This window comes from Neokomagataea anthophila (genome assembly GCF_018122595.1).
Lineage (GTDB): Bacteria > Pseudomonadota > Alphaproteobacteria > Acetobacterales > Acetobacteraceae > Gluconobacter > Gluconobacter anthophilus.
The window spans coordinates 115,344-202,064 of sequence record NZ_JAGRQH010000004.1; the positions used below are offsets into that span (position 1 = coordinate 115,344).

Sequence of the window (86,721 nt, forward strand, 5' to 3'; positions counted from 1 at the left end):
CGGCACGAACGCTATGCCGTCTCCCTACGGGACGACCCAGAAACCGCTCATTTATTCCTAGAACTGCTCCGCGCACCTAGCCACCAGCCGGACAGCCCAGCACCATTTTGGCTTCCCATTCTCAACGATACAGGTCTCCTCGGGCACCTTTTGCCAGATTGGTCACGCGTTGTCGGGCAAATGCAGTTCGACAGCTACCATATCTATACCGTCGACGAGCATATTATTGAGGCCGTACGTATCCTCGGTGAAATTGAAGCCGGGCGTATGGCAGATGAAATCCCGCTAGCCTATGAACTCACGCGTGATTTATGGTCGCGCAAAGCCCTCTATGTTTCCGTTTTGCTGCATGACATTGCCAAAGGGCGCGGCGGTGATCACTCTGAAATTGGCGCCGAGCTAGCCCTCGATATTTGCCCACGTCTCGGCCTAGACCTTGAAGAAACAGACACCGTTTCTTGGCTTGTCCTGCACCATCTCTTACTGTCACACACCGCTTTCACACGCGATATTGATGACCCGCGCACCATTCTGGATCTGGCCGATACTATCCAGTCCCCTGAGCGCCTCAGACTGCTATTACTGCTCACCATTGCCGATATGCGGGCCGTCAGCCCAAAAGTCTGGAATGCGTGGAAAGCGACCCTCCTCCGAGAGCTTTATTCTCGCGTAGCCGAAGTCCTTGAAGGCGGCATGGCCGCCTCCGAACAAGATGGACGCGTAGCCCATTCCCGCCAATTAGCCCGCGAAAACCTCACCGAGTTGCTCCCAGAGGAAAGCATCCAGCAGTTCCTCGAATTGGGCTACCCCAGCTATTGGCTCGGCTTTGACACAGACACCCATATCCGCCACGCCCGCATGGTCCATGATTCAGACCGCTACCATGCCCCTATTACCGTAGAAGCCACACCCATCCCTGACCGTGGCGTCACAGAAATGACCATTCTCTGCGCGGATCACCCCGGGCTTTTTGCTCAGATTGCAGGTGCCATTGCTGTCGCAGGTGCATCCATCGTTGATGCCCGCATTCATACGTTAAGTGATGGCATGGCCCTAGATACATTCTGGGTACAAGACAACCAAGGCTGCGCGTTTGAAGACCCGCACCAATTGGGCCGCCTCAATACCCTTATCGAACAAGCGCTCTCTGGACGCTTGAACATCCCTAAAAGCTTAGCTGAGACACAACGCTTCGGCATGTCCCGACGTATGCGCGCTATTCATGTGCCTCCACGAGTTGTCATCGACAACGCCGCCTCTGACCGTCATACCATCATTGAAGTCAATGGCCGTGACCGCCCCGGCCTCCTATATGACATCACCACCGCCCTCAGCACAGAGGCCCTGCAAATTGCGTCTGCCCATATCACCACATACGGCATGCGCGCGGTGGACGTCTTTTACGTCAAAGACTTACTCGGCCAGAAGTTACGCGAGCCAGAGCGTATCCGCCATATTCGGGACGTACTCCTGACATCCCTAAAAACGGCTCCAACGACTGAAAGCGCTATACCTGCGCCTTTCTAGCCCTTTCCACGGCCCCACTGCTCCAACGCTGCCACGAGTTTATCCATGACTGGTACCCAGCATTCTGGTGGTGGGGCCGCAGAGTGCGGTTGAAAAACCTTTTCACATGACCCGTACCACGCCTTTGGCTGCCGCCAACGCCAATCCCCACCATAGCGATTAAGCAGCCATAAAGGGCGGCCAATCGCCCCAGCAATATGCGCCACGAGCGTATCCACCGAAATCACCAGCGCACAACGACCCACTTCACGAACTAGGTCATCCAAACTCTCCAGCGTCGGTTGCTCCAACCCCGCAACCTCTGCACCGCGCTGCAAAGAGACCAAACGAATACCACCAACACCCTGTAACGGCGCCAAGCAATCCCACGTAACAGAACGTCGACGGTCAAAACGATATGTCGCGCTGCCAGCCCAACACACACCAACACGCAAAGGCTCTATTGCAGATGAACTGTGCAGATAAGGCGCAGAGGATGGTGCCCCCTCCTGCAAAACAGCCGGCAAACTTAAAAGACTAACACGCGCATCAACAGGGCCGTCCCCGTCCAAAATACGCTCTTCAGGCACGTGCTGCATATACCGCGCTAAAACGGCGATAGGCCCACGCAAGCGCACAGGACGGCGCCGCACGGCCTCCTGAAGATAACGTAGAAACTGAACCTGATCGCCTAACCCTTGCTCTGCCGTAATCTCAATAGGGCCAATTCCGGCCTGCCCATCCCATAACGGCACATCCAATAATGACGGCGGCACCAAAGCCCGACGCGCTTCAAAATCAGCCCAGCCCTCCGCATAACGCCCCTGCCCCAAACGCAATGTTCCACGATTGAAGCGGCTTCGCGCCTGCAAGCCCCCCGTCTCACGCTGCATTACGGCCTCATACACCGCTTCTGCGCGCTCCGCTTCCCCTAGTTCTTCCAACAGCGTGGCCAAATTATTCACAATAACACTGCTCTGCGGCGCCTTCACCAAGGCCGCCTCCATGTCTGCACGCGCCGCCTCTAACGCACCACATGCCATACGCACCAACCCGCGCGTATTAAGTGTCTCCGCCGTGTCAGCCCCCAAAGCAACGGCACGTTCGAGAGCAAAATGTGCCTCATCCAAATAAGAGGGCGTCGCCAAGCTTCCCTGATAAAACGCCACACCAAGATTAGCCCATGCCCGCCCATCCGATGGCGTCCGCTCTGCGGCACGACGAAAACATATAATCGCTGTTTCTAACGCCCCTGCCTCTAAATGCAGCTCAGCCAAACGCGTCAAAATTGGCGCATCATCCACCGCCAACGTCACCGCATGTTCCAAAGCAGAGCGTGCTTCTTGGGGGCGACCTAAGGTCACCAAAGCTTCGGCTAACCCACTTAATGCCCGTGGATCACAAGCATTGAGAGTACGTGCGACGGAAAATGCTGCCCGCGATGCCTCAGCCTGACCACACGCTAAAAGAGCCGCACCCAAAGTAATATGATACCGTGCCCTCTGTTCATCCGTAACAACTGCACAACGCAAAGCACGCCCGACCAAGGCGACCGCAGATGCTGCATTCCCATGATGCCGCGCACAACAAGCGAGCCCATGCCACGCTTCTGCTTGCTCTGAATCCCGCTCTAATATCGTACGGAAAATATGTTGAGCATCCTCAACTTTTCCTTCTGCCAATAATGCCAACCCATCATCAGCCTCAGCCCGTGCAGAATTTTTCGTCATCTTTAAAAACTGTCGGTTTTTTTCGTTTAAAGCTAGCCCATACTTTCCTCCACCTTGAGGGTTAGTACTTTATTTACCAAATACTGCGCACTCTATGGACACAGAGGAACCTAGCCCGAGGAGAAAACCCTGTGTTTCTTGAACAGAAAACCGGCTCAGCCCCCGGCCTTGTTTACGCAACAATCCGCCGTGGAACGACGACACGAACCTTCGCCATCGAAGTCCGCAAAACAGACACAGGCCATTTCACCGCCCTAATGCCCGATAAACGCTGGTCCATTGAGTGCCATACGGAAGATGCAGCCCTAATGATGCATGCTGCCATACTATTCCCCACAGAACATACACACTCACCATGGCTCTCCAACCCTTATGCTGCCCCCCGCATTCTAACGCGCCTCAAAGAAGAAAATGCTTCAACAACACAGCGCATCAAAGAGCTAACATCCGCATAAAAACACCACTTATAAACCAGCACCGTCTTTTTACTTGCCAAAGCGCGCAGAGGAGACAATCTCTTTACACCATGAGATATGCCTCCCACCTGCGCCACGCACTTGCGCTGTCTTTTGCAGCCGCAACGCTCGCTTTAGCCCCTGTCATCCCAGCGTATGGTTCTACCCCGCAACCTCCGCCATCCATCACGGCAGATACAGCTTTTCCTACCCTTGCCGCGGGGAGCTTACTCTCCTTAGACGACTCTACGCTCCTCGGCCTCACCACGCAGGGGCAAGTGGCACTCGTGGATGATACTCACGTCATCCCATTGACGTTGACCGAAAATAACACGCCTATTGCCCCTACCTTCAGCGCACTAGCAACGAACGACAATACGGTCTGGGGCCTCACCGCCGCCCCACAGCCAGAACTCTACGCCTTTACAAAAAATGGCACCGTCAACGCGCATATCACTCTCAAAGGCGCAGCCCTCCCTACAAGTCATCTCAGCGCCTTTCAAATACGAGGTACAACCGCATTCCTCGTCGATGAAGGGAGCCCAGCCCTTATCGTGGCCTCTCTTCAAACAGGCCATACACAGCGTTTCTTAACGGCAGATGCATCCTTAATTGGCCGCAAAGCCCTCAAGAAAAACGGACAAATATTACGCAATGCCCAAGGCATCCCTAGCACTGGGGGCAATGTCCGTTTCCTGCTCCAAAACCATACACAGCAATGGCTCTTTTACGGTCCAGCCTGTGGGCCACTCTACCGTATTGACCCCACCCTCTTCACCGATCCTAATTTCACACCGGTCGAACAGGTGGAAGGCATTACGGAATGGTGGAAGCCCCCTAGCCTTGGCGGCATCGCGCTTCTCCCAGACGAAACCTTCCTCATGGCTGATATTGATCACGGCGCCCTCATCGCTTTCGGGCCGAGTCGCCTTCCCAGCACGCTCTTAACCGACCCACGCCTGACGCATGCAACCGCTATGACCGTACTTAACCCCGCACCACAGCACAGCGTAGTCTTGAAAATTGCCGTTCAAACCATAGAAAACGGCGTGCCGCATATTCTGCGCATCGCCTTGCCCTAACTCTGCGTGATACAGTCCTGACATGCGTTACCGATCGACACGGGGAGGCCTCGCCGCCAACGCCCCGAACTTCGCCGATATCCTCCTCGCTGGCCTCGCCCCTGATGGCGGGTTGTTCATGCCTGAGAGCTGGCCCCAGATTGACGCCGATACCCTGCGTGAATGGCGCGCCCTGCCATACGCAGACCTCGCGGCCGAAGTCATGGCCCCGTTCACCGCTGGCGCGATTGAACGTGATACGCTCCGTAACATGGCGCGGGACGCTTACGGCCGCTTTGCTCATAAAGCCGTCGTACCACTCACCGAAGTGGAACAAGACCTTTACGCGCTCGAACTTTTCCACGGCCCGACCCTCGCCTTCAAAGATATGGCGATGCAAATGCTCGGCCGCCTCTTTGATCATGTCCTGACAGAGCGTGACCAACGTGTCACGATCGTCGGCGCAACCTCAGGCGATACGGGTTCCGCCGCTATTGAGGCTTGCCGTGGCCGTGAGCGCCTGCAAGTCGTCATTCTCCACCCCAAGGGACGCACGTCTGACGTGCAGCGCCGCCAAATGACCACTGTGCAGGATGACAACATCCTGAACATCGCGGTCGAAGGGGATTTTGACACCTGCCAAGACATCGTCAAAGCGATGTTCGCAGACACAGCCTTCCGTGATGAAGTTTCGCTTTCAGCCGTAAACTCCATCAACTGGGCGCGTATCGCAGCACAAATTCCCTATTATGTACGCTCCGCCCTAGCGCTTGGCGCACCGGACCGCGAAGTCTCCTTCGCTGTCCCAACGGGCAATTTCGGCAATGTGCTCGCAGCATGGGCCGCAAAGCAAATGGGCCTGCCCATTCGCCAACTTTGCGTCGGGTCCAACCGTAACGATATCCTCACGCGCTTCCTACTTTCCAACGATATGAGCGTGCGTGGCGTTGAGCCAAGCCTCTCACCATCAATGGACATTCAAGTCTCCTCCAATTTCGAGCGCCTCTTGTTCGAAATGCTTGATCGTGACCCAGAGCGCTGCGGCACAATCATGAAAGAGTTCCGCAGCACGGGCCGTATGAACGTCCCACAAGATGCGTGGCAGCGTATTCGTACCCTCTTCAACGGTAAAACCTTGAATGATGACGAAACCAGCGCCGCCATGCGTAGCTTCTATGCTGAAAGCCAATATCTGGCGGACCCACATACTGCCATTGGCCTTGCTGCCGGGCGCGCGTTCCAAGAACCGGGCATCCCGATGATTGCCGCAGCCACGGCACATCCTGCCAAGTTCCCTGCGGCTGTCCATGCCGCAACCGGCCTTGATGCAGCACTCCCCCCACATCTGGCGGACCTGCACAGCCGCCCTGAGCGGTATGACAGCCTCAGCAGCGAACTCGCCACGATTCAAAACGCTGTTCGCGCTCACATCAACCGCTAATCCATTCCCTGCACGGGTTTAACCCCTAACCCGTGCAGAATTCTCTTCCCCTCGGTTACAAGTACACTAAATGCCTCATACCCTCCCCGACACCATCAACGTCACAACACTCGATAACGGTCTGACCATCGTCACCGAACGGATGGAGCGCGTTGAAACCGTCTCCTTCGGTGCGTATGTCTCCATCGGCACACGTGACGAAACAGCCGCTAATAATGGTGTTTCGCATTTCCTTGAGCATATGGCCTTTAAAGGAACAGAACGCCGTTCTGCCGCCCGGATTGCCGAAGAAATTGAGAATGTCGGTGGATACATCAACGCCTATACTGCCCGTGAAACAACGGCTTATTATGTCAAGCTGTTGAAAGAAGACCTCGCACTTGGCGTTGATATTATCGGTGATATCCTCACCCACAGTACCTTCCTAGATGCCGAAATTGAACGCGAGCGCGGCGTTATTTTACAAGAGATCGGTCAGGCGAATGACACGCCGGATGATATCATCTTTGACCACTTCCAAGAGCGTGCCTTCGCCGACCAGCCCATGGGCCGCCCGACGCTTGGCACAGAAGAGCTCGTCGCCAATATGACGCGTGAGACCCTAATGGGCTACATGCGTGAACACTACACTACGCACAACATCACAATTGCTGCCGCTGGCAATCTGCACCATGAAGACGTTGTCGCACTGGTAAAGACCCACTTCGCGGACCTCCCAACCCATAACGCCCCCCAAACCCGCCATGCGGATTACACAGGCGGCGATCACCGCACGGTCAAAACACTGGATCAGGCACATCTGCTCCTTGGCTTCCCGTCCGTAAGCTATAAAGACCCTGATCATTACCCGGTCATGATCCTCTCCACCCTCCTCGGTGGCGGCATGTCTTCGCGCTTGTTCCAAGAAATCCGTGAAAAACGCGGCCTTGTGTATAGCGTTTATTCCTTCGCTTCTCCCTTTAATGACAGCGGCATTTTCGGCATTTACGCGGGCACGGGTGAAAGCGAAGCTGCCGAACTCGTACCTGTCATGATCCATGAACTCCGCCGCTTACAAGACGGGCTTTCAGTTGAAGAACTAGGCCGCGCCCGCGCACAGCTAAAGTCTTCTCTGCTGATGTCTTTGGAAAGCACCAGCAGCCGCTGCGAACAATTGGCTCGCCAACTCCAAATTCATGGCCGTGCCATTGCCACCAATGAAACCATTGAGCGCATTGATGCCGTTACGGAGCAGGACATCTTACGCGTTGCTAAAACGCTCTTCGCGGGCAAACCCACCTTCACCGCCATGGGCCCCATCAGTAAGGTCCCATCAATCGAAGATATTGCAGCAAAGTTAGCCGCATGATCGATACCACTCCCGTTGAAGCGCTCCTTCAAGCCGCAAAACGCCACGGCGCGGATGCCGCAGATGCTCTTCTCATCCGTGATGATTCGACCTCTGCCCTTATCCGCTGCGGCACGCCCGAAGGTATTGAGCGCTCTGAAAGCGTGCGTCTTGGGTTGCGTGTCTTCCGTGGTCAACGCTCAGCCAGCGTCTCCACCACGCTGCTGGACCAGTCCACCTTTGAACAACTCGCTGAGCAAGCCTGTGCTATGGCGCAATTCGTGCCGGAAGACCGCTTCAGTGGATTGGCAGATAACGCCCTTACCGGACGCTTTGACGCTTCAACGTTAGATTTAGATGACCCCACAACGCTGGATATGGACACATTGCTGGACCGTGCCCGTGAAACAGAGAGCATCGCCCTCTCTCACACGGGTATCACCAATTCCAGCGGGGCTTCCGCCGGACAAGGCCGCAGCAGCATTGTCCTAGGCACGAGTGCTGGCTTTATCGGTGCTTACACACGCACCAACCACTCACTCAGCACCAGTGTTCTCGCCGGGAGTGGTGCCACTATGCAGCGCGACTACGCGTTCCACAGCGCCACCCATCTGAGTGACCTTGAAAGCCCCGCAACCATCGGCAACCGCGCAGCAGAACAGGCTATAGCGCGCCTCAACCCCACCCGCCCACGCACCGGGACGTATGACGTCATCTATCACCCACGCGTCGCGGCTTCCCTTATTGGACATCTCATCTCAGGGATTAACGGGGCATCCATCGCACGTGGCACGTCTTTTCTAAAAGACGCACTGCATCAGCCCGTTTTGCCCCGCGGCATGACGTTACGTGATGATCCATTTTTACTACGTGGCCGCGCTTCACGCCCCTTCGATGCTGAAGCCTGCCTACCCGAAGCCCTAAACCTTGTCGAAGATGGCATATTACAGCACTGGCTCCTCGATAGCCGTAGTGCACGCCAGCTTGGCCTCAAGAGTAATGCACGCGCTAGCCGCGGCACATCCGGCCCACCATCGCCCAGCACCACAAACTGTTTTCTGTCTCCCGGCACACTCTCACCAGAAGAGCTGCGTGCTGACATAAAAGAAGGCTTCATGGTCACTGAATTAATGGGCTCTTCCATTAATATGCTAACCGGTGACTATAGCCGTGGTGCTTCAGGCTTTATGATCCGTAACGGTGAGGTTGCTGAACCCGTCGCGGAAGTGACCATCGCCGGGAACCTACGGACGATGCTGGCCAACCTTGTTGCCGCTAATGACCTAGAGTTCCGCTCTGCCCTCACGACCCCAAGCCTACGCGTCCATGGGATGAGCTTAGCGGGCGCCTAATCAAGCATTAAAGGCCTTTCCTGTTTTAGGCAGGAAAGGCCACCTCTCGAAAGACTTAAGATTTATAGGGCCATCCAAACTTGTTGGCTCCTTGTGTACCCGGAAGACACATAAATACGAGTACGATGAGTCCCCCAAAAAAAGGTATAAAGTTCAACAATGCTAAAAAACCGCTTAAATCTTGATCATGGAAACGACGCACCACTAATGCCCAATGCGGTATAATAGAGATCAATCCCCAAAACCCTAAAACGATATAAAATAAGGTGGCCGCACCACCATTGTCTTTCATACCCATAGCGATGGATATAGCTAAAATAATCATTGAAACAACAAAAATAGCTATAATCGTAGACAAAATATATAACCAATACTCACTACGCGAAGAACGACCTGAAAAATCAAAGTACCTTTTATAGGGCACAAAAAACCATTTCATATAATAAAATCCTTAATTTTGAGTATTAAATATTTTTACAAACACCCCTAATGTCAAGCAAATTATCTTATTTGCTCATTATTTTTGATATCATGTCCCACGTTATAATGTCATAATCCTATAATAATTTCTCATTCCTCCTTCCCTTCTGCCATAATTTCCCTACATGCTAGAAACGTAGTGAGACCCCTTGGTAGGAAAATATGTCCCGTTTTCGCTTTGTTGCGCTTACCGCTGCCCTTCTTTGTGCCTTTGGCACGGCTGATGCTCGCCCGGGCGGCGGGGCCTCGCTAGGGAGCCGTGGCTCTCATACATGGAGCGCACCACCGCGCACCAGCATCACCCCGAGCTGGACCCGCCCGATGGACCGCTCCATGACGCCTGCGCCAAGCCCCAATACATTTGCTTCCCCAAATGCCGGCTTCAATACGCCACGTCCGGTGACACCGCCTTTTAACAACTACGGCGCACGCCCCTCCTTCGCTGCACGCCACCCCTTTATGACAGGAGTCGCTGGAGGCTTCTTAGGTGCGGGCCTCTTTGGCATGCTGAGCGGACATGGCTTTTTTGGTGGCTTCGGCGGCGGCACATCATTTTTTGGATTTCTGCTACAAGCCCTCCTATTTGGCTGGCTGATCACCTTCCTCATCCGACGCTTTACCAGAACCTCACGAACAGAAACGGCTAATACCGCGTTTACACCGTCATCCAATAACGGCGCTTACACGCCAACCAATGATGACTATAACGCCTTCCAGCAGCTCCTTTTGGACGTCCAGTCTGCATGGAGCGCCCAAAATATGCGCGCTTTGTCCAACCGGGCAACACCTGAAATGGCGAGCTATTTTAACGAACAACTCTCCGAACTCGCCAGCCGTGGTGCCCGCAATATCGTCTCCAACGTACAATTCCAACGTGGTGACCTGTCCGAAGCCTGGCGTGAAAATGGCCTTACCTACGCCACCGTTGCTATGCGCTATAGCCTGACGGACGTCACCACCGACAGCTTTGGCAATGTGATTGATGGCAGCTCCACAGAGCTTCAAACCGTCACTGAACTCTGGACATTTGTTCGCGCGGATGGCCGTGGAAACTGGATCTTATCCGCCATCCAACAAGCAGGCTGACCTGCCCTTAAAAAGATGAGCTTCCCACCATATGTTGGGAAGCTCATAGAAAAACATGCGACCATTTTGCAGACTATATGAATTAAAAACGTATCAACGTAATCACATAAATAATAACAACGAATAGACCGACACCACCGACCAGACCAATAATTCTGCTTTTGTGCCGAGCACGTGCTGATACCGCTTGAGAAGCGTCACTCTTCGTCATGCTAACAAAACCCGATCAACCAATAAGCCACAAAACAGCAAAAACAAATATGCCAATGAATACCGGAACGCGAAGCGTGCTGGTACATCCTTCGTCAAGCTTACTCCACGTTCATCTTGCTCATCACGCAGCACACGCACCGCACAGGCAATAAAGCCTACATCCAGCAAAGACGTCGTCACGGTATAAAACCACCCGCATTCATGCGTCACAGACGGCGCTAAAGAACAAGCGGTAAGAATAAAAGTGTAGAGCAGAATTTGCCAACGCGTATGACGTGCACCACGGACAACAGGCAACATCGGTATCCCCGCCGCGTCATAATCCTTACACGCGTAAAGCGAGAGCGACCAGAAATGTGGTGGGGTCCATAAGAAAACAATCGCAAACATCGCCACAGGCAGAACGGACAAACTATCCATAGACGCCGCCCAGCCAATCATCGGAGGAAAGGCACCCGCAGCGCCACCAATAACAATATTCTGCGGCGTACGACGCTTAAGCCACATGGTGTAAATGACGCTGTAGAAGAAAATGGAAAACGCTAAAATACCGGCAGCCAGTGCATTCGTTGCCAAACCCAGCACCACAACGGATAATACAGACAGCACAATCCCGTATAATAACGCGCCCTCTGCCCCCATCCGCCCATCGGGAATAGGCCGGGTCGCTGTACGCCGCATCACAGCGTCGATGTCACGATCGTACCACATATTAATAGCACCCGCGGCGCCTGCACCAATGCAAATACACAAGATCGTAATGAGGCCAAGCGGAATAGAAGGCCATTTGGGTGCTACTGCCATACCCGCAGCACCCGTAAAAACAACCAACGAAATAACCCGGGGCTTCAGAAGCGCCAACCATTCACGCAGCGAGGATTCTCCGCCCGCTCCCGGCTCACTCAAAAGAGCTACAAAGGGCTGTGCACGCAATGCGGCAAACGCGTTCGCACCACTCATGATGAAACACTCACACGCTGCTCAGCCTGAGCTTGAACGAAACGCCAACCGAGAACAATGCCAACAGCCACAAAACCCAGCAGACTAACGCCCATCACAGCGCCCCCAATAACCTCCAGAGATGGCGTTAAAGAACACAACGCCCCCAGAAGAGTTACCGCCGCATGCCCTCGGCATAACCACCCCGGCACACGCCCTCCAGACAAACTGCTCAGCCATGCATAAAGCCCGCCACATACGGCCATTAAACTGCCAAAAGCCGCCGCCGAGTGACTGCCCTCAACCATGAGCAATGAAGGCCCCCAACCGGCCGTTAGCAGTAAAAGGGCACCCAGCCCCCAATACGCCACACCGTCCAAAGAGCGACGCTCAACCCAGACATCACGCAACAGCGCGCCAAGCATCACGAAAGCGGGGAGCATCTGCGTTGCCCATGTCATCGCCTGTACAATAGCCTGCGGATAGGGTTGAAAAATGCTGTCCAGCCAAAAGATTGGGCCGAGTACGCCCGCACACGCAAAAGCATACGGTGCAACACGCACACTGAGTGCTCCCCGCCCCACGGGCAATAAAGAGCATGTCAGCCCCAATGCTGGCACCAACATCAAAGCGGCCTCTGGCATTTGCAATACATGCGCAAAAGACGCTGCCGACATAACATGCACATCACGCGGCGCAGCTCCCAAAACGGACAAGGCTGTGCGCGTGATCATTGCGGCCAGTGCGGGGGCGACAACCACAACACCACATGCTGTCACCAGTAATGCCCAAACCATCGGCGTTAACGCCCGAAACGCCTGCGAGCGCCCCTCTAGCACTGTCACGATAATATCCAGCGCAACAGCCACTGCACCTAATGCCCATAACAATAAGGACAGCAAAGGCAAAAGCGGCAACAGCACAACACCAGAGGATAAGAGGCCAAAACCCGCAAACGACATACCGGGCAATAATGTGCGTTCTACACCCAGTTCTTTCGGCAATAGAAGCTGACCAAAGCCGCCCAAACACGCTGGCACAACCACAAAAAAGGCCATTAAAATGCCGTGGCACAAAACCAAACCGGGCGTTACCGCAAAGCCGCCCTCAGGGACAGCAAGAATACCACCCAATAAGCCTGCAAAAAGTGCCAATAACACATAAGAAATGCCCAGCTTTTGCACTGAAAAAGCCGGGCGTGACGTAATGGCCGGGAACAACATGATCGCGCAGTCTGTCCTTCTTCAAGGCGCCTCGAACAATGAGGCTTTATGACAGCGAGCGTCGGAAGTCTCGGCGCCGACTCTTTAGGAGATCAGTGCCAAACGCCGATCAGGCGACCAGGGCTGCAAAATGTTATTTAGAACCGTCGTGCGGTAATGTCACGAGCGTAAAGAACCCCATAGGCGGAACAGGGCGAATACTTGCACGTGCCAAGTCCTCTGGTGGCAATAAAGTCTCAATCGCGAAATCCGTATTCCACCCCAAAGACCGTGATGCCTTGGCCGTGCCGCGTTCAATCGCCAAGCGCAAACCGCCTTGCGCTAAAAAATGATTCACAAACAAAATATGCCCGCCGGGACGGACAATTCGTTTCAACTCTGCCAGCAAACGATCCGGATGTGGCACCACAGACGCCACAAACATCGCCACCGCAATATCGAAACTATTATCTTCGAAGCGCGTGGCTTCAGCATCCATCTCAACAAGGTCATCAATATTCGTCAGACCTTTTTGCAGCACACGCATACGCGCACGCTCCAGCATATCTTCTGACAGATCAATCCCTGTAATGCGCTTATTTTGGTTATAAAACGGCAGGGCCAAACCCGTACCAACACCCACTTCGAGCACACGCTCACCGGGCAAAGCGTTTACTTCAGCTACCGCGCGCTTACGGCCCATTCCTGAAACACGGCCGAACACGGTGTCATAAACACGTGCCCAACGGCGATACGCCGCTTTTACGGCTTCAGCATCAAGCGCTGATTGGGGCGATGAAGGTGAGGACATACGTGATGAAACCTTCTGTCTCCGCTCTCTGTCACACCGACAAAGAGACTATGGGCGGATAGTTGGCCTCTTCTTGCCCTTGTCAGGGGGCCTCTGGCAAGACATGGTATGTCGTAGTTTCTTGTGTTCGTGCAAAAAAAACAAGTATGGGGGCTCTCCACGATGCTCAACATCATCCTGATCTGCTTCGTGGCGCTTATTTGGCCAACAGTCTACCTGCTCTATTTTAAGGACACATTACGCCCGTGGCTTGATAATAAGCTCACAAAGGACAAACTCCCCGAGACAACGCCCGAGGAGTTTACCGCCGCCTATCCCTTCAAGGAAAAGCCACAAACACCAGCTAGCAAAGAGAAACAGGACGTTTAAGACGCCCCCAAACGACGTTCAATCGCGTCCCAAATCAAGCCGGCACTATTAATTCCGTCAAAACGGTCCAATTCTTGCAAACCGGTCGGTGATGTCACGTTAATTTCGGTCAGCCAATTGCCGATGACATCAATACCCGTGAAAATTAGCCCGTTATCGCGCAGATAAGGGCCAATTGCTTCACAAATCTCCCGGTCACGCTCGGTCAGATCCACACGCACTGCTCGGCCACCAACATGCATGTTTGACCGTGCTTCACCCTCCGCAGGCACACGATTAATCGCACCAATCGGTTGACCATCAACTAGAATAATCCGCTTATCCCCTTGCCGCACGGCAGGTTCATAACGCTGGATCATCAACGGCTCGCGTGAGCGCGCAAAATGCATTTCCAGCAAGGACTTCAAATTTTCGTCACCCGGCTTAATACGGAAGATACCCGCACCACCATTACCGAAAAGTGGTTTCACAATGATGTCTTTATGGACATCACGGAACGCTTCAATCTCCTTCGGACTCCATGCAATCAAGGTCGGCGGCATCAAATGTGGAAAATGCGTTACCAGCAATTTCTCTGGCGCATTCCGTACGGCAGCGGGGTCATTGACCACCAAAGAGCGCCCTTCACCCACACCATGCACATGCTCCAGAAGATGCGTCGCCGTAATATAGCCCATATCAAATGGTGGGTCCTGGCGCATCAACACCACATCCGTGCTGGCAAGTGACAACATCTCTTCCGCACCGAACGTCGCATGCGCCCCTTGCTGACGGCGCACCTCAACGGAGCGTGCACGCGCACGCAAACGCCCGGCGACATCACCAGCCTCCCCCTCAGATAAGCTCAGTTCCGTCACGGGATAAACCCAAAGCTTATGCCCTCGTGCCTGAGCTTCCAACATCAAAGCAAACGTGGAATCTCCATTAATATCGACCTGCTCAAGCGGGTCCATCTGCACGGCGACGCGAAGGGAGGCTGCCATTTGTCTTATCCTTAAAAACCATCATCAGCACGGCTAAACCGCGCCATTTTCGAACACTCTAAAACAGAACCGCCGCAACCGTAATTGCCTAAAATGCGCAAAGTATTTTTTCAGGCCTAAGCCAAAATAAAAGACGCGCGTATCATGCGTTATACAAACGCGCTTATTCTTATGGCGGCACTAGGCTCATTCCTCAAAGTAGAAGAGGAAGCTTGCTTCGATGTGGATTGTAGACATGAATGTGTGAGCGCAGCGGTCATATCTGGTGGCAATACGCCGCCATTTTTTCCGCTTGGCGCACATGTTGTCGATCACGTGACGCTTTTTATTAAGATACCAGTCGTAAGGCGGCTTTGATTACCGGTTCTTTTTTGACAGGATACAAGCAGTTCAGTGCCGCTCTAGGAAAGAGCGTCTAATGCAGTTGCTGTCATATCCCGGATGACTTCTTCTGTGTCGTTGGGCATATCTGCCAGAAGTATATCTGCTCCCTTGAAGTCACTGACCTGCTGGCAGATGCAGCCGGACCGGACTACCCGGAGCGTCACACGCCGCATGAAGCTTTGAGTTCAGGCCGCCTTGTGTTCGCCCGATATGGCGAAGAAAAGCCCTTTTTTGAGCCGGGACGCTGATGGCCGGTGCGCTTTGAAATGTATTGCATCGATCATCAGCCGCTTACCCCGAACATCCCTCCCCTCAAACGCACATTTCTGGATATTGAATACGTAGGACCTCAATCTCAACCGGCCCACGCGGCGTTTGCAGCATCACCACATCACCCACACGCGTGCGCATCAAAGCCCGTGCAATAGGTGACACCAAACTCACCTCACCCCGCGTAAGTTCGACTTCATCCACCCCTAAAATCGTGACGGTATGCTCGGTATCGTCCTCGTCCACATACGTCACCATCGCACCGAAAAATACGCGATCACGCACCGTTTGCGCCGCCGGGTCCACAATAACGGCACGCTCCAAACGCTTACCTAGAAAACGCAAACGCCGATCAATCTCTCTCAAACGGCGCTTGCCATATTGGTAATCCGCATTTTCTGAGCGATCACCATTACTAGCCGCCCATGACACGATCTCAACCACACGAGGCCGCTCTTCCTGAGCTAACATTTTAAGCTCAGCCCGCATCGTGGCCGCTCCTTGCGGCGAAAGATAATCGGACAGCGCCGTCTTCTCTGCCATTATGCTCCCCATTCACCAATCACATACGCAAAACACAAACGGCGCCTCCCCGCATATGCCGGAAGACGCCGCCGTCTGTTCTCTTCATCATGAGCCTATCGCAAGAAGACGTAAAGCCCGCTCTTCTCCGATACGCTCACCTAGACCCTCTTAAGGCAATGATACCTTTTAGAAAGACTATAACGCTCCTTCAAAAATAGCCTCGACTTCTGCCTGGGTCCCTTGCCGCGGGTTCGTTAACGCACAAGCATCTTTCAAAGCATTGGCGGCCAATGTCGGAATGTCGTCACGCTTTACACCCAAAGCCGTCAGACCGGATGGGATCTCCAGATCAGCCGCAAGCTTACGGATTGCATTCAAACACGTCTGAGCGGCCTGCTCAGCAGTTTGTCCATCCACATTCTCGCCCATTGCTGCGGCAATCTCGCCCAGACGAGCAGCACAACTCGGTGCATTATAGCTTTGAACGAAGGGCAGAAGCACAGCATTACACACGCCGTGTGGTAAGTTATAAAACCCACCCAACTGGTGAGCCATCGCATGCACATAGCCTAAAGAAGCATTGTTAAAGGCCATACCTGCCAAAAACTGTGCATAAGCCATGGCTTCACGAGCGGGCATATTGCTGCCGTCACGGAAGGCGGTCCGTAAATTCGCTGAAATGAGCTTCACGGCTTGCAACGCACACGCATCGGTAATCGGTGTTGCCGCTGTCGAGACATAGGCTTCAACAGCATGTGTCAACGCGTCCATACCCGTTGCCGCCGTTAATTTTGGCGGCATACCAACCATCAATTCGGGGTCATTAACCGACAACATTGGCGTCACGTTACGGTCTACAATCGCCATTTTAATATGGCGCACTTCATCCGTAATAATACAGAAGCGCGTCATTTCACTGGCGGTACCCGCCGTCGTGTTAATCGCGACCAAGGGTAATTGCGGCTTCGTCGAGCGATCTACGCCCTCATAATCCGCAATTTTCCCACCATTTGTTGCCAATAGTGCAATGCCCTTGGCACAGTCATGAGGTGACCCGCCCCCCGCAGAAATGACGAAATCACACTGCGCTTTTTGAACCAACGCCAAGCCTTCATTAACGCTTGCAACGGTCGGGTTCGGCATGACTCCGTCATAAACGGCACTATCAATCTGTTCCCCCTGAAGCAGGGTCGCAATCCGTGCGACGACACCGCTCTTCACAAGGAAAGCATCACTCACAATCAGGGCGCGCTTAAAGCCATAGCTCTTGATGGTTTTAACAGCGTCAGCCAAACAGCCTGCGCCTGAAATGTTGACGGAAGGAATATAAAATGTTGTCGCGGCCATGGTCTGGCTCCTGCGCTGACAAAAACAGTCCGATCAGCGAAGGAAAGCCTCACCCCCGGGGCACGACACCACTCTCTAAGGGGGGCAACATGCTGCCGGGCGGTTTTCATCAGCTCTCCCCGCCGGACAACGTCACCCTATGCCTTCCCTTTCAGCACAGCTTGACTTGCATCAAGCTATGATGGCCCAGAAGCATACCTCTTAAGCAGAACGGGCAATACGAAAGCGCATAGCCCCACCAATGCGCGCACCCGGCTTCAACACATGCAAACCACGCCCGGCAATGTCTGGGCGGTTAATCGCATCCGTCATATTCGTTACAGGCTCTAACGCGACAAATGGCCCATCCGGTGCTGTAAAAACGACCGCATGCTGAAAGATCGGATCGGCTTCAACACGAACCGTCAATCCAACCTCTGGCCGCACCAACTCTGCCGCCCCCTTGAACCCGGCAAAGCAATTATCAATAAACCGCGCATGTGCATCAACGGGCTGCGCAAAAGACCACTCACCATCCGTCTTTTCATGGCGAATAGGCAAACCTTGCGCATCCGTAATCCACACAGAATCTGCTTCAAAACGCAGCGTCGCTGGTCCTTGGGCGGCTAAAAAGGGATGGAACCCAAACCCGACAGGCTGTTCTACATCGTCCAAATTCTCGACGACCATCTCAACCGCCAGACCATCATTATGCAGTTGATACACGAGCACTGCACGATAAGCGAAAGGCCATTGCCGTTCATCTTGCCGCGCTTCAACATTCGGGCGGTGTTCCAACGTGAGCACAACATGGCTCTCTGTCTTATGCGCTACTACCCACGGCAATTCCCAACTATTGCCGTGAATCGTATGCGGATGATCCCCCATATTGCGATCTAATTGATACGCTGTCCCATCCACTTCAAAGCGGCCATCCGCAATCCGGTTTGAATACGGCACCAAAGGATAAGCGCCAACGGCCTCGCCCTTCTGCGCCTTCAAATCCGCATTCGCCACAGGCAAGAACACCTCTTGCCCATCAAAACACCATGCGCCCAGCGCGCCGCCCAACTCTGGAAAAACCGTGACGGTGTTTTGCCCTTTGGTCAGTTCGATCATGGGGTATGTCTGCCTTTTACGCTGTAGGTTGTACTCTTTCCCGCAGGGATTAACGCTTCTTACGACCTTGTCCACCCCGCTTTTTCGCAGGATCGTACCCGCCACCGCCCGGCCCTAATGGCACCGGACCAGAGGCTTTAGCCGTTTTCTGAATACCGGGGCGACCCGCTGTTGATGTCGGGAGTGGTGGCGGTTCCAGCCCCATATCAATAGCCTCCAAGCGCCGGATTTCATCACGCAAGCGCGCGGCCTGCTCAAAGTCCAGATTCGCAGCGGCATCACGCATCTGCTTCTCCAGTTCTTTTACCGTCTCCGGCAGAGACTTACCCACAAATTGCTGCGTATCCTGCGCCTGATCTGGCGCCACCGTCACATAATCTTGCTCAAAGACAGAAGACATCGCATCGCCAATGCGTGACCTTACCGTTTGCGGCGTAATGCCATGCTCTTCATTAAAGGCCATTTGCCGCGCACGCCGCCGCGCTGTTTCTTCAATGGCATAGGTCAGACTATCCGTCATTTTATCCGCATAAAGCAGCACACGGCCATCCACATTACGCGCAGCACGGCCAATCGTCTGGATCAGAGACGTCCGAGACCGCAGGAACCCTTCTTTATCCGCGTCTAAAATCGCGACCAACGAACATTCCGGGATATCCAAGCCTTCCCGCAGCAAGTTGATCCCAACCAACACATCAAACGCGCCTAGGCGCAAATCACGGATAATCTCAATCCGCTCCAGCGTGTCTACATCCGAATGTAAGTAGCGAACCTTGACCCCGGCCTCCCCCAAATACTCCGTTAGATCTTCAGACATCCGCTTGGTCAGGGTCGTCACCAACACACGGCCACCCTTAGCGATAGTAGCGCGGATTTCGTGCAGAACATCATCAACCTGCCCTTCAACCGGGCGCACATCCGTAATAGGGTCAATCAACCCCGTTGGGCGAATAATCTGTTCGGCAAACACACCTCCGGTTTGCTCCATTTCCCACGGGCCGGGCGTGGCAGACACACACACTGTCTGCGGCCGAAACATATTCCACTCTTCAAAGGAAAGCGGACGGTTATCCATGCACGATGGCAGCCGGAAACCAAAATCTGACAAGACCGTTTTCCGTGCCCTATCACCCCGCTCCATCCCGCCAATTTGCGGCACGGTGACATGGCTTTCATCCACAATCAGCAGCGCATCTTCAGGCAAATATTCGAACAATGTCGGCGGCGGGTCACCCGGTCCACGGCCGGACAAATAGCGCGAGTAGTTTTCAATCCCCTTACACACGCCCGTCGTTTCGATCATTTCCAGATCAAACGCCGTGCGCTGGGATAAACGCTCTGCCTCAAGCACTTTGCCCTCCGCTTGGAATTGCTCCAAACGGCTCTTTAGTTCTTTTTTAATGCCGATCATCGCCTGATTAAGTGTTGGGCGTGGCGTTACATAATGGGAGTTTGCATACACGCTGATCTCGGCCAAATCAGCCGTTTTATTCCCCGTGAGCGGGTCAAACTCTATAATCTGATCAATCTCATCGCCAAACAAAGACACACGCCAAGCCCGGTCCTCATTTTGTACCGGGAAAATATCAACCTGTTCCCCACGCACACGGAACGTCCCACGCTCGAAGGCAGCATCATTACGCCGATATTGGAGCTCCACTAACGCTTTAATCAGCTTTTCGCGGTCAATCTCACCCCCAACTTCCAAACGCACCACCATTTTGGAGTAGGTTTCAACAGAGCCAATACCGTAAATACAAGAGACAGAAGCCACGATCACAACATCATTGCGCTCCAAAAGAGCCTGCGTCGCGGCATGGCGCATACGGTCAATTTGTTCGTTAATTTGGCTGTCTTTTTCAATATAGGTATCAGAGCGTGCGACATAAGCTTCCGGCTGATAATAATCGTAATACGACACAAAATACTCGACGGCGTTTTCCGGAAAAAACTGCTTCATTTCTCCATAAAGCTGCGCTGCCAGCGTCTTATTCGGAGCCAAAATCAGCGTTGGTTTCTGCGTCGCTTCAATCACCTTGGCCATGGTGAAGGTTTTACCGGACCCCGTAACACCCAATAACACCTGATCACGCTCATCACGTTCAACACCCGCGACCAACTCAGCAATTGCCGTTGGTTGATCCCCCGCAGGCTCATACTCCGAATGCACCACAAGCCGCCGTGTTTTCGGTTTTGCTGCCTGCTTTTCCGGCCGGAAAGATGTCATCGGCATAGATTCTGGACGCTGACGCGCTGAGGTTTTCTTGGCCATTTCTACCCTACATCACCACATACACAGGCGATCACGCCCTAAAGGAAACATATTAACCTACCATACGTTTTCCCAAGCGTTATCAACCTTATTGCCCATGACGGGCACGATAGCGCCAAACACTGAACATTATAAAAGGATTACGGCCATGGACGTCCAAACTATCGAACAGGCCTACAACCAACTTCAACAGCAATCACAACAATCCGCACAAGCGCTTCAAACACTCGGCTCCAAAATGCAGCTCGCGGCACAAAGCGGTGACCAACAAGCCCGCGAATGGGCCTTGGACCTGCGAGAGTTGGCACTGGCCTTCCAAGCTGAGCAGCAGCAAGTTTCGACCCTGTTACAACAGCTCCATGCTGCCCTATCCAACGCATCACAAAATCAAAATTACGCCCCACAAGGCTTTGTCCAGCAGAGCGCGCCCGTGCAGCCACCGATTGCCCCTGCACCACAAGCGGCCCCACAGACAGCCAATGGCGGCTTTTTCTCAAACATTCTCAATTCAGGCTTTGCGCGCTCCGTTGAGGCTGGCGCTGGCTTTGCCATTGGCGATGACCTGATCAAAGATATTTTCTAAAACAAAGCATGCCTCGGCTGTGGCCATCGCTGCCGGGGCTCACCATGTAACCCTTCATGCCAGAACCACTAGACGCGATTGCGCGCGTACTCACGCGCTTACAACGTTCTCCATTCAGGGCACGTTTTACCTTGTCTGCACCGGACCAGCACTACCTGTCCACGCGCGACATGACGACCATCACACAACACGCCCAGCACTTTATACAAACCCGCTTAGCACCAGCATTTCCACACCATGACGGCAAACAAACCCCCATGCGTGGGCATCCGGTGTTCACCGCTCAACATGCCACCGCGTCTTGCTGCCGCGGTTGCTTGGCCAAATGGCATAACATCCCTAAAGGCCGTCCTCTTTCAAAAAGCGAGCAACATTTTATCAGCGCCCTCATAGGCGCGTGGCTGGAACAACAGCCACGTCAGGTTACAACGACACGCAAGCAGCTTGAACTTTTCTAAATACCAACCGGCACATTTCACTCATAAAATTAGTAAAAATGTGTCTAATAAATCACTTTTTACAAAAAGATCGCCTTCTGCAACGTTATACCTAGAAAATATTTTACATTTCTGCAAAACGTAACATTAACTTTGCGCAACGTAACGCATGTTTCTTCCGCAAAAACATAACATTCATACTGATCTGTAGGCCGTATATGACCGAACGAGCACAAAAATATTTTACAAAACGCCATCTCAAAAGCGCAGCATTGCTCTCATTTTCAGCCCTCACAGGCATCATGAGCTGCAATGCCTATGCCGCTGATAAAACCAAAAAAAATTCATCACCAAAAGCCCCATAACTCTGCTGCACACACAATTCCCGTGCACAGCAGCGTTGCTGTGCCAGCAACACCAGCTACAACACAGCACCAAAAGGCATCTATCGAAGCCGCGTCACAGCCCGAACAAATTGAGGCATCTGGCTCGGAGCACATGATCGTTACAGGCACACTCCTGCATGATCCCAACCTGCGCAATGCCTCTCCCATTACGCGCCTGAACACGAAAGACATGCAGCGCCGCGGCCTCAAAACCGTTACACAAATGCTACAATCTATTTCGTCCAACGGATCTGGCAACCTTACCTCCGCTTTCTCGGCGAATGGTGCTTTTGCTCAAGGTGCCTCCGCACCATCCATGCATGGCCTTACGGTTGATTCCACACTGGTTTTGATGGATGGCCAACGCCTTTCCTACTATCCGCTCTCCGATGACGGTGAACGTAACTTCGTCGATACAAACTGGATCCCAATGTCCTTGATCCAGACCGTCGACGTTAAAAAAGATGGTGGCTCCGCAACCTACGGCGCCGACGCTGTTGCTGGCGTCATCAACATGATCACCCGCAAAGAAATTCAAGGCTTTGAAGGCAATGCCGAAGGTGGCCTAAACCAGCGCGGAGATGGTGGACACCAACGCCTCTACGCCACATACGGCCACGGATCCTTAGCCCGTGACGGTTACAACTTTTACGTTAACGCCGAATATCAAAACGACGATGCCCTTTACAATCGTCAGCTTGGTTACCCCTTCAAAACCAGCGATCTGACCGGCATCGGCGGTACAAACGGCCAAACCAATATCCTTGCGTCAGACGGAAGCATCGCAAATTTCAGCGCAACGCCTGCCGCTATGGTACGCCCGAGCAACGGCCAAGGTGGCGGCGTTGGTGGTTGGAATTTACTCAATCCATCAAATTGCAAAACCCAAATTGTGCGTGGATATGCCGCCGGCACCCCCGCCGGTTCTGTTAGTTCCGCATGTACGCAAGACACTGTGAACAACTACAGCCTCATCACGCCCGAAGACCGGCGCATCGAAGCCACAGGCCACCTAACCGTCAATGTAGGACCGCGCGCTGAGTGGACATCTATGTTCACCTATTCGCAGAATTTGTCCTATTCTACCGGCTCTCCAGCCTCTGTCCGCAGCCAAACTCAGGCTCGATTAGCCGATACGCGTAACATCGTTCTGCCGGTTTACTTGTCCAATGGCCAGTTGAACCCAAACAACCCCTATGCTGCACAAGGCACTCCGGCACAAATCTATTATACTTTCGGTGACATGGTCCCAACCACCACGGAGTTCAGCCAAAACTTCCGTGGCTCAACCCGTCTCAGCGGCTGGCAGCCCTCCCATTGGGGTGGCAACTGGAACTATGACGTCAACTTCGTTGGCATGAACACAAAACTCCAGCAAACCATCACAGGCGTGCCTACCATCAATGGCATCCGCCAAGCTGTTGCAAACGGCACCTATAACTTCATTGAACCATGGCTGAACACAGATGCCGTGCGCCAATCCATCGCGCCAACCAATGTCATGAATGCACTCACTCAAATGTATTCTGGCGAAGCTGTGTTGAGCAAAGGCCTGTTCCACCTCCCCGGCGGTATGGTGAACCTCGCTGTCGGTGCCAATGTTCGCTATGAATCTCTCAATGACCCAAGCGCAAACCCTGTAAACTTCTCTGACCTTGGCGCTCAATACACAAGCAAGATTAACCCGTTCAATGCTGTCGGCAGCCGCTGGGTTGAATCTGGCTTTTACGAAGTGGGTATTCCTGTCGTCAAAATGTTGAGCATCGATACGTCAGGCCGCTTTGACCATTACTCTGAAGGGTTCAGCCACTTCTCACCAAAAGTCGGCGTAAACTTCCGCCCTCTGCATGAACTGACCCTGCGCGGCACCTACACAAATGGCTTCCGTGTTCCAAGCTTTGCTGAAACTGGCGGTTCACAGGTGGGGTATGTTCCATACGCCATCACAAACAAAGCGTGGCTGGCACAGCACCAAAACCCAAATGGCACCCCAAACAACTACGCACAATCTTACAGCATCGGCCTGAACACGGCAGGAAACCCAAACCTCAAGCCCGAAATTTCGTCGAACTTCACCGGCGGTATGGTGCTCACTCCTGCCAGCAACGTCACTTTGTCTGTTGACTATTACTACATCAAAAAATCCAACTACATCGCGCCGAACCCTGTGTCCTACAAGTCAGTGGCGAATGCGTATATCACCGGACAAGCACTCCCCGCCGGCGTCTCCGTACAGCCGGATATTCCAGACGTACAAAACCCAACTGCACCAGTACGCCCGGCTCAAATCAACCTCGGCTACGTCAATACCAGCTACGTCATGACCGATGGTGTGGAAGCTGAATTCTCTGCCAATATTCCGCTACGTGGCTTCCTGCGTGACGTGACTTGGTACAGCAAAGGCGAAGCCACGTGGACACACCGCTACAACATGTCCATGCCGGGCCTCGGTATTGAGCGCTTTGCCGGAACATTGGGCCCATACAACACCACTTCTGGGTCCGGCACCCCTCAATGGCGCGCCAACTGGGCGAATACTGTCATCTATAAAAAGCTTACCGCAACAGCCACAGTTTACTACACGAGCGGCTATAAAACGACAGCTGAAGACGCCAATGGCCCGAACACAGCCAATGATTGCTCAACATCTGTCGTACCAAGCAACAGTTCCTTCGTGCCGCAAAACCAGTGCAGTGTGAAAAGCTTCTGGGATGTAGACTTGACGCTGAACTACCAGTTGAACAAGCGCGTCGGCCTGTACACAAACGTGTACAATATCTTTGGCTTCAAATCCCCATATGACTTCGGAACATATGGCGCCTACTTGTACAACTCATCATGGTCACAAGCCGGTGTCATTGGCCGTAGCTTCCAGTTTGGCGTGAACGTCAGCCTGTAAGCCTTTTGGGATCATGCACGTAAAAAAAGGGAGGCCATTTGGCCTCCCTTTTCGTTTAGAACCCGTAGCGAGCGCGTAAAGAAAATGTTCTCGGCGCACCGGGGTAAACCCATAATGCCGCATAACTATTGGCATACCATGTACGGTTCGTCAGATTATCGATCTGCCCGCTCATAACCAAGCGCTTGGTTACGTTAAATGATCCCATAAGACGTACCAACGTGTAACTCGGCAGATGAAACTGCGTCCCGGTTTCACCCATACGCTGCCCAACATAATTGACGCCAGCGCCCAGCATAGCCGCATGCCCCGCCACGTCGAAATCCCGAAATAGCAGCACATTCGCACTCCACGCCGGAATATTCAGCAGCCGATCCCCCTTAGCAACAACACGCCCAAAATCAGGATCAAGCGCTGTGGAGGTAGAATGAGCATCAATATAAGACGCACTGGCAATCGTGCGGAAACCATAAGGTAATGCCGCATGAATATCTGTTTCCACGCCTTGACTGACAGCAGAACCAATCGCCAAAGAATACCCTGTCCGTACGGGGTCTGACGTCAGGATATTATCCTTCGTCATACGGAAGGCATCCATAGATACCTCAACCCGTCGGTCCAGCGAGCTATACTTCGCACCGATTTCCACATCACGCGTCCGCTCTGGCCGGAACGGCGTTCCGGCATAATTCGTCCCCGAATTAGGACGAAAACCACGGCCATAACTCACATAGAGAGAAACCGTGCGGATCGGCTCATAAACAGCGCCAGCTTGTGGACTAAATGCCGTCTGATGCTGCCCCGACGTCAGACCATTCGTATGGAAATTGATCGTCTGGCGATAATCATCATAACGCCCCCCAAGGCGAATCTTCACCTTCTTCGTGACATCAATCTGATCTTGCACATACCCACCAGCGGTACGGCTATTTTCCTTTTGATTAAAAACGAATGCACTCGCATCCGGCAAGGTCCCACTCGTATTATAAACCGGTGCAAAAATATCAATGGCATTTTGCGCAGCAAAAGAAGGCTTACTGACAAGTGCGGGCGGACGATAACGCTTCTGCGTGTTGTCATAGTCAAACACATCATAATCCGTACCCACCAGAATATGATGCTTCATACCCCATGTCTTAAACAGACCACTCACTTCCAGCCGCCCGACACGATCTTCCGTCTGAAAATCAATATAACGCCGTTGCCGCGCAAGTGTCCGCCCATCACGGAAAAACGGCTGCCGCGCCACCGCCAATTCCGGTGTTTCGCCATACCCTTTCAGCCCCGTCAGGCGATCACCAAACCCAGCTTGCAGCCCCCAATCTTGCGAAAAATCATGCTGCAACTGAACCTGATGTCCTTGATCGCTGACCTTATTTGGGCCGTCCGCAGGCTCCCCTAAGAAGCGGCTAACAGGTACCACTCCTAACTGCCCATTGCGGGCAATAACACCACGGTCAAACGGAATATTCTGCCGCGTATACGACATTTGATAAGACAGGCTGGTCTTATCCGTTATTTTCCACAGAACAGAGGGAGCAATCGTCGCTTTACGCGTATGCACTGTATTACGAAAACTATCGCTATCTTCAAATGCACCATTCAAACGAACAGCAATATTCTGCGTGATTGGCGTGGTATAATCGCCCTCAACCCGCACATCATGATAGCTTCCCCCCTGTAAGCCAAAGCTACCATGCTGCTCAAATTGCGGCTTCTTAGTAATAATATCAACTGTACCGCCTGGCTCACCACGCCCGAACAAAGCAGAACTCGGCCCCTTGAGCACATCAATGCGCTCAACCCCAGACATATCCCGTGGTCCACCAAAACCACGACCATAATTGAATCCATTCACCAAAAAGCCGCTTGGCACATTGATGTCACCCGCAAAACCACGAACAGCGAAACTGTCCCATAGCCCACCGAAACTGTTTTGATGCGCTATACCACTCACCATATCCAATGCATTGGCCAATGTGGTCGTGCCGGTTTCTTGTAAAGTCTTAGCACTCAGTGCGATAATATTTTGGGGCACGTCTTTGATCGCCACCCGCCCCAAGTAAGGCTGTCTCTGCTTTACAACGGTAATATGTTCGCTCTTTGAGGTCACATTCGTTGATACGGTGTCCGCACACATAACCGGGGTATACGCCAACATCCCAGAACACAAGGCAGACGCCAACAGGGCATATTTCCGAGACAGCACAAGACTCTCCATAAATTTATTTTTAATAATGTTATATAGTTTCATTATCCTTTTGGGTAATTTCAAACCATGTCAGAAACATCACACCCACCACGGCTTTACCTGTGCGTCGCATGTGAGGGCATAATCGCCACGACACAAATCAGCCCTCAGCGCGCTGAATAAGGATGGTGCCCGCACATGACGCACCATCCATAAAGGCTTGACCAGAAGGGCAAGCTCATCTCTTACGGAACAACAAAAACCTTAAAACATGTCCCCAGAAACGACGGTACGCCCCACACAAAAAACCGCCATAATGCGCGACCCCTCTAGATCGACGCCCGCCTTGAACCGCACACACCCAGCACAAACCATACCCGGCCATTAAACCCCAGCATGCTCGTTCCAGGTCATCACATCACTCATTGGATGCAAATATTAGGCTAAAGGCGCAGGTACCTCAGCCCGCAGCAGAGCATCTCGCTGACGGGCCTCCAATGCTTCCACGCTGAAACCTTCAATCAGTTCCTGAAACATTTCATGCCAGTTCAAACGCGCACCTAACTTCAAAAATGCGCTCCCCAAGCCAATGGCTGAGCGATCTAAAAGCACAAATTCACGTGGCAGCTTCACCCCGCCTGTGCGCTTCAAGCCTTCATAAACACGCCCTAGGACTGCTTTAGCTTCTGCCGGGTCATTGCTCTCCTGCATAGAGCACACCCGGTCCGTCATGAGTGGGCGATAAAAGAAGCGCGCCCATTCATTCAAAACTTGTGCCGTATCACGCGAGATATTCTGGAAGCCCCATTTTGCATACGCATGAAAGGCCAAATCTTCATCATTCGTTTGCAGCGCTTTGAACAACTGCACCACCCCCTCCACAAAACGGGGAGAGAAAATACGAATAGCACCGAAATCTAACAGGTTCAGACCATCATCATCCCGCACAGTAAAATTACCCATATGCGGGTCACCATGAATGACACCGTAACGATAAACCGGCGTGTACCATCCCTTAAACAACGCCCGCGCCAATGCATCACGTGACTCTTGTGACATCTCTCCTTCCAACATGGAGCGCATACTGCGGCCACTGACCCATTCCATACTCAAAAGTCGGCCCGTGCAGAGTTCTGGCACCGTTGAAGGCACAGTAACCTCTGGCACGTCCTTCAGCATATCGCGGTACAAACGCAGATGACTGGCCTCACGCCGGTAATCCAACTCCTCACGCAAGCGGTCGGACAGTTCAGCATAGACTTCATCTTGCTGAATGGTTCCATCAATCTGCCGGAACACACTCAACGCTGCTTTAAACTGCTTCAGGTCCGTATCAACAGCGCCCTGCATGTCCGGGTATTGCAGCTTACACGCTACCTCGCGCCCATCAACCAAACGCGCACGATGCACCTGCCCTAAAGAGGCTGCGGCCACAGCATCATGGCTGAAGGAACGGAAGTGCCGCTCCCAATTCGCCCCAAGCTCCGCACGCATACGACGGCGCACAAAATTCCACCCCATAGGGGGTGCATTGGCCTGCAAATGTGCCAATTCATTCGCATATTCTTCCGGCAACGCACCCGGAATGGTGGATAAAAGCTGCGCCGCCTTCATCAACGGCCCTTTAAGATTCCCTAAAGCCGCCTTCAAATCCTCTGCATGGCCCGCTCGGTTACCGCCAATACCCAACTTATGACCGGCCAAGCGTGCAGCAATTCCTCCCACAGCCCCGGAAGTCCGCGCAAAGCGCTGAACCCCACCCAGAAAACCGGTATCGTCCAAATCACGCGCCATGAGAGATCACCCTTCCTGCTCAAGCTGATCAATCAGCCCAGAGATAACGTCCAACCCTGTTTTCCAAAAATCTGGCTGAGACGCATCCAACCCAAACGGAGCCAAAAGCTCTTTATGGCGCAACGTACCACCCGCCTTGAGCATGGTGCGATATTTCTCTGCAAACCCATCTGGCTGCGCACGATATACACCGTATAGCGCATTCACCAAGCAGTCCCCGAAAGCATACGCGTACACATAAAAAGGCGAATGTACAAAATGCGGAATATAAGACCAGTAATGATCATAATCCGGCGTAAAATTAAACGCCGGACCTAAGCTTCGCTCCTGTACCTCACGCCATATTGCGCCAAGCTTCTCCGACGATAGCTCTCCACGCGCACGCTCATCATGAACCTTGACCTCAAACTGATAGAACGCCACCTGACGCACCACCGTATTCAGCATGTCCTCAACCTTTGAGGCTAAGAGCAACCGGCGACGCACAGGGTCCGTCTCACGCTCTAAAAGCGATTGAAACGTCAGCATCTCACCAAAAACGGAGGCCGTTTCTGCCAAGGTTAACGGTGTGGAAGCATTCAGATAACCCTGCGCCTCTCCCGCCAAAATCTGATGAACCCCATGCCCAAGCTCATGCGCAAGCGTCATCACATCACGCGCACGGCCATGGTAATTCATCAAAATATAGGGATGTACTGAAGGCGTCACGGGATGCGCAAACGCACCAGAGGATTTCCCCGGTACCGCCGCCGCATCAATCCACGGTTTATCAAGAAAGCGCTCCACAAGCGCACCCAACTCAGGGTCAAACTGCGTGTACGCATCACGCACAATCCCGCAGCCCTCGCGCCATGACAGGTCCGCATCCACAACACCGGGCAGAGGCGCATTACGGTCCCAATGCTCCAATGTCTCCAGTCCCAACCACTTAGCCTTCAGCGCATAATACCGATGGGACAAACGTGGATAGGCCTCATCCACAGCAGACACCAATGCATCCACGACCTCATCTTCCACCATATTCGCCCGATTGCGCGACGATGTCGGGCGTGGATAGCCCCGCATCTTATCCGTAATGGCCTTATCTTTTGCCAATGTATTGGTAATCTGCGTGAGCAGCCGCGAGTTCTGGCCCAGAACATGGCTAATCTGCTCTGCTGCCTGCGCCCGGCGCGTCCGGTCACTGCTGGTCAGAGCATTAAACGCATCCCCCAGCGGGCGCGTTGCACCATCCAAGGTCACCGTTAGTTCCGCCATTGTCTCATCAAAGAGACGATTCCACGCATTACGCCCCGTGACGGATTTATCCATCAGGACCTGTTCAACCTCATCGGAGAGCTGATACGGACGAAAAACGCGCAAATCCCGCAAATATGGACGCCATTTTTCCATCTCAGGTGCCGCTACAAGCGCTTCCACCTGCTCATCAGACAAACGGTTCAGTTCCAGCGTAAAGAACAACAAATGCCCGGAGATATCCGTCAAACGCTCTTGCACACCTTGAGAAAAGCGTCCCCACACAGGGTCCGTCGTATGTGCGGCAAAACCTAGCTGTGCGAACGATCCAATACGGCCTAAGCCCTCTTCAATGCGCTCATAAATGGCAAAAGCATCAGCCAAAGACCGCGCATCGCTCTCACCCAGTTTGCCCTTCCATACCTCTGCAAACGCTTGAGCCTCACGCTCCAAAGCGTCAAAATCCGTCATGATCTGAGGATCATCAACCGATGCATACAAATCACTCAAATCCCATCGTGGGGGAGTATCCGCCCCAGCGTGAGACATCCCCTGCCCCGAAGCGGCAGAAGCAACAGAAAACGGGCGAGCAAAAAGATCGTATGTCATAAGAAAAGGATATTAGACGCCCTGCACGTACCGTCAAACGTATCTCTGCACATAAACCACCACTCTACGGCATGACGCCCCCTTCATCTTTTTCACAATCACGGGATATCGCCTGCATTCCCCCCAACAACCCTTGGCGAGGGACCTAAAAAGGCGTTAGCCCTCACAAGACATTCCTTTTCAGGATACGTGACCATGAGTATCCCCTTTGCGCTGTGCCTCGTCGTAGGCTCCATCCTCGCCTTGATTGTCCTCATCGCCCGGTTGCGGCTGAACCCGTTCATCACGCTCTTTTCTGTTTCCATTATTCTCGCACTCATCGCAGGGATGCCGGCAGATCACGTCGTCGCGTCGTTTGAGAATGGTGCAGGCCATGTGTTGGGTCATGTCGGCACGGTCATTGCACTTGGCACCATGCTGGGGAAAATGCTGACAGAGTCCGGCGGTGCTGATCGCATCGCCCTCACCGTGTCAGACCTCGCCGGGCGTAACCGCGTGGATTGGGCGATGATGGTCATCGGTCTCCTCGTCGGTCTCCCAGTTTTCTTCGAAATCGGGTTTGTATTGCTGATCCCGCTCGCCTTCGTTCTGGCAGAGCGCACCAAAACACCTCTTCTACAAGTGGCCTTACCCATGGGGGCCGCCCTCTCCGTCACCCATGCCTTGATACCGCCACACCCCGCCACTTTGCTGGCTCTGTCGGCTTATCATGCCAATATCGGGCGGACGATCTTCTTCGGTATTCTCATTGGCACCCCCATTGCCGTTATCGCAGGGCCACTCTTTGGGCGCTTTGCCGCCAAACACGTCCCCCTCACCGAGCATAACCCACTCGCTGCACAATTCCTGAAAACCACTCCCCCAGAAAACCTGCCCAGCTTCAGCGCAACGGTCATTACGATCTTACTGCCCGTCGTACTAATGTTCCTCGGCTCCTCCGCAGATAGCATCAGCACGCCCCATAGCGGCATCAACCAAGCGCTCCATTTCTTCGGCAATACAGACATCGCCCTTGCCGTTGCCACCATCCTCTCATTTTACGTGCTCGGCCTCGCCCGTGGCTTCTCCCGTGAAACCATCTTACGCTTCACGAATGAATGTCTGGCTCCCACTGCCCTCATCATGCTGCTGGTTGGCGCAGGTGGCGGATTCGGCCGAGAACTGATTGACAGCGGCGTTTCTAAAGCCATTACAGACGCTGCACTGAGCATTCACATGCCCATGCTGCTACTCGGCTGGCTCCTCGCCGTCATTGTGCGTGTAGCCTGTGGTTCTTCCACCGTTTCCATGGCAACAGCCTCCAGCATTATGGGCCCCATTTTGGCCCATACACACGGCGTCTCCCCCGAACTTATGGTCCTCGTCACCGGCGCTGGCTCCGTGGCTCTCGGCCCCATGAACGACGCAGGCTTTTGGCAAATTAAAGAGTATCTTGGCCTAACGGTCCCACAAACACTCAAAACATGGTCTGTGCTGGAAACGCTAATCTCCGTCTTCGGCCTACTCTTTGCCTTGCTTGTCTCTGTCGTGATCTAACGCGGCACAGCTTTTCCAAACAAATACAGCTTCATGGTCCCTGCTGATATCCAGCGAGACTATGACGTTGTGAACATCTCTTTCCACACACTCTCAGCAGCACATAAAAAAGCCCGTCCTTCTGCGAATAACAGAAAGAACGGGCTTTTTTAAAAACTCTCGCTCGCAGCGAAAATTAAGCAGAGAGCTTCGACAAATCCTCCTGCACGTAACCAATCACCTTAGCGTAGTCACGCGGCACAACATGCCAGAACTGCTCCAGCGTTTGCTCCCAGCAGTGCAGAAGATCTTCCGCATAGGTGCTGCCTGTTTCTTGAACATGCGCCTCAACCAAGGCACGCAGTTCCTGATCCCAGCGGCTACCCGGCGCAACACGGTTCAACATCACCGTATCTGCATTCACCTGCGCTTCAAAACGCCCCGCGCGATCCAGAACATACGCCATACCGCCAGTGAATCCTGCGCCAAAATTGTCGCCCGTTTCACCCAAGATCACCACGGTACCACCCGTCATGTACTCACAACCATTGGAGCCACAACCTTCAACCACCGTGATCGCACCGGAGTTACGCACAGCAAAACGCTCACCCGCTTGCCCGGCGGCAAAAAGCTTACCACTCGTCGCACCGTACAAAACGGTATTACCAATAATCGAGTTTTCTTCCGAACGCCACGGCGCTGATGGCGGCTTACGCACCACAATCGTCGCACCAGACAGGCCCTTGCCAACGTAATCGTTCGCATCACCCTCAACGTCCAGCTTCAAGCCCTGCACAGCGAACGCCCCAAGGGACTGACCGGCAGAACCACGCAGAGACAGCGTCAAATGCCCTTCTGGCAGCGTATGCATACCGAACTGACGCGTAATCTCACCCGAAACACGGGTACCAATCGCGCGGTGCGTATTCTGCACTGTATAATGCAAATGCAGCTTCTCACGACGTGAGAAAAGCGGACGCGCATCTGCCATGATGTCTGCATCCAACGTGTCCGGCACTTCATTGCGCCCTTCACGGGTGCAATAACGCGCATGCTCACCCGGATCCGCCTGAACGAGCAAAGAGTTCAAGTCCAGATCATCCAGATAATCCGCGCCACGTGAGACCTGACGCAACAGATCTGTACGGCCGATCACATCCTTCAATGAACGGACACCCAAATCAGCCAGAATATGGCGTACATCTTCCGCGATCAGCGTGAAGAGATTGATCACCTTCTCCGGTGAACCATCAAACTTCTCACGCAGACGCTCATCCTGCACGCACACACCCACTGGGCACGTGTTGGAGTGGCACTGGCGCACCATGATGCAGCCCATCGCCACCAACGCTGCCGTGCCGATACCAAACTCTTCAGCACCTAGCATCGCCGCCATCACCACGTCACGGCCCGTCTTGATGCCACCATCAGTACGAAGCACCAAACGGTGACGCAAACGGTTCAGCATCAGTACTTGGTGCGCTTCACTCAACCCCATTTCCCACGGCAAACCCGCATAATGGATGGAGGATTGAGGGCTCGCACCCGTCCCGCCTGAATGACCGGAAATCAGAATAGCATCAGCATTCGCCTTGGCCACACCCGCTGCAATCGTACCAATACCCGTACGCGCTACCAGCTTCACCGTAACCGTCGCCGTCGGGTTCACTTGCTTCAGATCATAAATAAGCTGTGCAAGATCTTCGATGGAGTAAATATCATGATGCGGCGGCGGTGAAATCAGCGTCACACCCGGCGTTGCATGGCGCAGACGACCGATCAGTTCCGTGACCTTAAAGCCCGGCAACTGCCCGCCTTCACCCGGCTTTGCACCCTGCGCCATCTTGATTTCGATTTCACGGCAGTCATTCAAATACTGCGCTGTGACACCAAAACGCCCAGATGCCACCTGCTTAATCGCAGAAGACGCATTGTCCCCATTCGGGCGCGGCGTCGCACGGATCGGATCTTCACCACCTTCACCGGAATCCGACTTCGCACCGATGCGGTTCATCGCAATGGCCAATGTCTCATGCGCTTCTGGGCTCAAAGCACCAAGCGAGATACCGGGAGCAACCAAACGACGGCGGATCTGCGTGATGCTTTCAACATCATCAATGGGGATAGGTGCATGTGCTGGCTTGAAGTCCAGCAAATCACGCAGCGCCACTGGCGCAGTCTGGCGCACGCCTTCTGCGTAACGCTTATACAGCGTGAAGCTATTCGCCGTCACAGCCGATTGCAGCATATGCACCAACTGCCCGGAGAATGCGTGCGTTTCGCCCTTGCGGCGCAGCTTATAACGCCCACCAATGGGCAACGCCTCAACCTTCTGGTCCCACGCTTGCTTATGCGCTTTCAAGATATTGCGTGCGATACCGGGCAGACCAATGCCCGAAATACGGGACGGCATGCCGGGGAAGAACTCCGCCACCAGCGCACGAGACAAGCCAATCGCCTCAAAATTATACCCGCCACGATAAGCAGAAATAATCGAAATCCCGAACTTGGACATGATCTTCAGAAGACCCTTGTCCACGGCCTTACGGTAACGCTCCATCGCCTCCCGAATGGTCAACGTACCGAACAAGCCACGACGCAGGCGGTCCGCAATACAATGCTGTGCCAAAGACGGGTTCACCGTCGTTGCACCAACCCCGATGGTCACTGCAATGGCATGCACATCAATCGCGCCTGAACTCCGCACGTTCAGAGAGGTAAAGGTCCGCAGCGATGTCCGCACCAAATGCACATGCACAGCCGCCGTTGCCAGCACCATCGGAATACCTGCACGTTCTGCGCTGACATTCTCATCCGTCAGAAACAGGTGAGAACAACCACAACGCACATGCTCTTCCGCTTGTGCACGGATGGATGCAATGGCCGCACGCAGCCCTTCTTCCCCATCCGCGGCAGAGAACGTGCAATCAATTACCGCCGCATTTTCACCGCACACCCGGCGTAACGCGTCAAACTCACCAATGGTCAAAACCGGGCTCGGCAGTTGCAGCAAGTCACACTGCTCAGCCGATTGGTCTAAGACATTCCCCAGATTACCCAAACGTGTAATCAGGCTCATCACCCGTGTTTCACGCAGGGAATCAATCGGCGGATTGGTGACCTGACTAAAGCCTTGGCGGAAATAATTGGACAAACCACGCTGCGTCTTGGACAAAACTTGCAACGGCGTATCGTCCCCCATAGAGCCCAGCGCCTCTGCAGCGGTCTCCACCATAGGGTGCAAAATCGTTTCCAGCTCTTCATGCGTCAGGCTGACAGAAACCTGCAAACGCCGTAGCGCCTCCCCTTCTGGTCCTGCAGGCTCCACCGCATCTCGCACCACAGGCGCGATATCCGTGATACGCTGCGTCCATTCACTATAATCCTGACGATCTGCCAGCATTTCCAGAACATCACTCGGCTGATACAGCCGCGCTTCTTGCAGATCGAGCGCCAAAGTCTCCCCTGGGCCAAGCCGCCCACGGCGCTGAACACGGGATTCTGGCACCCGCACCATGCCCGTTTCGGAACCTACGATCAGCAGATTATCTGTCGTGATAGAATAACGCAGCGGGCGCAAACCCGCACGATCCAACCCAGCAACAATCCAGCGTCCATCTGTAGCACATAACGCAGCCGGGCCATCCCACGGCTCCATCACCGCATTACAATAGCGGAACATCGCCCGTGCCTTTTCAGACATCGCGGAATCTGCACCAGCAGAGGCAGGCACCAATAATGTCTTCGCCATAGGCGCATCACGCCCAGAGAAGGTCAGTAATTCAAAGACATTATCCAATGCCGCCGTGTCAGAACCCGAAGCCTGAATGACCGGCTTCAAATCGTCCAAATACGAGTTCAAATTCGGGTGCGACAAACGCGTCTCATGCGAACGCATCCAGTTAGTATTACCCGAAATGGTGTTGATCTCACCATTATGCGCCACCTTGCGGAAAGGCTGCGCCAACTTCCACGTTGGGAACGTATTGGTCGAATAACGCTGATGGTAAATGGCAAAGCGGGAGACGAAACGCTCATCCAGCAAATCTGGATAAAAATCCGTCAGGTTTTCTGCCAAGAACATGCCCTTATAAATCAAAGAACGGCATGACAATGAGCAGACATACAGATCCACATGATCCTGCGTCGCACGGCGTTCAATCCGGCGGCGGATCACATATAGATCGCGCTCAAACGTCTCTTCATCGCTCCCCAGAGCGTTGCGGATCATGATTTGTTCAATTTCCGGGCGCGTCTGGTTTGCTTTTTCACCAATGCAAGAGGCATCGATCGGCACCTGACGCCAGCCATAAATACCGTAACCGAAGTTCAGAACCTCGGTCTCAACAATCTGGCGACCGCGCTCCTGCGCCCCAAGATCCGTCTTCGGCAGGAAGATCATCCCAACCGCGATGCGGCCATCAATCGTGTCATCCTGCGCGCTGCTCTGCACAGCATCGGCAAAGAAATCTTGCGGCACTTCAACGTGAATACCTGCACCATCGCCGGTCTTACCATCAGCATCGACCGCACCGCGGTGCCAGATATTGCCCAGCGCCTCGATCCCGGCTTTCACAACGGCGCGTGAAGGCTGGCCATCTAGAGCAGCGACAAGACCAACGCCACAGGAATCGCGCTCTTGTGACGGGTCATAAAGCCCTTCCAAGCGCTTCACATTGGCAGCGTATTCTGCGGTGAAATTTTCTGAAGTAGAATGTGTCATATCGTTCACTCCGCCGCTTCCAGCGTGTCCTGCCCCATCAGGGAACCATCTTCAAATGCACGGTGAATAGCGTCTGCCGCATCGCGCCCATCCTTAATGGCCCACACCACCAAGCTCGCCCCGCGCACAATATCACCGCCAGCGAAAACACCCGGCAGACTTGTTTCAAACCCACGCGGCGGCACTTTCAACGTCCCCCAGCGTGTCACAGCCAAGTCAGGCTCTTCCCATTGTCCCGGCAAATCTTCTGGATCAAAGCCCAAAGCACGGATGACAAGGTCACCTTCCACAATGGCATGTTGTCCTGTTGCCTCAATCGAGCGGCGGCCTGTCGCATCTGGTGTACCCAAACGCATCTTCTGCACACGCACGCCCGAAACCTGCTCATCTCCCAAGAACGCATCCGGAGCTGAGAGCCACTCAAACCGAGCACCCTCTTCCTCAGCATTATACACTTCCTGGCGGGAGCCCGGCATATTAGCTCGGTCACGACGATACACGCAGGTCACTTCTGCCGCACCTTGGCGGATAGAGGTACGCACACAATCCATCGCCGTGTCGCCACCACCGATCACAACAACCCGACGACCTTTCGCATGCAGCGCCACATCATTACCGGGGTCTTCATGGTAGCCACGACGATTAGACGCAGTCAGAAAATCAATGGCATTCACCACACCAGTCAACTCAGAACCGGGCACATTAATCGCGCGCGAACGATATACACCCGTTGCTAAGAACACGGCGTGATGGCGCGTCCGTAAGTCTGCCAGAGACGTCTCACCAGTACCTGCGCCAATCGGCGTTGACAGATGGAAGATCACCCCCTGCTCTTCCAACAGCTTCCAACGGCGTTCAACCACATCTTTTTCAAGCTTGAAGCTCGGTATGCCGTAGGTCAGCAAACCACCGACACGGTCTTGGCGCTCATACACATGCACCTCATACCCTTTACGACGCAGGCGCTCAGCACATGCCAACCCTGCGGGGCCAGACCCGACAATCCCAACACTCCGTTGGATCTCATGATCTGGCTTAACCGGCTTCACCCACCCCTCGGCAAAGGCATTTTCCGTAACAAAGCGTTCAACAGCGCCAATCGTGACACTCTCAAAACCCTTATTGATCACGCAATTACCTTCACACAGACGATCTTGTGGGCAAATGCGGCCACAGATTTCTGGGAACGTATTGGTCGCTGCAGACATTTCATAAGCGTCCTGCAATCGGTTTTCCGCCGTGAGCTTCAACCAATCAGGAATATTATTCCCTAACGGACAATGCACAGAGCAAAACGGAATGCCGCATTGTGAACACCGAGAAGCCTGCTCTTCTGCGCGGGCACGCGCGAAACCTTGATAGATTTCACCAAAATCCTGCTTCCGCTCCTCTGCGCTACGCTTCTCAGGCAGCTTTTGAGAGAGCTCGACGAATTGCAGCATTCGCTCCGTCATGCACCCACACTCCTCTTCTCAATGCTCAACACACGCAGCAAGTCCCCTCACCCGCGCCACAGAACACGTTATTTTTTAAGTTTCTCCCTGCTAAAACCTCACCCGCAACAATAATAGTCAGCATTACTGACCTATTTTTTTATTCAATCGATCAAGAAATGATCAATGCGCCTCAATTTTTAATAATAAGGTCCTTTTCGGACCCAATTGTTGAGAATGACTATCAAAAACAACTAGTTTAGTTGTTTTATATCAATATCTTATGAGTATTTTTGTTTTTTAAACGTAATATCCAAAATTGGCCACCACACACCTTCAAGCATATGCCCCATTCCAAAAACTCATACCAAAGACACCTCAATTCATCTTTTTTACATTTTTATGGATATTCACCATTTTCACCATTGACGCCGCCACCCCGTCGGGCTAAACGCCTCTTCACCGAGCCGGAGCGCTTCAGGAAACTGAAACGAAAACGGTGGCCTCTATGCCCAGATGGCGGAATTGGTAGACGCGCAGGTTTCAGGTACCTGTGTCCGAAAGGACGTGGAAGTTCGAGTCTTCTTCTGGGCACCATTACTTTATAGATCAGGCCGGATCGGCCCCCAACTACTGGCCGCATCGCCCTGCATCTTCAAAACAGCGGTGATACGACATGAGCCAGCAGAACGCCATCCATCTTCATGACGGCGACCTGCCGGCAGATCTCGACCTCGGATCAGTTGTCGCCATTGACACTGAGACCATGGGCCTCAACCCACATCGTGACCGCTTGTGCCTCGTACAGCTTTCTTCCGGCAATGGCGAAGCGCATCTCGTGCAAATACGCCCCACGTCCCTTGGTGGCCGCGGCGCAGATGCCCCCAACCTTAAAGCCCTGATCAGCAACCCCAACATCACCAAGCTCATGCATTTTGCACGCTTCGATGTTGCCGTGCTTCAACATACATTCGGCGTTGATGTTCCATCCGTCCTTTGTACAAAAATTGCCGCACGCCTTGTTTATACCTTCACAGACCGCCACGGCCTCGCTTATCTGTGCCGTGACCTTCTCGGCGTTGAACTCAGCAAGCAACAACAAAGTTCTGACTGGGGCTCCCCAACCTTAAGCGAAGACCAAATGCGCTATGCGGCATCAGACGTCTTGTACCTGCATGCGCTTTGGGCCAAGCTCGAAGCTATGCTGATCCGTGAAAACCGCCGCGACCTCGCACAGTCTTGCTACGACTTCCTTTCCGCGCGCGCAAAACTGGATCTACTCGGCTACGAAGACCCCGATATTTTCTCACATCGCGCCTAACACCCAGATGTCCCAGCCTTCAGCAAGCCTGCACGCTCACCAGTCAGCATACCAAACCCTGCTCACAGAACGCGCAGGGCTGGAGGCTCTCAGCACCGCTCTCAACGGCCCCCTCGGCCGCTCCTTTGACGATGCGGTACGAATGATCTTTGACTGCACAGGTCGCCTCGCCGTCACAGGCATCGGAAAATCCGGTCATATTGGACGCAAGATTCAAGCGACCCTCGCGTCAACCGGCACCCCCTCTCTCTTTATTCACCCCGCTGAAGCTGCCCACGGGGATCTCGGCATGCTGGCTGAAGGCGATCTTATTCTCGCCCTCTCCAACTCAGGGGAAACAGCAGAACTCGCCGCAATATTAACCTACGCCGCACGCCGCAATATTAACGTCATCGCCATCACCGCTATGGCTGATTCCGCTTTAGCCCGCGCCGCCTCACTCACCCTCCTTCTTCCGCGCGCCTCTGAAGCATGCCCAATGGGTCTTGCCCCCACCACAAGCACGCTCATGCAACTGGCCTTGGGAGATGCACTCGCTATCGCCCTACTGGAACGTCGTAATTTCACCGCTGAAGATTTTGGTACATTCCACCCCGGCGGTCGCCTCGGCGCGCAATTACGCCCAGTCCGTGACCTCATGCACTCAGGCGATGCACTTCCTTTAGGCCAGCCAGATCTTTCCTTGCAGGATGTTATTCTTGAAATGACACGCAAGACATTCGGCTGCATGGGTGTTATCAATGACGAAGGCGCCCTGTGCGGCCTGATTACAGACGCAGATTTGCGTCATGCCCTTCTGGGCAACTTGCACACCATCACCGCAAGGGACGTCATGAATCATAACCCCATCACGACGACCCCATCGACGTTGGCTCAAGATGCATTACGTCAGATGAATGCACGCTCCAAACCCATCACAAGCCTCTTTGTCCTTGATCAAAACCAGCGACCAGTCGGCATTGTACATCTCCATGACCTCCTTCGCGCAGGCCTCCGGTGAACCAAGAAACCCCACCGTCTAACGGCCCAATACCTCGCCCTCAGCGGGATGATTTCAGCCAAGAGCGCCGCGAAACGATTTCACGATTGGACGCCCTGCGTCAGGCAGCGCTTGAGCGGGACCGCGCCATCCCAAACGCACAGGATCTTGCTCGCCGCCGCACAGTCGTTGCTTTTGCAAAAAAAGCTCTTCCGACGTTAGCTATTCTACTGCTCGTTTCTATCGCCGCATGGCCCGAGGTCACGCATCTCGTCAGCCAGAACCGCGCTGCCATGCGTGAAATGGCACGCCTCCGCGTCGAAAGCGGCAATATGGAAGATGCCGTATATCGTGGCCTTGATGAACACCAACGCCCCTACACGATTTCAGCCCGCGTCACTCACCAAGACGGACCAGACCGCGTTGACCTGACCAACCCCGTGGCCGACATTATGCTACCGGGCTCTGGCTGGGCACAAATCCAAGCCGATCGCGGGGTCTATATGCAGCACGAACAGACACTGAACCTAGACGGACATGTTGTTTTGTATCGTGACGACGGCACCCTACTCAATGGCCCCTCCGCCGATCTGGACTTAAAACATGACGTCGTCGCCTCCCATGACAGCGTCCATGCAGAAGGCCCTTTTGGCACAGAAGATGCTCAGGGGTATTTTCTGGATCAACATGAGGGTATCATGCAGTTCACCGGTGCGGGACAAACCGTCCGGTTTGACGATTCCAGTACTGGGACACAATCTGGGCCTCAGCCCTCACCCAAAGGAGCACATACGGCACCATGATGCGTCCCTTTCAAACCCACCTCCTCAGCGCACTAACCGCACTGCTCTGCACCGCAGCACCACTCTGCATCAGCACAGCCCACGCGACTGCAGGAGAACAAGACCTTTCACACGGCCAAACCGTCAAATTGTTTTGGAAGGGTGAAGAAGTTTATGATCGTAACTCTCAAACCGTCACCCTCAGCGGCGGCGCGCGGGCTATTCGTGGCGATGTCACCGTCGATGCTGATACGCTAATCGGCTACCTCCGCAAAAAGAACCAACCGACCCAAGACCCTCAGCAAAAAAGCGATAGCTCCGACCCCATGAGCGGCTCGCTGGAACTTTACCGGCTCGAAGCCCGTGGACACGTCCATGTCTACAATCAGGCAGACCAAGCATGGGGGGACCGCGGCATGTATGACATGGACCAAGCAGTCATGCTGCTCACAGGCCATGCTCTGCGCCTCACAACTCCACAAGACATTCTAACCGCGCGTGATGTCATGGAATATCATGCACGAGATCACATGTCCGTCGGGCGCGGCAATGCTACCGTGACCACCAATGACGGCAAACAAGTCCAAGCGGATGTACTCGCTGCTTACACCGCCCCACAAAGCACAACACCCACAACACCAGCCCCACAATCTGCCAATACGAATACCACCAATGGCCCACTGGGCGGCGGCAGTTCAAAACTTGACCGCGCCTATGGTTGGGGTCATGTCATTATTCGTACGCAGAACCAGACAGCCACAGGCGATCGCGGCGTCTATGTGGCCGATAGCCAAATCGCACGTTTGATTGGTCATGTGCATGTGACACAAGGCCAAAATCAAAATAACGGTTCCCAAGCTATCGTGAACATGAAAACGGGCATTGCCACCATGCTGCCCGGCAGCGATTCTCCCATCCAAGGGCTTGTCGTTCCCAATGAAGCCGCCCCGTCTCAGCCGCATAAGTGACCAAACCACCGTGACTTCTGAAACCTCTCCCAGCACCACCCACACACTCAACACCAGCACTGGCTTGGTCGCAACAGGCATCGGCAAAACGTATAAAAAGCGTGCCGTTGTTCAAAACGTCTCGCTCAAAGTGCAGCGTGGTGAGGCCGTGGGCCTACTCGGCCCAAACGGAGCGGGCAAAACAACTAGCTTCTACATGATCGTCGGCCTCGTACAGCCGGACACTGGCTCCATCACACTGGATGGCGCAGAAATCACAGAACTCCCCATGTACCGCCGTGCTCGCTTAGGCGTTGGTTACCTCCCACAAGAAGCCAGCATCTTCCGCGGCCTCAATGTTGAGCAAAACATTATGGCTGCGCTTGAAGTCATTGAAGCTGACCCAGATGTACGAGAAACCATGCTCGACGGCCTCTTGGCTGAGTTTGGCATTACACATCTCCGTCGCTCCCCTTCTCTAGCACTTTCCGGCGGGGAACGTCGCCGTTTAGAGATTGCCCGCGCCCTCGCCAGCCAACCCAACTATATTCTCTTGGATGAACCACTCGCGGGCATTGACCCTATTGCCGTCAGTGAAATCCGTGACCTTGTTTCACACCTAAAAGACCGTGGCATCGGCGTACTGATCACAGACCATAACGTCCGTGAAACTCTTGAGGTCATTGACCGCGCTTACATCATGCATGGCGGGCAAGTCTTAATGGAAGGCACCCCCGAGGCGATCGTCGCCAATGAAGATGTTCGCCGGGTCTATCTGGGTGAAAATTTCTCTCTCTAAAAACACAAAAAACCACTCAATAGAGCGCTTGTCTATTGAGTGGTTTCTATAAGAATTCACCTTCATATTAAGGAAAATTTCCATTCCCAACCAAAGGTGAATAAGAAACACTATCCGGAACACTAGAACGTGATACATCACCAATAGATGAGCACGCAGCCAACATTGATAATGATAAACCAATAATACCAGCCTTAACAATAAAACGACTATTCTTTGTCATGATGTGAGACCTCCTTTTCTCAAGAAGGTTTATGCTTATTCGGTCTTATAATTAGAAATCGTTTGATATTATATGTGTCATAAGCACCGGCCACCCCGATCTTGGCCTCTCAATAGCTCCAGATCGCAAGCCAATGCCGTGACGCTATGAAGGCACTTTGTGCACGCCAAAAAGAACGCACCCGTCCCTAGCTATACATCATTAAAAGCATCATTGGTGCAAAAGCGCCTAGGCATCCCAGGCTGTGTAAAAGATGCCTTGAACATTCGCATGCTTGCGGAGGCTCAGGCTCAATCGGCCAGCCCCCGCAAACATGCCGCCCTCACACGCGGATCAAGCGCGCAGCGAAGAACCCATCCATACCGCCGCGGTCCTGCCACAAGCCCGGATGTGTCCGGAAATAACCTTCCGCCGTGCGTGCCGCCGCCATAGATGACAGTTCATCTTCAGAGAACGGATCCAAACGCCAACCGCCACGCTCCAACGCAGCGGCGACACGTTCCGGCCCTTCCTCATCCTGAAGAGAGCACACCGCGTACAGCATCATGCCACCCGGCTTCAGCATATCGCGCACAGCATCAATGAAATTGTCCTGCGCTTCAGCTAGCGCCACAACATCACGCGGGCGTTTAATCCACAGCACATCTGGGTGACGACGGAATGTCCCCGTTGCCGAACATGGCGCATCCAACAGCACCGCATCTACCGCGTCTTTCGGCTTCCATGTCAAAGCATCAGCCTCAACAACCTGCACCGTTTCCAGCTTCAAACGCTTGATATTTTCTCGCAAACGCTCCGCTCGCGGCGCTTCTCGTTCAACAGCCGTAACCGTAGCCCCTGCATGCGCTAATTGTGCCGTCTTGCCACCGGGAGCCGCACACAAATCAACAACCGTTTTACCTGATACGTCACCCATCAGACGTACCGGCATCGCCGCAGCAACATCCTGCGCCCAGAATGCCCCGTCCTCAAAGCCTTCCAACTCTGCAATACGTGTCCCGGCGGGAAAACGTACACTCCCAGTCGGCAGTTCTTCGCCGTCATTCGGTACAGCAGCCCCCGGCTGCAACGTTAAATCCAACGGAGCCTCACGATGCAATCCACGTGAAATCGCACGGGCGCGCGCACCCCATGCACTCCACAACCAAGGCGGAACATCCAAACGCGCTTCGTCCAACCCCTCACGCAAAGTCGCCCCTTCGCGTGAGACACGGCGCAGCACCGCATTGGCCAGCCCAGCGAAAGGCGCAAGACCACGACGGCGCAACAAATCAACAATCGTACCCACCGCAGCATGCGGCGGCGTCTCCAAATGCAAAAGCTGAGCCACGCCCAACAGTAAGGCACAACGTACCGGCTCTGGTGGCTCACGGCGCAATAAAGGTTGCAGCAATTCCGTCATGCTGCCCATATGGCGGAGTGTCGTTGCCGCTAGACGATGCGCTGATGAGCGGTCGCGCGCTTCCATCGCGCCCGCACGGTCCAATGTCGTCTCCAACATACGCCGATGCTCAACAACACCACAAACAATATCAAAAGCAAGATCCCGTGTTGGATCTGCAGACGGACGCGCGGAACGTCCAGAGAACTTGCCTGAAGGCTTGCCGGAAGGTGCTTTACGGGGACCGCGTGACCCGCGGTTGGTGGTCGGTTTATTCATATATGACGAAATCGCATCTTGCGGCGCTCGACGCAATGGCGTCATGTGCCTTCATGTCTGACATTATTGCTTGCAACCTCGATAAGATTCGAAACCGCATCCGTAACGCATGCGTCGAAGCAGGACGCGCGGCCGATGCCACACAACTTGTCGCCGTCAGTAAATTCCACCCATTAGAATCGATTGAAGCAGCCTTAGCAGCTGGCCAACGTCTTTTTGGTGAGAACCGCGTACAGGAAGCGGCCACGAAATTCCCAGTGCTCCGATCACGCTATCCGGATCTATTGCTCCATATTATTGGTGGCCTGCAAACAAACAAAGCCCTCGAGGCCTGCCGTATTGCCGATGTCATCGAAACTTTAGACCGCCCCTCTCTCCTCACGGCCATCGACAAAGCTACGCAGAAAACTGGCCGTTTACCGCGCCTTTATGTGCAAATTAATACTGGCAATGAGCCACAAAAATTCGGCACCCCCCGAGAACAAGCCGACAAGTTCATTGAACAAGCTCTCCAAACCTTTGGCCCAGCCGTAAAGGGTCTCATGTGCATCCCGCCGGAAAATGAAGAGCCACACACGCATTTTCAGCTTCTCGCACAGCTTGCGCACCGCCACGGCCTCAAAACACTCTCCATGGGCATGTCCGCCGATTTCGAGACTGCAATCGCCCACGGAGCCACACATGTTCGTGTGGGTAGCGCGATCTTCGGAGGCCGCCCTACCCCCCCCACAAAAGAGTAAATTATTTTTCACTCTTGGACATGTCTTCGCCGTCAGAATCGTATTACTTGCGTCAAAGGCGAAAATCTTGTCATGAAAGGGGCATTGGTGGTCGAGCCATTCCCAGATGGCTCGGAAGCAAAGCCCAAAACGGAACCCTTCATGTCCGATCAAAACGGCCAAAATACATCTTCGCCCTCTTCTCAGAAGGAGGCTCCTCACGACAATGGGGAGGCCCCCAAACCTGCCAGCACAAGCGCGCCGGTTACACTGGATGAAGGTAGAGACAGTACACACCCCTCCAAGCCCGCAGGCGCAGGTGCGCTGGTGGCGGTCCTTGGCGTGGTATTCGGCGATATCGGCACAAGCCCGCTTTATGCGCTTCAATCTTCCGTTAATGCCATTGGTGGCGACAAACATGCCGTCCCCCATGTTGATATTCTCGGCCTCGCCAGTCTGACATTCTGGGCACTAATGCTGATTGTGACGATCAAATACGTCATTCTCATCATGCGTGCAGACCATAATGGCGAAGGCGGGATCATCGCACTGATGTCCCTTGCACAACGCGTCGCCAAATCTCCACGCTTACGCTGGCTCTTCGGCCTCGCAGGAATTGCAGGGAGTTGCTTATTCTTCGGGGATAGCATCATTACCCCTGCCGTCTCCGTTCTGTCCGCTATTGAAGGCATCGAAGTCGCGGTTCCATCGGCAAGCCATATCATTATCCCACTCGCCATTGTCGTCTTGGCGGCTTTATTCGCAGCACAGGGCTTCGGCACAGGGAAAATTGGCCGCGCTTTTGGCCCGATCATGGTGCTGTGGTTCGCGACCCTAGCCGTCTTGGGTATTCGCGGCATTATGCTCTACCCGCAGGTCGCGCTAGCTCTATCCCCCAGCTTTGCTTTGAGCTTTATCGCCACGCACGGAACATTATCATTTGTCGCACTCGGTTCTGTCGTGCTCTCCGTAACAGGGGCTGAAGCACTCTATGCCGATATGGGCCACTTTGGACGGTCCCCCATCCGTAAGGCATGGATGTTCTTCGTCCTTCCGGCCCTCACACTCAATTATTTTGGCCAAGCGGCATTACTCATTAAAGACCCCAGCACGTTATCCAACCCATTCTACCACCTCGGCCCAGCATGGGCACAAGTACCGCTGCTCATTCTGGCAACATTTGCAACTGTCATCGCCTCTCAGGCCGGTATTTCGGGCAGTTTCTCTTTGTGCCGCCAACTGATCCAACTGGGTTACCTACCGCGCACGCGTATCATCCATACGAACCCATCAGAAGAAGCACAGATCTATCTGCCCTCCCTGAACTGGATCCTCGGTTTTGGTGCCATCGTCTTGGTGCTGGCCTTCCAGTCTTCTGCCGCGTTGGCTGCCGCATACGGCATCGCTGTGACAGGCACATTCTTGTGCACCTGTGTCCTCGCTATGGTTGTGTTCCGGCGTACATTCAAATGGAGCGCCATCAGCGTTGGAATCGTCTTCGGCTTCCTCTTCATCGTGGACAGCGTCTTCTTCTCGGCCAACTTGCTGAAAATTCCAGATGGTGGCTGGGTCCCGCTGGCGATCGGCACCATCAGTACCATCCTCATGACCACATGGAAGCGTGGCCGTAGTTTGTTGACCAACCGTCAACAATCCGACTCTATGCCCATGGGGTCCTTCCTGAACAGACTGCCACAATCACGTACTGTGCGCGTGCCCGGCTTAGCCGTGTTCCTCACGGCAAACCCAGACAACGTCCCCAACTCGTTGTTACACAACCTCAAACACAATAAAGTCCTGCACGAGCACGTTCTCTTCGTCACCGTCCAAAACTTAGACCAGCCCGAAGCAGAGCGTGACCAACGCACCATTGTGGAAGAATTGGCCCCCAATATTTACCGGGTCATCGTGCGCTATGGTTTCATGGAAATGCCCAACCTACCGCGCGCACTGCAGGAACTGAAATCCTTGGATGTCGCTTTCGACCCCATCCAAGCCTCCTACTTCACCTCACACGAACTCGTCGTTCGTTCACGCGTCCCAAAAATGTCGCTCTGGCGTATGTGGATCTTCCTGCTGCTGTTGCGTAACGCAACATCGGCTACGGAATTCTTCCGTATTCCACCGGATCGCGTGGTCGAATTCGGCGTACGGATAGCCATTTGACCGACAGTCTCTCCCTCTACATCCACTGGCCGTTTTGTCTGGCGAAATGTCCTTATTGTGATTTCAACTCTCACGTCCGAGACGAAATCCCACAAAAGCGTTTCGCCGCAGCACTACGCCGTGAACTTGCCCATGATGCCGCCCGCCTTGGCCGCCGTCGCCTCAATGCCATTTTCTTTGGCGGCGGCACGCCATCCCTCATGGCCCCTGAAACGGTCGCTGCCTTAATCGAAGATGCAAAAACGCTCTTTGACCCCGTACCCGACCTCGAAATCACGCTCGAAGCCAACCCAACCAGCGTAGAGGCTAGCCGCCTCGCAGCTTTTCGAGAGGCAGGCGTAAACCGCGTTTCCCTCGGTATTCAAAGCCTCCGTGAAGATGCTTTACGCCTCTTAGGCCGAGAGCATTCTGCTCCCCAAGCCATCAAAGCTTTGGAGACGGCGCGCGCCCTCTTCCCCCGTATTTCGTTTGACCTAATCTATGCCCGCCCCGGCCAAAGTCCCGCAGATTGGAGCGATGAACTCTCCACAGCACTCGACCTCGTGGCAGATCACCTCTCCCTGTATCAACTCACCATTGAACCGGGCACGAAATACGAAGCCCTACACCGCCGTGGCGAAATTACCCTGCCAGATGATGAGACAGCCGCTACACTTTACACCCTCACCGGAGATGTCGCCGCAACCCGCGGCCTCCTACCCTATGAGGTGTCTAACTACGCAAAACCGGGCTGCGAAAGCCGCCATAACCTAACCTATTGGCGCTATCAGGATTACCTCGGCATTGGCCCCGGCGCACATGGCCGTATGACCTTTAACAGCACCCTCCACGCCACACGCCGCCACCGCGCCCCCGAACCTTGGGCCGAACTCGTTGAAAAACACGGCACAGGCAGCCGGGAAGAAACGCCCCTCAGCGCAGAGGAACGTGGCCGTGAATCGCTGCTTATGGGCTTACGCCTGACAGAGGGCATCAACGCTGCTGCGTTTCAAAACCGTACTAGCCGCTCCCTAACAGACTGCATGGACCCAGATATTCTCACCGCATGCCTAGAAGAAGATTACCTCTCTTTCGACGGCACAACCCTCCGTGCCACGTCAGAAGGGCGCTTACGCCTTGAATCGCTCCTAGCGCGGCTCGTGCTGTAAGACACACATCAACGAGCGGCCTATAGGTAGAACTCTTCACACGCATAGGCCGCTTACCGTAAAACTCCCTCGAAAACACAAGCCAGTCACCATCCCACCTCCCCTTCACAGAAACGCTTGTCTTTTCCTGTATAATTAGACGATTATTACGGTATCACGATATTTTAGGACGATAGACCTTGCTCCGTTTCCGTTCACTCGCGTCACTCGCCGCACTTCTCACCTTCTCTACCGCCTCCGCGGCGCTCCACGCAGCAGACACAGCCCCTCAATACGTCGTGGAAGATAATGACTGGCTTGGCCCAGGCGGCTCAGATATCCAGTCCGTCATCCCCCTGCTCAACCGCCCCAATGTCTCGGTCCTCGGCCTCACCGTCGTCATGGGTGATGACTGGGAAAACGCAGAATCAGCGCATATCCGCCGCTTTCTCGAGATTGCCCACCAAACACAAATCCCCGTAGCCGAAGGCGCAACCCTGCCTCTCGTCAACACCGTTGAAGCAACACGCCTGCGCGAACAACAATACGGCACCATTCCTTGGAAAGGCGCATGGGGCGGCCTCGGCAGCATTGATCATACACCGGCAACACAGCCTGCCCTCGGCCACCTGCCAGAAGGCATGCCACATCTCGCAGCAGACACCACTCACGCAGCAGAATTCCTGATCCGCGCCGTGCACGCACACCCGCATCAGGTCACCGTTGTGGCCGCTGGTCCGCTGACAAACTTAGCCCTAGCCATTCGCATGGACCCCACCTTTGCGAGTACGGCCAAACAGCTTGTTTTCATGGGTGGCCTGCTTGATGCCAGCATGACATCCGTCACAGGCAACGCAGATTTCGCCTCTGACTTCAACATGATCACAGACCCAGAGGCTGCACATATCACCCTCACAGCACCTTGGGCGTCTATCACCTGCGTCGGCAACGTCTCTAACGATATCATGATGACCCCAGCTCTCATGAACCGTATGGATGCCAAACATACACCTGCGACTGACTACCTGAAGCGCTTCTTCTCCCCGCTGCCGCTATGGGATGAGCTCACTTCTGCCATCGCCGTTGAACCTAACCTCGTCACCAAATCTGTTGACGCCTATATGGATATCAACACAGCATCAGGTATGGATTACGGCCATGCCCATGTCTGGCCCGACAGCACAGCACCTAAGAACGTGGGCCTCAACAAAGTCCATATCGTGCTCTCAGTCGACACCGCGCGCTTCTTGAATGAGTTTGTCGCTCAATCACAAAACGCAATGGGTCAACACTAACAGCGTCACGAACGGCACCGCTCCATGCTGCATATGATCAAACTTGCCGTTGGCTGTCCAACGATCGATGCACTGCGGGAGCGGATGCAACACCCACGCTTTCAAGGGCATGGTGCCATTACAACACGCACCATGCCCAAACGCGCAGACGAGATCCTCAACAAAGGATCTCTCTACCGGGTACTCAACGGCCTGATCCTCTGCCGGCAGCCTATCATCGGGTTAGAGCCTTACGAACGCCCAGACGGTAGCACTGGCACACTCATCCTCGTCTCGGATGAGATTATACCTGTCCAGCCCCGCGCCATGCGTCCCTTCCAAGGCTGGCGCTACCTCAAAGCAGAAGATGCCCCCGCAGATCTCGGAGCCATCTCAGATGGCGTAGCAGACCTACCACCGCGCCTGCATAAAATTTTAAGCGAACTCGCTCTCTGTTAATTTAAAGCGGCAGCGAACCGTTTTTCGACCCAGTGTCTAAATGAACGGGCACCGTCTACGCGCAATTGAGCCTTCTTTTACCAACGTAACGCGCGTCATACCGGCCCAGCCCAATCACGCGCTGCCAAAGCCGCCGCCACCCGGCCACTCTCTAATTCGGCTGTCACAGGAGCCAAGGGCGCCCCTTCCATCAGCGCATCCGCCTTTTGCGTCCAATAAGCCGCTAATTCCGCATTTCCACGACAAAGCCCCGCTGCAATATCAAAACGCAGCAAGGTCACCTCTCCACTTAATAGACGTATTTCTCGCAATAAGGCATGTGCCGCCTCATACTTCTGCCCAACAAAAGACATCCCCCCCAGCAAAGGCAAAGCACCGCGCGCAAACTCCGCACGCGTCGTCGCAACCCCCGCCTGCCGCTGGAAGCGATCCGCAACCATGTCAGATTTTTCATCAAGAACAGATGCAAGATAACGAAAATTACTAATCAACGACTGACGTAACAACCCGCTCATATCTTGTGTCTGATGTTGTGGAAACACGAGGAAGGCACAAACAACACCCACCACGCTGCCCAAAGTATTATCCACAATTCGTAGCCATGCCACCCCATGAGCCGGCATGATCATTTCCGTCACCACAATAAATTGAGCCGTCAAAAACAAGACAAGCATCGTATAATTCACGGCCCGCATCGCAATTGCTGCAACCACGAACAGCGCATCCGCAACCATCATTTCAGGTGCCGCAGGCAAAAATGGCCGCGCCAAAAGCACTAACGCCCCACCACCAATCGTCCCCAAAATACGTTCTACAGCACGTATCAGTGTCGTGTGGCCGGAAGGTTGCACCACCAGAACAACGGCAACCAGTGCCCAAAAACCGTACTCCAACCCCGACCAAAACGTAGCCAAATGCGTCATAACCAACGCCACAGCCAACCGAAATGCATGCCGCCAATGGACACGCGTCAACCGATGCTCCGCTCGTACGGTCTCCGTATCAAAAGGCACATACACATCACGCAAAAGACCACGTGAAATTGTCGCTAATGTCCGCGCACTCGAAGCCACTAATGCTCCGATTGGCCCGCTGTCTACTCGTACACTATTCGCCAAATCATGAGCATGTCGCTCTAAATGCAGCCACTCTGGCACAGGCGCGATAACCTGCTCACTTGCCTCCTGACATAATGCCGAAAAGGCCGCTAAAATACCTCGCGCTTCAAAATCCATGCCACGCTTCTGCGCCAAGTGCTCAACAGCCAGCATCGCCGTAAATAAGCGCTCCGCCCCCGTCAAAGACGCAATCAAACGCCCCCGAAGCACCGCACTTCCATGCCCCGAATCAATCTGTAGTGTGACTGCACGCGCGCGCTCAATGGCCGTACGCACGGTTTGCCGATGCAACGTCTCACGCAAACGTCCTGCCGCCAACTCACCGGTCATAACCGTCAACAAGCGATAACACTGAGCCACAGCACGGCGCGCAGGAGCATAAGGATGCAAAGGCCACAGAAGAAGGCACAACACCATCGCCCACACGCCACCAGCCAAATAGGCAGCGACAACCTTCAAGGCAACCAATGGGTCATGCGTTGGAAAACCAACCCCAGCAGCCATCGTACACCCTAAAAGCGCACAAAGCAGAGCCGTCGTCGCCGAGAAAACCCGCCCCAACCCAACACCGATACCGGCGAGAGCCAACCACGACAACACCATCCATAGAGGCCCTGCCGCAATCCACACGGTAACCCCTGCTAGGACAGCCCCCACTACCGTCAAACTGCCCAAAATACGCAGTTCTTCCCGTCGCGTACCGCCCGGCTCTAACAAGCAGCTCCAAAACGCAACAAACGACGCCCAAACCAGCGTCGCATCATGCCAATATAATGCTGGAAAAAGTGCTGTGACCGTCGCCACAGCAGCACGCCCCCCCTCAGCCGGTGCAATTTGCTCAGGGCTAAGAGGAACGGAATGCCGCGCTAACCAATGGGAAAGCGCCATGAAGGGACTGGTGCGCGCAGACGCTGGCTTTTGAACCCCATCCCTCCATTTCATCGTGTTATTTACCTGTCAGAATACGCTCAACCAATTGCCCAACCGTCGGCACAAAACCATTCGCATAGAACGGGTCCGAACCAAAACGCCAAGCCGATGTACCACCAAACATCAGATTGTTATCAACAACCTCATCCGCATGTTCATCATTGGCTGTATGCGCAATCGTCTGCAACGTCTTCTGAATACAGAATGAACGTGGATCAGCCTTTTGACCATTCGTAAACGGCTCACGCTGCAACCAATTAGAGAAGCGACAAGCCGACAAACAGCCCATACACGCAGCCTGATCGGCGAGAATAGTACGCGCGTCTTCCGGCGTAACAAACACCACCGTATCATCTGGCGTTGGCAAGACCTTCGTAAAGCCTGCTTCTTCCCACGCTGCAATCTTGGCACGGTCATCCGCTGAGACGAACATCTCACGGCGCCGCGCCCCCATTGCATAAACCGTGTCATGCGCATCATCCGCACTGCTACGAATAGAGACCTGACGCTCCGAACGCGCACGCAAATCCTGCATGAAGCTATTATTCACAGCAGAAGAATAGAAACCTGTTGGCGAGAAGCGATTGAGATAAACATCACCCTCTTTCAGGTTTTGCAGACGGCGCTTCCATGCGTCAGGAATAGGGCTTTCCTGCGTCAAAAGCGGGCGTGTGCCAAACTGGAAAGCAACCGGGCCAACCTCAGGGTTACCGAGCCAGTGTTCCCACTCTTCCAAATGCCAAACACCGCCAGCCATAATGATCGGCGTCTCATCCAGACCATAACGGCGCATGACTTTGCGTAATTCAATAACGCGCGGCAGCGGATCTTCTGGGCACAACGGATCTTCCGTATTGGAAAGACCATTATGACCACCAGCACGCCATGGATCCTCATAAACCACACCACCCAGCAACTCAGATGTTTTGCTGAATGACCGACGCCACAGCGCATTAAACGCACGCCCTGAAGAGACAATCGGATAATATGGAATATTGAACTTCGCTGCGATGTCCGACAGACGGTACGGCATACCCGCACCACATGTCACACCGTGGATCAAACCCGGTACAGCTTCTAAAATGCCCGTGATAACTTCTTCAGCACCACCCATTTCCCACAGAATATTGGCGTGAATACGCCCCTTCCCGCCGGAAATTTCATGAGCAATTTTTGCCTGAGCAATACCACCTTCGATCCCGTAACGGATCAATTCATGCTGACGCTCACGACGTGTCCGCGCATGATACACCTGAGGGATAGGGTTGCCTTGCTCATCATAGCTGTCTGCATTCACAGCAGAGAGAGTGCCAATGCCACCTGCAGCAGCCCAATGCCCTGCAGAAACACCGGTCGATACGGCTACGCCCTTGCCCCCCTCGACCAAGGGTAAAACGTCTTGGCCACCAAAGCGGAGGGTATCAATCGACTTCATGGGGACTCAATGTCTCCGATACACAAAAAAACGGGAGCGGGGTTAACTTCCCCGCCCCCCATAACATCAGCCGAAACGCAGCTTATTCAGCGTCACGACGGGGCGGACGTCCTGGCTTTGCACCAACACTTTCCGTGATATCGGCACCAGTTTGCTGATCGACAACCCGCATGGACAACTTCACCTTGCCGCGATCATCAAAACCAACAACCATGACCTTAACAGCATCGCCTTGCTTCACAACATCGGTCGTTTTCGCAACGCGACCTTGCGCCAGTTCAGAAATATGAACCAGCCCATCACGCGGGCCAAGGAAGTTTACAAACGCACCGAAGTCAGCCGTCTTTACAACCTTACCGTCATAGATACGGCCGATTTCTGGCTCTGCAACAATTCCTTCAATACGAGAAATTGCTTTTTGTGCCTGCTCATCATTCGATGCAGCAATCGTGATGACGCCGTCATCATTGATATCCACCTTGGCACCGGAGAATTCAACGATTTCACGAATGACCTTACCGCCGGAACCGATCACATCACGGATCTTTTCCTTAGCAATGTTCAACGTCGTGATCTTAGGCGCATTGGTGGAAACGTCAGAACGACCTTCCGTCAGTGCCTTCGCCATCTCACCAAGGATATGAACACGACCTTCACGTGCCTGCTCCAGAGCAATCTTCATGATTTCTGGCGTGATGGACGTAATCTTAATGTCCATCTGCAGGGCGGTCACACCTTCAGATGTACCCGCAACCTTGAAGTCCATGTCCCCAAGATGATCTTCATCACCCAAGATGTCGGACAGAACAGCAAAACCACGCTCTTCCTTGATCAGACCCATCGCAATACCTGCAACCGGACGTGGCAGCGGCACACCCGCATCCATCAGCGCCAGTGAGGAACCGCAAACGGTTGCCATGGAAGATGAGCCATTGCTTTCCGTGATCTCAGAAACAACGCGCATCGTGTACGGGAATTGCTCCTTGGTCGGCAGCAATGGGTGCAGCGCACGCCATGCCAGCTTACCATGGCCAATCTCACGACGGCCTGGGCTACCCATACGACCACACTCACCAACCGAGTATGGAGGGAAGTTATAATGCAGCATGAAGTTTGAGCGATATTCGCCTTCAAGGGCGTCAATCACCTGCTCATCTTGGCCCGTACCCAGCGTAGCAACAACCAGCGCCTGTGTTTCACCACGCGTAAAGAGTGATGAACCATGTGCACGCGGCAGAATGCCAACTTCAGAAAGGATCGGACGAACCGTCTTCAGATCACGGCCATCAATACGCTGACCGGTCTTCAGAATGGAACCACGTACAACATGCGCTTCCAGTTCCTTCAGAAGCGGTTTAGCGATCGACAGATCGTGACCTTCTTCTTCCAGCACTTCATTGATGCGCTCTTTCGCTTCCGCCACCTTCTGGTAACGCGCTTGCTTTACGCGTTCCTTGTACGCTTCCGCGATCAGCTTGGTGCCAACCTTATCAACGCGCTTACGCAGAGCAATTTCTTCCTTGCTCGGCGCTGGCAGATCCCAAGGTGCCTTCGCAGCATGCTCAGCCAGATCAATGATTGCATCGATCACAGCTTGGAATGACGTGTGACCAAGTGTCACAGCTTCCAGCATCAGTTCTTCTGAGAGCTCGCTTGCTTCTGACTCAACCATCAGCACGCCTTCAGACGTACCGGCCACCATCAGGTCCAGCGTGCTGTCCTTCATATCCGCCAATGCTGGGTTCACGACCAGCTTGCCATCCAGCAAACCCACACGCGCTGCTGCAATCGGACCAAAGAACGGAATACCAGACAGCGTCAATGCTGCCGAACAACCGATCATCGCAACCAATGCTGGGTCATTTTCCATATCATGGCTCAGAACCGTCGCCGTGATCTGAACTTCATTACGGAAATTATCCGGGAACAGCGGACGAATCGGACGATCGATCAAACGAGCCGTCAGCACTTCGGCTTCTGACGGACGGCCTTCGCGCTTAAAGAACCCGCCTGGGATCTTACCTGCAGCGTAAGCTTTTTCTTGATAGTTAACCGTGAGAGGGAAGAAATCTTGCCCTGGGTTCACGCTTTTCGCGCCAACAGCCGTACACAACACAACCGTGTCGCCATACGTAACCATTACAGCGCCATCAGCCTGACGGGCGATCTTACCGGTTTCAAGGATCAGCGGGCGACCTGCCCACTCAATTTCCTTACGGAAGTAATCGAACATTTCGTTCTCCTGTCTCAAGGATCAATACCATCGTCTGGACGACCGGCAGGTGGCGGAGCAGCGTTTCGGACGGCATGGCGGTGGTGGCAGAGTCGTCTGGCACGACACCATGTGGCCTGAAACGCCGGTCGCGCACCCGCACCGCCGAGGGTCCGGATGGCACAACGGGCTGGATTGTAACAGAACAATCCAGCCCTTGCATAATTAGCGACGCAGGCCGAGGCGCTGAATCACAGCTTGGTAACGAGCCTGATTCTTACGCTTCAGATAGTCCAGCATGCTACGACGCTGACCAACCAGCATCAACAGACCACGACGTGAGTGGAAGTCCTTCTTATGGGTCTTCAGGTGCTCAGTCAGGTTAACAATACGCTCCGTCAGCAGTGCAACCTGCACTTCTGGCGAACCCGTATCGGTTTCGCTTTGACGGTATTCAGCGATAAGCGCCGTGCGGCGTTCAGCAGTAATCGACATCGTGTTCTCCAAAAAATTCGTGATTTTCTAGCATACGCACCGCTCTCAACCGTCCATCACGGATCTGGCAAAGACCAAGCACGTGCTCTCCGATCATCGCGCGCCACAAAAGATCACTCTCTTGCCACTGAGCCGGCATGGGATGCGTAAGAGTCATAGGATCAAGTGATTGACCCCAGACCAGCATCTTTCCCTCTGCTGCGGTAACGGCCAGCGCCGGGATGTCGACCAGCGCGGTCGCCGCCTCCAACAAAGGAACCGGAAGAGCATCGGCGTTGTCTACAGTTTCTGGCGATTTGTCCAGTGCTATCTCATCAAACTTCCGCGCATGGCTCAAATCAAATGGGCCACAGCGCGTCCGGCGCAAGACAGAGATATGCCCTACCGTGCCGCAAGCTAGCGCAATATCCCGCGCAAGAGAGCGCATATACACTCCCTTACCAGACTGCACTTCAAACAACGCCGTATCCGCATCCGGGCGGTCCACTAAACGAACAGAATCAATACGTGCTGGCCGTGGCGGCAAATCAGGAGGCCGCCCTTCCCGTGCCATTTCATAAGCACGACGCCCTTGAACACGCAGCGCAGAAAAGACGGGTGGCACCTGCATCACATTCCCTGTCAAAGCAGGTAATACCGCACGAATCGCGTCATCCGTCGGTCTATGATCAGAGGTAGCCAGCACCTCACCTTCACGATCATCCGTGGTACGATTCTCTCCCAAATGTAGCGTGAAGCTATAACACTTCGTTGCATCCATAATGTAGGGAATCGTCCGTGTTGCCTTACCAAAAGCAATCGGGAGAATACCAGAGGCCAAGGGATCCAATGTCCCACCATGGCCTGCCTTACGTGCCCCGAACCCCCAACGTAGGCGATTCACCATATCGGTAGAGGTCGGGCCGAGTGGCTTATCTAGAATGAGCCACCCATCAATATCACGTCCACGTCGCTTGGACATGTTTTTAACCTGCCCTCAGTCCAGATCGCGGCGCACTTCTGGAGAGCGCAGAATCTGATCGAGTTCCATTGCGTTATCCAATGCCGTGTCCGGCTGAAAATGCACTTCCGGTACAATGCGTAAACGCATGGTCTTAGACAATGCTTTCCGCAAAAACGGAGCTGCCCGCTTCAATGCTGGCAAAACTTCGTCAATGTCCGTGCGCCCGAGACGAGCAACGAAAGCCGTAGCATGGCGGAAGTCCGGAGAAATCCGAACCTCCGTCACAGTCACATGGACATCAAACAACTCAGGGTCGCGAAACTCCGTGCGCGCGAAAACGTCCGAAAGAACGCGCCGCACTTCTTCCGCCACCCGTAATTGGCGTGTGCTGGGGCCGTCAGCAGCAATGCCAGCAGGCCCCTTTATGTCATGACGTGAACTCAAGCTGGGATCACTTCCATTTCATAGCATTCGACGACATCGCCTTCACGCAGGTCATTGAAACCAGCGAAGGAAAGACCGCACTCATAGCCACGCGCAACTTCCTTGACGTCATCCTTGAAGCGCTTGAGCTGGCTGAGATCACCTTCATGGATCACAACGTTCTCACGCAGCAAGCGGACGCCACAGCCACGCTTGACCTGACCTTCGGTAACATAGCAACCGGCAACCTTGCCTGTCTTGGTAATATTGAAGACCTGACGGATCTCCGCATAACCCAAGAACTTCTCACGATGCTTCGGCGCAACCTTACCCTTGACCAACTGCTCAACATCATCAGCAACCTGATAAATAATTGAGTAGTAGCGGATATCCACGCTCTCACGCTGCGCCAGTTCACGCGCCTGCGTCGTTGCACGGACGTTAAACGCCACGATCACGGCATTCGAGGCTTTCGCAAGCTGAATGTCACTTTCCGTAATCTGACCCACACTTGCGTTCAGAACACGGACCGCCACTTCTTCATGCGCCAACTTCTGCACAGTCGCTGCAATCGCTTCGGCGGAACCCTGCACGTCAGCCTTAATCAGCAGTGCAACTTCCTTCTGCACGCCAGCCTGAATACGTGCCAACATCTGATCCAGAGTGCCACGCGCCGCAACCTGCGCCGCAGCTGACTTCTCTTTAATCTTCCGCTGACGGAACTCACTGATTTCACGAGCGCGGGTATCGTTCTCAACTACGACAAACGCTTCACCAGCACCCGGCACACCCGTCAGGCCCAGCACTTCTACTGGCACAGACGGACCTGCTTCTTTCAACTGGCGACCACGATCATCCAGAACGGCACGAACACGTCCCCACTCAGCGCCAGCAACAACGATATCACCACGCTTCAGAGTACCCTTCTGCACCAAGACAGATGCAACAGGGCCACGGCCACGATCCAGACGGCTCTCAATCACTGCACCTTCAGCAATACGCTTCGGGTTCGCCTTGAGGTCGAGCATCTCAGCTTGCAGCAGGATCGCTTCTTCAAGCTTATCCAAGCCCGTACGCTTCAGCGCAGATACTTCAACATCCTGCGTGTCACCACTCATTGCTTCAACCACAATTTCATGGCTCAGCAACTCTTGGCGAACACGGTCAGGGTTAGCACCCGGCTTATCAATCTTATTGATTGCCACGATCAACGGCGCATTGGCTGCCTTCGCATGCTTAATCGCTTCAATCGTTTGCGGCATCACACCATCATCAGCAGCGACCACCAATACAACGATATCTGTGACAGACGCACCACGTGCACGCATTGACGTAAACGCTTCATGGCCCGGTGTATCCAAGAAGGTAATCTTCTTACCTGATGGCACCTGAACCTGATACGCACCAATATGCTGTGTAATACCACCCGCTTCACCAGCGGCCACGTCAGTTGTGCGCAGCGCATCAAGCAAAGATGTCTTACCATGGTCAACGTGACCCATAATGGTCACAACCGGTGCACGTGGTGCCAGATCTTCTGCGCGATCCTCGACACCTTCAATGCCGATTTCCACATCGCTTTCAGAAACACGCTTCACACGGTGACCGAATTCTTCAACCACCAGTTCTGCCGTATCTGCATCAATGCTCTGTGCAGCTGTTGCCATAACACCCATTTTCATGAGTGCCTTGATCACTTCGCCCTGACGGGAGGCCATACGGTTAGCAAGCTCAGCAACCGTGATCGTTTCTGGCACGATCACATCACGAACCACACGCACCTGGTCAGAACGCAGACGCTCCAACTCAGCCTGACGGCGTTCACGATCACGCTGACGACGTACAGAAGCCAATGAGCGGGTCTTGCCGTCATCACCTTCAATCGCCGCACGTACGTCAATCCGACCGCTACGACGTGCACCACCGGCGCTACCCTTACGCTGCTGCGAAGAGGATGGCGAAGAAGAACGACGCGCTGGCGCACCGCCACCTACATTGCCCTTGCGAGCGGGGCGACGCTCTTCCTCTGGCCCTGCGGCTGCCGCAGCGGCATTATTACGCAAGTGCAGAGTTTCCGCGCGGTTACCACCAGATGATGCCGGAGCCGCTGGACGCGCCTTCTGCACTGGGCGCGCTGGCATAATCGCGCGTTCAGCCAATGGACGCAGACGTTCCGTCGGCGCAGCCAACTGCACCCCACCCGTTGAGTGTGCGCGCGGATCTAGAGGAGCGCGACGTGCCTCTTCTTCTGCTGCACGCTCAGCGGCACGTTGCGCAGCTTCCGCCGCAGCAGCTTCCGCAGCTTGTGCGGCCGCTGCATCGCGTGCCTCAGCGGCTTCATGCGCTTTACGCTCATTTGCCTCAGCAGCATCACGCTCCGCCTGCAAGCGCGCTTCCTCATCAGCCTTACGCTGCGCTTCCGCTGCAGACATAATCTGAATTTTTTCAGCTTCGCGGCGTGCAGCCTCTTCTGCTGCTGCCTTGCGTTGCGCTTCCAGAACGCGTTGACGTGTCGCCAACTCAGATGCCGTCAGCGCACGACCGCCAGCACCACCACGGGCACCACGACCGGAACCGCCCGGGCCACCCGAAGGACGCTTCGGTTTGCGCACTTCGACCTGCACTTCTTTGGAGCGGCCATGACTGAAGCTTTGACGCACTGACCCAGCACCGACCGTGCGGCCACCCTCTTTCCGTCCACCTGGACGCAGGGACAGTCGGGCCGATTTATTCTGCTCTCCACCCTGGGTAGGGGTCTGCTTTCCGTCCTGGTTGCGCTCGTTGCCGTCGCTCATAGTTCTGCCTGTTCCTCACTGCCCCCATCAGGGCCTGGAGGCAGCAAACCCGCTACCCCCGAAAATCTCTCATGCTCGGTGATCAAGCGCTGCGCCAACGCACCTTGCGTCAACACAACATAGACCGCCCGTTCCCGTCCGAACGCCGAGGTTAAGATCCGATCTGGGACCACAACCATCGGTATATCACGCCGCCCCGACATCAGTCGGGCACACTCATCGGGACTACCCGTCTGCGACCGAACGACCAGCGCTGCTTTGCCAGAAATCAACCATTCCCGGCATTTTTGAAAACCACAGACCGCCTGCCCTGCCCGACGTGCCAAACTGACAACATCAGCCATACGGCGAACCAACCCTGCTTCCACAAGATCAGCCAACCCTTCAGGGACAACAACCTGGGCTTTGGTCGCCCGGGCGAATGCCTGTCGTATGCGTGGGCTATCTATCACATCCCGCCGCGCACTCAACCACATTCCTCGCCCAGGTAGGCGCCCCGCCACATCGGGGAACACCTGCTGACCTGGCCCCACGACGAAACGTATCATCGCTGCGGAGCTTTTTACCTCCCGCGTGACGAGGCAACGTCGCTCAGAAATAGGCTTTTTACCGCCTTTTTCTAAAGAAACATTGCCACCGTCTTCATCACGGTCAAGGGCAGTGCCATCAGTATCGGATAACTCAGACGTCGCCCGACTCCTCATGTGTTTCATTGTGAGACGGTGCTTCACTTTCTGAGGATTCGTCCTCAAACCAGTGAGCACGAGCCGCCATGATCACTTCATTAGCCGTCTCTTCGTCCATCGAATCGCCTCCGAGGATTTCAACCAGTTCATCACCAGCCAGATCCCCGAGATCATCCAATGTCTTCACGCCCTTTTCACCAAGCGTAACCAGCATTTGGTTCGTGAATACGCCTAGATCAACCACCTGATCTGTCACACCAAGGGCTTTACGCTTGTCATCAAGCTCCTGCTCCTTGCTGGCCAGATAATCATTGGCACGATCCATCAGCTCTTCAGCAACGCTTTCATCGAAACCTTCGATGTCATGCAAGTCTGAAGGCTCAGCGTAAGCCAACTCTTCAATGGTGTGATACCCTTCTGTCACCAGAAGACCAGCAATCACATCATCAACATCAAGCGACTCAACGAAGAGGTTGCTACGCTTACGGAATTCTTCCTGACGACGCTCGGATTCTTCCGCTTCCGTCAAAATATCAATATCCCAGCGCGTCAATTGACTTGCCAAACGCACGTTCTGACCACGACGACCAATTGCCAAAGACAACTGCTCATCCGGCACCACAACTTCAACGCGCCCAGCTTCTTCGTCCATCACGACTTTGCTGACTTCCGCAGGCGCCAGAGCATTTACAACGAAGGTTGCTGCTTCAGGGCTCCACGGAATAATGTCGATTTTCTCACCCTGGAGCTCAGCAACCACCGCCTGCACACGTGAACCACGCATACCAACGCAAGCACCGACCGGGTCAATCGCCGCATCACGTGAAATCACCGCCATCTTAGCGCGCGAACCCGGATCACGGGCCACAGCCTTAATTTCGATGATGCCATCGTAAATTTCAGGCACTTCCTGAGCAAACAATTTTGCCAAGAAAGCCGGATGAGTACGCGACAGGAAGATCTGCGGACCACGCGTCTCATCACGTACATCATAGATGTAAGCGCGGACACGTTCAGAATTACGGAACGCTTCACGGGGGATCAACTCATCACGGCGCAACAAAGCTTCCGTGCTACCGATCTCAACCATAAGGTTGCCGTATTCCGTACGCTTAACCGTACCGTTAACGACTTCGCCTACACGATCCTTGAACTCATCGTACTGACGCTTACGCTCATATTCACGCACACGCTGAACGATAACTTGCTTCGCTGTTTGCGCAGCAATACGGCCAAAATCGATCGGCGGCAGCGGATCAACCAAATGCTCACCGACGTTAATTTCTGGCTGAAACTTACGCGCGATATGCACTGGGATCTGCGTATCTTCGTTTTCTACCTCTTCGACCACTTCGGTCCAACGGCTCAAACGAACTTCGCCTGTCTTACGATCAATCGTCGCGCGAATATCTTTTTCATGGCCATATTTGGCGCGACCAGCCTTCTGGATGGCCTGCTCCATTGCCTCCAGCACCTCATCACGATCAATATTTTTCTCGCGAGAGACCGCATCCGCCACCAAAAGCAATTCGGGACGGCTCACAGATGTGTCCATTACTTAGGACCTCCAACCAGCATGAAACAGGTCATCTTCAGTTCTTCCCTAAAGCTTTTTTGCCAGAGCCTTTTTTGCCCGGCTTACCTGCATTTAGCTTCGGCACACGACGCTCTTCGCCATCTTCTGCCGGATCTTGCTTCACACCAGACAGCGCTGCACTTGCTTCAATCAAAGCATCAGTCAGCACCAAACGGGCTTTGCGAATATCAGCCAAAGGCAAAACCGCTTCAGCACCATCATCCAGACGGATGAGCCCTGCGCCATCGCGCGTACCCATCACAACCCCGGTGAAACGACGTCGACCATCAATCGGCACATCCACTTCGGCTTTCACCAAATGCCCCGAAAAGCGATCCCAGTCCTTCAGACGGGTCAAAGGACGATCGATACCCGCAGAGGATACTTCAAGCATCCATGCGCCGGGAATCGGATCATCCACGTCCAGAACAGCGCCGACGGCATGGCTAATCTGCTCACAGTCCTCGACTGAGATCAGAGTACCATCCGCACGGTCTGCCATAACTTGAACAGTCGGCGTTTCGCGCCCGAGCACCGAAAGGCGCACGAGTTCGAACCCAAGATCCGCCAAAGTCGGCGCGATCCGCCCCGCAATACGAGCCTCAAGCCCGCCTAAATGCGGCATCTCCGGGTAAGCCGGAGCATCATCAGAAAAAGTGTCGCGTTCTGCCAAAACAAAAAAGGCGGCCCGTAAAGGCCACCCCCCGAAAAAAGAGCGGAAGATGAAAGGAATACCAACTTCAATAAGACAGCCCGCCCCCAAACGCAAGCTTTAGATAAACAGCACCACACACCATCAAAAGAAACAGCCTGCCATTATAAGAAAGAATTGTTTACATTTCCCTACATGCCCAAAGCTTGCTTTCCATCCCAAGGATGAGTGAGATGAGACCATCATGACATCTCAGCCCTCCCCCCAGCCTAAACTTCAAAAGCCACGCTCTCAGCATACACAGCATGCTGCTCCCCTTGCGTTATGCGTAGCGTCAGTTTTCGCACTTGGGGGCGGGTTTTATGCCTATACACAGCACCACACCGAGACAGCCAACACACACGCTCTCGCGCATGCCACCCCCTTGAAAGCAGCTGCTCAGCTTTCCATGATTTCCTTAGAGCAAGCCCCTAAAGCACTCGAACGAACACCTTTTGACCCCACAACGCGCACCAAAATTATGGCCGCATTACAACGTGGAGATATGCGCCTTGCACAACTCCCCCTTCTTGATGATGCAGGAACCCCCGGCCAAATCATTGACGTAACAAGTGCAGGCATTACCCAGCGCATTGTATTGACTGGCTCTTTTCAACCTGTTTTGCTCCCCATCACCACCGCAGGGGCCGTCACTATCACCCCCATCACACCACCACATAATGCGCTTTTATCAATCATCGCTATGACAGCCCTGGGCCCACAAGCTCTTCCCTCTTTGACAGGGCTGAACCAAGCCATTGAACTGGGCGTTATCGTCCAATGACGAGGCTCCCTTAAATGTTCCGTTCTCTTATCCCCACCCTGAACCGCGCCATGCCTCTCATGATGGCCGTTTTCTTAGTCCTCGCCGTCGTGCAGGTCGCGGTCATGCTTCATCTTTCACTCGCAGGCCTAGAGCATGCCTTTGAATGGTTACGCCCTGCCCTCCCCTTTATAGCAGGACTAGGCACCTTCACGGCTCTTATCGGCCTCCTTTATGAAACATCTGCCGAATCATTGGCCCGCAAAGGCCTTCGCCGCAGGAAAGGCTTCCTCATGGACATCCTCAGCCGCCTCACCAATCGCGGAGCCCTCGAAGAAATGATGGCACGCGAACAGCGTGAAACCGTTATTGACGCTGAAGAACTCGCTGCCTCTCTCCGTGCACGCGTCATTGGCCAAGATCGTGTTTGTGAAGATATCGCCCAACAGTTACGGCGCCGCCTGGCCCTACAAGTCCGAGGAAAACCCGTCGGCGTCTTCTTGCTCGCAGGCCCACCCGGCACAGGCAAAACTTACTTAGCCAAACAAATCGCCAAACAAACAGAACGCCCCTTACAGCATTACGACATGACGCAAATGTCGAGTCCACATGCGGCCACGCTCCTCTTCGGCTCTCCGCGCGGCTATGTCGGCTCTGATACGTTTGGCGCTTTAACAGGCGGGCTTAAAAATGCACCCGATGCCGTTGTTCTTTTGGATGAAATCGAAAAAGCTCATCCGGATGTTTTCAAAAAATTCCTGACTGCATGGAATGATGGTCACATCACCGAAGCCTCAACCGGCGAGCAAATTTCAACCACCCGCGCAATTTTCATTCTTACATCCAACATCGCAACCGACGCGCTAACAGAAATTGCCGAGCGCTTCGAAAATGAACCCGACCGTATGCGCGCCGAATCCGTCGAAGCTCTAAAACGCGCTGGCTTCGCCCCTGAAGTCTTAAACCGTCTTGATCGGATTTTCGTCTTCCGCGCATTACACGGCCTTGATCTGGCACGAGTTGCTGCGCTGGAGATCGAAACCATGATCGAAAGCTACGGCCTACACGTTGAAACCGGCGGAATTGATCCAGCATTGCTATTTCAACTTCTACAAAAGCAGAAAAACTTGGGTACCGGTGCCAGCGCCCGTGACCTCGTGCGGTCTATTGAAGATATGATCAGCGAAAGCCTCATCATCGCCCGTCAGCAAGGCGCTAAAATGGTCCGCCTGACGAGCCATGAAGACGGTGTGACCGCTGAGATCAGCCGTGATGCTGACCTCCAACTCGCCCGCTCCTCAACCCCCGCCCCGTAAGATCATACCCCAACATCAACGCCCCTCGCCATCTAGGCTCTTCGCAGGTCATGGCCACACATATCGCACAATCATGACCCGCCCTGAGCCACTGCATTTAAGATGAGATTACCGTGAGCGCTTTTACCCGTCTTTGGAATCGTGCCCCCTTTTGGCGCACAGCTTTGCTCCTCGGCGGAGCCTGCACCGGGTTAACAGTGTTTTTCCCCACAACCTCCTTAAAGCACCATGCTCCATGGCTGCCGGGACATGCGCCATCAGCCGCAACCACCGACGCAAGCGCAAACGGCCCATCACAGCCTCCCAGTGACGCCGGGAAAATCGGCCTTCCAGACCCCAATATTATTCAGCGGGGCGCTATTCACATCGCAGGGCACACCATCCCCCTTCCAACTGGAGACTGGCACCCTATTCTCACCGGGCAAGACGGCCCTCGTGGTGAATTATCTGAACAATTCTTGGCACGCATGGATCGTGGCGTGATCACCGGCATCATTATTGCACGCGCAACACAAATCCCGATTCCCACATCAGCCGTCTTGGGCTTAGACACACCATGCCATGATGACCGAAACTATTATGCACATATCAGTGAAAAAGCTGCACCTTCCGGCCTTCCCGTAGAAGAATGCACCTTCACTTCGAACGCCGTATTGGATGTTTTAGCCGCCAATACGGCCCCTTTCGAGCAAGCCGCCTTTGATCGCTTACGAACCCTCGCTTACCCCGTTCCACCGATCATGATGAATATCGGCTGGTTCCACGTCGCACCAGTCGCCAACGCACAAAGCGTTCAGGCCGAAAGCATCATCACGCTCATCGCGCCTCTAGACCCGCAGACCAACCAAATCATTGCGCCATCACAAGCATGGCCAAAAGAAAATCTTTCTAAATTTCCACAAGCCAAGCAATTCGTCAGCGCAACCAATACATGGGCCAAGACATGGACAAACCTGCTCATGATGGGTTTTGCACGCAATCTAACCGCTAGCGATATCACCCCAACCGCCCTAGATGACCCCGCCAACCCAAACCGACGCGGCGGCTAAAAAGGGGCGTCGTGCCCCTAAATCATCACGGCACCTATATTCAAGCACAATGGGAAAGAGGGCCGCATCCTGCACCCCCTCATTCCCAAGGGGGACGGTCAACACGAGGCCGCACATCCACAAACGTCATCAATTTTAATGTGGCGTAACCTGCTTTTGTATCATCGCTCTATGCTGCAGCAACTGCAACACGCACAGACACTGCGCGCCGATCACAACGCCCATCAAAATGCCCTTAACAACATCCAAATCTGGTATCCGGCCACTACAAGGCAGCAACATCGCGGGACATATTGATCCCGCGCGCAGTTCATACACTTTAACACCATGCATCATTGCGTTTCTCCCAAGAGAGGCAATGATAAAACCGTATCTTCACGCCAGACCCGCAACAAAAAAAGCCATACGCGACGCCGGGAATCACGGAACAAAAATATCTTCAATCTTGAGACCAAATACAGATGCTACCGTAAAAGCTAACGGCAGGCTGGGATCATAGCGGCTGTTTTCAATGGCATTGACTGTCTGACGCGATACCGAAAGCGCCGCTGCTAAATCGCCTTGACTCCAACCACGAGCAGCCCGCAATTCCTTGACGCAATTTTTCATGCATACCGCCAACGCGCTATAATAAGGCCGATACACCATAAAACACCCATAATTGGCCAAACATAAAATGCCCGCAAAGGCGACACCCCAGCGCCTTCAGCAAAACCCCATCCAAATGTTATTAATGCCGTCCCTAAAAAGGATAGAGCAATCGCATCACACTGAATACGCCGTTGCATTTCATCCATCCGCCACAACCCACGTAAAATGACCCATGCACCAGCAACCGCCCCCAACATTGGAAGGAGACTAATCCCCAGCCGAAGAGCACCAACTGGTTGCACGACACGCACCAACACATCAGAGCCAAACAACAGGGCGATATAAAGAACCAATGCCCCCGCCAACTCCAATGAGTATCGCTTTGATTGAAACATGATCAGCCTCATGATGTAAAATACGCTTTACACCATGAGCGCGCCAGCACGATTCCTATCAAGCACACTTTACATATAAGTAGCGCTATAAGAATCGTTCAGACCCTTTGACGGAAAAAGATCGCATCTTTAATGAGGCCGCCCCGCGCCGCCCATACTCCGCCCCATTCTCCGCTCAGCCATACGCGCCAAACGGACAAAAGGCAGACCCAGCAGCAAATACGCAGCGCCAACCATCAGTCCGGTACCAAAATAGTCATAATACGTAGCCGAAAGCCTTACATACGCTTGGCTCAACTCACTCAACGTAATGACCGAGACCAAAGAACTATCTTTCAATAACGAGATAAAGTCATTCGTCATGACCGGCACAACCGTTCGAAAAGCCTGCGGGACCACAACCAAACGCAGCGCCTGTAGCTGCGTCATGTTCAAGGCCACCGCCGCTTCTGACTGCCCCTTAGGCACAGACAACAGACCCGCACGATAGTTCTCCGCTTCATATGCGGCATAGTTCAGCCCCAGAGACAGAACACCCGCCACGAACGGAGAGAGCCGGATACCAAAAATCGGCAAACCATAAAAAATAAATAACACCTGAATCAGCAATGGTGTGCCGCGAATGATCTCAACATACAGCCCGGCCGTCGTGCGTAGTACCCAACCACCATAATGCCGCGCCAACGCTAAGCTCACACCCAACGCCACAGCCAACACCATCGCCAAAGCTGAAACTGCCAGCGTCATCAATGCGGCACGCCCAATCAGCGGTAGGAAGCCAATATAACGCTTCGCAAGAGCACCCCAACCACGGCCGGTCGTCGCGTCCATTGCATCACGATAACGCTGCCATTCCGTCGGCGCGATATCCGGCTGCGTGTGATCGCCCGTGTAATCCGCCATAGCGGGCGTCCATAGATTCCACTTCGCCAAAATCCGATGCAAAGTGCCGTCTTGAGTAAGGTCAGCTAACGCGGCATCGACACGGCCACACAGTTTCTCTTCACCATGCCGGAACGCAATACCATAAGACGTATGGCCAATTGGCTCCCCAACAATCTGCATGTCCTGAGAGATACTGCCGTAATAAAGCGCAATCGGCTCATCAAGCAAAATAGCATCCAGCCGACCATTCTTCAGGTCAGCAAACGCATTTGTCTCTTCAACATACGAACGAATTTTGACATGACCATCACGCCGCAAAATCCGTTCTGCCGATGTCTCTTTGATGGTCCCAACCGTGCGCCCCTGCAAAGCATCCACCGTCAAAGGTGGATCCTTCATCTCTTTCCGAACAACGATACGGTTACTCGTAATATAATAAGGGTGAGAAAAGAGAACCGCCGCCTTATGCTCCGGCGTCATCTCAATTCCATCCACCACCATCGCATAGAGCCCACGCGATAGGCCGGGGATTAACCCATCCCAGTCATTTTGAACAAACCGGGACTTTAACCCCATATGCTCGCCCAGCGCAGCCACGAGGTCATATTCAAAGCCCGTAATGCGGGATTCTTCCGCGGGGTCATGGAAGGTGTAGGGTACGTTTGCCTCCCCATCAGAGGCCCACGGCAAATCCGTTGCGTTCAAAGCACCCGGCACATTGCTCGACGCGGCTTGCGCTGAAGCCGGCACCAAAACCGATACCCCGACCCAACACGCACATATTAAGGAGAGAAAACGTTTCATCCGAGCAGCGTCCGCAAGAAGCGCCGCGTCCGCCCGTCTCGCGGATCGGCAAACATCAGGTCCGGATCGCCACTTTCCACGATCTCCCCCCCCTCAAAATACAACACCCGGTCAGAAGCTGCCTGCGCAAACCGCATATCATGCGTGACCACCAATTGGGTCATTCCTTCCTCATCCAGCGCACGCATCACTGTCAGCACTTCTTCGGACAATTCTGGGTCCAGAGCGGAGGTCGGCTCATCATACAGCATAACAGATGGCTTCATGGCCAAAGCCCGCGCAATCGCCGCACGCTGCTTTTGTCCACCAGACAAACTATCCGGAAAACGCTCCATCACATGCTCTAAGCCAACTTTCGTCAGCAATTCACGCGCAACAGCCTCAGCCTCAGCCGCAGGTACACGTTTCACATGAATCGGGGCCATCATCACGTTATCCAACACCGTACGATGCGGAAATAAGTTAAACGACTGAAAAACCATACCGACATGCTGGCGCAATTTATGGGCTTGCGCCTCATGCGCTCTGGTCCAGTGACCGCCTGAGCATGACACCGCGACATCTTCAATATGAACAGACCCAACATCCGGATGCTCAAGAAAATTCAAGCAGCGCAAGAAGGTTGATTTCCCACAGCCCGATGGACCGATAATGGAAATCAGCTCTCCTCGCTCTACATTAAGCGAAATTCCCTTGAGAATTGGGCTGCCACCAAAGGATTTGGCGATGTCACTCGCCCGAAGTACGAGATCAGTCAGTTCCAGGCCCCTCATTCAAAATAGCACATGGCATGAGCGTCACACCATGACATACTCTAACACAGAAAACGAACCCCCTCTTAACGGACCTCCCCCATCGGGGCGAGTATTTTCCATCTTTCATGGCCTGAAAGCCCAACACGCGATACGTTTACGCAACACCCCCTTGCGCATCACGCCATTCACGGGTCTAAACTTTTTTGATAACGCTTCTTATTTGCAATGGATGACATGAGCAGCCCGGACACCCCCACGCCCATCCTTACAGTACAGGACCTCTCCGTCATCCGTGGGGATCGCCTCGTGCTGGATGCGGTCAACCTCACCCTTTACCCCGGCGAAGCAATGTTGCTCACCGGCCCAAATGGAGCAGGAAAATCTACCCTCCTACGCACCATTGCAGGACTACGTTCCCCCACACACGGCCAAATCACCCGCGCAGCCTCCCTCTCATGGCTCGGCCATCAAGATGCTCTTAAACCAGCCCTCAGCCTTAGCCATAATCTCGCCCTCGCCGCACAACTCGGCGCAGCACCGCTACATGATGTTTTGGCAGCATTGGACCTTACTCACCTCGCAGATGTCCCTGCACGCCTCCTCTCATCCGGACAAAAACGCCGCGCAGCCTTTGCGCGCGTTATGCTCTCCGGCGCAACCTTATGGCTCCTCGACGAACCAAGCGTCGGTCTGGATCAGGCCAGCATTGAACGCCTCGGGCACATTATGGCACAGCACCGCGCCCAAGGTGGCGCACTCATCGCAACAACACACGTGCCCCTCCCATTACCGAACACACGCACACATCAACTCCCCGTCATCTCACCCAGCACAACGCCGTTAGATGATTTTGATTTGGATATTCTGTCATGACGGCTTTTCTCGCACTTATTCGCCGTGACCTTCTCCTCGCCTTTCGCTTTGGCGCTGATACCCTCGCGACACTCCTTTTCTTTATTCTATGCGGCAGCCTCTTCCCGTTAGCCCTCGGCCCTTCACCGGACCTGCTGCGCCATATGGGACCAGGCATCGTCTGGGTCTGCGCGCTGCTCGCATCTTTACTACCACTTGACCGACTTTTCGGATCTGAGCTGGATGACGGATCGCTGGACTTCTTAATGCTCACGGGCCTTTCGGCCCCATGGGTTGCCCTCGCCAAAATGATCGCTCATTGGCTTACAACGGGCTTACCTCTCATTATTGCTAGCTTACCACTTGGGCTCATGCTCGGCGTGACCGAACAGGAAATGCCCATTCTGCTCATCAGCCTCACACTCGGCACATTGTGCCTTTCACTCCTCGGCGGAATGGCAGCATCCGTTGTGCTGGGCGCACGCCGCGGTGGCGTTCTGTTACCCCTCTTAGTGCTCCCCCTCGCAACACCAATCCTGATCTTTGGCGCATCCGCCTCTTACGCGCCCTTGCTCGGCACATCTGCAGAAAGTGGATTAGACCTCTTAGGCGCGTGCCTCATGGCAGCCCTTCCCCTCAGCCCACTGGCCGCAGGCCAAGGCCTCAAAGCCGCCACTGAATAAATGGTGACTAAACACTTACAACAACTTCACACTCTACAACGCTGCCCCAAGAACCTTGGACGAAACAGCAACACCATATTAGCATCAGCGCCATTATCCCATTCATCCCCACAGGTTGTGAAATGATGAAGACAAGAAGAGCAAAACTCTACAGATGTAAGAAATTCTACGCTGTGACCTGTTCTGAAACATGGAATGGAATATTTTTTTCACGTACGGGTTGGTCAGTCTACACGAATCGAAAGCATGCAACACCTCAATGGATCGGCGAAAATTTTCGCCGTTCTTTACACACCAGTGAAGATTTCAACCAAGCTTCTCCACTTTCATTCGAAACAGTTAAGAAAGTGAACTCCGAAACCAGCCAAGCCAATTTAAATTTTTGGGGAAAAGTCGCCGTAGACTTTCAAATCAAAGATTGGCGAACCGCTGTAACTAAAACAGCCTGCGTATTTTCATGCTGGGACTATGAAAATACGGATCTAATCGAGCTAACGGCCTCACGCGGCGGCGGGGGCGGCCACGGGGCGTGGGGTTTGGATGAAAACGCTGGAAAGGTTTTTCATGTCTCCATCCATGATACAGATGAGGCCATTGGCGAAACTATTTTAAAAGCCTTTAACGCCTGCAGGCCTCACTACGCCTAAACCTAAGCTCCCGTCGCCCCACACGCATATATCCTTCTTTCCGACGCCTAGCACTATTCCACCGGCAAAGCGTCGGAAACGTAGTCAAACAACTCCCTCACGTACACAGGGCAACCCCAAACCATTACCTCTCGAAACAACACTCGATTGATCAAAGCATCGTTTCTAGGATCCCGTCACGGCGTGAGAAACGATGCAGCAACGCTGCGGTCACATGCCCTGCAATGAACACCCCCAGCACCCATGACACCAGCTGATGCAAAGCGGTAAAGAGCGGAGCCAAGACCGCACTCTTCGCCACTAATGGTGGCAAATGAATCACCCACAACATCGGCACCGGATAGCCGTGAGCAGAAGACATCAACCACCCCGTCACCGGCGTCAGCAGCATCAAACCGTACAAAATCCAATGCGCGACATGAACCACAAAACGCTGTTCTTCCGTTAATGCCCCCGGCACTTCAGGCGGCCGGTGCGTAGCACGCCACGCCACACGCGCGACAAATAATACAATAACAAACGTCGCAATTTCTTTATGAAACGTCAGCAAACTCAAACGCGTATGGGACGGCCCCACCGGCAGAATACGGTCTGCATAAAAACCAATTCCCCACGCCGCAATGATGATAAAAGCCATCACCCAATGCAAAATCCGCGCCGGCAAAGTATAACGTACCGCCATTTCCCAAAAACTTTCTATAATAGAGACACTGCCCCAGCGGCAGCCTAAGAAAGATTCTTCTTTAAAACAGAAGCCATCTCTCGTCTGCTCCCAGCAAACAACTTTCCATTTATACTGCGGAACGATACGAAAGAAGATACCTTTAAGACGCCCCGCATCCTGAGAGTTCTTGTGCTGACATCCCTTTACAACCGCCTCATGGCCCTCGCGGCATCACCACGCGCCCCCTTTTGGCTCATCATCGTTGCCGCAGCAGAAGCCTCTATCTTCCCAATTCCAGTGGATGTCATGCTCATTCCCATGCTGCTTGCACATCGCGAGCATGCACTACGCCTCGCCGGCTTGTGCACCGCTGCAAGCGTTGCCGGGGGCATCATCGGTTGGGGGTTAGGCGCCTTCCTCATGGAACATATCGGCGCACCAATCGCTCATTTTTACCACGCCGAGAGCAAGATCGCCTCGCTAGAAAGCTTGTTCCAACATTACGGGATTTGGATCATTCTAGCCAAAGGCCTTACGCCACTGCCCTATAAATTCGTCACAATTGCTGCAGGGGCTGCGCATTTTTCGCTTATCCCCTTCATCGCCGCCAGTATCATCACCCGCGGAGCACGCTTTTACCTTGAGGCCATCTTACTCAAACTCTACGGAGAACCCATCCGGCACTTCATTGAAAAGCGCCTGACCATTCTCTTACTCGCCGCTCTCATTCTCATCCTAGGCGGCGCTGCACTCATCACCCTGCTCTAAACAGAGGATCAATTCACAGCATGCTTCCGCGCCAAGGCCTCTTCCGCAGAAAATGACGGCCATTCAGACGCACTGAGCGCAGCCAAAGACGGCGCACCCACATGAAGGCGGTGCGCATATAGCCACGTATAGGTTAGCGCACGATGCACATAATCACGCGTCTCCGTATTGGGGAGCGTCTCCATAAAATATAACGGATCATGCATATCTGCCTGCTGCGCCGCTTCCCAACGCGCAATCGCGCCCGGCCCTGCATTATATGATGCCAATACCCGCACCAAATCACCACCGGCTGGATGCGTCGCATCATCAACATGGCTCGACTGCCCAGCCAGATACACAACATACATCTGGCCAATCTCTAAATTGGCTGCTGGGTCACGCAAACGTGCCACCATCCCCGGCGCCACCGTATTAATGGCTACACCTTTGGAATCATAAACCTGATGAGGATGCGTCACGAACGTTGCCGTCAGAGGGCGAATTTGCATCAACCCTTCAGCCCCCACACCAGAAACTGCGCTCGCATCAAAATTTGATTCAACACGCGTCAGCGCATAGACTAGGGCGGGATCAACGCGGAACCCATGCGCAGGCCGCAGGCTCGGTAACGGCAAAGAAGCCCCCGGCACACCGCTAGGCTGATGCTCTCCATCAACAATCAAAGACGCAAGCTGCTCTGACAAATCCTGAAGGCCCGCCGCCTGCGCCACCAATTGCAAAGACCGCGCACGCGCAGAATCACCCGCTATATCTGGCCATATCTGGCGAATAACAGCCTCTGCGCGGCCTGCCTCACCAATTTGCAGCAAGGCAAACAAACGCCGTCCATCCGGCAGAGCGTTCACCGCTTCAACATCAATTTCACTCAAAACGGGTACTGGGTCATGCAAAGTTAGCTCATGCGCCAAACCCGGCACTCGTGCATGGCCATGCCGACCCTGCTCCAAGCTTTGAGCCGCCAAAAGACCATAAAACGTCTCTTTATGCACCGCAGCCCGATGCAGCCAACTGGCATAACGCGTCATACCGTGTACCGGCACAGAGGAACGCCCAGCCCAATACGCAGCAGAGGCCTGAGCCTCCGCCGTTGTCAGCGGCGCATTGGCAGCATCTTCAAACAAAGAATAGGCCGCAGCATATTGCCCCGAACGCCAAGCCGCCAAACCTGCGACGTAAGCAGGTAGAGCGACCTTATGTTGCCCACGCCCATACCCGGCACTCCCAATACGCAAAGCCGCGCTCGTAACCCCTTGCGATAATAAGCCGAGCGCAATTTCACCATAAAGCTGCCCAGCATAGGCATCCGTCATACCCGGCGTTGCATCAACCAAGCGACGCGCACTCTCCGCTCCACGCTCACCCCGCGCAACCCGCTCTTGCACCGTGCGGTCCAACAAAGAGTTACGTGTGAAAGCATGCGCAAGCGGATCTGCTGGCACAGCCGAGCCCGTATGAGCAGAATCGCTCCCTGCATCCGCAGAGAGCGCACGACGAAACGATTGCACCGGCACACTACCCGGAGGAACCATTTTCAACAATTGCGCCTGAATATTTCCGGCATCTGGCAAAGACGCATAATGCTTCAGCCAGTCCTTCAACTCTTCCGACGCAGGCTGCGCTCCAGGCGAAAGGTACCGATCCGCTAAAACATCCCCCAACAAGGTCGTATCGGACAAATGCCGCTGAGTGATCTGCGCGAGGCGCACATCCCCTCGTCGTTGGGCTTGAAAGATCTGGCGATAATGAGCTGCCTCACCCGCAGATAACGGATGCGGTAAAGACACAGCAGCATCATCTGGCATCCGCCCCTGTGCAAACGCCGTTTCATCATCATGCGCATCTTCTGTCTGGACGGTGCCAGCTTGTGCGGGTTGAGAACGCAGCGTTTGTGCACGCACAGACGCCAAAGAACCACCAGCCACGAGAAGCGCACTGACCACAACAGCGCGTGTTGCATTATTACAATTTAGGGGAATCATCCATCGCATAGCGACGAGTGGCTACACGTTTTCACGCACCAAAGCAAGTTTGAGCAAACTTTATGGCCCGCGACGGTACGATCATAGCGAGGCTTTACGATTCGTTCCAGTGGTCAACAGCTTAATTTTGATGGTTTTTTTCTCTTTTGTGCATTTTTTTTGCCACACCTTCCTTCGGGTTACAAAACACCTGCCTTTTCCAAGTGTTCACGCAAAGATAAGAGATCTTCCCACGTCTTACGACGCATCGGAGCACCAACCCTCAACTGCACAGGATGGTGCATCGGAAAAACAGGAATCGGCTCTTCCAAACCCGGAATCGTCACACTCGTCCAACGCCCCCGCATACGCCCCAACATCACAGCGCCACACAACATTCTAAGAGGCGTCACACCCAACGTAACGATTCGTTGAGGACGCCCTTCCCGGATCGCTTCCTGCAACAATGGCAAACATGCCTTCATTTCAGAAGCACTCACCGGCCGCCCGCCCGGCGGCCGCCACGGTACAGATGGCACCTGTGATAAAGCAGACCGCGCCACACCAATCGAGGCCAACATACGATCCAGCAACAGGCCACTCTCTCCCGCAAAAAGAGAGCCCGTGCGATCTTCCTCCGCGTCAGGCACCTCACCAATCAACATCACAGGTGCATTTTCGGCATAAATAGGCTTCAAATGATGCGTCGCCATTCGTGCCAGAAAGGCTGTTTCCGAGAGTTTTTCGACCTCACCCTGCCGCGCCACGCCGCGCGCCGACACCGAACGTTCTACCGCCCGAGGAGCCTCCCCTCCTCCCCGCACAGAAGCACGCCCCTCGTACGTCACGTCAGAGCGCGCCGCCTGCACCGCAGATTCGACCTCTGCAAAACGATCTTGTGGCGCCTCTAATAAAGCCTCATCCGCACCCCAATCACGCAGAAGCGTTAAAGCCGCAAGGTACTCCGCTTGTCTTTGAATCACATCAGGGGTCATGCACTCTCCCGCTTCATGTCTGCTTTCAGTTGGCGACAGACCATACGCGGTCTAAAAGAAATCTATTATGCAGATCAACGGCCTCCGGCACAGGTCGCTTCGGCGCCTTTTTTCGTCCTCCCCACTGCTCAACCGCGTAACATGCGGCTTGGCCGGGATCTCCCTTGCGCTCTCAACTGCGCCGCATATAGCCCACGCGCAAAGCATTCCGCCAATCCAAAAAGCTTTTACAAACATCACCACGCAAACATCTACAACAGGATGGCGTTTGGCTGCAGATGTTATGATGCAGCGTAATGCCGTTACTGAAGCCTCTGGCGCCCTGCTCCACCTACTACCGCTGGCCCCCAATGACCCTACATTATCAAAACAAGCCCTAAGCTATGCCGCCATGGATGGCCGCACGGCAGATGCCCTCAACCTCGCGCGCACCATGCCAGATAATGATATTGCAGCTTTTTTACTGGCGGAAGACACACTCGCACACCATCAAACGAACGAAACACGCCGCATCCTAAACCGAACCAGCCATCCTGGGCCTCTCATTGCACTTGTAGCGCCCGTCCTCACGGCATGGAGCCTCGTGGATGACAGTGAACCACTTCGCAACCCCAACTCATCCTCCATTCGACAAGCCATTACACTTCTAAATGACGCCGCCTCTTTTGGACCAACACGCAGCCTATTAGTACTGCACGCAGCCCTGATCGCCGAACGCGTGGCCACTCCGGAAACAATCGCCACCTTATATAATCGTGTTACCCAAAGCGCACCGAACTCACCTGCCCTCCAAATTCTTAATGCCCAACTGGAAAGCGGCTGGCTCGCTCAGACAAACCACCGTCAAAATGCACTCAAACGTTTAGCTGATCTCGGCACACAATCCGCACTAACCGCTCTCACCGTAGACCGCCTTCAAGAACAGCTCCGGCCACGCGCGCCGTTATCTGCTGCACAAGCCACCGCTATTCTGAACGTCCAGATGGCTGTTATGCTGACCGGCACGTCGCATGACCCAGCCTCCCGCGATGTCGCCATCATTGCGCTGCAACAGGCCCTCCACCTCGACGCCAATCTTACCGTTGCTCGCATTTTTCTCGCCGATTTATTCCGCGACGAAGACCAAGCCGAGCATGGCCTCGTCATCCTCAATGTTATTCCCGATACAGACCCGCTTGCGCTCCTTGCAGCACAAGAGCGCGTCACGTTAGCCAGCCAGACCCACGATCCCAATGCCACACGCTATGCCCTACAGCACGCATTAACCCTCCGCCCGGATGACCAATTTTTTCTGACACAACTTGCCGATATCGAAGAAAACGTGGGGCTGCATCAAGACGCCATAAAGCACTACTCTCATGCCCTCATCGTCTCATCCCCGCGACGAGACGACGTATGGCCACTTCTTCTTGCCCGCTCTATGGCTTACGAAAATGCCGGGGACTGGCCCCATGCACATGAAGACATGTCACATGCTTTAGAACTGGCCCCCAATGAACCAGACGTACTAAACTGCATCGGTTACGCATCCATCGAACATGACGACAACCCCGCCCTAGCACTCCAATCTTTACAAAAAGCGCTCAAACTTCAGCCTGACAACACAGCGTTTCAGGACAGCTACGCATGGGCCCTCATCAAACTCAAAAAAGACCTCAGAACAGCCACCCCCCTACTGAACGCTGCAGCAGAACATGCTCCCAATGACCCCGAGATTGCCTATCATCTGGGTGTTGCTTACTGGTATCAAGGTCGTCATACAGAAGCACAAGATCAATGGAATCAGGCACTTGATGACAAACCATCAGAACATGACCGCACACTCATAGACGATGCATTGCGCCATAATGGCCCTCATCTTCCTATTTTCGAACACTCATCCGGGCTCCTTCCATGACCAAACCACTGACACTGCACGACACCGCACACGCAAAAATCAATCTTTTCCTGCACGTCACTGGTCGCCGCCCGGACGGATACCACCTCCTCGATAGTCTCGCCGTTTTTGCTGGTGCAGGTGACCGAATAAGCGCCGAGAAGCACGACAGCGAATGCCTTCTCTCCATCACCGGCCCTTTTTCAGTCGGCTTAAGCGCCTCAGACGATAACCTCGTCCTAAAAGCGGCCCATGCCCTCCGGCAAAAAGCAGGCATTACACAAGGCGTTCACTTAACCTTAGAAAAAAACCTTCCCGTTGCCTCAGGTATCGGCGGCGGCTCAGCCGATGCCGCCAGCGCCCTGCGCCTTCTTTCCACTTTATGGGAAGTTGATCCCGCATTATTGCCCAACATCGCCCCAACATTAGGCGCCGATGTTCCCGTATGCTTGGGACAAACGCCAACACGTATGCTCGGCATTGGCGAAATTTTAGAAGCAGGCCCGACACTCCCAGAAGGCGGCATTTTACTCGCCAACCCTGGCATCGGCGTATCTACACCCGACATTTTCCGACGCTTTTCTCAAACAGGCGGTCCACAACCCCGGACAGCACCTATTCTTCCCATGCATTGGGAAAACATGCAGCACCTCGCCTCAACCTTGACGGATACAACCAACGACCTCCAGCCCCCTGCCGTTAGCCTTGCGCCCATTATTAATGAAACGCTCGCGGCCATCGCCACGCTACCCAACTGCCTCTTATCCCGCATGAGTGGATCCGGAGCCACCTGCTTCGGCCTCTTCCCAACCGCCGAAAACGCCCATGCCGCGGCTCAAATTTTACGAGAACACCACAATTGGTGGATTTGGGGTGGTGCCTTCGCCTCCACTGAGAAATAATGTCTCGCATTGATGTGATGAGCATTCGAGGAAAAGCCCACTCATGATCGACAACCTCTCTTTCGGCCGGGTCGCCATTATTGGTGATCTACTCCTCGATTGTTACATCAATGGTTCCGTTGAACGGATTTCACCTGAAGCTCCCGTTCCTGTGTTGGTTCATGCCAACCACACCACCGTCCCCGGTGGCGCAGCCAACGTAGCCATGAATGCCGCAACATTAGGTTGTTCTGTCGAGCTTGTCGGCCTTATTGGCTGTGACCAATCAGCGGAAACGCTTCGAAAAAACTTACAAATTCTCTCGAACATCTCTCTCTCAGGCCTCGTCGCTGACCCTGCTTGGCCCACCATCACCAAAACACGCGTCTTAAGCGGGCGGCAGCAACTCGTACGCATCGACGAAGAAAAAATCGACCATGTCTCCCCAGACATGCAAGAAGCACTCATCGCGGCTTCCCGCACGGCGATTGCCCATGCTGATGTCGTCATCTGCTCAGATTATGCAAAAGGCGTATTATCAGACCCCGTTCTGCACGCTATTTTTGCAGAAGCCCAAGCACGAAACATCCCAGTTATCGTTGACCCCAAAAGACTGGACTTCCGTACCTATCGCGGAGCCACCCTCATCACACCTAACCGCGGTGAATTAAAAGCCTCCACTGGCCTCCCCGTCAAAACAAATGCAGAAGTCGAGTATGCAGCGCGCCGCGCAATGGAACAATTCGGCGGGGACATGCTTGTCACACGCTCCGAAGACGGCATGACGCTCTGCCGCCAAAATGGCAGCGTCACTCACGCAACAGCACATAAATCAGAAGTGTATGATGTTTCCGGCGCAGGAGATACCGTCGTAGCCACAATCGCTAGCGTTTTATCCGCAGGGCAAGACCTAGAAACAGCCATAGTCATTGCAGCTAACGCGGCTTCCATTGCGGTTAGCAAACTCGGTACAGCCACAGTCACGCGTGAAGAGCTTAATCAAAGCCTCCTTGCCGATATGCAGGAGAATGGCGCCACTTTACCCTTGTCACAGGCACAACACATCATTGAAAATTGGCGCCACCATGGAGCACGTATTGTTTTTACCAATGGTTGCTTTGACCTCATACACCCAGGCCATATTGCCCTCATACGTGAAGCATCACGCCAAGGTGACAAACTCGTCGTCGCACTCAACAGCGATGCCTCCGTCATGCGCCTCAAAGGGCCAACCCGCCCATTACAGGACGAACAAGCACGCGCAACTGTCATGGGCGCTTTACGCTATGTCGATCTCGTCGTGATTTTCGACGAAGATACTCCACTTCAAGCGATACAAACCCTAAAACCCGACGTTCTTGTCAAAGGTTCAGACTACCGTGAAGATGACGTTGTGGGGGGGGATTTTGTTAAATCATATGGTGGCACTGTGTTCCTAGCAAACCTTGTTTCCGGCCGCTCAACCACATCTATTGTTCATAAGATGACTAAACGCTGATCATGATTTCTTACGAAAATTTGCACCATGAGTGGTCTCACTGGCTCACTCAAAAAGCTTTACCTCTTTGGAGCCAACAAGGTTTCAACACAGAGACCTCACTCTTCCATGAACGCTTAACATGGGGCGGGCAACCCATCCCCCTCCCACAATTACGCCTCATGGTTCAAGCACGGCAAATCGCCACTTACTGCCGCGCTGAAATCGACGGACATTTTTATGCCGGCGACAAAGCCCTCGCTTGCCTTGAAATGATCGAAAAGCTCTATTGGCGACGTGACGGCAAACCCGGATGGATTTTTTCTATTAACCCCTCGCATGAACCGGTCGACACTACCCGTGATCTCTACGCACATGCCTTTATTTTGTATGCCTATGCATGGGCTTACCGCCTCACTCAAAACGCTCACTACAGAAACACAGCTAAAGAAATATTCAACGAAACACTTAAAATCTTTTCAGCATCAACCGGCGGCTTTTGGGACACATTCCCCATCAAAGATACAATTCGCCGCCAAAACCCTCACATGCACTTTTTAGAAGCCTGCCTTGCGCTCTTTGAAACAACACAAGATGATGACTACCTCCAACATGCACATCGTCTTATTACCCTAGCACAAAAATGCTTTATTAATCCGCATTCTCACTTATTACTTGAGTTCTTCACCTCTGATCTCGCTCCATTAAACCCATTTGGCAGCAATCGAGTAGAACCAGGCCACATGCTAGAATGGTCATGGCTATTACATGAGTATATACGCTTGGCTCCCAATACGACACAGCACCAAACCATCACCTCACAGGCTCATTCTTTACAAGCAGCAGCCGAACAATATGGCATCACCCAAAACCATGTTCTTGATGCCATCAATGATGTAGGCTCTGTTCAAGAGAACTCGCTGCGTATATGGCCTCAAACTGAATTTTTACGCCTCCTGCACCACCCCAGCGCTAAAAAAAGACCATCAGCAGCACTCCACTGCAGTCAAATACTCACTCAATATTTTCTGCAAGAAACCTTGTCTGGCGGCTGGATCGATCGCCTTCACTCTAATTATAACGCCATATCCAATCACATGCCCGCAAGTTCCCTCTATCACATCTACGGTGCAGCTCGTGAAATTCTTATTATTCACAAACAATAAGAAGGATTTTTATCCACCACAAACCGGTCCAAAAACAGCTTCAATACGAGACTTTAAAGTACTGGTTGTAAATGGTTTAGCCAAAAAGTTGTTTACTCCTTCGGAAATAGCTTTTTGCACTAAGTTTTTATTGGCATGACCAGTCAGCATGATAAAACCAATTTTTTGCGTGCTTGGAGAGGACCTAATAGCACGCAATAACGCCAGTCCATCCATATCAGGCATATTAAAGTCAGATATAATCAAATGCACTGTATTGCACCGAATATGCTCCAGTGCTTCCAGCCCATTTTTAACTCCGGAAACATTCACAAACCCCAACTGTATTAAACTATTTCTCAAAAGAGATCTAATTGATGTCTGATCATCAACAAGTATTATAGACATTGATGCTGCCGTTATCATAATTTGTTTCTTTCAAAATTAAAAATTGCGCGAAATCTCTTCACCTATACACTCTATAGGCAGTTGTTTGCACACAGCTCCACACTCAAAAGCTTGCTTAGGCATCCCATATACCACAGATGTTTTTTCATCCTGCGCGATGGTAAAAGCTCCTTCTTTTCTCATTGCCAGGAGACCTTGAGCCCCATCGTCCCCCATGCCGGTTAAAATTACTCCAATAGAATTATTCTTATAAATAGTTGATATAGAGTTAAATAAAACATTTATAGAAGGCCTATGCCCACTTACTTTTTCTCCTTCCGATAAATGGCAAACAGCCTCTCCATTTTTTAGAACAATTTCTAAATGTTGCCCTTCTCCAGGCGCCACAAACACTGTACCGCTTTCCAAAATATCACCGTCTTTTGCTAAAACAACTTTCAATTCAATAATCTCATTAAGTCTTTTTACCATACCCTCAGCAAAGTTACATAGAATATGCTGAACAACAACAACTGGCGGCGAATGCAAAGGAAGCTTTTTTAGGACATCTTCCAGCGCCGATATTCCACCTGTAGAAGATCCAATTCCTATTACTTTATATTTTGATTGATATTTATGATAAGAGAATACCACCTCATTTGCCAAATATGAAAATGCTTCCTTTCCTCGTTTTTTCGAAAAAAAGGACACCGCTCCCATTCTATACGCAGCATCTGCAATTTTATGATTTTTCTCAAAACTAGAAACAATAACTACCGGCATGGGGCGAAAATTCATAATTTTATTCAAAAACTGTAGCCCATTCATTCCAGGCATTTCTATATCTAAAGTAATGATATCTGGATCTAATTTTATAATCATATCTCGCGCTTCATAAGGTGTTCCCACCACACCAACCACATGTAAACGATCATCCCTCTTTAAATTTAATGCTATTAATGCACGAGTTGTTATAGAATCATCCACAACCAAAACTTTAATTTTATTCTTCATGATACTTTCCTATAAGCATTAATACCAAATACTTTTAGTCCATACTGAGAAGGGTTATGTATTCTTTCAGAATGTCCTATATATAATTCCCCTCCCACTTCTAAGGACTGAGATAACCGGCTCCACAGCTGATCTTTACTAAAAAAATCAAAATATATAGCTACATTTCTACAGAAAATTACGTCAATTTTACAATCAAGATTCCACCCAAATTTTAAATTTATTTTCTTGAATTTAATATTTTTTGTTATTTCATTCGAAAAATATGCATAATTATTTTCAATTTTTATATAATTTTTATATATATTATATATTTTTTTTATTTTTTCATATTCATATCTATTTTCATTCGCAAATTGAATTACATCCTCATTAATATCACTACCTAAAATACTATAGCTAATGTTTTTAACCATACATAATTCGTTAATAGACATTCCAATTGAATACACCTCTTCACCCGTGGAACAGCCAGCAGACCATATTTTAATTTTTTTATTGCTCTGCCTTTCTATAAACTCTTTTAAATAAGAAAAATGATGTTCTTCTCTATAAAACATAGTAAAATTAGTCGTAATATCATTGATAATAAGGTCATAATTTTCAGAAAAAATTATATAATCAATATATTTTTCAAAGCTAAAAAAATTTGATTTAATAAAAGATTTCTTTATTCTAGATACAAGTAGATAGTTTTTCTCCTCCGGAAAAAATAGTCCATATTTTTTATTTATATTTTTTTTAATTTTATCAATTAATATATTATTCACTTATCAATTACCTTTTCCATTATCATCGATAAGTTTATAGAAAAAATAGACCTATTATCACTTTCTATTATTCCATTAATAAGATTAGTATTATCTGCAAAAATTTCTGGGGTTTGATTTATTTTTGAGTATTCAATAATATCACTCACAGATGACACAGAAAAAGATATCATCTTTTCCATAAAATAAACAACTATAAGAGCTTTTTTATTTAAGTTATTATTTCCAGTTATTATATTATATAAATCCACAACAGGAATGATTGCTCCTCTTATATTTATTATACCTTCAATGTGTTTTTCTGTCGAGGGAAGTAAAGTTGGTTTAATCCACCCTTTAATTTCTTTAATATACGAGATATCAAAAGAAAAATTGTACTCTCCACACTTGAAAACCAAAACTTTATTCATTTTTTTCTCCTATTTCTTTCAAAATTTTCCATTTTGAAAGAAATAATTTACATCAAAAATCAAGGAAACGTTTCCATCTCCAAGTATAGTTGATGAAGAAAATCCATTAATATTTTTATAATTTTTTTCTATAGATTTTATAACAAATCTATTTTTATCAATTATTTCATCAACCGGAATTATATATCTATCTCCATATTCAGATGAGACACAAACACCAATTCGAGACGGCACTATCGCCTCATTAAAGAGCGAGTTAATATAATTAATAGGAATATAATTTCCTCTATAATTATACATAGACAAATTATTTTTACCAATTATGATTTTTTCAAAATCTATCTCAAATGTGTCTAATATATCAGAAACAGGAATAATAAATTTATTATCCAAATATTTACATAAAATTCCTTCCACAACGGATAAAGTCAAAGGTAACGACATACGAAATTTCGTTCCTTTATTTTCTTCCGTATAAATGCTGATTTTCCCTCCAATTTTATCAATTTCACGCTTTACAACATCCATACCAACCCCTCTTCCGGAGAGATTGGACACAGCGTCTGCCGTTGAAAAACCTGAAGCAAAAATTAAATTATATATCTCAATATCTGATAATGAATGATCATAAGGAATAATATTATTGTTAATAGCTTTTTTAATAATTTTACTCTTTGAAAGCCCACAACCATCATCTTCAACTTCGATAATTACTCTACCTGAAAAATGAAATGCTCTAATGTGTAAAGATCCTATAGGATCTTTATCCTTTAACTTCCTTGATACAGAATCTTCAATACCATGATCAATGGCATTTCTAACCATATGCGTTAGCGGATCTATAATGTTTTCCAATATAGACCTATCAATGTTAATATCATTACCATCAAATATTAAATTAACATCTTTATTGGAAACTCTAGAAGCTTCTCTTACTACTTTTTTCATTCTTTGAAAGGCTATATCTATAGGATGAGATCTCATAGACATAATATTATCTTGTAATTCTTGCGTTATATTTTCAAGTTTTTTCAAACAATCAATATCATTGTGTATTAATATAGAACTTTTAATTTCTTCTTGCAGAATTAATATTTCCCCCATTAAATCAACCAAATTGTCCACTCTATTTAAATCCACCCGCACACTTCCTCCATTTTTTGTAGGTGTAGGTGTAGGTGTAGGTGTAGGTGTAGGTGTAGGTGTAGGTGTAGGT

General features: G+C 52.8%; 74 protein-coding genes and 1 tRNA gene (1 of these 75 cut by a window edge). 34 read left to right on the forward strand and 41 right to left on the reverse strand.

The features are described from left to right. Nucleotides 1-1,527 carry the 3' portion of a [protein-PII] uridylyltransferase gene (locus KB213_RS07705; RefSeq protein ID WP_282958319.1) on the forward strand. 1,389 nt of this gene lie to the left of the window's left edge, so the window shows 1,527 of its 2,916 coding nt (coding positions 1,390-2,916); its start codon lies off the left edge, out of view; it ends in the stop codon at nucleotides 1,525-1,527. On the opposite strand, the gene KB213_RS07710 is transcribed toward KB213_RS07705, so the two are convergent. Continuing rightward, nucleotides 1,524-3,236: a tetratricopeptide repeat protein gene (locus KB213_RS07710; protein WP_211681875.1), complete on the reverse strand. Its 1,713-nt coding sequence runs from the start codon at nucleotides 3,234-3,236 to the stop codon at nucleotides 1,524-1,526. The two genes, KB213_RS07705 and KB213_RS07710, sit on opposite strands and share 4 nt — an antisense overlap. 131 nt (nucleotides 3,237-3,367) lie before the next feature. Here KB213_RS07710 and KB213_RS07715 point away from each other — a divergent pair, with 131 nt between their 5' ends. The 5 genes from KB213_RS07715 to KB213_RS07735 all read left to right on the forward strand — a co-directional run bounded on the left by KB213_RS07715 (nucleotide 3,368) and on the right by KB213_RS07735 (nucleotide 8,872). Beyond that, nucleotides 3,368-3,691 carry a hypothetical protein gene (locus KB213_RS07715; RefSeq protein WP_211681877.1) on the forward strand — a complete coding sequence of 108 codons (324 nt, stop codon included), beginning with the start codon at nucleotides 3,368-3,370 and terminating at the stop codon, nucleotides 3,689-3,691. A 71-nt stretch (nucleotides 3,692-3,762) separates the two neighbouring features. Further along, the gene (locus tag KB213_RS07720) at nucleotides 3,763-4,773 is read left to right on the forward strand and encodes a hypothetical protein (protein ID WP_211681880.1); all 1,011 of its coding nucleotides are present in this window, start codon (nucleotides 3,763-3,765) and stop codon (nucleotides 4,771-4,773) included. Between the two features lie 22 nt (nucleotides 4,774-4,795). After that, nucleotides 4,796-6,193 carry a threonine synthase gene (gene thrC / locus KB213_RS07725; RefSeq protein ID WP_211681882.1) on the forward strand — a complete coding sequence of 466 codons (1,398 nt, stop codon included), beginning with the start codon at nucleotides 4,796-4,798 and terminating at the stop codon, nucleotides 6,191-6,193. Nucleotides 6,194-6,263: 70 nt separating this feature from the next. Next, nucleotides 6,264-7,541 (forward strand): M16 family metallopeptidase, encoded by a 1,278-nt coding sequence (locus tag KB213_RS07730; protein WP_211681884.1) that lies wholly within the window; start codon nucleotides 6,264-6,266, stop codon nucleotides 7,539-7,541. After that, the gene (locus KB213_RS07735; protein ID WP_211681886.1) at nucleotides 7,538-8,872 is read left to right on the forward strand and encodes a TldD/PmbA family protein; all 1,335 of its coding nucleotides are present in this window, start codon (nucleotides 7,538-7,540) and stop codon (nucleotides 8,870-8,872) included. Before KB213_RS07730 ends, KB213_RS07735 begins: the two co-directional genes overlap by 4 nt. Before the next feature lie 55 nt (nucleotides 8,873-8,927). On the opposite strand, the gene KB213_RS07740 is transcribed toward KB213_RS07735, so the two are convergent. Then, a complete protein-coding gene (locus tag KB213_RS07740; RefSeq protein ID WP_211681888.1) occupies nucleotides 8,928-9,311 on the reverse strand; it encodes a DUF805 domain-containing protein in 384 nt (127 codons plus the stop codon). Between the two features lie 203 nt (nucleotides 9,312-9,514). Between KB213_RS07740 and KB213_RS07745 the strand changes: the two genes are divergently transcribed. Then, a complete protein-coding gene (locus KB213_RS07745; protein ID WP_211681891.1) occupies nucleotides 9,515-10,438 on the forward strand; it encodes a Tim44 domain-containing protein in 924 nt (307 codons plus the stop codon). 82 nt (nucleotides 10,439-10,520) lie between these two features. Here the strand turns inward: KB213_RS07745 and KB213_RS13010 are convergent, their stop codons facing one another. From KB213_RS13010 to KB213_RS07760, 4 genes are all read right to left on the reverse strand, one after another. Further along, the gene (locus KB213_RS13010; protein ID WP_282958320.1) at nucleotides 10,521-10,649 is read right to left on the reverse strand and encodes a hypothetical protein; all 129 of its coding nucleotides are present in this window, start codon (nucleotides 10,647-10,649) and stop codon (nucleotides 10,521-10,523) included. After that, nucleotides 10,646-11,611, reverse strand: a complete 966-nt coding sequence (locus KB213_RS07750) for a heme o synthase (protein WP_211681893.1) — start codon at nucleotides 11,609-11,611, stop codon at nucleotides 10,646-10,648. Before KB213_RS07750 ends, KB213_RS13010 begins: the two co-directional genes overlap by 4 nt. Then, nucleotides 11,608-12,813: a hypothetical protein gene (locus KB213_RS07755; RefSeq protein ID WP_211681895.1), complete on the reverse strand. Its 1,206-nt coding sequence runs from the start codon at nucleotides 12,811-12,813 to the stop codon at nucleotides 11,608-11,610. Before KB213_RS07755 ends, KB213_RS07750 begins: the two co-directional genes overlap by 4 nt. Nucleotides 12,814-12,946: 133 nt before the next feature. Next, nucleotides 12,947-13,603, reverse strand: coding sequence for a class I SAM-dependent methyltransferase (locus KB213_RS07760; protein WP_211681897.1), 657 nt, complete (start codon nucleotides 13,601-13,603; stop codon nucleotides 12,947-12,949). Between the two features lie 162 nt (nucleotides 13,604-13,765). On the opposite strand from KB213_RS07760, the gene KB213_RS07765 reads away from it, so the two are divergent. Continuing rightward, complete coding sequence (locus KB213_RS07765) at nucleotides 13,766-13,972, forward strand: hypothetical protein (protein WP_211681899.1); 207 nt, start codon at nucleotides 13,766-13,768, stop codon at nucleotides 13,970-13,972. Here KB213_RS07765 and gshB read toward each other — a convergent pair. The 5 genes from gshB to uvrB form a co-directional block, all read right to left on the reverse strand. Next, entirely contained in the window at nucleotides 13,969-14,955 is a 987-nt protein-coding gene (gshB, locus tag KB213_RS07770) for a glutathione synthase (protein ID WP_211681901.1), read from the reverse strand. The genes KB213_RS07765 and gshB overlap by 4 nt on opposite strands. Before the next feature lie 696 nt (nucleotides 14,956-15,651). Next, nucleotides 15,652-16,152 carry a transcription elongation factor GreB gene (gene greB / locus KB213_RS07775; protein ID WP_211681903.1) on the reverse strand — a complete coding sequence of 167 codons (501 nt, stop codon included), beginning with the start codon at nucleotides 16,150-16,152 and terminating at the stop codon, nucleotides 15,652-15,654. A 177-nt stretch (nucleotides 16,153-16,329) separates the two neighbouring features. Continuing rightward, complete coding sequence (gene yiaY / locus KB213_RS07780; protein WP_211681904.1) at nucleotides 16,330-17,481, reverse strand: L-threonine dehydrogenase; 1,152 nt, start codon at nucleotides 17,479-17,481, stop codon at nucleotides 16,330-16,332. A gap of 201 nt (nucleotides 17,482-17,682) precedes the next feature. Continuing rightward, nucleotides 17,683-18,579, reverse strand: coding sequence for an aldose 1-epimerase (locus KB213_RS07785; RefSeq protein ID WP_068169479.1), 897 nt, complete (start codon nucleotides 18,577-18,579; stop codon nucleotides 17,683-17,685). Between the two features lie 49 nt (nucleotides 18,580-18,628). Next, on the reverse strand, nucleotides 18,629-20,851 hold the full coding sequence (gene uvrB / locus KB213_RS07790) for an excinuclease ABC subunit UvrB (RefSeq protein ID WP_211681906.1): 2,223 nt from the start codon (nucleotides 20,849-20,851) through the stop codon (nucleotides 18,629-18,631). Nucleotides 20,852-20,999: 148 nt separating this feature from the next. On the opposite strand from uvrB, the gene KB213_RS07795 reads away from it, so the two are divergent. From KB213_RS07795 to KB213_RS07805, 3 genes are all read left to right on the forward strand, one after another. Next, on the forward strand, nucleotides 21,000-21,434 hold the full coding sequence (locus KB213_RS07795; protein ID WP_211681908.1) for a hypothetical protein: 435 nt from the start codon (nucleotides 21,000-21,002) through the stop codon (nucleotides 21,432-21,434). Between the two features lie 56 nt (nucleotides 21,435-21,490). Continuing rightward, the gene (locus tag KB213_RS07800; protein ID WP_211681910.1) at nucleotides 21,491-21,892 is read left to right on the forward strand and encodes a DUF4186 domain-containing protein; all 402 of its coding nucleotides are present in this window, start codon (nucleotides 21,491-21,493) and stop codon (nucleotides 21,890-21,892) included. Between the two features lie 297 nt (nucleotides 21,893-22,189). Then, the gene (locus KB213_RS07805; protein WP_249110358.1) at nucleotides 22,190-25,156 is read left to right on the forward strand and encodes a TonB-dependent receptor plug domain-containing protein; all 2,967 of its coding nucleotides are present in this window, start codon (nucleotides 22,190-22,192) and stop codon (nucleotides 25,154-25,156) included. Between the two features lie 55 nt (nucleotides 25,157-25,211). Here the strand turns inward: KB213_RS07805 and KB213_RS07810 are convergent, their stop codons facing one another. The 3 genes from KB213_RS07810 to KB213_RS07820 form a co-directional block, all read right to left on the reverse strand. After that, on the reverse strand, nucleotides 25,212-27,365 hold the full coding sequence (locus KB213_RS07810; protein WP_346266686.1) for a TonB-dependent siderophore receptor: 2,154 nt from the start codon (nucleotides 27,363-27,365) through the stop codon (nucleotides 25,212-25,214). Nucleotides 27,366-27,785: 420 nt separating this feature from the next. Then, complete coding sequence (locus KB213_RS07815; protein WP_211681917.1) at nucleotides 27,786-29,141, reverse strand: ABC1 kinase family protein; 1,356 nt, start codon at nucleotides 29,139-29,141, stop codon at nucleotides 27,786-27,788. Between the two features lie 6 nt (nucleotides 29,142-29,147). Beyond that, on the reverse strand, nucleotides 29,148-30,986 hold the full coding sequence (locus KB213_RS07820; RefSeq protein WP_211681919.1) for a M3 family oligoendopeptidase: 1,839 nt from the start codon (nucleotides 30,984-30,986) through the stop codon (nucleotides 29,148-29,150). A gap of 195 nt (nucleotides 30,987-31,181) precedes the next feature. Here KB213_RS07820 and KB213_RS07825 point away from each other — a divergent pair, with 195 nt between their 5' ends. Continuing rightward, nucleotides 31,182-32,522 (forward strand): GntT/GntP/DsdX family permease, encoded by a 1,341-nt coding sequence (locus KB213_RS07825; protein ID WP_211681920.1) that lies wholly within the window; start codon nucleotides 31,182-31,184, stop codon nucleotides 32,520-32,522. A 175-nt stretch (nucleotides 32,523-32,697) separates the two neighbouring features. Here KB213_RS07825 and gltB read toward each other — a convergent pair whose 3' ends face one another. Continuing rightward, nucleotides 32,698-37,224 carry a glutamate synthase large subunit gene (gene gltB / locus KB213_RS07830; protein ID WP_211681922.1) on the reverse strand — a complete coding sequence of 1,509 codons (4,527 nt, stop codon included), beginning with the start codon at nucleotides 37,222-37,224 and terminating at the stop codon, nucleotides 32,698-32,700. A gap of 5 nt (nucleotides 37,225-37,229) precedes the next feature. Then, nucleotides 37,230-38,678 (reverse strand): NAD(P)-dependent oxidoreductase, encoded by a 1,449-nt coding sequence (locus KB213_RS07835; protein WP_211681924.1) that lies wholly within the window; start codon nucleotides 38,676-38,678, stop codon nucleotides 37,230-37,232. 489 nt (nucleotides 38,679-39,167) lie between these two features. Here KB213_RS07835 and KB213_RS07840 point away from each other — a divergent pair. From KB213_RS07840 to lptB, 6 genes are all read left to right on the forward strand, one after another. Continuing rightward, nucleotides 39,168-39,254, forward strand: a tRNA-Leu gene (locus KB213_RS07840). 79 nt (nucleotides 39,255-39,333) lie between these two features. Continuing rightward, entirely contained in the window at nucleotides 39,334-39,978 is a 645-nt protein-coding gene (locus KB213_RS07845) for a ribonuclease D (RefSeq protein ID WP_211681926.1), read from the forward strand. Nucleotides 39,979-39,985: 7 nt separating this feature from the next. Next, complete coding sequence (locus KB213_RS07850; protein ID WP_211681928.1) at nucleotides 39,986-40,978, forward strand: KpsF/GutQ family sugar-phosphate isomerase; 993 nt, start codon at nucleotides 39,986-39,988, stop codon at nucleotides 40,976-40,978. Further along, nucleotides 40,975-41,760 (forward strand): LPS export ABC transporter periplasmic protein LptC, encoded by a 786-nt coding sequence (gene lptC, locus KB213_RS07855; protein ID WP_346266687.1) that lies wholly within the window; start codon nucleotides 40,975-40,977, stop codon nucleotides 41,758-41,760. Before KB213_RS07850 ends, lptC begins: the two co-directional genes overlap by 4 nt. Continuing rightward, complete coding sequence (locus KB213_RS07860) at nucleotides 41,757-42,707, forward strand: LptA/OstA family protein (protein ID WP_249110359.1); 951 nt, start codon at nucleotides 41,757-41,759, stop codon at nucleotides 42,705-42,707. Before lptC ends, KB213_RS07860 begins: the two co-directional genes overlap by 4 nt. Before the next feature lie 10 nt (nucleotides 42,708-42,717). Continuing rightward, nucleotides 42,718-43,485, forward strand: coding sequence for an LPS export ABC transporter ATP-binding protein (lptB, locus tag KB213_RS07865; RefSeq protein ID WP_211681930.1), 768 nt, complete (start codon nucleotides 42,718-42,720; stop codon nucleotides 43,483-43,485). Nucleotides 43,486-43,552: 67 nt separating this feature from the next. Here lptB and KB213_RS07870 read toward each other — a convergent pair whose 3' ends face one another. Both KB213_RS07870 and KB213_RS07875 read right to left on the reverse strand, forming a co-directional pair. Then, nucleotides 43,553-43,708, reverse strand: a complete 156-nt coding sequence (locus KB213_RS07870) for a hypothetical protein (RefSeq protein WP_211681932.1) — start codon at nucleotides 43,706-43,708, stop codon at nucleotides 43,553-43,555. Nucleotides 43,709-44,030: 322 nt separating this feature from the next. After that, complete coding sequence (locus tag KB213_RS07875; protein ID WP_211682024.1) at nucleotides 44,031-45,368, reverse strand: RsmB/NOP family class I SAM-dependent RNA methyltransferase; 1,338 nt, start codon at nucleotides 45,366-45,368, stop codon at nucleotides 44,031-44,033. 53 nt (nucleotides 45,369-45,421) lie between these two features. On the opposite strand from KB213_RS07875, the gene KB213_RS07880 reads away from it, so the two are divergent. From KB213_RS07880 to KB213_RS07900, 5 genes are all read left to right on the forward strand, one after another. Continuing rightward, nucleotides 45,422-46,108: a YggS family pyridoxal phosphate-dependent enzyme gene (locus KB213_RS07880; RefSeq protein WP_211681934.1), complete on the forward strand. Its 687-nt coding sequence runs from the start codon at nucleotides 45,422-45,424 to the stop codon at nucleotides 46,106-46,108. Between the two features lie 141 nt (nucleotides 46,109-46,249). Continuing rightward, entirely contained in the window at nucleotides 46,250-48,253 is a 2,004-nt protein-coding gene (locus KB213_RS07885) for a potassium transporter Kup (protein ID WP_211681936.1), read from the forward strand. Further along, nucleotides 48,250-49,401: a radical SAM family heme chaperone HemW gene (hemW, locus tag KB213_RS07890; protein WP_211681938.1), complete on the forward strand. Its 1,152-nt coding sequence runs from the start codon at nucleotides 48,250-48,252 to the stop codon at nucleotides 49,399-49,401. The genes KB213_RS07885 and hemW overlap by 4 nt, the downstream gene beginning before the upstream one ends. A gap of 179 nt (nucleotides 49,402-49,580) precedes the next feature. Further along, the gene (locus KB213_RS07895; protein ID WP_211681940.1) at nucleotides 49,581-50,675 is read left to right on the forward strand and encodes a nucleoside hydrolase; all 1,095 of its coding nucleotides are present in this window, start codon (nucleotides 49,581-49,583) and stop codon (nucleotides 50,673-50,675) included. Between the two features lie 24 nt (nucleotides 50,676-50,699). Further along, nucleotides 50,700-51,113: a DUF1489 family protein gene (locus tag KB213_RS07900; protein WP_068169431.1), complete on the forward strand. Its 414-nt coding sequence runs from the start codon at nucleotides 50,700-50,702 to the stop codon at nucleotides 51,111-51,113. Between the two features lie 95 nt (nucleotides 51,114-51,208). Here KB213_RS07900 and KB213_RS07905 read toward each other — a convergent pair whose 3' ends face one another. The 10 genes from KB213_RS07905 to rimP all read right to left on the reverse strand — a co-directional run bounded on the left by KB213_RS07905 (nucleotide 51,209) and on the right by rimP (nucleotide 64,351). Then, entirely contained in the window at nucleotides 51,209-53,173 is a 1,965-nt protein-coding gene (locus KB213_RS07905) for an FUSC family protein (RefSeq protein ID WP_211681942.1), read from the reverse strand. Nucleotides 53,174-53,177: 4 nt separating this feature from the next. Then, the gene (locus KB213_RS07910; protein WP_211681944.1) at nucleotides 53,178-54,596 is read right to left on the reverse strand and encodes an NAD(P)H-dependent flavin oxidoreductase; all 1,419 of its coding nucleotides are present in this window, start codon (nucleotides 54,594-54,596) and stop codon (nucleotides 53,178-53,180) included. 82 nt (nucleotides 54,597-54,678) lie between these two features. Next, a complete protein-coding gene (pnp, locus tag KB213_RS07915; RefSeq protein WP_211681946.1) occupies nucleotides 54,679-56,829 on the reverse strand; it encodes a polyribonucleotide nucleotidyltransferase in 2,151 nt (716 codons plus the stop codon). Between the two features lie 204 nt (nucleotides 56,830-57,033). Next, on the reverse strand, nucleotides 57,034-57,303 hold the full coding sequence (rpsO, locus tag KB213_RS07920) for a 30S ribosomal protein S15 (RefSeq protein ID WP_068169420.1): 270 nt from the start codon (nucleotides 57,301-57,303) through the stop codon (nucleotides 57,034-57,036). Then, nucleotides 57,287-58,264 (reverse strand): tRNA pseudouridine(55) synthase TruB, encoded by a 978-nt coding sequence (gene truB, locus KB213_RS07925; protein ID WP_211681948.1) that lies wholly within the window; start codon nucleotides 58,262-58,264, stop codon nucleotides 57,287-57,289. Before truB ends, rpsO begins: the two co-directional genes overlap by 17 nt. 15 nt (nucleotides 58,265-58,279) lie before the next feature. After that, the gene (rbfA, locus tag KB213_RS07930) at nucleotides 58,280-58,672 is read right to left on the reverse strand and encodes a 30S ribosome-binding factor RbfA (protein WP_408903732.1); all 393 of its coding nucleotides are present in this window, start codon (nucleotides 58,670-58,672) and stop codon (nucleotides 58,280-58,282) included. A gap of 14 nt (nucleotides 58,673-58,686) precedes the next feature. Beyond that, entirely contained in the window at nucleotides 58,687-61,464 is a 2,778-nt protein-coding gene (infB, locus tag KB213_RS07935) for a translation initiation factor IF-2 (RefSeq protein ID WP_211681952.1), read from the reverse strand. Continuing rightward, nucleotides 61,461-62,177 (reverse strand): RNA-binding protein, encoded by a 717-nt coding sequence (locus KB213_RS07940; RefSeq protein WP_249110360.1) that lies wholly within the window; start codon nucleotides 62,175-62,177, stop codon nucleotides 61,461-61,463. Before KB213_RS07940 ends, infB begins: the two co-directional genes overlap by 4 nt. Then, nucleotides 62,146-63,705 carry a transcription termination factor NusA gene (gene nusA, locus KB213_RS07945; RefSeq protein ID WP_211681954.1) on the reverse strand — a complete coding sequence of 520 codons (1,560 nt, stop codon included), beginning with the start codon at nucleotides 63,703-63,705 and terminating at the stop codon, nucleotides 62,146-62,148. Before nusA ends, KB213_RS07940 begins: the two co-directional genes overlap by 32 nt. Before the next feature lie 37 nt (nucleotides 63,706-63,742). Next, entirely contained in the window at nucleotides 63,743-64,351 is a 609-nt protein-coding gene (rimP, locus tag KB213_RS07950) for a ribosome maturation factor RimP (RefSeq protein ID WP_211682028.1), read from the reverse strand. Between the two features lie 271 nt (nucleotides 64,352-64,622). Here rimP and KB213_RS07955 point away from each other — a divergent pair, with 271 nt between their 5' ends. The 3 genes from KB213_RS07955 (at nucleotide 64,623) to KB213_RS07965 (ending at nucleotide 67,545) form a co-directional block, all read left to right on the forward strand. Beyond that, nucleotides 64,623-65,201, forward strand: coding sequence for a hypothetical protein (locus tag KB213_RS07955; RefSeq protein ID WP_211681956.1), 579 nt, complete (start codon nucleotides 64,623-64,625; stop codon nucleotides 65,199-65,201). Nucleotides 65,202-65,215: 14 nt separating this feature from the next. Further along, nucleotides 65,216-66,496, forward strand: coding sequence for an AAA family ATPase (locus KB213_RS07960; protein ID WP_211681958.1), 1,281 nt, complete (start codon nucleotides 65,216-65,218; stop codon nucleotides 66,494-66,496). 113 nt (nucleotides 66,497-66,609) lie between these two features. After that, nucleotides 66,610-67,545, forward strand: a complete 936-nt coding sequence (locus KB213_RS07965; protein WP_211681960.1) for a hypothetical protein — start codon at nucleotides 66,610-66,612, stop codon at nucleotides 67,543-67,545. A gap of 135 nt (nucleotides 67,546-67,680) precedes the next feature. Here the strand turns inward: KB213_RS07965 and KB213_RS07970 are convergent, their stop codons facing one another. The 5 genes from KB213_RS07970 to KB213_RS07990 form a co-directional block, all read right to left on the reverse strand. Further along, nucleotides 67,681-67,881: a hypothetical protein gene (locus KB213_RS07970; protein WP_211681962.1), complete on the reverse strand. Its 201-nt coding sequence runs from the start codon at nucleotides 67,879-67,881 to the stop codon at nucleotides 67,681-67,683. 84 nt (nucleotides 67,882-67,965) lie between these two features. Further along, the gene (locus KB213_RS07975; RefSeq protein WP_211681964.1) at nucleotides 67,966-68,154 is read right to left on the reverse strand and encodes a helix-turn-helix transcriptional regulator; all 189 of its coding nucleotides are present in this window, start codon (nucleotides 68,152-68,154) and stop codon (nucleotides 67,966-67,968) included. Then, a complete protein-coding gene (locus KB213_RS07980; protein WP_211681966.1) occupies nucleotides 68,151-68,531 on the reverse strand; it encodes a hypothetical protein in 381 nt (126 codons plus the stop codon). Before KB213_RS07980 ends, KB213_RS07975 begins: the two co-directional genes overlap by 4 nt. A 129-nt stretch (nucleotides 68,532-68,660) precedes the next feature. Next, on the reverse strand, nucleotides 68,661-70,220 hold the full coding sequence (locus KB213_RS07985) for an ABC transporter substrate-binding protein/permease (RefSeq protein WP_211681968.1): 1,560 nt from the start codon (nucleotides 70,218-70,220) through the stop codon (nucleotides 68,661-68,663). After that, nucleotides 70,217-70,993 (reverse strand): amino acid ABC transporter ATP-binding protein, encoded by a 777-nt coding sequence (locus KB213_RS07990; RefSeq protein ID WP_068169392.1) that lies wholly within the window; start codon nucleotides 70,991-70,993, stop codon nucleotides 70,217-70,219. Before KB213_RS07990 ends, KB213_RS07985 begins: the two co-directional genes overlap by 4 nt. 216 nt (nucleotides 70,994-71,209) lie before the next feature. Between KB213_RS07990 and ccmA the strand changes: the two genes are divergently transcribed. The 3 genes from ccmA (at nucleotide 71,210) to KB213_RS08005 (ending at nucleotide 73,157) form a co-directional block, all read left to right on the forward strand. After that, nucleotides 71,210-71,848: a heme ABC exporter ATP-binding protein CcmA gene (gene ccmA, locus KB213_RS07995; RefSeq protein ID WP_211681970.1), complete on the forward strand. Its 639-nt coding sequence runs from the start codon at nucleotides 71,210-71,212 to the stop codon at nucleotides 71,846-71,848. Next, a complete protein-coding gene (ccmB, locus tag KB213_RS08000) occupies nucleotides 71,845-72,510 on the forward strand; it encodes a heme exporter protein CcmB (protein WP_068169386.1) in 666 nt (221 codons plus the stop codon). The genes ccmA and ccmB overlap by 4 nt, the downstream gene beginning before the upstream one ends. Nucleotides 72,511-72,632: 122 nt before the next feature. Beyond that, nucleotides 72,633-73,157, forward strand: a complete 525-nt coding sequence (locus KB213_RS08005) for a hypothetical protein (protein WP_211681972.1) — start codon at nucleotides 72,633-72,635, stop codon at nucleotides 73,155-73,157. 151 nt (nucleotides 73,158-73,308) lie between these two features. On the opposite strand, the gene KB213_RS08010 is transcribed toward KB213_RS08005, so the two are convergent. Next, entirely contained in the window at nucleotides 73,309-73,839 is a 531-nt protein-coding gene (locus tag KB213_RS08010; protein ID WP_211681974.1) for a cytochrome b, read from the reverse strand. Nucleotides 73,840-74,010: 171 nt separating this feature from the next. Here KB213_RS08010 and KB213_RS08015 point away from each other — a divergent pair, with 171 nt between their 5' ends. Next, nucleotides 74,011-74,589, forward strand: a complete 579-nt coding sequence (locus KB213_RS08015) for a YqaA family protein (protein ID WP_211681976.1) — start codon at nucleotides 74,011-74,013, stop codon at nucleotides 74,587-74,589. An 8-nt stretch (nucleotides 74,590-74,597) separates the two neighbouring features. On the opposite strand, the gene KB213_RS08020 is transcribed toward KB213_RS08015, so the two are convergent. Next, nucleotides 74,598-76,580 carry a transglycosylase SLT domain-containing protein gene (locus KB213_RS08020; protein WP_249110361.1) on the reverse strand — a complete coding sequence of 661 codons (1,983 nt, stop codon included), beginning with the start codon at nucleotides 76,578-76,580 and terminating at the stop codon, nucleotides 74,598-74,600. A 170-nt stretch (nucleotides 76,581-76,750) separates the two neighbouring features. Beyond that, complete coding sequence (locus KB213_RS08025) at nucleotides 76,751-77,545, reverse strand: uracil-DNA glycosylase (RefSeq protein WP_211681977.1); 795 nt, start codon at nucleotides 77,543-77,545, stop codon at nucleotides 76,751-76,753. A 67-nt stretch (nucleotides 77,546-77,612) separates the two neighbouring features. Here KB213_RS08025 and KB213_RS08030 point away from each other — a divergent pair, with 67 nt between their 5' ends. Genes KB213_RS08030 through KB213_RS08045 form a run of 4 tightly spaced genes read left to right on the forward strand, consistent with a single transcriptional unit; the run spans nucleotide 77,613 to nucleotide 82,945 of the window. Continuing rightward, nucleotides 77,613-79,442, forward strand: coding sequence for a tetratricopeptide repeat protein (locus KB213_RS08030; protein ID WP_211681979.1), 1,830 nt, complete (start codon nucleotides 77,613-77,615; stop codon nucleotides 79,440-79,442). Further along, nucleotides 79,439-80,323 carry a 4-(cytidine 5'-diphospho)-2-C-methyl-D-erythritol kinase gene (locus KB213_RS08035; protein WP_211681981.1) on the forward strand — a complete coding sequence of 295 codons (885 nt, stop codon included), beginning with the start codon at nucleotides 79,439-79,441 and terminating at the stop codon, nucleotides 80,321-80,323. The genes KB213_RS08030 and KB213_RS08035 overlap by 4 nt, the downstream gene beginning before the upstream one ends. Nucleotides 80,324-80,366: 43 nt before the next feature. Continuing rightward, nucleotides 80,367-81,800 carry a D-glycero-beta-D-manno-heptose-7-phosphate kinase gene (gene rfaE1 / locus KB213_RS08040; protein WP_211681983.1) on the forward strand — a complete coding sequence of 478 codons (1,434 nt, stop codon included), beginning with the start codon at nucleotides 80,367-80,369 and terminating at the stop codon, nucleotides 81,798-81,800. Nucleotides 81,801-81,802: 2 nt separating this feature from the next. Beyond that, nucleotides 81,803-82,945, forward strand: coding sequence for an AGE family epimerase/isomerase (locus tag KB213_RS08045; protein WP_211681985.1), 1,143 nt, complete (start codon nucleotides 81,803-81,805; stop codon nucleotides 82,943-82,945). 9 nt (nucleotides 82,946-82,954) lie between these two features. Here the strand turns inward: KB213_RS08045 and KB213_RS08050 are convergent, their stop codons facing one another. From KB213_RS08050 to KB213_RS08070, 5 genes are all read right to left on the reverse strand, one after another. Next, nucleotides 82,955-83,350 (reverse strand): response regulator, encoded by a 396-nt coding sequence (locus tag KB213_RS08050; RefSeq protein ID WP_211681987.1) that lies wholly within the window; start codon nucleotides 83,348-83,350, stop codon nucleotides 82,955-82,957. A gap of 18 nt (nucleotides 83,351-83,368) precedes the next feature. Beyond that, the gene (locus tag KB213_RS08055; RefSeq protein WP_211681989.1) at nucleotides 83,369-84,325 is read right to left on the reverse strand and encodes a chemotaxis protein CheB; all 957 of its coding nucleotides are present in this window, start codon (nucleotides 84,323-84,325) and stop codon (nucleotides 83,369-83,371) included. Then, complete coding sequence (locus KB213_RS08060) at nucleotides 84,322-85,095, reverse strand: CheR family methyltransferase (protein ID WP_211681991.1); 774 nt, start codon at nucleotides 85,093-85,095, stop codon at nucleotides 84,322-84,324. The genes KB213_RS08055 and KB213_RS08060 overlap by 4 nt, the downstream gene beginning before the upstream one ends. After that, entirely contained in the window at nucleotides 85,092-85,505 is a 414-nt protein-coding gene (locus tag KB213_RS08065; RefSeq protein ID WP_211681993.1) for a chemotaxis protein CheW, read from the reverse strand. The genes KB213_RS08060 and KB213_RS08065 overlap by 4 nt, the downstream gene beginning before the upstream one ends. A gap of 18 nt (nucleotides 85,506-85,523) precedes the next feature. Then, on the reverse strand, nucleotides 85,524-86,721 hold a 1,198-nt coding region (locus tag KB213_RS08070; protein ID WP_211681995.1), incomplete at its 5' end, for a chemotaxis protein CheA.

What these genes read in the sequence shown, in the direction of transcription:
- KB213_RS08055 (WP_211681989.1), bottom strand. Translation starts at nt 84,325, where the DNA reads ATGAAGAATAAAATTAAAGTTTTGGTTGTGGATGATTCTATAACAACT.
- KB213_RS07955 (WP_211681956.1), top strand. Translation starts at nt 64,623, where the DNA reads ATGACATCTCAGCCCTCCCCCCAGCCTAAACTTCAAAAGCCACGCTCT.
- greB (WP_211681903.1), bottom strand. Translation starts at nt 16,152, where the DNA reads ATGGCAGAGAAGACGGCGCTGTCCGATTATCTTTCGCCGCAAGGAGCG.
- KB213_RS07940 (WP_249110360.1), bottom strand. Translation starts at nt 62,177, where the DNA reads ATGAAACACATGAGGAGTCGGGCGACGTCTGAGTTATCCGATACTGAT.
- KB213_RS07870 (WP_211681932.1), bottom strand. Translation starts at nt 43,708, where the DNA reads ATGACAAAGAATAGTCGTTTTATTGTTAAGGCTGGTATTATTGGTTTA.
- ccmB (WP_068169386.1), top strand. Translation starts at nt 71,845, where the DNA reads ATGACGGCTTTTCTCGCACTTATTCGCCGTGACCTTCTCCTCGCCTTT.
- KB213_RS07845 (WP_211681926.1), top strand. Translation starts at nt 39,334, where the DNA reads ATGAGCCAGCAGAACGCCATCCATCTTCATGACGGCGACCTGCCGGCA.
- KB213_RS07755 (WP_211681895.1), bottom strand. Translation starts at nt 12,813, where the DNA reads ATGTTGTTCCCGGCCATTACGTCACGCCCGGCTTTTTCAGTGCAAAAG.
- KB213_RS07815 (WP_211681917.1), bottom strand. Translation starts at nt 29,141, where the DNA reads ATGGCGCGTGATTTGGACGATACCGGTTTTCTGGGTGGGGTTCAGCGC.
- KB213_RS07785 (WP_068169479.1), bottom strand. Translation starts at nt 18,579, where the DNA reads ATGATCGAACTGACCAAAGGGCAAAACACCGTCACGGTTTTTCCAGAG.
- KB213_RS08025 (WP_211681977.1), bottom strand. Translation starts at nt 77,545, where the DNA reads ATGACCCCTGATGTGATTCAAAGACAAGCGGAGTACCTTGCGGCTTTA.
- KB213_RS13010 (WP_282958320.1), bottom strand. Translation starts at nt 10,649, where the DNA reads ATGACGAAGAGTGACGCTTCTCAAGCGGTATCAGCACGTGCTCGGCAC.
- KB213_RS07885 (WP_211681936.1), top strand. Translation starts at nt 46,250, where the DNA reads ATGTCCGATCAAAACGGCCAAAATACATCTTCGCCCTCTTCTCAGAAG.
- KB213_RS07760 (WP_211681897.1), bottom strand. Translation starts at nt 13,603, where the DNA reads ATGTCCTCACCTTCATCGCCCCAATCAGCGCTTGATGCTGAAGCCGTA.
- rfaE1 (WP_211681983.1), top strand. Translation starts at nt 80,367, where the DNA reads ATGATCGACAACCTCTCTTTCGGCCGGGTCGCCATTATTGGTGATCTA.
- KB213_RS08050 (WP_211681987.1), bottom strand. Translation starts at nt 83,350, where the DNA reads ATGATAACGGCAGCATCAATGTCTATAATACTTGTTGATGATCAGACA.
- KB213_RS07875 (WP_211682024.1), bottom strand. Translation starts at nt 45,368, where the DNA reads ATGAATAAACCGACCACCAACCGCGGGTCACGCGGTCCCCGTAAAGCA.
- KB213_RS07825 (WP_211681920.1), top strand. Translation starts at nt 31,182, where the DNA reads ATGAGTATCCCCTTTGCGCTGTGCCTCGTCGTAGGCTCCATCCTCGCC.
- KB213_RS08005 (WP_211681972.1), top strand. Translation starts at nt 72,633, where the DNA reads ATGATGAAGACAAGAAGAGCAAAACTCTACAGATGTAAGAAATTCTAC.
- truB (WP_211681948.1), bottom strand. Translation starts at nt 58,264, where the DNA reads ATGTCCAAGCGACGTGGACGTGATATTGATGGGTGGCTCATTCTAGAT.
- KB213_RS08065 (WP_211681993.1), bottom strand. Translation starts at nt 85,505, where the DNA reads ATGAATAAAGTTTTGGTTTTCAAGTGTGGAGAGTACAATTTTTCTTTT.
- gshB (WP_211681901.1), bottom strand. Translation starts at nt 14,955, where the DNA reads ATGGCAGCCTCCCTTCGCGTCGCCGTGCAGATGGACCCGCTTGAGCAG.
- KB213_RS07850 (WP_211681928.1), top strand. Translation starts at nt 39,986, where the DNA reads ATGTCCCAGCCTTCAGCAAGCCTGCACGCTCACCAGTCAGCATACCAA.
- KB213_RS07795 (WP_211681908.1), top strand. Translation starts at nt 21,000, where the DNA reads ATGGACGTCCAAACTATCGAACAGGCCTACAACCAACTTCAACAGCAA.
- KB213_RS08010 (WP_211681974.1), bottom strand. Translation starts at nt 73,839, where the DNA reads ATGGCGGTACGTTATACTTTGCCGGCGCGGATTTTGCATTGGGTGATG.
- KB213_RS07735 (WP_211681886.1), top strand. Translation starts at nt 7,538, where the DNA reads ATGATCGATACCACTCCCGTTGAAGCGCTCCTTCAAGCCGCAAAACGC.
- KB213_RS07750 (WP_211681893.1), bottom strand. Translation starts at nt 11,611, where the DNA reads ATGAGTGGTGCGAACGCGTTTGCCGCATTGCGTGCACAGCCCTTTGTA.
- KB213_RS07980 (WP_211681966.1), bottom strand. Translation starts at nt 68,531, where the DNA reads ATGTTTCAATCAAAGCGATACTCATTGGAGTTGGCGGGGGCATTGGTT.
- KB213_RS07730 (WP_211681884.1), top strand. Translation starts at nt 6,264, where the DNA reads ATGCCTCATACCCTCCCCGACACCATCAACGTCACAACACTCGATAAC.
- KB213_RS07820 (WP_211681919.1), bottom strand. Translation starts at nt 30,986, where the DNA reads ATGACATACGATCTTTTTGCTCGCCCGTTTTCTGTTGCTTCTGCCGCT.
- gltB (WP_211681922.1), bottom strand. Translation starts at nt 37,224, where the DNA reads ATGACACATTCTACTTCAGAAAATTTCACCGCAGAATACGCTGCCAAT.
- KB213_RS07905 (WP_211681942.1), bottom strand. Translation starts at nt 53,173, where the DNA reads ATGAAATGGAGGGATGGGGTTCAAAAGCCAGCGTCTGCGCGCACCAGT.
- rimP (WP_211682028.1), bottom strand. Translation starts at nt 64,351, where the DNA reads ATGCCGCATTTAGGCGGGCTTGAGGCTCGTATTGCGGGGCGGATCGCG.
- KB213_RS07880 (WP_211681934.1), top strand. Translation starts at nt 45,422, where the DNA reads ATGTCTGACATTATTGCTTGCAACCTCGATAAGATTCGAAACCGCATC.
- nusA (WP_211681954.1), bottom strand. Translation starts at nt 63,705, where the DNA reads ATGGACACATCTGTGAGCCGTCCCGAATTGCTTTTGGTGGCGGATGCG.
- pnp (WP_211681946.1), bottom strand. Translation starts at nt 56,829, where the DNA reads ATGTTCGATTACTTCCGTAAGGAAATTGAGTGGGCAGGTCGCCCGCTG.
- yiaY (WP_211681904.1), bottom strand. Translation starts at nt 17,481, where the DNA reads ATGGCCGCGACAACATTTTATATTCCTTCCGTCAACATTTCAGGCGCA.
- KB213_RS07720 (WP_211681880.1), top strand. Translation starts at nt 3,763, where the DNA reads ATGAGATATGCCTCCCACCTGCGCCACGCACTTGCGCTGTCTTTTGCA.
- ccmA (WP_211681970.1), top strand. Translation starts at nt 71,210, where the DNA reads ATGAGCAGCCCGGACACCCCCACGCCCATCCTTACAGTACAGGACCTC.
- rpsO (WP_068169420.1), bottom strand. Translation starts at nt 57,303, where the DNA reads ATGTCGATTACTGCTGAACGCCGCACGGCGCTTATCGCTGAATACCGT.
- KB213_RS07990 (WP_068169392.1), bottom strand. Translation starts at nt 70,993, where the DNA reads ATGAGGGGCCTGGAACTGACTGATCTCGTACTTCGGGCGAGTGACATC.
- KB213_RS07970 (WP_211681962.1), bottom strand. Translation starts at nt 67,881, where the DNA reads ATGATGCATGGTGTTAAAGTGTATGAACTGCGCGCGGGATCAATATGT.
- KB213_RS07975 (WP_211681964.1), bottom strand. Translation starts at nt 68,154, where the DNA reads ATGAAAAATTGCGTCAAGGAATTGCGGGCTGCTCGTGGTTGGAGTCAA.
- KB213_RS07910 (WP_211681944.1), bottom strand. Translation starts at nt 54,596, where the DNA reads ATGAAGTCGATTGATACCCTCCGCTTTGGTGGCCAAGACGTTTTACCC.
- KB213_RS07740 (WP_211681888.1), bottom strand. Translation starts at nt 9,311, where the DNA reads ATGAAATGGTTTTTTGTGCCCTATAAAAGGTACTTTGATTTTTCAGGT.
- KB213_RS08035 (WP_211681981.1), top strand. Translation starts at nt 79,439, where the DNA reads ATGACCAAACCACTGACACTGCACGACACCGCACACGCAAAAATCAAT.
- KB213_RS07710 (WP_211681875.1), bottom strand. Translation starts at nt 3,236, where the DNA reads ATGACGAAAAATTCTGCACGGGCTGAGGCTGATGATGGGTTGGCATTA.
- thrC (WP_211681882.1), top strand. Translation starts at nt 4,796, where the DNA reads ATGCGTTACCGATCGACACGGGGAGGCCTCGCCGCCAACGCCCCGAAC.
- KB213_RS07800 (WP_211681910.1), top strand. Translation starts at nt 21,491, where the DNA reads ATGCCAGAACCACTAGACGCGATTGCGCGCGTACTCACGCGCTTACAA.
- infB (WP_211681952.1), bottom strand. Translation starts at nt 61,464, where the DNA reads ATGAGCGACGGCAACGAGCGCAACCAGGACGGAAAGCAGACCCCTACC.
- KB213_RS07805 (WP_249110358.1), top strand. Translation starts at nt 22,190, where the DNA reads ATGCCGCTGATAAAACCAAAAAAAATTCATCACCAAAAGCCCCATAAC.
- KB213_RS07765 (WP_211681899.1), top strand. Translation starts at nt 13,766, where the DNA reads ATGCTCAACATCATCCTGATCTGCTTCGTGGCGCTTATTTGGCCAACA.
- KB213_RS07835 (WP_211681924.1), bottom strand. Translation starts at nt 38,678, where the DNA reads ATGACGGAGCGAATGCTGCAATTCGTCGAGCTCTCTCAAAAGCTGCCT.
- KB213_RS07985 (WP_211681968.1), bottom strand. Translation starts at nt 70,220, where the DNA reads ATGAAACGTTTTCTCTCCTTAATATGTGCGTGTTGGGTCGGGGTATCG.
- KB213_RS08020 (WP_249110361.1), bottom strand. Translation starts at nt 76,580, where the DNA reads ATGCGATGGATGATTCCCCTAAATTGTAATAATGCAACACGCGCTGTT.
- KB213_RS07960 (WP_211681958.1), top strand. Translation starts at nt 65,216, where the DNA reads ATGTTCCGTTCTCTTATCCCCACCCTGAACCGCGCCATGCCTCTCATG.
- KB213_RS08030 (WP_211681979.1), top strand. Translation starts at nt 77,613, where the DNA reads ATGCAGATCAACGGCCTCCGGCACAGGTCGCTTCGGCGCCTTTTTTCG.
- KB213_RS08045 (WP_211681985.1), top strand. Translation starts at nt 81,803, where the DNA reads ATGATTTCTTACGAAAATTTGCACCATGAGTGGTCTCACTGGCTCACT.
- uvrB (WP_211681906.1), bottom strand. Translation starts at nt 20,851, where the DNA reads ATGGCCAAGAAAACCTCAGCGCGTCAGCGTCCAGAATCTATGCCGATG.
- KB213_RS07900 (WP_068169431.1), top strand. Translation starts at nt 50,700, where the DNA reads ATGCTGCATATGATCAAACTTGCCGTTGGCTGTCCAACGATCGATGCA.
- KB213_RS07860 (WP_249110359.1), top strand. Translation starts at nt 41,757, where the DNA reads ATGATGCGTCCCTTTCAAACCCACCTCCTCAGCGCACTAACCGCACTG.
- KB213_RS07745 (WP_211681891.1), top strand. Translation starts at nt 9,515, where the DNA reads ATGTCCCGTTTTCGCTTTGTTGCGCTTACCGCTGCCCTTCTTTGTGCC.